Below are 115,343 nucleotides of genomic sequence, written 5' to 3' on the forward strand. Positions count from 1 at the left end.
CTCTTGAGAAAGAAGAGCCTGTTTATTTCTTATTATATAAACCAACAGGAGTTATTTCGAGTGTATCAGATGATAAAGGACGAAAGGTTGTTACAGACTTTTTCCAAGATATCCCGCAGCGTCTATTTCCAATTGGACGTTTAGACTATGATACGTCCGGTGTGTTATTGATGACAAATGATGGTGACTTTGCAAATATATTAATGCATCCAAAGTACAAGGTGGAAAAAACATATGTTGCAAAGGTAAAAGGTCCGCTGACAGGCGAGAAGATTCGCATGTTGGAAAAAGGCGTTATATTAGAAGATGGAAAAACATCACCGGCACGTGTGAAAATTATTTCTTGGGATAAGCGTAAAGAAATGGCAATTGTACAATTGACAATTCATGAAGGACGCAATCGTCAAGTACGCCGTATGTTTGAGGCAATTGGCTGTAAAGTAATGAAGTTAAAGCGTGAACGATACGCTTTCTTAGAAGCAGGCAGTTTGCGCCCTGGTGATGCACGAGAATTGACGCCGCATGAAGTGAAACAATTGCGTGCATTGGCATCTACAAAGCCAAGATAACGAATCACCAGTGGATTGTTCCACTGGTGATTCGTTACATGAGACCATTTTGTGAGCAATTATATGACATAAGCGTAACAGTCAAACAGATGTATGGTCGCTAAGATTTCCATCTAAACATTTTGTGAAAATAGGTGGGAGCCTTACTGTCCGTAACAACCCGATTCGTGAGGGATGAAAGAAATCCCCACTGATTAACGGTTCACTTTATGCGATTTTGTACCTATATAGACACGAACTAGAGAGAGGAGTGGGGAGATGAAAAAGAACCGTTTACTATTTCGCGTTCTGATCTTATTGATTTTAAGCGCAGCAGTTGGTTTTACATTATATCAAAGCTTTTTTGCAGATAAAGAAAAAATGCAAGTTGGAAAGGTTGCACCTAATTTCGTTGTGACAACTTTAGACGGAAAGAAAATAGAACGAAAAGACTTAAAAGGAAAAGGAATATTTTTAAACTTTTGGGGAACATGGTGTAAGCCTTGTGAAAAAGAGATGCCATATATGAATGAGCTATATCCGAAGTATAAAGAAAAAGGTGTAGAAATCATTGCGTTAGATGCGGATGAAACAGAAATCGCGGTGAAAAATTTTGTGAATCAATATGGATTAAAGTTCCCTGTTGCAATTGATAAAGGATCAGAAATTATTAATACATATGGAGTCGGTCCACTACCAACTACGTTTTTAATTGATAAAGAAGGAAAGGTCATCCAAATGATTACGGGGACACAAACAAAAGAACAAATGGAAGAATATTTAAAGAAGATTACTCCATAATTGGGCAAGCCTTTACATATTTAGAGAGGTACTATAAGTATAGTACCTGAGCTAAAAATTCTGAGTATTGCGTGAAATTCACTTCAGATTATACAATGGTGATAGAAACAAGAGGCGGTGAAAGTGTTGGAACAGATAAAATGTGAATGTGGACATGTGAATCCGATCGGAACTATTTTTTGTGAATCTTGTGGCAAGCCTTTTGAAAACAATGAAAGTGCCAAGTTATTAGATATGCGTTACGAGGGAAGTGCAAGGCGCTCTCTTACACAAACGAAAACGATTGTTGATAAAATTTGGAGTTTCTTTTCTTCTGTTAAAGTCGGAGTATGGCTTATTGTGATTACGCTATTAGCATCTGCTATAGGAACAATATTTCCGCAAGAAATGTATATTCCTCCAGGTGTAACACCGAGTGAATATTATGAACAAGAGTATGGTTTTTTAGGGGAATTATATTATCAATTAGGTTTTAATCATTTATATAGTTCATGGTGGTACATCATTTTAATTGCATCAATTGGAGTTTCACTTGTGATATGTAGTTTAGACCGAGTGATTCCACTTTATAAAGCTTTAAAGAAACAAGGGATAAAAAGGCATCCGAGCTTTTTAAAAAGACAGCGATTATATGGAACGGGTTCGCCGAAAGAAGGGGAATTGGACACGATTCAAACGAATTTAAAAAAAAGAAATTATAATGTAAGGGTCGACGGTGAAAACATTTTAGCAGAAAAAGGGCGTTTTTCCCGTTGGGGGCCATATGTGAATCATGTTGGTCTTATCATTTTTTTATTCGGAGCAATGCTTCGTGTCCTTCCTAGTATGTATGTAGATGAATCCGTTTGGATAAGGGATGGAGAAACGAAGGAAATCCCAGGAACAAACGGGGAGTATTACTTAAAAAATGAGAAATTTATAAAAGAAGTTTATGATAAAGAAAATGATGAAGATAAGAAATTTGATACCGCTATTGATCGAATCGGAGATAAAATGATTGCGAAAAACTATCAAACGAATGCTGTTTTATATAAAGCGGTCGGAAAAAAAGTGGCAGGGCAAAAACCAAAATTAGAAAAAGTAAAAGAAGCGAAAATCCGCGTAAATGAACCGCTTAAATTTAATCATTTCGCCTTGTATCAATATTCGTATAAAGAAAGTGAATTTCGGAGTATGTCCTTCCATTTGCAGAATAAAGAAACAAAGCAAAAATGGGGACCGGTTAAAGTCGATTTAAACCATCCTAAGGAATCATATGACTTAGGAAATGGATATTCTCTTACACTACTAAGCTATTTCCCAGATTTTTATTTTGATGAGAGTGGTAAGCCGAATACAAAAACGAAGCTTCCAAATAATCCGGCGTTTGTGTTTAAAATGTTTACACCTAAAACACCCCAAGGAGAAATTAGTTTCGTTGGAATTCAACAAAATATAGAACCAGAAGGAAATAATAAATATAAACTGGCATTTGCAGGAGTAGAAATGCAAAACGCAACAGCACTCGTTGTTCGAAAAGATTTAACGTTATGGATACTTGGAGTTGGAGGATTTATATTTATGGTTGGTGTTATTCAAGGTATGTATTGGAACCATCGTCGTATTTGGATCCAACGCGTAAAAGATGAATGGTGGATTGCTGGTCATACGAATAAAAATTGGTTTGGTTTACGTAAAGATATTGAAAGAGTACTAGAAGGGACATCTATTCCGCAACCATACGATAAAGTAAATGATAAAAAAATTAGCTAAGGTGGGGAGAATATATGGTGCAAATAAGCAGTAATTTCTTATTTATCGCTTTTATTTTATATTTAATCGCAACGCTTTTTTTCGGAGGAGCAATTAAAGAAAAAGGCCGAAAGTGGGCAAATATAGGGATAGCGATAACAATTTTAGGGTTTGCCTCACAAACAGTATATTTTGTAACGAGGTGGATTGCTTCTGGCCATGCGCCAGTGAGTAACTTCTTTGAATTCGGTACATTTTTTGGCATGATGCTTGTTGGTGCGTTTATTATTATGTACTTTATGTATCGCATAAGTATAGTGGGGTTATTTGCTTTACCAGTAGCGCTATTATTAATTGCCTATGCCAGTATGTTTCCGAGGGAAATTTCACCGCTTATCCCATCTTTGAAAAGTAATTGGTTACATATTCATGTGACAACAGCGGCAGCTGGACAAGCTATTTTAGCGATTAGCTTTATTACAGGTGTTATGTATTTACTGAAAAATGTAGATCAATCTAGGAGTACAAAGCGAACATTTTGGCTAGAAATCGTTGTATTTACACTTGTTTGTGCTGTTGGATTTATAGCGGTAACAACCACTTATTCTGCAATGAAATATGAAGCGAAGTTTCAGTGGGTGGATAAGAACGAACAAAAGGCTGAAATGGAGTATCATTTACCTGCTTTAGTTGGGCCGAATGAAGGGAAATTAATAACAGATGGAAAGTTTGAGCCAGTCGTAGACATGCCAGCGCTAATAAATGCAAAAAAATTAAATACGGTGATTTGGTCATTTCTTATTGGAACAGGATTGTATGTTATAGTAAGGCTTGTATTACGAAAAAGAATATCAGCAGCCCTTCAACCGATCTTAAAAAATGTTAACAGCGATTTACTTGATGAAATTGGGTATCGTTCGATTGCGATAGGTTTTCCGGTTTTTACGCTAGGTGCGTTAATTTTTGCAATGATTTGGGCGCAAATTGCGTGGACGCGTTTTTGGGGATGGGATCCAAAAGAGGTTTGGGCACTTATTACATGGCTGTTTTATGCAGCAGTTCTACATTTACGTTTATCGAAAGGATGGCATGGTGAGAAGTCTGCATGGCTCGCAGTAATCGGTTTCGCAATTATTATGTTTAATTTTATTGCCGTAAATTTAATTATTGCCGGCTTGCATTCTTACGCATAACGTGTCTTTTCATTAAGGAAAAGAGAAACTTTCGTATAAGAAAATTTTTAAATAGGAGATAGTAGGAAAGTGAGCGTCACTTTCCTACTATATTTTTATCAAATGTTTTTCTTTTTTGAGAAAAACATGACAAAGTATAGGTCAATTTTGTAAAATAATGTCGAGGCCGAAATGCTTGTTCAAGAAAAATACATAGTTTTAGAAAAATAATGAACAAACTTTATTATTCTTGTGAAGTATAATATCTAAAGTGAAGAATGTATCATTTTAGCATGATCCCTTATGAAATGAGAATAAGCATAGTATTATATTGGAGAAAGGTAGGTGTGAACCGCCGCGGTAATTTTGAAATATAACCCGCAGCGGGTAGCAATGGAGAACGAACCAAGAATTTTAGTTGTAGATGATGAGGATCGAATTCGTCGTTTATTAAAAATGTATTTAGAAAGAGAGAACTACGTAATTGATGAAGCTGATAATGGTGACACAGCTTTAGAAAAGGCACTGCAAAATGACTATGATTTAATTTTATTAGATATTATGATGCCTGGAAAAGATGGAATAGAAGTTTGTAAAGGGATTCGTGAGAAAAAAGCAACACCAGTTATTATGCTGACAGCTAAAGGTGAGGAAGTAAATAGAGTACAAGGATTTGAAGTTGGATCTGATGATTATATTGTAAAGCCATTTAGTCCGCGCGAAGTTGTTCTTCGTGTGAAAGCAGTATTGCGCCGTTCTGTATCGACAACATTCTTTACACAAGATACAACAACGAAAGATGTCATTGTATTCCCGCATCTAACAATTGATAATGATGCTCATCGCATTACAGCAGATGGACAGGAAGTAAATTTAACACCGAAAGAGTATGAATTGTTACTGTTTTTAGCGAAGTCTCCAGATAAAGTATTTGATCGTGAACAGTTATTAAAAGAAGTGTGGCAATATGAATTCTTTGGGGACTTACGTACAGTAGATACACATGTGAAGCGTTTACGCGAGAAACTCAGTAAAAAATCACCGAATGCAGCGAAGATGATTGTAACTGTATGGGGTGTAGGTTATAAGTTTGAGGTTGTGAACGACTGATGCTTTGGCGGAGTGTAGTAGGTAAGTTATGGATGACCATATTACTTCTTGTTTCGTTTGTTCTTGGCTTTGTAGCAATCTTACTTTCCCAGTTTTTTAGAACGTATTATGTCGATTTGAGTGAGACTAGACTGACGAAAGTAGCTCAAAGTGTCACAGAGCTTGTTGAAGAAGGTGCGGATGTAAAAACGATTGAGAATATCGCATATAAGTTTAGTGACCCACTTTCCCGCATTATTATTGTGAAAGATGGTAAGGAATTCTCTGCTTCTCCGAAACAAGAAGGGTTGGTAACACTTACGATAGACGATTTAAAAGCAGATAAAGAATTAGCAGCTGTTTTTATAAACCAAAAAGAAAATAAAAATAAAATTAGACAATTTCCTGATGGGAAAACGAAACAAAGTTCTGAAAATGATATTATGATTGTCGGTAAGCCGTTGAAAGGAACAAAGGATAGTGCTGTATTTGTATATGAATCATTACAAGTTCCAATAAAAGGTATGGAAAAGGCAACGGATTTTATTTTTCTATCAGCCGGAATTGCGATTATTTTAACGACATTCTTTGCTTTCTTCTTATCAACACGAATTACAGCGCCGCTCCGTAAGATGCGTGAAGTAGCATTTGAAGTAGCGCGCGGTAAATTTGATGCGAAAGTACCGATGGTTTCGCAAGATGAAATTGGAGAGTTAGCTACAGCGTTAAACCAAATGGGAAAGCAATTGAAGTTTAATATGAATGCGCTGCAACAAGAAAAAGAACAGCTATCGAGCATTTTAAGTAGTATGGCTGATGGTGTAATTACGCTAAATCAAGAAGGTGAAGTTGTTGTCATTAATCCGCCAGCGGAACATTTCTTACAAGTATGGCAAGAAGAGAAAGAACTGGAGTTAAGCAGAAGCTTGCCGCCTGAGCTTGTGGAACAGTTCCATTTTGTTGCGGAGAGTGAACAACAGCAAGTGATTGAAATGAACCTTCAAAAGGGAAATTATGTTGTTTTAATGACGCCTCTTTATAATCAAACGAAAATTCGCGGGGCAGTAGCTGTACTTCGAGATATGACAGAAGAGCGCCGCTTAGAAAAAATGCGAAAGGATTTTATCGCGAATGTATCACATGAACTACGCACGCCGATGGTGATGCTCCAAGGGTATAGTGAGGCAATCTTAGATGATGTTGTTCAAACAAAAGAAGAAATAAACGAATTTGTACAAATTATCTACGATGAATCTGTTCGTTTAGGGCGTCTTGTAAATGAACTTTTAGATTTGGCTCGAATGGAAAGTGGACATGTGGAATTACATATGTCTGAAGTGGATATTCACCCGTTTGTTGAGAAAATCGGCCGTAAATTCCAAGGGATTGCACAGGATAAAGGGGTCAAGTTAACCGTTGATTTTCGCACGGAGGTTACAGAACATACTTTTGATCCGGATCGCCTGGAGCAAGTGTTGACGAATTTGATTGATAATGCAATTAGACATACAAGTACTGATGGGCATGTGAAACTTGTTATTGACAGGAAAGATGCTGGAATTGTATTTGAAGTGCAAGATACGGGTGCAGGTATTCCTGAGGAAGATATTCCGTTTTTATTTGATCGATTCTATAAAGCAGATAAAGCAAGGACGAGAGGAAAAACAGGTGGTACTGGTTTAGGTCTTGCGATTGCGAAAAATATTGTTCAAAGTCATGATGGGAAAATCTCGATATCAAGTGTTGTTGGAGAAGGAACAACCTTCTCTGTATACTTACCAAATCATGCGTTGTAATATATAACGTGGGTATTATATATAAGGAATAAGGATAAAAGTTCTACTACTTTATTTATTCATTTAGAAGATTGTTTCTCGATTGAATAAAGGATAGTAGAACTTTTTATTGTAGAGAGAGGATGAGCTGAACTGAGACTGTATACGAAAACGGGAGATAAAGGGCAAACAAGTGTTGTTGGCGGCCGAGTGGATAAAGATCATCAGCGTGTGGAAGCATACGGTACGATTGATGAAGTGAACTCTCATATTGGATATGCTATGACTTTCTTACAAGATGGGAAATTTCAAGACATTTATCAGGAATGTGAAAATATTCAACATGAATTATTTGATTGTGGAGGAGATTTGGCCATTGTCGGGCAGAAAGTACCTTATAAAGTGACAGATGAGATGGTGGAATATTTAGAAGAACGTATTGATCAATATATAAAGGAAGCTCCTCCGTTAGAACGTTTTATTTTGCCTGGAGGAAGCAAAGCGGCTGCTGCGATTCATATTGCTCGAACAGTAACGCGAAGAGCGGAAAGAGCGATTGTATCATTAAGAAAGCAGGAAGAGATAAATGAAGTTGTTCTACGTTATATGAACAGGTTATCTGATTATTTATTTGCGGTTGCACGAGTAGTGAATGCGCGTTTGCAAATTGCTGATGTGGAATATAATCGAAGTGCAATTGTGTTTCGTAATAAAGGGGAAAAGGAAGTGGACTGAATCACTTTCTTTTTTTGTATACTTTTTTCCGTATTATACCACAATAGAGAAAGGATAACGGTTAATAGAAAGCGGAGGATACATATGAAAGTTTTTAAAATTGGTATCATGATAATTGGGTTATTCTTTTGCTCCCAATTATATGTTTATGCTGATGAAAATCAGTGGACATGGCCTGTCGATGGTAAAATTAGTGACTACTTTGGGACTAGACATGGAAAACATTATGGGATTGATATTGCCGCTCAAGTTGGAACTCCTGTTGTAGCGATTCGAAATGGCATCGTAACAAAATCGTATTTTTCCAATAGCTATGGACATGTTATATTTGTAAAACATGGGAAATATGAAGCTGTTTATGCTCATTTAAATAAACGATATGTTATGCAAGGGGATCGCGTTCGAAACGGTGAAGTCATCGGTGAGGTTGGAAATACAGGTGAATCGAGAGGAGCACACTTGCACCTAGAGGTTCATCAAGGAAATTGGACAATTGAAAAAAGAAATGCAATGAATCCATTACTTGTTTTAGATGAAAAATGGGATCAAGTCGTTTCATCGTCTTTATATGTTGTTCAAAAGGGGGATACGCTCGTTAAAATTGCGCATAAGTTCGGGACTACGGTAGACAAAATAAAAGAGAAAAATGCACTGCGGCAAGATCAAATTTATCCAAATCAAAGATTATATATTAATTAAAACAAGAGCTAGCTTCAGCCAGCTCTTGTTTTACCAAAAAATAAAGACACATATAAATCCGGAAATAGCTAAATAGCTATAATAATAAAAGACTTTTGCTCTTGTTTTTTCTTTCGTTCGAAATAAAACAATTGTCGGTTCAATTAAACCGATTGTAAGGCATAACAAACCGAGAAGCATACAACCAATTGAAAAAGAATACAGGGCAATTTGTACTTGAAATGGGATAAGCCATTTTAATAAAAATGCAATAAGTGCGGTATAACAAATGCTGCCGATGTATTGATTTAATGTTACATTCGAACGAAAGCCTGGTAGTTTTTTTAAAAAAGAACGAGAAACAACCTCTGTTTGTAGAGAGGTGTGTTCTTCTATTATTTTTTGAGCATCTTTTCCTTTATGGAACAGAGAAAGAATCCAATTTCGTTTCCCTTGGAAAATGAATTGTGAAGTAGTTAAGTAATGATCGATTTTCACTTTTCTCCAATTGCTCCATGCATGGCGCTCGCATAGCTTTAGTTTACTTTCCGCACTTTTATCATATTGATAAATACTGATCCCTTCTTTATCAAAGGTAGCGTAGTATGTTTCTGTCGAAAATGTGCCTAGATCAATTGGACAATAGAAAAGCAATTCTTTTTTTAAATAAAAGTATTCTTTTCTTAAGTTTTTTTTCATCGTTTCGCGAATTGAGTGTCTTTTCTCTTTTTTCTTCATGACATTTCCTCCATATTAAGAAAATGCTCTTATCTTAACACTTCAACATCTTATCACTTTTCTGTATGGATGGCTAGAGAATTGAGCCGGAAAAAGGAGAAGAATGAAATAATTGGTTTAAATTGTAAAGTAACAGGCGGTAGGAAGAGATGGGTAAAAAATAAATAACTTATTTTTAATAAGTTACAATCTTTTTATTCACAACAGCAGCATGTTGTTGTATAATGAAGGAGAAAATAGAATATCGGTCTATCTTCGGGGCAGGGTGAAAATCCCGACCGGCGGTAATGAATGAGTATATGAGTTCTAAGCCCGCGAGCCGTTAAGGCAGGATTTGGTGCGATTCCAAAGCCGACAGTACAGTCTGGATGGGAGAAGATGGAGGTTCAAGCGTTCAAAAAAGATTAGTATTTGGACGTCTGTTTGATGTGCCTAAAATTTCTCCCTTTGTGTAAAACACAAAGGGTTTTTTATGATCGGAAAAGCAGGCATAGCAGAACCTTTCCACTTTCCATGAGATGATCGATGGAAAAGGAGAGAGCAGGATGAAACAAAAAAACAGTGTAGTACAAATGGTGAGTGTGGCAATGCTTAGTAGTATTGCGTATCTACTTATGATGTTGGATTTTCCATTCCCAGGATTTCCACCTTTTTTAAAAATTGACTTTAGCGACGTACCGGCATTAATTGCAGCGATTATTTTTAGTCCGATTGCAGGTGTAGTTGTAGAAGGAATCAAAAACGTTCTGTATTATGGAGTTCAAGGGAGTTTAACTGGGGTTCCGATTGGAGAAATCGCAAACTTTATTGCGGGATGTTTATTTATTGTACCAGCGGCGTTCCTATTCCGAAAACACCGTACAATCAAAAGTTTAACAACGGGTTTGATGCTAGGAACAATTATGATGGCGATTATCATGAGTGTGTTAAATTACTTCATCATTTTACCGGCGTACACGTGGTTTTTAAATTCACCAGCTATGTCGAGCGGTGCTATGCGACAAATGATTGTAACGGCGATATTGCCATTTAATTTAGTAAAAGGAATCGCTGTAACAGTTGTATTTGTAGCATTGTTCTCACGTTTGAAAGTATGGGTATTTGCGAAAATGAAAAATGCATAAAAATTGTTCAGTCATGAGCGGTGAAGATACCGCTCATGACTTTTTAGTATCCACCTATTGATGAGAAGCTAGATGGGAGAACTTAGTGGATCAAGTAAAACTTTCATCAGCGAGGATGTTTTTTTCCCATGCTGAATTGAGCTGCATTACAAAAAATCCCCCTCATTTCCATTGAGGGGGATTTTTTGAAGTTAATAAACGGACTATTCGAATTTAAGAGCGTCGCCATCAAATGTTTCATCAGCAACTTTAATGGAATCAGTAGGACAACCTTCAAATGCATCCATCATATCTTCGATTAACACATCTGGCACTTCAACGATTCCTTGGTTATCATCTAATGTTACAAAGGCAATACCTTCATCATCATAGTCATAAATGTCTGGTGCAGCAGCTCCGCAAGCTCCGCATGCGATACAAGTGTCTTTATCAACGATTGTATATTTTGCCATCTTTTTTCCCTCCTGATAATATGTATGTGAAACATTCGCTATAAAAATTATAATCCTATTGTAAAACGGTTCTTCAAACTTTTCAACATAAAATTATAATGATAATGCTTATCAATTAGGGTGTCAACTTATTTTTTAGTTATTTCATAAGATTTTCAAAATGCCTAAATGCTAAGCGGTTTGATACAATAGGAAATAGAAGATAAAAGTTTAGCGGTAGACAAATGTTATTGATAATTTATTCAATCTTTTTCTATTGTTTCCTTCTGAAAAAATTTGAGCATAGGAAGTTTCATCCATAACGCTTTTGATTCATGTCTGGAGTCAAGTATCTAGGAAGGAAAATATATCGAGAGGTGGAAGCGGTAATGCAATTTCAATACACTATATTATATTGTTTAAAACAATTGAATGGTGAACGAACCGTTTCTTCCATTTATTATTTGTTGAAGGGAAAACGTTCCTCCCAAACGTTACAGGATGGAAATATATTCCGTATTTCATTTCTTTTTGGTGTATATAAATCGTTGACAAGGTCCAATTATGAGCAAGAAATCGAACGTATTTTAGCTTCGGAATGGATTGAGGTTAAGCATGAAAATACATATGTCCTAACGGATCGTGGTGAAAAACAATTAGAGACTTTGGAAAAGACAATGGCTTTCCCAAAGCACTTAGATGGATTGAATTACGGGGATCTTGGTGAAGCTTTTTGGAAAAGGTTATCATTAACGATTCAAACAGTATCGAACTTACAACAGAAAAATACAAAGTTTATCCCTATTCAACAAGATCCAGAAGTAACTCGGTGGGTAAAAGAATTTCTGATTGGGTTACCATATGTAAGAAGTGAATTAGCAACAAGACTATGGGAAGAAATGTACAATATTTTAAAGAATATGGATGAAATAGAAGCGACGATTTTGACATATCGTTTAACAGGGTATGAACGAATTGGTTATACGCTGCAACAACTTGCTGAAATAATAAATGAAGATGTATTTCGAGTTTATTTGTTATTTTGGAGCACGATTCATTATATGATTCAAGTTGTTTGTAAAAGAGAGAAAGAGTTTCCTTTATTAACGAAAATTATATCTTATCCGAATGAAAGGGAAGATTTGTTTAGTTTATCAACAAAAAAAACATATAGATTATGGAAACAAGGACGCTCATTAGAAGAAATTGCAGTGATTAGAAATTTAAAACTTGCCACAATAGAAGATCATTTTGTCGAAATTGCATTAAGAGAAAAAGCTTTTTCAATTGAAATGTTTATTGAAAAAAATAAGATAAAACGTGTGAAACAAGTGGTTGAAACGTTACAGACAAGGAAGCTACGTGTATTAAAACAAGCGGTAGGAGAGGAGATTTCTTATTTTGAAATTCGCCTAGTATTAGCACAACTGGAGGGAACAAATGAAACTTGAAGAGCATTTAAATAAATGGTTTGGATACAAGGAGTTTCGCCAAGGACAGAAAGAGGTTATTACAGACTTACTGCAAGGAAAAGATGTCGTAGCAATGCTTCCAACAGGACAAGGAAAGTCTATGTGTTATCAACTTCCGGGTTTGATGCAAGAAGGAACGGTACTGATCGTATCGCCGCTTCTATCTTTAATGGAAGATCAAGTTACACAACTGAAATATGTTGTGAAAAATCGTGTCATTGCATTTAATAGTTTTCGTACATTAAGTGAGAAAAGAAAAGCGATTAAGCAGTTAGCGTGGTATAAATTTGTCTTCGTTTCACCTGAAATGTTGCAATCTGAATTATTAATGAAAGAATTAAAAAAAATTCCTATTTCTTTGTTTGTTGTAGATGAAGCTCATTGCATTTCGCAATGGGGATATGATTTTCGAACAGATTATAAGAAATTGGATCAAGTCATTATGCGCATTGGCCGTCCCTCAGTATTAGCATTAACGGCGACGGCTACAAAGGAAGTATTGCAAGATATTATAGCAAGTTTAGGCTTGAAGAATGTCTCTCAACACGTGTATTCAATTGATCGCCCCAATATTGCTATAGAAGTACAGTTTTTAGAAACGATAGAAGAAAAAAAAGAAGCGCTTCTTTCGCATGTTTCTTACTTGCAAGGGCCAGGAATTATTTATTGCTCCAGCAGAGCTTGGACAGAGCGGTTAACGGAATATTTAAGGAGTAAAGGAATAATAGATGTCGCTTTTTATCATGGTGGAATGGATCATGAAGAAAGAATGTTAATTCAGCAGCAATTTATGAACGACCAACTGCAGCTTGTTATTTGCACAAGTGCTTTTGGAATGGGAGTGAACAAACCGAACACAAGGTATATTATTCATTTTCATTATCCTACGAATATAGCTTCCTATTTGCAAGAAATAGGAAGAGCAGGTCGTGATGGAGAGGCAAGTATTGCGATTTTATTATGCAGTCCACTCGATCATGATTTACCTATTTCTATTATTGAAGATGAATTGCCTAATAAAAAGCAAATTCAATTTTTATTTGCTTTATTACAAGAGAAGTTGCTTCAAACAAAAATATTACCGATAGAAGATGTAACAGACATTTGTTATCATGCTGCAGGATTCCATGAACAACATTGGCGTTTTCTTAAGTATCATTTAGAAAAAATGGAAATCGTACAACAAAATATGCTTATATTAGAAGGCTTGTCAGATGAAACGATACAAAAATTAGTATTAGAGGTGGAGAAACGCCTTTATAATAAATATAATCAGTTAGAAAAGATGAAATCATGGTTACAATTTCATGGTTGTAAACGAGAACAATTATTACAGCAGTTCGGGTATGAAAAGGAAGGTAAGATAAAAAATTGTTGTGATTACTGCGGTATTACGAAAGAAGATTATAAAAAAAGACGAGCAAGACAGTCAGTTTTCGACTATAATTGGGGAACAGAGTTACAATTGCTCTTTGGTATGAGGGAACGGAGGAATGATGAATATTCAAAGGCGTAGCGTTGAAGACATGAGTCCGAAAGAGATACGACTTAACCTCTATATCACACAACTGATTATAATAAGTATTGGATGTTTGCTAGCATATATATTATTTCCAGGCAAAGAAGAATTTTATAATTTGTGGAAATGGGAACCGTTCTCTATTCTTTTAATAGGCGGCGGAATTGCCTGTGGGATTGTGCTAGTAGATTATCTTGCAATGCAAATCTTGCCGGAGTCATGGTTTGATGATGGTGGTATTAATGATCGCATGTTCCGAGGAATGTCAGTGGTGCAGTTACTAGTTGTGACTTTTTTTATCGGATTTGCTGAAGAACTTTTATTCCGCGGTGTTTTGCAAACGCATTTTGGACTTATAATTGCGAGCTTTATCTTTGCAATTTTACATATCCGGTATATTACGAAGCCATTTTTATTCTTTTTTGTTTGTATTATAAGTTTTATTTTCGGATATGTATTTCAATGGACGGGGAATTTGCTTATAACAATTTTTGCCCACTTTCTTGTTGATTTTATAATGGGGCTTCAATTGAGGAAATAAATGAAAGGTGGTGGTGACCAACGTGAGAAGGAAAATTCCTGATTTTGAGGAAGAATTACAAGAAGAACAGGAACAAGAGCAGGTAGAGGAAGGTTTACCGCCGCGTAGCGAGGTTCATAGAGACAAAAAGAAGAAATTTAAAATTAATCATTTCTTTGTTAGAGTATTAACATTCTTATTTATTTTGTTACCGATATGTATTTTATGGTATACAGATAAATACATTGAAGTGCAAAGTTCAAAAGGAGAGAATGAGACCAATAGAGGTGCATTTGAAGTTATCTTTTTTGACTCGAATAAATCAGTGGAGCAGAAAAAAGTAGAGAAACCTGAAATTCACATTGTAAAAGAAGGGGAGACTCTAGAGAGCATTGGTGAGAAATACTTTCCTGGAGAAAATGGAGCTGAAAAGATAAAAGAATATAATCATTTGCAAAATCGTGAGTTAGAAGTAGGACAAGAATTGAAAATACCTATTACGAATCATGAGAAGAAGAATGAATAAGAGAAATGTACATCATGTATTTTGCTTAGACAAAATGAAGTGAATAGAAGAATTATATTCTATTAAGGGAGAAGTTGAGACGAATATATGCTATGGATCATGTTAGGTAGTGTCTCTATATGTCTCGGGTTTATTTTTTTCTTTATCATGTATAGGGAAGCGATGCGTGATACAGTATTAGAACATACTTTAACCTTCAAAGACTTTCCGAAAAGCTTTCAAAAGGTAAGAATTTTCTTCATTTCTGATATTCATAGGAGGGGTGTGTCCCGCACATTAATCGAAAGGGTGAAGGGACAAGTAGATCTTGTAATTATTGGTGGCGATTTGGCAGAAAAGGGTGTATCTTTAGCGCAAATCGCTTTCAATATTAAGCAGTTAAGGGAAGTAGGCCCTGTATATTTTGTTTGGGGAAATAATGATTATGAAATTGAATACCATGAACTAGATGCTCTATTGTTAGAACATGGTGTGAAAGTTTTAGATAATACAAGAGTTATATTTGAATCAAATGCTGGAGAGAAGCTTTGTTTGCTCGGTGTAGATGATGTAGGGCTAGAGCGCGATCGTTTAGATTTAGCATTAGCTGATTGTCAAGAAGACGGTTTTCGAATTTTGATTAGTCACAATCCTGCTATTATACACAAAATGTCTGGGGAAGAAGGAATTTCTCTTATACTAAGTGGACATACTCATGGAGGACAAATTCGTTTATTTCATTTTAAAAAATATTTAAAGGGTGGCGTATATCATTATTCGAATATGACACTTTTTGTTAGTAATGGGTATGGAACGACGCTTGTCCCGCTTCGTTTCCGGGCACCTGCTCAAACACATATCATTACTTTAAAACAAAAAGAATAGGAGATTTTTAAGGTGGGGAAATGATGCCGACTTTAAAAGGAAAATATAATATAAAAGCAGTTTCAAAGATGCTTGGGATTCAACCGAGTACACTTAGAGCGTGGGAAAGACGCTACCATATTGTTGCCCCAAAACGAAATGATGCGGGGCATCGATTATATACAGAGGAACATATACAAATCTTAAAATGGTTAATAGACAAGGTAAATAAAGGGATTACAATTGGACAAGCTGTGCAAATATTAGAGAGAAATCGGTTGCAAAATCACAATGAAATAGAAGTGGCATATAATAAAGAAATGCTTTTAGTAGACGATATCCTACATTCTTTGCTAAAATTTGATGAAGTAAAAGCTTCTTCATTTGTAAATGAGGCATTTAGTATATACCCAACTGAAAAAGTGATTACACACATATTTCTCGAAATTACAAAACAGTTGGAGAAATTAGAAGGAACAAATCAAGTTACAATGGTACAAATGCAATATGTAGAATCGTTTTTAGGCTCGCGTATCGGCATGATTTATCATAACGCGCATGTGCCGAAGTCCTCAGCTTTACAAAGTGTTTTTGCGTTTTGTGGACCGGGAGAAGTCCAGACATTACAGCTGTTTATTTTAACAATTTATTTACGATTGAAAGGTTACCAAACTATATATATTGGGACAGGCTTGAGAGAAGATGAAATCAATGAAACGATTGCACAACTGGAACCGGATTATGTAGTGATATCTTGTTTACAAATGAAAAATGTGCAAGATACAATGCATGTAGCTCATAGCTTGCAAAATCAGCATGAAAAGCTTAATGTGGGTCTTATTGGATCAGCCATCTCACATATTTCAACAGACCAATCGTTTGAGAGCGAGTATGTATTGATAGGAAATACAAAAGAAGAGTGGGATGAATGGTTAAAAATGTCAGAATAGTTGTTCGAAAAGAACCATCCATTTCCCATTTCATATAATAAAAATTAGAATCGATGGTTTTACGTAAGGAGGTTGTAAGATGAGGTTGGAACGCTTGAATTATAATAAAATAAAAATTTTCCTAACGTTTGATGATTTATCAGAACGCGGATTGACCAAGGAAGATTTATGGAGAAACGCACCGAAAGTACAGCAACTATTCCGTGATATGATGCAAGAAGCGAATAAAGAACTTGGCTTTGAAGCAAATGGCCCAGTTGCTGTGGAAGTATTTTCTTTACAAGCGCAAGGGATGGTTGTAATTGTAACAAAAGAAAATCATGATACGGAGATAGAAGATGATTTTCGTGATGAGTTTATTGAGATGCAAGTAACTCTAGATGAGAGTGAACATATATTATATGAATTTGCTACATTAGAGGATGTGATCAATTTATCAGAACGCTTATATAACCTAGGGGTTACCGGCGGAAAGTTATACACATGGGATGGACGCTTTTATCTCTGGATGGAGGAAGAAACACAGCTTTTAAAAGCGGATTTTATCGCGATTTTAGCGGAGTATGGTAATCCTGCAACAGTAACGATTTACCGGATTATGGAGTATGGTAAATCATTAATGGATTCTCAGGCGATTCAACAAATACATCATTATTTTATTTTAAAAGGAAACCTCAGCTAATTAGCAATAGCTTGAGGTTTTTGTTATGACTATATTTTGATTATTGAATAGGGAGATATAAAAAACATTTAAATATTTAAGTATTTTACTTTTCTAAAAGCAATAAAAGGACTATAATAATAGTGAAAACGCTTGCAATAAAAAATTGTTTGCATATATTTGTTAGCGTTTTCTATTGCATTCAAAATTTAACGGTGTATACTAGGCAATGAAGGTTTACTAAACAAGTGAAATTACAGGGGGTTTACTTACTATGGTAGCCGAAAAGGGAACTCAAACACAAACACAACAAAGGGAACAACATTTTGAATTGTTGAATTCAACACAAATTGTTATTAATGAAGCATTAGAAAAATTGGGTTATCCAAACGAAGTATATGAATTACTGAAAGAACCGATTCGTATGATGACAGTAAAAATTCCAGTTCGTATGGATGATGGGACTGTTAAAATATTTACAGGGTATCGTGCGCAGCACAATGACGCTGTTGGTCCAACGAAAGGTGGAATCCGCTTCCATCCAAATGTAACAGAAAATGAAGTGAAAGCACTTTCAATCTGGATGAGTTTAAAATGTGGTATCGTTGATTTACCATATGGTGGAGGGAAAGGCGGAATCATTTGTGATCCGCGTGAGATGTCTTTCCGTGAATTAGAAAGATTAAGTCGTGGATATGTACGAGCAATTAGCCAAATTGTTGGCCCAACAAAAGACATTCCTGCTCCAGACGTATTTACAAACTCACAAATTATGGCATGGATGATGGATGAATATAGCCGTATTGATGAATTTAATTCACCAGGATTCATTACTGGTAAACCGATTGTGTTAGGTGGTTCCCACGGACGTGAAACAGCGACTGCAAAAGGTGTAACGATTTGTATTCGTGAAGCTGCGAAAAAACGCGGTATTGATATTAAGGGAGCACGTGTTGTTGTTCAAGGATTTGGTAACGCTGGTAGTTTCTTAGCTAAGTTTATGCATGATGCTGGTGCGAAAGTAATTGCCATTTCAGATGCTTATGGTGCGCTGCACGATCCAAATGGATTGGACATTGATTATTTATTAGATCGTCGTGATAGCTTTGGTACCGTAACAAAATTATTTAACAATACAATTACAAATAAAGAATTGTTAGAACTGGAATGTGATATTTTAGTTCCAGCTGCAATTGAAAATCAAATAACAGAAAAAAATGCAGCTGATATTAAAGCGAAAATTGTAGTAGAAGCAGCAAATGGCCCAACTACATTAGAGGCAACAAAAATTTTAACAGACCGCGGCATTCTTCTTGTTCCAGACGTACTCGCAAGCGCTGGTGGAGTCACAGTATCTTACTTTGAGTGGGTACAAAATAACCAAGGTTATTATTGGTCAGAAGAAGAAGTTGAACAGCGTTTAGAAAAAGTAATGGTAAAATCATTTGAGTCTATTTATGAAACATCTCAAGTTCGTAAAGTGAATATGCGTTTAGCAGCTTATATGGTTGGTGTGCGTAAAATGGCAGAAGCTAGTCGCTTTAGAGGTTGGGTATAATAGAATAGAGTATTTGGAAAGCGTGGTTTCCTTTCGAGGAAACCACGCTTTTTTAGGTGCATAATGAAGTGAATATGGCTGATTCAGAAGTGAGAAAGGGCTACTATCCTTTACTTTTGGAGCAATCTATCATCATTGTATGTTAGATGATGATAGGGTCTTTTGAAAGAAAAAGATAAAAAGAACGCTTGTTCTATACGAACGCTTGTGCTATACTTTTTGTAGATAAACAAAGCGGATATAAAATAAGGAGAGATGAGAGAAATGAAAATGACAGCAGAACAAAGATTTATGATGCCAGCGGACGTTATGGAGCGAGTGGAAGTTTTACGAAATAAACATAGTAAGCGTGGATCGTTATTAAAATCAGTACATACATTTTTTGGTTTACATACGAAAGAAGATCGTATTTGGTTTTACGGCTTTTATGGAATCGCTGTAAGTATTATATTATTTATGGCAGTTACTTCTAACATTTTTGATTTATTCTTTAAATAAGAAAGATGCCATATGGACATAGCGTTTGAATACATATATAAAAGAGTGGTAATTTTTTAGAGCGGAGTTGATTAAAATGGCTATGTTCCCTATAGAGCGAAATTATATTGGCTATGGAAGTTCGAGACCAGGAATCCGGCTTTCAAAAGTAAGATTTATTGTGAGTCATGATACAGGGAATCCTGGTAGTAATGCGATAGGTAATAGAGATTATTTTCATGAAATACAGCCGAAAGCTTCGGCACATACATTTATAGATGATAAAACGATATTAGAAATTATTCCAATTGATGAAGTAGCTTATCATGTAAGATACAATGTTCCTGCAGATAATGAACGATATGGTTATGATGCAAATAAAGCAGCGATCGGAGTTGAACTTTGCTATGGAGGAAATGTGAATTTTTGGGATGCGTATACACGTTTTACTTGGTACCATGCATATTTATGCCACTATTTTGGCTTGAATCCGAAAACAGATATTGTATCTCATAAGATGCTGGATCCAACTCGGAAAATTGATCCTGAAAATGTACTGGGACAACAAGGGATTCGATTTCAACAATTTTTAGCAGATGTCTATCGAATGTATGTCTCGTTTAGATGACAAATATATGAAAAAAGAATACAATAAAGATAGGTACCTACTGCTGAAAGTAGGTTTTTTCTTGTTTTATAAATAGAGTTTGAGGTAGAAGACTAGGAGTGAACCGAGTATGCAAAAAGAAGCAGCGATTATTATCGGGGGCGGACCATGTGGGTTGGCAGCGGCAATTTCTTTGCAAGAAGCTGGAATCAACGCGTTAGTAATTGAAAAAGGGAATATCGTAAATGCAATTTATCATTATCCAACTCATCAAACATTCTTTTCATCTAGTGAAAAATTAGAAATTGGTGATGTAGCTTTTATTACAGAAAATCGGAAACCAGTGCGTAATCAGGCGCTTGCCTATTATCGTGAAGTAGTAAAACGAAAAGATGTGCGTGTACATGCATTTGAGCGTGTAGAACAAGTACAAAAAGATGGAGAGTTCTTTGTTGTTCATACGAAAAAACGAGATGGAAATAAAGAAACATATAAAGCAAAGTATGTGATTGTTGCCACAGGTTATTATGATAATCCAAATTATATGAACGTTCCAGGTGAAGAACTTGACAAAGTATCTCATTATTTTAAAGAGGCGCATCCTTATTTTGATCGAGATGTAGTTGTAATAGGTGGAAAGAATTCCAGCGTAGACGCTGCGCTAGAACTTGTAAAAGCTGGAGCGCGTGTAACAGTATTGTATCGTGGTGGGGAATATTCACCGAGCGTTAAACCGTGGATTTTGCCAGAATTTGAAGCGCTCGTACGCAATGGTACGATTCAAATGCATTTTCATGCTCATGTGGAGAGAATTACTGAGCATACGTTGACGTATACAATTGATGGGAAATCCTTTACAATTCAAAATGATTTTGTATTCGCAATGACAGGATACCATCCAGATCATAGCTTCTTGACGAAAATGGGAGTGGAGATTGATAGTGAAACGGGACGCCCACTTTACAATGAAGAAACGATGGAAACAAATGTGGATAACATCTTTATTGCGGGTGTGATTGCAGCTGGTAATAATGCAAATGAAATCTTTATTGAAAATGGACGATTTCATGGTGGAGCGATTGCACAAGCAATTGTATCAAGAGAGTCAAAATAAGCTGTCGAATTTCGACAGCTTATTTTTTAGTCATGCATAAACATTTTTTGGATTTTTTCGTGCGAATGAGCACATTCTAAAGCAACAAGCAATTTAATACGAGCTTTTTGTGCATTTAAACCGTATGTGAATACAACACCCATATCTTTTAATTGTTTTCCGCCACCTTCATAAGAATACACATCTTGAACGATGCCGTTGAAGCAACGGGAAACGAGAATAATCGGGATTCCTTTATGAATTAAACGTTGTAAGCTAGGCAATGTTCTTGGAGGTAAGTTACCTTGTCCGAGCGCTTCAATTACGATTCCATCTACTGGTAAAGTTTCGATTGCAGCTAATAATGTATCATCCATTCCAGCATATGCTTTTAATACAACAACATTTTTTGAAATTTGTCTAACTGTATAGGTCTCGTGATGGACTAAAGCATGATGGAATACGACGCCGCGTTTTGTTACCATACCGATTGGTCCGTACTGAGGGCTTTGGAATGTAGCAACATTACTCGTATGCGTTTTCGTTACATTTGTAGCACAGTGAATTTCGTCATTTAATACAACTAAAACACCTTTTCCAATCGCTTCGTCACTACTTGCGACTTTGACTGCGGATAAGAAGTTATATAAGCCATCAGCACCTAATTCATTACTAGAACGCATTGCGCCTGTTACAACGATTGGGGCATTTGCTTGTACTGTTAAATCAAGAAAATAGGCCGTTTCTTCTAAGGTATCTGTACCATGTGTAATGACTACACCATGAATATTTTCATGCTTGACTCTTTCATCAATGATGACTTGCAATTGTAACATCTCACTCGGTGTCATATGAGGAGAGGGAAGATGGAATACATCTTCAACAATTAAATCAATATCATCTTCTAAATCAGGTATAAATTTCAAAAGAGGGTTTTGTTTTCCTGGTTGCACAACCCCAGTTTCTTTATCTTCCTCCATTGCAATTGTTCCACCTGTGTGTAAAACTAGGATCTTCTTCAATGCCTATACCCCTTTCGGTTGAAAATACATTTAGAACATATCATGATTTTAGCAATTTCGACAATGAAAATGTATAAAAGTTTAGAGGGAAAATGAGAATAAAATGAGATTGGTTCGTAATTTTCTATGTAGTAAAGATAGAGAGATAAGGAAGTACGGAAAAATAAAATGATAAAGAGGAGCGAATTTGTTGAAAAAAGTGGAGAAGTTTATCATACATATATTGATTGTCCAGTTCATTTGTATATGTCTGATACAGTTGCTACTTATGCAGGGATCTTCCATTACATATTTATCGAAAATCGTTTATTATGAAGGAGTCATGCTTAAAACGAAGACAGACATTTTAGAAGTGAATAAGTAGTTTTCATTTTCTTCTTATGAGGATTATGCTACAATAATTAAGGATGAAAAGGATCGAAACTGGCAGAGGGAAGCAGGGGGGGACATACCTGCTTTTCATTTTGTTTTATAAGTGAAAAATGAGGTGTTACAAATGGATAAACGAATTTCAATTGCGATAGATGGTCCAGCAGCAGCTGGGAAAAGTACAGTTGCAAAAGTTGTAGCAAAACAACTTTCTTATGTTTATATTGATACAGGTGCAATGTATCGTACACTTACATATGCTGCTCTTGAGAAAAATATTGATATTGAAAATGAAGAAAAATTAATGGAAGTTTTGCAAAGCATACGTATTGAATTTCAACAAGGAAAAGATACACAACAAGTCTTTTTAAATGGACAAGATGTCTCTGAAGTGATTCGTACACCAGATGTAACAAATCGTGTATCAATTGTAGCAAAGCATCGTCTTGTTAGAGAAGAGATGGTACGCCGTCAACAGGAGTTAGCTGCACAAGGTGGCGTTGTAATGGATGGACGTGACATTGGGACGCATGTACTTCCTGATGCTGAGGTGAAAATCTTTATGCTCGCTTCTGTTGAAGAAAGAGCGGAACGAAGACATTTAGAGAATGTGAAGAAAGGTTTTGCCTCTAATTTAGAACAATTGAAAAAAGAAATTGCTCAGCGTGATAAACTAGACTCAGAACGTGAAGTATCTCCGCTGAAAAAAGCTGAAGATGCGTTTGAATTAGATACAACTTCTTTATCCATTGAAGAAGTTGTTCGAAACATTATGGACATCGTCTCTGAAGCATTGCAAAAATAAAGAAAGGGGAATCGTCCTCTTTCTTTTTTTATAGAAGAAATGATACGGCAGAGTACACTTTTCTTGACAAATATGTAAATTTATAAGAAGTTAGTTAAAGAGGGATTGAACTGTCAGAATATATTCGCTATTATATTTCAAAACATACTTTATTCAAAACGATTTTGCTGTATACTATTTATAGAGAGGTAAAATCGCTTTCTACAAAATGTATTGTAATGGAATATATGTTACACTTTCTTATTAACATGCAAATGAAAGCATTTGTTTTCATTTCGTATATACATAAAAGCTTTGTCAATTCTGTAGGGAGGTATTTCCATGGTAGAGAAAATGAATGAAGAAGTTGTGGATTCAAAAGTATTACAAGTAGGTGATATTGTTACAGGTTCTGTAATAAAAGTAGAAGAAAAACAAGTGCTTGTAAATGTTGGATACAAAACAGATGGTGTAATTCCAATTAGTGAATTAGCTAACGTTCATATTGAAAAAGCAAGCGATGTTGTAGAGGTAGACCAAACTCTTGAATTAAAAGTAATTAAATTAGAAGAGGATGATCTTGTATTATCAAAACGTGCTGTTGATGCAGAAAAAGCATGGGTAGAATTACAAGAGAAATTCACTTCTGGTGAAGTGTTTGATGTTACTGTAAAGGATATTGTGAATGGTGGTTTAGTGGTAGATTTAGGTGTTCGTGGATTTATTCCAGCTTCACTTGTCGAAGTACATTATGTAGAAGATTTTACTGAATATAAAGCGAAAACATTAGCTGTAAAAATTGTAGAACTAGATCGCGAAAAAAATCGTGTGATTCTTTCTCATAAAGCAGTTGTAGAACAAGAGTTAGATTCTAAGAAAAAAGAAGCGATTTCCTCTTTAAAAGAAGGCGAAATTGTGGAAGGCACAGTGCAACGTTTAACAGATTTTGGTGCCTTTGTAAATGTTGGTGGGGTAGATGGATTAGTTCATATTTCGCAAATTTCTCATGAACGCGTGGGACAACCGTCTGATGTGTTAGAACAAGGACAAAAGGTGAAAGTGAAAGTATTAGCTGTTGATGCGGATACACAACGCATTTCGCTATCAATTAAAGCAGCAGCACCAGGACCTTGGGAAAATGTCGCTGATGAAATAAAAGTAGGCGATGTTCGTGAAGGTACAGTAAACCGCATTGTTACATTTGGTGCTTTTGTTGAGATTTTACCAGGTGTCGAAGGACTTGTGCATGTGTCACAAATTGCAAATCGTCACGTGAAAAATCCAAATGAAGTATTAGAAGTTGGACAAGAAGTGAAAGTAAAAGTGCTTGAAGTAAATGCAGCAGAAAAGCGTATTTCTTTAAGTATAAAAGAAGCTCTTGAAGAAAATAATGTAACAGAAGATTATAGTCAATATGAGCCAACTTCTGAGTCTGCAACTTTCCAATTTAGTGATATTATTGGAGAACAATTGAAAAAATTAAAGAAATAAAGAGGGATATAAGTGGCAAGAGAGAAACGTAAATTAGAACATATTGAATATGCTCTTTCCACTGGACAGTCTCGTACACATGGCTTTTGTGATATTGAATTTGTCCATAAAAGCTTACCAAATTCAAGTTTTGAAAGTGTTACATGTGAAACTAAAATCGGCGAACTTTCACTAAGTTCGCCGATTTTTATCAATGCGATGACTGGTGGTGGAGGAGAGCGTACATTACACATCAATGAACAGCTGGCATATGTAGCAAAGTATCATCATCTTGCGATGGCCGTCGGTTCCCAAATGGCAGCGTTAAAAGAGAAACGAGAAGTAGACTCGTATCGAATTGTAAGAAGAGTAAACCCAAATGGTATTGTGTTTGCAAACTTAGGAAGCGAAGCGACAGTTGAACAGGCAAAATGTGCTGTTGATATGATTGAAGCGAATGCTTTGCAGATTCATTTAAATGTGATTCAAGAATTAACGATGCCAGAAGGAGATCGAGATTTTACAGATGTATTAAAACGAATTGAAAACATTGTCCTTACTTCTGAAGTTCCTGTTATTGTGAAGGAAGTGGGGTTTGGGATGAGTAAAGAAACGGTTCAGCAGTTAGCTAACATAGGTGTAACAGCTATAGATATTGGTGGTCAAGGCGGTACAAACTTTGCTGCTGTAGAAAATGAAAGAAGAAACCGTATGCTCTCTTACTTTAATAATTGGGGCATTCAGACAGCTCCTTCCATAATAGAAGCGTCCTCTACAAATAATACCCTCTCGCTCATTGCATCAGGTGGAATCCAAACGGCACTTGATGTAGCAAAAGCGATTGCTTTAGGAGCACAGGCAACGGCTTTTGCTGGCTATTTTTTGCGGATATTGATGAATGAAGGCATGGATACATTAATTGAAGAAGTAGAATTGTTACATACCGATTTACGATTTATCATGACAGCTCTTGGGGCGAAGAACATTTTAGAACTCCAGCAAGTCCCTCTTGTTGTGAAAGGTGATACATATCATTGGTTAACGCAGCGTGGCATTGATACGATGTATTATAGTCAGAGGTAACAGAGAATCTTTTTAATCTTCTGTTACGATATGAAGAAAAATAAGAAATTAACCAAAAAATCAACCGAATGGTTGGTTTTTTTATATATTCGTTTTATGCAATGAAGTGGTGAGGGCTAGTACGGTCCTAAAATAGCGAGATAAAAGATAATAAGATTTTCAGCTAGAGAGAAGTAGAAGTGTTGGCGAGTGTAGCTAGGGGTTTACAAATAAGAAAATTGGAAAAGAACTTTGTATTTCTATTTCCACAGTAAAAACACATAGTATTAATATATATACGAAGTTTCAAGTTTCTAATCGTGTAGAAGTAGTAAAGAAAGCATTAGAACTTGGAGTTATCACGAAGAAGAACTGAAAAAACAGCTAGTATGAGCTGCTTTTTCAGTTCTTTTTTTAATGCTGATTTTGCTTGCGAGCTTGCTCTGGTGTATCAAGCCCTGTGGCACCTGGATATTGAAGCGACTGATCACGATCAGATTCAACGCGGCGCGATTGTTTTAGTTTCTTTTCTTGACGATCTTTTCCCATTGTTTCCTACACCTCCTTATTACAAAGTGTTGCTGATATACGAAAAACTATACTGAAAGAAGAAAGAGATTAATTTTTATAAAAAGTTCCCATAATGGAAATGATAGGAGGGAAAAATATGGATGGAGGTTATTTTTATTTTTTGGCATGGATGGGCTGGAGTATTACTACGTTTTTTATGAAAAAAGAATCCATTAGGTGGAGAATGAGTGCTTTCATTTTACTTTTTATTGTTTGCTCGCAATTTACATTTTCTATCGCGTCTTTCTCAATCTCGGTGAACGCTCTTTTTATTAGCATCATTGCTTTCGGAATCGTTGGAATATATTCGGTATGGCAAAAGTTATACACGCTGTTTTCAGCTCTTATTGTTGCGATGCTATATACAAGTTTTCATTTATTAGAAGTGTATGACCCAATTTGGATTATAATCAACCGAACCTTAATGTTAAGCGCAGCTCTTGTATATGCATCTGTGTTATTGCATCGAGATCGCTTATTACGTCTTTGTGCTTTATATATAGGGATGATACAGGGAGAAATCTTAGTAGCGTTTATCTTTCATAAGTTGCATTTTCCGTATGAACTTGGCAGTTTGCTGTTTTTTGATAGTATCGCTGTTTCTACGTTATTTGTAGCTATTTTATTTTGGGTTACGAAAGTCTCTGCCTTTACCGGGCAATTTAGAAAAAAACATGTAAAAGAAAGGCAAGGATAATACATGACTGAATATACACCAGCCATTTTGTGTGGCGTTATTGCGGGAACAATAACAAGAATCTTTATGCTTCGTACGGATACGAGGCAATATCCTACTCGTCTGCATGGGAAAATTATTCACATTGCGATGGGGTTAATTGCAGCTGCTCTTGGGGCGATTGCGATTCCATCTATTTTGAAGAAAGATTTTTCAGCAATTACATTTTTAACACTAGCAGCATCACAATTTCGAGACGTGCGAAATATGGAACGAAATACATTGCAACAATTAGATGGATATGAGCTTGTACCGCGCGGGCATACGTATATTGAAGGAATCGCGTTAGTATTTGAAAGCCGCAATTACTTGGCGATGTTAACATCGTTTGTAACAACCCTCACCTATATCGGATTCCGTTCATGGATAGCTGGCATCATCGCTGGTATCGTGTGTTTCTTTATTGCTAAAATATTAATGTCAGGCAAAAGGTTGCGCGATCTTGTCGAGATTGAGCATGTGCCACTTCGATTTGAGGGGGCGGGACTTTATATCGATAACATTTATATGATGAATATTGGGTTGCCAGCGAGGCAAGAAGAGATTATGAAGTATGGAATGGGGTTTATTTTAAAGCCAAAATCGATTGATGCAAGAGTTACAATTTCTAATCTTGGACAAAGGCAAGCGATATTACATGACGTTTCGGTAGCGCTAGGTATATTTAGAGATTCCGGAACGCCTGCTTTAGTACCATTGGCAAAACGTGATTTAGAAGATGGAAGAGTAGGTATATTTGTGCTTCCGCAAGATCAAGATGTGGAAAAAGCCATCGCCGTCATAGGGAATGTCCCAACATTAGAAAGCGCGGTTCATATGTCATCTGAAGCTCCAAAAAGAAGGGGAGATGTGAGATGATTTTGGAAAGTTATATTCTTGCTGTTATTACGACAGCGCCAGAAAAATTTGCTGGAGGAGCACCGCTATTTGTTTGTGAATCGAAAGAGGAAATGGAGTTTGTCGCAAACAATTTAGAGGCCATTTTAGATGGAATTGCTCATCGCTTACAAGAGAATGTATATATTATTGTGAAACATTAGTAACGTATGATATAATATGAGATGTTTTGATATAATGAGAAATATTCTGGAATGCAAATCCCTTCTTGCACAAAGAAGGGTTTTTTACATAATAAACAGAAGCAAGTTGAAAGGATGAGAGCATATGCCAAAACCAGTAGTGGCAATAGTGGGACGCCCGAACGTAGGGAAATCCACTATTTTTAATAGAATTGTTGGAGAAAGAGTTTCTATTGTTGAGGATATTCCGGGAGTAACACGAGATCGTATTTATAGTGCAGGAGAATGGTTAAATCATGAATTTAACATTATTGATACAGGTGGAATTGATATTGGAGACGAACCATTTTTGACACAAATTCGTCAACAAGCAGAAGTAGCGATTGATGAAGCGGATGTTATCATTTTTATGACAAATGGTCGCGACGGTGTAACGGCAGCTGATGAGGAAGTAGCAAAAATTTTATATCGTTCTAAGAAACCTGTTGTACTTGCGGTAAACAAAGTAGATAATCCAGAGATGCGCAATGAAATTTATGACTTTTATGCATTAGGATTTGGCGAGCCGTTCCCAATTTCAGGTACACATGGATTAGGGCTAGGGGATTTACTTGATGAAGTAGCACAGCATTTTCCTAAAGTGGAGGAAGAAGAATATGATGATGAGACAATCCGTTTCTGTCTCATTGGTCGTCCAAATGTAGGGAAATCATCACTTGTCAATGCGCTTCTTGGTCAAGAACGTGTTATTGTAAGTAATGTGGCAGGGACAACGCGTGATGCTGTCGATACACCATATACGAAAGATGATCAAGATTATGTTATTATTGATACAGCTGGAATGCGTAAAAAAGGGAAAGTGTATGAGAGTACCGAAAAGTATAGTGTACTTCGTGCATTAAGAGCAATTGAACGCTCTGATGTTGTCTTAGTCGTATTAGACGGTGAAGAAGGAATTATTGAACAAGATAAAAAGATTGCTGGATATGCGCACGATTCAGGACGAGCTGTTGTGATCGTTGTGAATAAGTGGGATGCAGTGAAAAAAGATGAGAAGACAATGAAGGCGTTTGAAGAGAATATTCGTGCTCATTTCCAATTTTTGGATTACGCACCGATTGTATTTTTATCTGCAAAAACGAAAAAGCGTACGCAAACATTGCTGCCAGTTATTAATCAGGTGAGCGAGAGCCATAGCATCCGTGTACAAACGAATGTATTAAATGATGTAATTATGGATGCGGTAGCGATGAACCCAACGCCAACACATAACGGTAGCCGTTTGAAAATTTTCTATGCAACACAAGTAGCGGTGAAACCACCAACATTTGTTGTGTTTGTAAATGATCCAGAATTAATGCACTTTTCATATGAGCGTTTCTTGAAGAATCGTCTTCGCGAATCGTTCGGATTTGTAGGAACGCCAATTCGAATTATTGCTAGAGCAAGAGACTAATGGGAGAGGATGTGATTTTATGACAAAAATCACAGTAATAGGAGCAGGTAGCTGGGGGACAGCGTTAGCGATGGTATTAGCTGACAATGGTCATGACGTACGAATTTGGGGAAATCGTCCTGAGCTTATGGATGAAATAAATACGAAGCACGAGAATAAACGATATCTTCCGGGGATTACATTGCCAAGCACAATCGTAGCCTACTCTTCTTTAGAAGAAGCGTTAGTGGATGTAAGTACGGTACTTTTAGTTGTACCAACGAAAGCGTACAGAGAAGTATTGCAAGATATGAAAAAAATAATTTCAGGACCAATGACTTGGATTCATGCAAGTAAAGGAATTGAACCTGGAACATCAAAACGAATTTCAGAGATGATTGAAGAAGAAATTCCAGAACAGCTTATTCGAGATGTTGTTGTGTTATCAGGACCGAGCCATGCGGAAGAAGTTGCTCTTCGCCAAGCGACAACAGTTACTTCGGCTGCGAAGCGTATGGAAGCGGCTGAAGAAGTACAAGATTTATTTATGAACCATTATTTTCGAGTATATACGAACCCGGATATTATCGGAGTAGAACTTGGTGGAGCGTTAAAGAATATTATTGCGCTAGCTGCTGGGATTACAGATGGACTTGGGTTAGGTGATAATGCGAAGGCTGCTTTAATGACACGCGGATTAACGGAAATTGCCCGTTTAGGAAGAAAGATGGGCGGGAATCCATTAACATTTGCAGGCTTAACAGGAATGGGTGACTTAATTGTGACTTGTACAAGTGTGCATAGCCGCAACTGGCGAGCTGGAAATATGCTTGGTAAAGGACATTCTTTAGAAGAAGTACTCGATAGTATGGGAATGGTCGTTGAAGGTGTTAGAACAACAAAAGCCGCTCATGAATTAGCAGAAAAAATGGAAGTTGAAATACCAATTACAGCAGCTTTATATGATGTATTATTTAATGGGAAAAATGTGAAAGATGCAGTCGGTTCATTGATGGGCCGTGTTCGTAAACATGAAGTTGAAGCGATACCTGATTTATCTCGCATTAATAGGCAGTAAGGATCTCGCTTCAAGAACGAGGAACAGTTTGATTGGTGAAGGCGGGGACGCTGATTCAAGTGTCACTCTCTTTTAAGAAAGAGCGACAAAAGTGCAAATGCACTTTTGTCGCTTTTTTTATAGGTCTTTTCACCATTTTTTCTTTTTTGCATAGGATAAAGAGTAACTTGAGGAGAGGGTGAAGGAAAATGGATCATAACATTTTCAATAACATTGAGAAGGAAGCGAAAGTGAACAAAGAAGATATTTTTAAATTGGCATCGTCTGTGCAAAATGCCAATTTACGAGATGAGAAAGTGCTGCGCCAATTAATTCATCAAGTGGGAGCCATAGCAGGGCGCGAAGTACCAAAAGAGCAGGAAGATCAAATTGTAAAAGCGATTATTAATAATAATATGCCAACAGACTTTAACTCGCTAAGTAAAATGTTTAAAAAATAAAGAATAGGAAACACAGTGTTTACAGATTGCATATAATAACTTTGAAAAAATGGGAATAGAGGGCTGTTTGGGGCGTATTTGGTCAACCGGAGTGAATCTGTTCACTTCGGTTTTATTTTGTTGTTCTTGTGCAGAGTATGATATAGAAATGAAAATAAAAGGTTAGGAAGAGTGATTGTTGATAAAAATATATTTGTTTAAATTTTTTAATTTGTTAAAATAATATAAAAACCATTAATGAATAAAGAGGTGTGTATATGTCTGAGGGGCTTATGAAAATGTGGTTTTCTTTGGGGGCAATGGGGTTTATGTTCATTGCAGTTATCTTTATTTTGCTGAGTCGGCATAAAATCAAGAATAAATTCTTGAAAGGGATTACAGCTAGTATTGCGTATACACTTATGATTGTATCTGGCATTGTTATTTTTCTTGTTGTGTTTAGCGGACCGGTGGAGCAATAAAGTGAACATGATTTTTTTAATAGGTGTTCACCAATTTTACGTAATCATGTAGCGACTTTCGAAATGATAATGATGAAGAAAAGAAGGTTAGCAAGGGCATAAAGGGTGAATGTTCGATGAAAAAAATTTATATTATTTTAATATTTTGCTGTACAAGCATGTTAGTTGGATGTATGTACCCGCGAGAAAATATGAAGCAAAACGCAGTTCCTTATGAAGATCAATTACAAATGGTTCAAAAGGCAGTTGATACATATAAGGAACAAAATAATGGGCTACTTCCTATTAAGACGCGTGACATGAATACACCATTATATCAAAAATATCCTATTGATTTTCAAAAAATAGCACCACGTTATATACCGGAGGCACCGGGGAATGCTTATGAAAGCGGTGGTGTATATCAATATGTGTTGGTAGATGTTGAAACAAATCCAATGGTAAAATTAATTGATGTAAGAATGGCAGAACAGATTCGCGATATTACGCTAAAATTGCGGATGTATCGGGATGAACATCAGTATCCTCCTTATAAAAAAGTGATTGCTGATGGAGTGTATGAACTTGACTTTAAGAAGATGGGGTATAAAGATGTACCACAGGTAACGAGTCCTTACTCTGGAAAAGGGTTGCCGCTTGTCATCAATGAAAAGGGAGAAATATTTGTCGATTATCGAATGGATTTATATGAAATGCTGCAAAGAAACAAAGAGACTGCTAAGGAGGGAGACGATATTCGAAATATGCTATTTAAAGATTCGCCGTTTGTACCTGCTTACTCTTTACCTTATACAGTAAAAGATGGAGAACCAATTTTTTTTAAATGATAAGTCATGAACCTTTCTTTTAGCGAATAAGTTCTAAAAGAAAGGTTTTTTCATGCAATCCAACTTATGATATAAACAAAAAGTTCTTTTTAAATAGTCATATGAAATTAGGACAAAATCATATGATATATTGTCCGAATCTCTATAATATCTAAGATATTCATAGAGAAAAGCATATGTATGATTCGTTCATGGAAAATGAATTATTCCCAAAAATCTTGAGGGAGGGAATCACTTGGAAAAGGTAGATATTTTTAAAGACATTGCTGAGCGCACAGGCGGTGATATTTACTTTGGGGTGGTAGGAGCTGTTCGAACTGGAAAATCAACATTTATTAAGAAATTTATGGAATTAGTTGTTATTCCAAACATTGAAAATGAATCTGATCGTCAACGTGCACAAGATGAATTACCCCAAAGTGCTGCTGGACGTACCATTATGACAACTGAACCAAAATTTGTTCCAAACCAAGCGGTTTCCATACAAGTTGATGACGGTCTTGAGGTAAATGTTCGATTAGTAGATTGTGTGGGTTATACAGTTCCTGGAGCGAAAGGCTATGAGGATGAGAATGGTCCGCGTATGATTCATACACCTTGGTATGAAGAACCGATTCCATTTCATGAAGCTGCAGAAATTGGAACGCGTAAAGTAATTCAGGAACATTCTACTATTGGGGTTGTCATTACAACTGATGGAACGATTGGTGAAATTCCAAGGCGCGACTATATAGAAGCAGAAGAACGAGTTGTAAATGAGTTAAAGGAAGTTGGAAAACCATTTATCATGATTATTAATACAGTACAGCCATATCATCCAGATACAGAACAGTTACGACAAAGTTTATCTGAAGAATATGATATTCCCGTTATTGCAATGAGTGTGGAGAGTTTAAGAGAAACAGATGTATATAATGTACTTCGTGAAGCGCTATTTGAATTTCCTGTCTTAGAGGTGAATGTTAATCTTCCGAGCTGGGTGATGGTATTACATGAGGGGCATTGGTTACGACAAAGTTATCAAGAGGCTGTTCAAGAAACGGTAAAAGATATAAAACGACTTCGTGATGTAGATCGTGTCGTTTGGCAGTTTAGTCAATACGAATTTATTGATCGAGCAAGTTTAGCGGGAATTGATATGGGGCAAGGGGTAGCGGAAATTGATTTATATGCACCAGATGAATTATATGATCAAATTCTAAAGGAAGTTGTAGGAGTAGAAATTAGAGGAAAAGATCATTTATTAAAGCTCATGCTAGACTTCTCTCATGCAAAAACAGAATATGACCAGGTATCAGATGCTTTACGAATGGTAAAGCAAACGGGTTATGGGGTGGCGGCTCCAGCTTTAACAGATATGAGCTTAGATGAACCGGAAATCATTCGCCACGGTTCACGATTCGGTGTTAAGTTAAAGGCTGTTGCACCATCTATCCATATGATTAAAGTGGATGTTGAATCTACATTTGAGCCCATTATCGGTACAGAAAAACAAAGTGAGGAACTTGTGCGTTACTTAATGCAAGATTTTGAGGATGATCCGCTATCAATATGGAATTCTGATATTTTTGGACGTTCACTTAGTTCGATTGTTCGTGAAGGAATTCAAGCAAAATTATCGTTAATGCCAGAAAATGCCCGCTATAAATTGAAAGAAACATTAGAGAGAATTATTAACGAAGGCTCTGGCGGATTAATTGCGATTATATTATAATGAAAATCCCTCTGCGTGCAGAGGGATTTTACACTTTTGTAGAGTATATACTTGAAAAACAAATAGTCATTATCTAATACTTTATTGCATATTGTCAAGTTTCAACAGATTTTCACATTTTCAGAGCAACAAATTCCTTAAAAATATTGAATTATAAAGAAGAATCGTATAATATAGGCGTTGATAATGATTTATCTACGTCTTTGTAGTATAGAATTTGTAAAAATTGCCTACAAATGAAAGTAAGACTCATTTTATGATCATTATACAGTCTTATCTTTGGGAGGAGGTGAATGGCATGAACAAGACAGATTTAATCAATGCTGTTGCAGAAGCAAGTTCCCTTTCTAAAAAGGACGCAACAAAAGCAGTTGACGCTGTTTTTGATTCTATCTTAGAAGCTTTAAAACAAGGTGATAAAGTACAATTGATCGGATTTGGTAATTTCGAAGTTCGTGAGCGTGCGGCTCGTAAAGGTCGTAACCCACAAACTGGTGAGGAAATTGAAATCGCGGCAAGTAAAGTACCTGCATTTAAACCTGGTAAAGCGTTAAAAGATGCGGTTAAATAATCCTTACATATTACAGGGAAGAAGAGTTTCCTTTTAGGAGGCTCTTCTTTTTGCTTTTAAAAACATAAATATGCTAGAATGTGTTCGTATCATTTTTAGGTTTCTTGGGAGGGCTAGCGGATGGCAAAAGTTAACTTAGAGCAAATTGAACATGCAGTGCGCCTTATTTTAGAGGCGATTGGTGATGATCCAACTCGTGAGGGAGTACTTGATACACCAAAACGAGTTGCAAAGATGTATGCAGAAGTATTTTCAGGAATGCATGAGGACCCAAAAGAACATTTACATAAAGTGTTTGGGGAAGATCATGAAGAACTTGTATTAGTAAAAGATATTCCATTTTACTCCATGTGTGAGCATCATCTTGTTCCGTTTTATGGAGTTGCTCATGTTGCATATATCCCACGTGGCGGAAAAGTAACGGGCTTAAGTAAGTTAGCTCGTACTGTAGACACGATTGCGCGCCGTCCACAGCTGCAAGAGCGTATTACATCAACAGTAGCAGACTCTATCATGGAAGTGTTAGAACCGCATGGTGTTATGGTCGTGGTGGAAGCAGAACATATGTGTATGACAATGCGCGGTGTGAAAAAGCCAGGTGCTAAAACAGTAACTACAGCTGTACGTGGTGTATTAGAAAACGATGCAGCAGCACGCAGTGAAATTTTGTCTTTTATTAAGTCTAAGTAAAGAAAAGCGGGAAACTGCTTTTCTTTTTTATTTATGAGTAGTTGAGATCAGTACGGAATGAAGAACGATGTACATGGATGAAAGCTTCACTTTATTTGAGACAACCAAGTTTTCATTATAGAAAATCAAATGTATGTGTTATAATAGGTTTTATGAATTAGAAAACAAGGGTGATTTTTTGTGTGTGACATCTACAGAGGATATGCGGATATAAAGGAGCAGTTGTTAGAAAAACTGCGCCATCCTTATTTTATAAATTATATTGAGGAACCATTTGTTGATGAAGAAAAGGTAGTACTTTTATACACCGCTTTAAAGAATGCAAATTTACATAAAGAACAAATTGAACATTATGTAGTAACAATTATGCTTGTACAAATTGCGCTTGATACACATGAAAAAGTATCGAATAAGGCAGATCAAGAAGCAAGTGAATCACATAAGTGTCGTCAACTCACAGTTCTTGCAGGAGATTATTATAGTGGTTTGTACTACTATTTATTATCAATGAATTGTGATATTGTTTTAATTCGTGCGCTTGCAGAAGGGATTAAAGAAATTAATGAGCATAAAATCATGCTGTATCAAAAGGCATATCACACAGTAGATGAAATCATTGAAAGTGTTATGACAATCGAATCGGCGCTTTTACAAAAAACATGTAATCATTTTCAAATATCACATTGGAAACCATTTATAGCACATGTATTAGGGAAAAATCGTCTTCAAAAAGAGTACCGATTGCATGCTGAAAAACAAAGTGCACCTGTTTTTGAAGCGGTTCAAGCCATTTTATTAAATGATGATGAAAAAAATGTGAAAACCGTCTTTGAGGATTGGTTAGAAAAATTGAACAAGCAGAAACAAATATTTTTGCAAAATCATAAAGAATTTGGAGATATCGTTTCTACTTTAAAAGACAATTTGAACACTTAAGCAATTTTATATTGGAGGAAGGGTAAGAGCATGCAGCAATCAAAAGAAGAAAGAGTACATGACGTCTTTGAGAAGATCTCTGATAAATATGATGTAATGAATTCAGTAATTAGTTTTCAAAGACATAAAACGTGGCGTAAAGAAACGATGCGCATTATGGATGTTCAACCTGGTAGCAAAGCATTAGATGTATGCTGTGGAACCGCAGATTGGACGATTGCACTTGCAAATGCAGTAGGGCCAAACGGTGAGGTGAAAGGTTTAGACTTCAGCGAAAATATGCTAGCTGTTGGGAAAGAAAAGGTGAAGGCTCTAGGATTAGAGCAAGTAGAACTTATGCATGGGAATGCGATGGAACTTCCGTTTGAGGATCATACATTTGATTACGTAACCATTGGGTTTGGTTTGCGGAATGTTCCAGATTATATGCATGTATTGAAAGAAATGACACGAGTAGTAAAACCTGGCGGGAAAGTCATTTGCTTGGAGACGTCACAACCAACGATGATCGGTTTTCGTCAAATGTACATCTTATATTTTAAATATATAATGCCGTTATTTGGAAAAATGTTTGCAAAAAGTTATAAGGAATACTCCTGGCTTCAAGAGTCGGCAAGTACATTCCCAGGAATGAAGGAATTAGCTAGAATGTTTGAAGATGCTGGACTTGAGCGGATACAAGTAAAACCATTTACCTTTGGAGTAGCAGCTATGCATTTAGGGGTTAAGCCAGAATCAGAATAGAAAAAAGATGTTTTAGGTTAAGGTGAACAATATGAAGTTACAACTTATGTACTCTTTTTTACGATCAGATATTAATGTGATAGAAAAAGAATTGAAAAAGACGGTTGCTTCTGAGCAACCGTTAGTGGAAGAAGCAGCACTGCAACTGATTGAAGCTGGTGGGAAACGAATTCGTCCTGTATTTGTACTTCTTGCAGGGAAATTTGGGGAATATAAATTAGATGCGATTAAGCATGTAGCGGTTGCATTAGAACTTATTCATATGGCATCCCTTGTTCATGATGATGTGATTGACGCTGCTCTATTGCGACGTGGTAGCGCAACAGTGAATGCAAAATGGGGAGATCGTATTGCGATGTATACGGGAGATTATTTATTTGCGAAATCTCTTGAATGCATTACGAACCTAGAGGTTCCAGAAGCTCATCAAGCCTTGTCTTATACAATTTTAGAAGTATGTAAAGGTGAGATTGAACAAATTAAAGACAAGTATAACTATGATCAAAACTTACGAACATATTTGCGTAGAATAAAGAGAAAAACGGCGCTACTCATTGCTGCAAGTTGTCAGTTAGGTGCAATTGCTTCTGGGGCAAGTCGCGATACGGTAAATCGCTTGTTTTGGTATGGGTATTTTGTCGGCATGTCGTATCAAATTATCGATGATATTTTAGATTTTGTTTCGACAGAAGAGAAACTTGGCAAACCTGCTGGTGGAGATTTATTGCAGGGGAATGTTACACTTCCAGCTTTGTATGCGATGGAAGATCCGAAGCTTCGAGAGAAAATTGTATCTGTTCATGAAAATACAACAGCAAGCGAAATGAAGGAAATCATCTATGCTATTAAAATGAGCCCGGCAATTGATCGAGCATTTGCATTTAGTGAACGTTATTTACATAAAGCTTTAGAAGTGATTAAACCATTGCCGAGAGGACAGGCGAAATATGCTTTGCAAAATGTAGCAAAGTATATTGGAAAAAGAAAATTTTAATATTTTTCTAAAAAACAAAAAAATCTCTCTATTTCAAAACTATTGCACAATTGTGATAAGGGTGTTAATATGTGTGTGGGGATATACAATTACATACATAATTCAGAAGTGGAGAGATTTTTTTATGGAAAAAACATTTCTAATGGTAAAACCAGACGGCGTACAACGTGCCTTCATTGGGGAAATTGTAGCTCGTTTTGAGAAAAAGGGCTTTCAATTGGTTGGTGCGAAATTAATGCAAGTTACTCCGGAAATTGCAAAGCAACATTATGCTGAGCATGTAGAAAAGCCTTTCTTTGGTGAATTGGTAGATTTTATTACATCTGGACCTGTATTTGCAATGGTATGGCAAGGAGAAGGTGTAGTAAATACTGCTCGTAACATGATGGGAAAAACAAAACCACATGAAGCAGCACCAGGTACAATTCGTGGCGATTTCGGTTTAACAGTTGAGAAAAATGTAATCCACGGTTCTGATTCTTTAGAAAGTGCTGAACGTGAGATTGGTATTTTCTTCAAAGAAGAAGAGTTAGTAGATTATTCAAAATTAATGAATCAATGGATTTACTAATTATTTTAAAATAATTTGTAAACGCTTTAATAACTATGATAATGGTGAAAAGTGCAAGAGGATGATGATTTTCCTCTTGCACTTTTTTCATTTCTAATAGTTACGAAGCTAAGTTTAGTGTGATATATTGATACATAAAGTAAAAGTTCGATTCATAAAGAGCTTTCCTTTTGACAATTAACGGAAAAGAAAATTATAGTTAAACAAATAGCGTGTTCTATCATGCGATTTCAGTTTTTTTAGCATGGTGCATAGAACATTGCTAGAACACGAAATACATATAAGAAAAGAGGAATAACCGATGAGATATATAACAGCTGGTGAGTCGCATGGTCCGCAACTGACAACGATTTTGGAAGGGATTCCGGCAGGTTTACCTCTAGTCGCGGATGATATAAATGCCGAGTTAGCGAGACGACAAAAAGGGTACGGCCGAGGGAGACGCATGCAAATTGAAAAGGATCAAGTTCAAATTGTAAGTGGTGTAAGACATGGTCACACAATTGGTGCACCCATTGCACTTGTTGTAGAAAACAAGGATTTTACCCATTGGACGAAAATTATGGGAGCAGCCCCTTTAACTGAGCAAGAAAAAAAAGAAATGAAACGACAAATTACAAGACCAAGACCAGGGCATGCTGATTTAAATGGTGCCATTAAATATGGTCATCGAGATATGAGAAACGTACTTGAGCGTTCTTCAGCGCGTGAAACTACAGTTCGAGTAGCGGCAGGCGCTGTGGCAAAGAAAGTGTTAGCAGAGCTTGGTATTAAAGTTGCAGGACATGTAATCGAAATTGGTGGTGTACGAGCTGAACAAACGACTTACGAAACGATTGAACAATTGCAAGAAATTACCGAAGCATCTCCTGTTCGTTGTTTAGATGAAGAAGCTGGGAAAAAGATGATGCAAGCGATCGATGATGCGAAAGCAAGTGGTGATTCTATTGGTGGTATTGTAGAAGTTGTTGTGGAAGGAATGCCAATTGGAGTTGGCAGCTATGTGCATTATGATAGAAAGCTTGATGCGAAATTAGCAGCAGCAGTTATGAGCATTAATGCCTTTAAAGGTGTGGAAATTGGCATTGGATTTGAAGCGGCTCATCGCCCAGGAAGTCAAGTTCATGATGAGATTCTTTGGAACGAAGAAGAAGGGTACACGAGAAAAACGAATCATGCTGGCGGTCTAGAAGGTGGTATGACAACGGGCATGCCAGTTGTTGTTCGCGGGGTTATGAAACCTATTCCAACATTATATAAGCCTCTCCAAAGTGTTGATATTGAAACGAAAGAGACTTTCTCAGCAAGTATTGAGCGCTCTGATAGTTGTGCTGTACCAGCGGCAAGTGTTGTAGCGGAAGCAGTTGTTGCATGGGAGCTAGCTACAGCTTTAGTGGAACAATTTGGAGCAGATCGAATGGATTGTATTTGTGAAAATATTGAGAGACATAATGAATATGCGAGGGAATTTTAATGGAAAGTATACACATTCAAACAATATCCAAAAAATATGATGTATATGTTGGCCAGCATGTACTATCCTCTTTAAAAGAGTTTGTTCAACATATGAAACCAGTTGTTTCAAATATTATGATTATTTCTGATGAATCTGTTGCAACCTTGCATTTACAAAAAGTAAAAGAGGCTTTACAAATAAAGCAGGATGTGTTTTCATTTGTTATTCCAAGTGGAGAAAAAGAAAAGTCATTTGAAAATTTCTATGCAGTCCATACAGCGGGGCTTGAGAACAAGCTCGATCGTAATTCTTTAATCATTGCACTAGGTGGCGGAATGATTGGCGATTTAGCAGGATTTGTAGCAGCTACATTTATGCGAGGGATTCGCTTTGTTCAAGTACCGACAACACTGTTGGCACATGATAGTGCAGTGGGCGGGAAGGTGGCTATTAACCATCCTTTAGGGAAAAACATGATCGGGGCGTTTCATCAGCCAGAAGCGGTGCTATACCATACGCCATTTCTAGATTCATTGCCTGAAAAAGAATGGCGCTCTGGATTTGCTGAAGTAATCAAGCACGCTTTAATCGGAGATGTAGAATTATATCATTGGTTAAAAAATAATGTGACAACATTAGCGGATTTACGAGATGATAAATTAGTTTATGTATTAAAACGTGCAATCCCTGTTAAAGCGAAGATTGTAGCGCAAGATGAGACAGAAAAAGGAGTGCGTGCGCATTTAAACTTTGGGCATACGTTAGGACATGCTTTAGAAAAAGAATTAGGGTATGGCAATATTACGCATGGTGACGGTGTTGCAATCGGCATGTTATTTGCCATATTTTTAAGTGAACAAATGTATAAGATTGACCTCGGGTATAAAGAATTAAAACAGTGGCTTTCGCAGTACGGTTACCCAAGCATGCCAAGGCATTTGAATGTGGAGCGTCTTGTAAATGTGATGAAACAAGATAAAAAAGCAAATGCTGGAACAATTCGTATGGTACTTATGCAGGAATATGGGGGCGTGCATGTCGTATCTATTTCAGATAAGACCGTTCACACTTCATTAGAAGCATTTCAAAAAGATATGGTACTAGGTGAAGAAGTGAACTTTTAATGATGGTGACGGCTGTAAGAGAGTATGTAGTATAAGAAAAGGTTTCTTGTATTGCCACTGAATTAAACAAAATGACTGGGGGAAGAAAAATGAAAGTGAAAGAGCAGTTGTTAAGTTTAAATGCGTATGTACCTGGCAAAAACATTGAAGAAGTAAAGAGAGAGTATGGACTATCGAAAATTGTTAAGCTAGCATCGAATGAAAATCCATTCGGTTGTTCGAAACGTGTAAAAGAAGCACTCGCTTCATTAACTGAGCGATATGCATTATATCCAGATGGCGCTGCCTTTGAACTTCGTCAAAAAGTAGCGAATCATTTGAAAGTGCAGCCAGAGCAACTCCTATTTGGCAGTGGATTGGATGAGGTTATTCAGATGATTAGTCGTGCTTTATTACATAAAGGCACAAATGTTGTGATGGCGAGGCCGACTTTTTCTCAATATCGTCATCATGCTATGATCGAAGGGGCTGAAGTTCGTGAAGTACCGTTAAAAGATGGGGTTCATGACTTAGATGTTATGCTTGAGCAAGTAGATTACAATACGCGCATTGTCTGGATTTGTAATCCGAATAATCCGACTGGTACATATGTAGAAAAGCAGAAATTACTTTCATTTTTAGAGAATGTTCCAAAGTCATCGCTTGTTATTATGGATGAAGCATACTATGAGTACGCAGGTGCTGAAGATTATCCGCAAACATTACCACTTCTTGAAAAATATGAAAACCTTATGGTGTTGCGTACATTTTCGAAAGCTTACGGATTAGCTGCTTTTCGGATTGGGTATGCTGTAGGACACGCAGAGTTAATAAAGAAGTTGGAAGTAGCAAGATTGCCATTTAATACATCGACTGTTGCACAAGTCGTGGCATCAGTGGCAATAGACGATCAATCCTTTCTACAAGAATGTGTGAAAAAGAATGCGGAAGGTTTAGAACAATATTATCAATTTTGCAAAGAATATGATGTGTTTTATTATCCATCTCAAACGAATTTTATTTTCTTAAAGATTGGTCTTCCAGGTAACGAAGTGTTTGAGAGATTAATGAAAAAAGGATATGTTGTTCGATCGGGTGCACCGTTTGGTTTATTGGATGGTATTCGTATCACCGTTGGTTTAAAAGAAGAGAATGCTGAGGTTATTGCGTTGCTTGCAAATCTCGTGAAAGAACATGTGAAGAAAGAAGAGACATACTCTTAATTGATAATAGCGGCCTCCTATAAGGGGAGCCGCTTATTTTATTCCGCTATTTTAGGGCAGTAAGACTCTCACCGCGAGATTCAAGGAGAGTGGTGAAAGTGAATATCGATGCTTGTAGTCTGATCTGTAATTTGTGAAATGACATTATGAAAAGTTTCGTTTTATGTGTTTGCACGGCAGAGAAAGAAAGCTGTACAATAGAGATAGATCATACATATATAAGTAAACATATAGGAGGGAAAAGGATGGCAAATATAAGGCGAGAAAAAGGATTAAATGGAACGATTACGATACCTGGAGATAAATCGATTTCACACCGCGCTGTTATGTTTGGAGCGATAGCGGAAGGTACAACAAAAGTTTCAAATTTTTTATTAGGAGAAGATTGTTTAAGTACCATTGCATGTTTTCGAAAACTCGGTGTGAAAATTGAACAAAGTGGAAACGATGTCACGATATATGGAAAAGGATTAGGTGGATTAAAAGAGCCAAAAGAGGTATTAGATGTGGGGAATTCCGGAACGACCATTCGACTGATGCTTGGTATTTTAGCAAATGTACCTTTCCATTGTACAATAATAGGAGATGATTCTATTGGAAAACGTCCTATGAAACGTGTTACAGGTCCTCTTCGTCAAATGAATGCACAAATAGATGGTCGAGAAGATGGACAATATACGCCATTATCGATTCGAGGCGGGAATGTAAAAGGGATACATTATCATTCTCCTGTTGCAAGCGCACAAGTAAAATCAGCAATTTTACTTGCTGGATTAAAAGGAGAGGGTATTACAACGGTAACGGAACCATTACAATCACGCGATCATACTGAGCGTATGCTACGTGCATTTGGCTGTACAGTAGAAGTAACGGACCAAACAGTTTCACTGCGAGGAGGACAATCTCTCATAGGAACGGAGATTGAGGTGCCTGGTGACATTTCTTCAGCAGCCTTTTTCCTAGTTGCAGGTGCGATTGTTCCGAATAGTAAAATCGTCTTAAAAAATGTTGGCTTAAATCCAACGAGAACAGGGATAATAGATGTTTTGCAAAAAATGGGGGCAATTCTTTCGATTGATCATGTACGAAATGAAGAATTTGAGCCATGTGGAGATATTATAATTGAAACTTCAAAATTACAAGGAATAGAAATTGGAGGCTCGTTAATTCCAAGATTAATTGATGAAATTCCTATTATTGCTTTACTAGCGACACAAGCAACTGGCACAACGATTATTAAAGATGCTGAAGAACTAAAAGTAAAAGAAACAAATCGTATTGATACAGTTGTAGAAGAATTGCAAAAGCTAGGCGTAAAAATTGAAGCGACATCAGATGGTATGATTATATATGGAAATCAGAAGCTACAAGGAAGTATTGTTGATAGTCATGGGGATCATCGCATTGGAATGATGCTTGCGATTGCTTCTTGTATCGCTGATGGCAAGGTTGAAATACAAAGAAGTGAAGCGGTTTCCGTATCTTACCCAAACTTTTTTGATCAGTTGGCATCTTTGTAAATAAAAGGAATGCACTTTATTTGAGAAAATTCTTTTCCACTCCTTTTAGTTGCTTAGTAGTCAACTGTTGTTTATGATTAAGTGAATAGATGAGAATATTTTTAGATTAAAGGAGATATATATGCAAAAGTTTGAACAAGCTGTTTCCTATATTGAAAATGGAGAGGTAGAAAAAGGTTTACAGCAATTAAAAGAACAGGTGAAGCAAGGGACGGACGAGGAGAAATACGATATTGCTCGCTATTATCATACACTTGGGTTTGTGGAGGAAGCGCTCGCGATTGTAGAAGATTTACACCTTCTATATCCTGAAGAAAGTGAATTTACAATATTTTTAGCAGAGCTATATATTGATTTGGATAAAGAAGATGAAGCAATTGAGGTACTTCATGATATTCCTGAAGATGACGATTTTTATGTACAATCTTTATTACTTGTTGCAGATTTATTCCAAATGCAAGGTTTTGATGATGTTGCCGAACAAAAACTATTAAAGGCGAAAGAAATCATGCCAGAAGAGCCTGTCATTATATTTGGTCTTGCTGAATTGTATAGCAGTAAAGGAGAAGAGAAAAAGGCGATTCAGTATTACCAATCATTACTTGCTGAACATAAAGTAATGGGAGGCGTTGTTATTGCTCTTCGCCTTGCAGAAACGTTAAGTGCGATTGGAAATTGGGAAGAAGCAATCCCTTATTATGAAGAAGGATTGGAAGAACAGAAAGATATTCATTCTTTATTCGGATATGCATTTACTCTTTATCAAGGAGAAGAATATCAACGAGCAATTAATGTTTGGCAAGAATTGAAGGAATTAGATCCAGAATACGCATCATTATATATGTATTTGGCGAAATGCTATGAAAAAGAAGGGATGCTTCAAGAAAGCTATGAAACACTTCACGACGGTATTAAAGTCGATGAGTTATCCGTGCCGCTTTATGTAGAACTGGCAAATATTGCAGCGAAGCTAGGAAAGATGGTGGAAGCAGAAGAAGTTCTTCAAAAGGCTCTGCAATTAGATCCAGGACATTTAGGAGCAACATTAAAATATGCCTATATCTTAAAAGAGCAAGAGAAATACGAAGAATTAATTCGTGTTGTAGAATATGCAAGAGAAAGTGGAGAACAAGATACGCAATTACTTTGGGATCTTGCGTTTGCTAAAAAACAATTAGAAATGTATTCGGATGCATTAAAACACTATGAAAGTGCATATACTTCTTTTAAGAATCATCCGGATTTCTTGGAAGAGTACGGTTACTTCTTATTAGAAGAAGGTATGCGAAAAGAGGCGAAAGAAGTATTTACGCGCTTAATACAACTAGATCCGACACAAATTCATATTGAGGAATTGTTATATAATTTAGAGGATTTTTCATAAGTTGGAAGGAAACTGAATGCTACTTCTTGAATCTAAATAAAAAAAAGAAAGACAGAGGAGGGACTTAGGCGCTATGAATACCCCTGTTTCTGTAAACGAGAAGAAGGATTTTGTGAAATGGTTTTTAAATAATTACCAACTGAAACAGCGTGAATGTGTATGGATTTTAAATTATTTAATGAGTCACGATCAATTAATGCATAAAGTTCACTTTGTAGAACATGCAAAATATTGTCCGCGTGGCTTGATTATGTCAGCTAATTGCGTGAAAGAAACTCCGTTTCATTTTTTTAAACAAAATGTAATGACAACGGATGCGGAAAAATCTTTTCATGATATTCGTCTCAATCGGGATGAAGATATTTATATTCAACTTAATTTTAAATCATCGTTCCAAAACCCAAATTATGTGGCAGTATTGGAGGAAAATCCATATTTACCAAAGCATATTGAAGTAAATGAGAAGGATCGTTTACTTGCAGAGCGCTTTTTAGAAGAAAGTGTTTTTTCTTTCCGAAGAAATCGTCTTTTAAAGCAAATTGACGAGGCGTTAGACAATCATGATCAAGAAGCTTTTCGTAGACTAACAGCTGAATTGAAAACTTTATAAATATTTTTGTTGTTTATTTCGCTATTTTATGAGAAGCGAGACTCCGCCTTAAGATGTGGAGCAACAAGAAAGATAGTAAGAAGTAGGCCTTTTCATCAGTAGAGATGAAGAAAACTCCTGCTGCTTAAATCTTCATTTTATTTTTGACAACTTTCTGACTTTTTAAGAAAAACTACCTATATTGGGTGGTTTTTCTTTTTTTACCTGTTTTAGTATGGTTTAATATATATAAAGTGAAAGTTCTGTCATTTGTGTAGAGATTTATGAGAAGGAGGGATGAAAGTTGAGATGGGCTGTAAAAGATGCAGAACAGTTTGTACAAGCAAGGGAATATGTAGATACGTGTATTATACCTCTTCTCTCAATTTCAGTAGCGAAAGAGATGAAGGCGCTTGTAGAACAAGGAGAATTTATTGAGGTTTTGAGCATGGCGTTAGAGAGAGAATATAAAGGGAGAGTTCTGCTATTACCAGCTTTTACTTACTTAGCAGAAAATCAAGAAAAAGAGAAAGAGAGACTGGAAGGATGGACGAATCATTTACAAGAGCAAGGCGTGCAGCATATTGTGTATGTGACAAGTGACGTTGCTTGGAAACAAGCTAATGTATCACAAGGACAATTATTTTGGTTGCCGGCTATATCATTAGATCAACTTAGCGATCAAGCAAAAAGAGAAGTCATTCATGCTCATATGAAAAATATAATGGACTTATTAACTGAAAAATGGGAAAATATAAAATAAATATATATTTCTCATTATTGGGAGAAGTGTGATATTGACCTGCGAATGTGGGTATTATATCATGATAGTGTCCTAGTGTTTATTTTTATACGGTTTTGTCACGAGGGGACAATTTCTGATAGAGGGGGGAAATTTTCGTGAGTGAGAAAGAGCATCGTGTATCAAGAAGACAGTTTTTGAACTACACACTTACAGGTGTGGGAGGATTTATGGCAGCTGGAGTTTTAATGCCGATGACACGCTTTGCACTTGATCCAGTATTAAGAAAAGAAGATGGGGGAGAGCTGGTTGCTGTTGCACAAGTAAAAGAGGTTACGACAGAGCCAAAACGTTTTGATTTTAAGGTAAAACAAGTTGATGGATGGTACAAGTCTGAGGAGCCTAAATCTGCATGGGTGTATAAAGATGAAAGCGGAGACATTGTTGCGCTTTCTCCGGTTTGTAAGCATTTAGGTTGTACAGTAAACTGGAATTCTGACAAGGCGCATCCAAATCAATTTTATTGTCCGTGTCACGCTGGACGGTACACAAAAGATGGCGTCAATATTAAAGGTACACCGCCTCTTGCTCCATTAGATGTGTACGAATCGAAAGTAAAAGGTGGAACACTTTATTTAGGAAAAGCTAAGCCACGAGGGGGTGCGAAATAGATGTTAAATAAAATTTATGATTGGGTAGACGAGCGGCTAGATATTACACCGATTTGGCGTGATATTGCTGATCACGAAGTACCCGAACATGTCAATCCAGCACATCATTTCTCAGCATTCGTTTACTGCTTCGGAGGACTTACATTTTTTGTAACAGTTATTCAAATTTTATCAGGAATGTTTTTAACGATGTACTATGTACCAGATATAAAAAATGCTTGGGAGTCAGTTTACTATTTACAAAATGAAGTTGCATATGGACAAATTGTTCGCGGTATGCATCATTGGGGCGCTAGTCTTGTAATTGTAATGATGTTTTTACATACACTTAGAGTTTTCTTTCAAGGCGCTTATAAAAAGCCTCGTGAACTCAATTGGATTGTAGGCGTTCTTATTTTCTTTGTTATGCTAGGTCTTGGTTTTACCGGATATTTATTACCGTGGGATATGAAAGCGTTATTTGCAACAAAAGTAGGGATTCAAATTGCTGAGCAAACACCGCTCATTGGTCCTTATATTAAAACTTTACTTGCTGGCCATTCCGAAATTGTCGGTGCTCAAACATTAACTCGCTTCTTCGCTATTCACGTCTTCTTCTTACCAGCAGCACTTCTAGGCTTAATGGCCTTCCACTTCATCATGATTCGCAAACAAGGTATTTCCGGTCCGCTATAAGAATTACAAAATTAAAGGGGAAAAGAAATAAAGGAGGGAGATTATGCATCGCGGCAAAGGGATGAAGTTTGTAGGAGATTCGCGGGTACCTGTAGTTAGAAAACAAAATATTCCGAAAGATTATTCCGAATATCCGGGCAAAACGGAAGCGTTTTGGCCAAACTTCTTGTTAAAAGAATGGATGGTTGGTGCCGTTTTTTTAATCGGCTATTTATGTTTAACAGTGGCTCATCCATCACCACTTGAGAGAATGGCAGATCCCACAGATGCAGGATATATACCATTGCCAGACTGGTATTTCTTATTTTTGTATCAGCTCTTAAAATATTCATACGCTTCAGGGTCATTTACAGTAATTGGAGCATTTATTATGCCAGGTATCGCTTTTGGGGCATTAATGTTAGCGCCGTTTCTTGATCGTGGCCCTGAAAGACGCCCGTTGAAGCGTCCGGTAGCAACTGGATTTATGCTGTTAGCAATCGCGTCTATTGTTTACTTAACTTGGGAGTCTGTAGCACATCATGATTGGGAAGCTGCTAAAAAACAAGGTGAAATTGTTAAGACGGTACAAGTTGATAAAAACGATGAAGGTTATAAATTATTGGAAAAGAATACATGTTTAACATGTCACGGCGATAATTTACAAGGTGGAGCAGCAGCGCCAGCACTGCAAAACTTAACGTTAAAGCCAGAAGAAATTGCTAAGATTGCAAAAGATGGAAAAGGGGCAATGCCGAAAGGGGTATTTAAAGGAACGGATGAAGAATTGAAGAAACTTTCGGAATTTATAGCGAAATATAATGAAAAATAAGAAGGAAGCCGACTGCAAATTTGTAGTCGGCTTTGTTAATGAAAAGAAAAACTTTGCTATAATAGAGTAGAATTTTTCTTTATTATTTATGCGTAACAAGATTTTATGTTGTGTGAAAGGTGTTGTACAGAGAGAGTGATATATTTATATGCAATTTTAAGGCAACGTTTTGTTTTATGGTTGTTGCTGATTGTTAATATATTGGGAACAATTTATGGATTTATTTGGTATGAAGAGCAGTTGAGAGAGACTTCGTATTTATTTTGGCCTTTTGTTCCAGATAGTCCGATGGCAAGTCTCTTTTTTGTATTTGTTTTGATCGCGTTTTTGCAAAAGAAAAATTGGGGATTGATAGAGGCATTAGCAATTGTTACTTTAATGAAATATGGCATTTGGGCTGTTGTGGTGAATGGGATTCTATTTGTGATAAAGGAGCCGCTTGGAATGATGAGTTATATGCTCGTTTTGTCGCATCTTGCAATGGCTATGCAAGGGCTATTATATGCGCCATATACCCGCATGAAAAAATGGCATCTTATTGTTTCAGGTCTATGGATTTTACATAATGATGCGATTGATTACTTATTTTGGCAAATGCCACGGTATGGCATTATGCATTTGTTCGTAGATAAAATTGGTTATTTTACATTTTGGCTCAGTATAGCTGTATTAGGAATTACGTATTATTATTGTTTCAGTAGCAGGCGAAAACAATTTTCATTATGAAATGAATAAAGGATTGGGGAAAGAAAATGAATAAAAATCAGATAGGGATAAGGTTTCTAAATCGCTTCATAAATTTAATCGTCTCGTATTGCATCGCATTTTCTATTTTTGCGATTGCAACGGTAATCGTTGTCTATGGAAAATGGTTATATTATGCGGATATACATCTTTTGAATATACCAGATTTAGCAAATATGAGTGAGTCAGAAATTAAGAAGAATTATGATGTACTGATTACATATCTTTCACCTTTTTATGAAGGATCATTACAGTTTCCGACATTACATATGTCCGCAGAGGGAAGAATTCATTTTGTGGATGTGAAAAATATTTTAGTATATATTCAATACGGAATGTGTGTAACGATCATAGTTGCCTTGCTAGGTGGATGGTATATGTTACGTAAGCGACAAATTAAGTTTTTATTAAATGGTGCTATTTTAACGATTGCTATTCCGGTTATACTGATATTACCGATTGCTATAGATTTTGAAAAGAGTTTTATACTATTTCATAAACTTTTATTTCGCAATGATTATTGGCAATTTGATAGTGAAAAGGATCCGGTTATTAATATGTTACCAGAGGTATTCTTTATGCACGCAGCATGTGGGATATTATTGCTCATTTTAGGTGGAAGTCTACTATCTTATTGTTTATATAGATATGTAAAAAGAAACTTTGCCTAGCTGGAGAAATAATTTTCAGCTTCATTCTGTTCTATTCTTGTCCAACTCAACATATTTTGTACTAGTAGTTATAGGGGGGACAGGAATGAAGCGAGCATTGTTTGGAATGATAGCATTTCTGCTTATCATGTTTCCAGTACGTATATATGCTGAAGAATGGAATGAATTAGCAGGACTGTTAGATGACTCTTTGCAACTTGTCAAACAAAAAGAGGATGAAAAAGCAATTCAAGTGTTACAACATTTCTCTAAGCAATTTGTACAAAGTGAATATACAAAGCAAAAAAAAGTGACACCTGCTCATTTTCGGATTATTTCATTAGCATATGAGAAAGCGCAGCAATCTCTTGAAGGAAAACATGTAGATAGACAAATTAAGATAAATGATACGTTAGCGCTCCAATTGGCAGTAGATGCTGAGGTGTCTAAATATCAACCGCTATGGATGGAGCGAGAAGAGTCGGTGATGGGAGCCTTTGCAAAGATGGAAAAAGCCATGCAACAAGAAGATGAGGCTGATTTTCAACAATCATTAAATACCTTTTTGTATGAATTTGATATTATTTATCCAAGCCTTATGATTGCGTTGCCAGAAAATCAAACGCAGCGTGTGAATGCTCATTTATCCTATTTGGATGAATTTCGGAATATGATGTTGAAACATAAAAGTGGTCAAACGCAATTAGGCATTATTAAAGGAGATTTGCAAAAAATATTTCAAACAGTAAAGAAAGATGGGATAGATACATCTCTTATTTGGTTTATGACTATTACAGGCGGGATTATTTTATTCACATTAACATATGTTGGATGGAGAAAATATAAAGGAGAGAAGGCGAAGCGTAAAAGTAACCTTACATCTAAAAATCGTTAATATTACGAATAAAGGGGAGGATTGTAAGGTTTCTTTATTGACAATGTTTCAAGAAAAAAATAGAATGAAAAGTACTAATAATTAAGACTTAGGTGGAGGTTCATGATGTTTTACTTAATTTACTTCGCAATCATTATGATCATACCGTTATATGCACAGTCTAAAGTACGCAGTGCTTATAGTAAGTATTCACAAGTATATTCTACATCAGGTATGACAGGAGCGGAAGTAGCTCGAAAAATATTAGATGAAAACGGCTTGTACAACGTTGCAGTAGAAGAAACACCAGGGCATTTATCAGATCACTATGATCCAACAACAAAGACAGTTCGATTATCGACAGATAACTATTATGGACACTCTGTTGCAGGAACAGCTGTAGCAGCCCATGAAGTAGGGCATGCGATTCAGGACGCAAAAGATTATAACTTTATGCGTGTTCGTCATTCTCTCGTTCCCGTTGCGAATTTTGGATCAAATATGTCATGGGTTTTTGTTTTAATTGGTATATTTGCTCAAATGTCTGGTTTATTACTATTAGGAATCTTTTTAATGGCAGCAGGTGTACTTTTCCAGCTTGTTACTTTACCAGTTGAGTTTGATGCATCTAAACGTGCGATGCAACAAATTGAGGCACTGGGGATTGTATCAACGGATGAGTACGGTCAAGCTCGTAAAGTATTGAATGCGGCGGCGTTAACATATGTAGCAGCAGCGGCTGTTGCAGTATTTGAATTATTGCGTCTCGTATTAATTTATACAGGTATGCAGCGCAGTGATGATTAAAGGCTATCGATTTTGATAGTCTTTTTATTTTCTATCCATATAGGATAAAACATTTCGATTCTTTAATTTGAGAGTAGAAGTATAGGAAGACAGCGTGCAGTGAAAGGATAAAAATGAGGTAACTACTCAGTTACTCTGTAAAAAAGGAAGACAAGAACTTTTTTTACATGGTAGAGAGGGACTGGCGATGCATAGGAGCGGTCAGTGCCCTTTTCTGCCCCGCGCAAAGTTTTAAAACAAAGAGATGCAGCGAGATGTAGGTCCATTTTTATCTTCATGGCAGCAATTATACGACTTATTAAACTTCTAAATGTAATGTATAGCTGAGTAGTTACAAAATGAGAAAATAAAGAACAAGTACAATAAGGTAGGTGATCAGATGCAATATCCAGATTTTTTAATTCAGCATGTGAAAGAAAAGAGCGCACCTTATCAATTGGAAGGCTTTTTAAGTGGACAAGGCCCAAAAAATCCGAAATTCATGCTTGTTGGCGAAGCACCTGGTGAGACAGAAATTCACAATGGTATTCCGTTTAGCGGCCGGGCAGGAAAACATTTGATGGAATTTTTAAATCATCTTCATATTACGAGGGAAGAAGTGTATATTACGAGTGCAGTTCGAAGTAGACCTTATAAATGGAAAGAAAAAAAAGAAAAAAGCGGGGAAGTGATTCAGAAAAAGTATAATCGAACACCAAATCAAAAAGAGATTGTTGCGCATGCTCCGTTATTAGATTATGAATTGGAACAAATAAAGCCGCGAATGATTGTCACGCTTGGAAATATTGGACTACAGCGTTTAGTGGGACGAAATAAGAAGATTACGGATGTTCACGGAAAACTACTGAAGCAATCCGTACGAAAGCTAAAAGATATAAATAGCTCGGAATTTGTATGGACAAGAAAAGAGTATTATATCTTTCCTACCTTTCATCCAGCATCTATTTTTTATAATCGAAGTTTATTGGATATTATATACGAAGATTTAGAAAAGTTGAAGGAGTACATACATCATTAAAAGAGAGAGAAAACTTTTCTCTCTCTTTTAATGATGTAACGGATTTTTATTTTCATCGAGGGTGAATCCTTCACCGACGACATCGTGCACATCACTAACAGCAACGAAGGCGTGAGGATCAATGGAAGTGATAATGTTTTTTAATTTAACAATTTCATTTTTAGCAACGACACAATATAATACATTTCGTTCCACTTTTGTGTAGGATCCAACCGCTTTTAAAAAAGTTGCTCCGCGGCCCATTTCTAATGAAATTTTGTCAGCAATTTGGTCATTTTTATCAGAAATAATGGTAGCACCTTTTGCAGCGTAAGCACCTTCTTGCATAAAATCAATGACTTTCGCCCCGATAAAAACAGCAACTAATGTATACATGCCTTCACGATAAGATAAGTATGTAAGGATGGAAACAACAATTACAACTGCATCAAACATAAACATCGTTTTTCCCATACTCCAACCGATATATTTATGGGCGAGCCGCGCAATAATATCAACGCCGCCGGTCGTTCCCCCATACTTAAATATAATTCCAAGGCCAATACCAATAAATGCACCTGCAAAAAGTGCTGCCAATGTCATGTCGTTTTGCAAGTTTACATGTAGTTTAAACAGTTCATAACGTTGAAAAATCCATAAGAAGAAAGATACGCTAAAGGTTCCAATTAACGTATATAAAAATGTTGTTCGACCAAGCAATTTCCAACCGACGAAAAATAGAGGAATGTTTAAAATTAAGTTTGTATAGGAAGGGTCGAGTGAAAAGAGGAAATATAATAGTAATGTAATACCTGTAAATCCACCTTCTGCTAGATGGTTTTCAATATTAATATTAACAATACCGAAAGAAAAGATAGCGGAACCAATAAGAATGAAAATAACATTGTGAATCTTCAAGTTTGTCTTCATATAGAAAGCCCCCTCAATCATGTAATGATTTGCATTGCTCCGCTTAAACGGCCAATAGATGACAAAAAAGAATAGCCAGTAAGAGTTCGGGTAGTTTAGGCGAATCTTTTGTAAAAACAGCATTGTGAAAGAGAATTTCACTTTATTATAGTCTATCCAAAAAAACGGAGCAAATCGGTAAATATGGGGGAATAATATTTGTCAAATTGCGATGAATTGGCTAACATGAAAGAGGAAGGAATAGAGGTGAACAAGATGCAATCAAAAACGATGAAAGATATGCAAAAGGAAGTAGATGCATATATTGGTCAATTTAAAGAGGGCTATTTTAGTCCGCTTGCAATGATGGCTCGCTTAACAGAAGAAATGGGTGAACTTGCAAGAGAAATAAATCACTATTACGGTGAAAAACCAAAGAAAACGATTGAAAAAGAGAAAACGATTGAAGAAGAGCTTGGCGATGTATTATTTGTGATGATTTGCATGGCAAATAGTTTAAATATTGATTTAGAAACAGCGCATGACACTGTAATGAATAAATTTAATACACGTGACAAAGATCGTTGGACACGCATTGAAGAGGGAGAGGAAGAATGATGAAAGACATTAAAGTAATTATTGCAGGACCTAGGGGTCGTATGGGACATGAAGCAGTTCTTCTTATGGAAAGAACACCGCATTTTCAATTTGTAGCAGCTGTTGACTATAAACATGGTGGGGAAAAGATTTCAGACTTACCAGGAATGCCTGCGTTAGATGTTCCGATTTATGAAGATTTACATACTTGTTTAGATGAGATTGAAGCAGATGTGCTATTAGATTTAACAACACCAGAGGTGGGCAAGAAGCATGTGACGCTTGCGGTTGAACGTGGCCTTCGCTCCGTTATTGGTACAACTGGATTTACAGAAGAAGAGTTACAGCACTTAACAGATACAGCGAAGGAAAAAGAAGTGGGAACCATTATTGCACCAAACTTTGCAATCGGTGCAGTATTGATGATGAAATTTTCTCAAATGGCGGCGAAATATTTCCAAGATGTTGAGGTCATTGAATTGCACCATGATCAAAAATTAGATGCTCCTTCTGGAACGGCTGTAAAAACAGTAGACTTAATTCGTCAAAATCGTGAGCCAAAGCAGCAAGGTCATCCAAATGAAACAGAGCAATTGAAAGGAGCACGTGGTGCGAATGTGGATGGTATTCATATTCATAGTGTGCGTTTACCAGGTTTAATTGCACATCAGGAAGTTTTATTTGGCGGGGATGGACAAATGTTAACAGTTCGTCATGATTCATTCAATCGAGCTTCCTTTATGTCAGGGGTAAAACTTTCTATCGAAACAGTAATGAACTTGGATCATCTTGTATACGGTTTAGAGAATATTATGGACTAAGGGAGAGATAACGGATGAAAATTGCCTTAATTGCACATGACAAAAAGAAAGATGATATGGTTTCGTTTGCATACGCATATAAACCAATTTTTGAACAACATGAACTTTTCGCGACAGGAACAACAGGCCTTCGTATTATGGAAGCAACAGGGCTTGCTGTTACAAGATATCAATCAGGTCCTCTTGGTGGTGATCAAGAAATTGGTGCTATGATTGCAAAAAATGATTTAGACATGGTCATTTTCTTCCGAGATCCGCTGACAGCACAACCGCATGAACCAGATGTAAATGCACTACTTCGTTTATGCGATGTATATGCAATTCCACTTGCAACAAATATGGCAAGTGCTGAAATGTTAATGCATGCATTAGATCGGGGAGATTTAGACTACCGAAAGTTTAGAAAATGAGGGGAACTATTATGAGTGGATTACATATATTAGCGTTTGGTGCTCATGCCGATGATGTTGAAATCGGCATGGCAGGCACTATTGCCAAATATACGAAACAAGGATATGAAGTTGGTATCTGTGATTTAACAGAAGCGGACTTATCTTCGAATGGAACAATTGAGCTAAGAAAAAAAGAAGCTCAAGAGGCCGCGCGCATTATGGGTGTAAAGACGCGAATAAACTTGGCGATGCCTGATCGCGGTCTATATATGAAAGACGAATATATACGTGAAATTGTAAAGATGATTCGTACATATAAACCGGCGCTAATTTTTGCACCATACTATGAAGATCGTCACCCTGATCATGCCAATTGTGCAAAGCTTGTAGAAGAAGCAGTCTTTTCAGCTGGTATTCGCAAATATATGCCAGAAATTTCACCGCACCGCGTGCAATCTTTTTATTATTATATGATTAATGGTTTTCATAAGCCAAACTTTTGTGTAGATATTAGTGAACATCTTTCTGAGAAGGTAGCAGCATTAGAAGCATATGAAAGTCAATTTACAACGGGAAGTGATGGCGTAAAAACGCCTTTAACAGAAGGATATGTGGAAACAGTAGTAGCTCGTGAGAAAATGTTTGGAAAAGAAGTTGGAGTTATGTATGCGGAAGGATTTATGAGCAAGAAGCCAATTTTATTACATGCTGATTTAATAGGAGGATGTAAATGAAATTAAAAATAGGTATTACATGTTATCCTTCTGTAGGTGGTTCTGGAGTTGTTGGAACAGAACTGGGCAAGCAATTAGCTGAAAGAGGCCATGAAATTCATTTTATTACATCAGGTGTTCCATTTCGTTTAAATAAAGTATATCCAAACATTTATTTTCATGAAGTAACAGTGAACCAATATTCTGTTTTTCAATATCCGCCGTACGATCTAGCATTGGCAAGTAAAATGGCAGAAGTTGCACAGAGAGAAAATCTTGATATATTACATGTGCACTATGCAATACCACATGCGATTTGTGCCTATTTAGCAAAACAAATGATTGGAGATCATATTAAAATTGTTACAACACTACATGGAACGGATATTACTGTACTTGGTTCAGACCCTTCACTGAATAATTTAATTCGATTTGGTATCGAACAATCCGACGTTGTTACTGCCGTATCTCACTCTTTGATTAAGGAAACGAATGAACTTGTGAAACCAAATAAGGACATTCAGACTGTATATAATTTTATTGATGAGCGTGTCTATTTTCAGCGAGATATGTCTCAACTAAAAAAAGAATATGGTATAAGTGAAGAGGAAAAGGTATTGATCCATATTTCAAATTTCCGCAAGGTGAAACGTGTGCAAGACGTTGTGCAGGCTTTTGCTAAAGTTGTAAAAGAAGTCAATGCGAAGCTCTTGCTTGTTGGCGATGGACCAGAGTTTTGTACGATTTTACAGTTAGTGAAAAATTTACATATAGAGGAACGTGTCTTGTTTTTAGGGAAACAGGATAATGTAGCAGAGCTACTTGCTATGAGTGATGTAATGTTACTTTTATCAGAAAAAGAAAGCTTTGGTCTTGTTTTACTAGAAGCAATGGCTTGTGGTGTGCCATGTATTGGCTCGCGAGTTGGGGGCATTCCAGAGGTTATTAAACATGGTGAAACGGGATATATATGTGAAGTTGGTGATACGTCAGAGGTAGCGAAGCAAGCTATACAACTTCTTCAAAATAAAGAGCTCCATCAAAATATGGCGGACCAAGCATTAGAAACGGTGCACGAGCAATTTCGTTCAGAAAACATCGTTTCACAATATGAGGCAATTTATTATGACATATTAAGGGATGACAACAATGAAACGATTTAAAAGAGCTGGAGCAATTATTGAGACGTTAAAGCAACATGGACATGAGGCCTACTTTGTAGGAGGAAGTGTACGTGACTTTATTATTGATCGGCCGATAGGAGATATTGATATCGCTACATCTGCTCTCCCAGAAGAAGTGATGAAATTATTTCCAAAGCACGTTCCTGTTGGTCTTGAACACGGAACGGTTATCGTTTTGCAAGATGGTGTACCATATGAAGTAACTACGTTCCGTACAGAGAGTGATTATGAAGATTTTCGCAGACCAAGTAGTGTACAGTTTGTTCGCTCGTTAGAAGAAGATTTAAAACGGCGTGATTTTACAATGAATGCGATTGCGATGAGTGAGGATGGAGAAATCATTGACTTATTTGGAGGTCAAGATGCCATTCAAAAACGAGAAATTGTGACAGTAGGGGATGCGGCAGAGCGTTTTCAAGAAGATGCGCTGCGCATGATGCGTGGTATTCGATTTGTGAGTACGTTAGGATTTTCTTTAGAAGAGAAAACAGAGTGTGCGATTGAGCGCTACGGTCATTTATTAGAACATATAGCGATTGAAAGAATTACTGTTGAATTTGAAAAGCTATTAACAGGTCCATACTGTGTAAAAGGACTTCAAAAATTAGTAGAGACGAAATTGTTTATGCATTTACCGTACTTACAAATGTCAGAGGAGAAAATTTTAAAGGCTGCGGAGTATAATTGGGGGCCTTTTGAAACAGAAATTGAAGCATGGGCGTTTTTCTTATATTGTATAGGGGAAGAACATCCGTCTGTATTTTTGCGTCAATGGAAATTTTCAAATAAAAAAATAAAAGAAATTGTGGCTGTTTTGTTAGCTATTCGTGCTCGAAAGACAAAAGAGTGGGATGCAGTTTTCCTATATCAAACTGGTGTACAAATTGCTCTTATGGCAGAGAGAGTCTATCAAGTGATGATAGAAGAATACAATATGTCTGTAGTAGACGAAGTGCAAAGATTATTTAATTCATTACCGATTCAGAAGCGTCAAGAAATGAACGTAAGCGGTAATGATTTATTAAGTTGGACGGATAAAACACCAGGCCCTTGGGTAGCGGAAGTATTACAAAAAATTGAAGAAGAAATTTTGCAGAAGCGATTGGAAAATGAGAAAGAGGCGATAAGGGGGTGGATTGAAGAATGCAATCTACTATGAGAAAACAATTGTTACAAATTTTTTCTGAGGCAAATGGAGAATTTGTATCTGGACAAACGATAAGTGAAAAGCTTGGTTGTTCTAGAACGGCTGTGTGGAAGCATATGGAGGATTTGCGCACAGAAGGTTATGAATTGGAGGCGGTTCGCCGCTTAGGATATCGAATTACGAGTAAACCAGATAAAGTGACAGCAAATGAAATTCAATTAGGGCTACAAACAGACTTTATAGGGAGAACGGTATACTTTGAAGAGTCGGTTGAATCTACGCAGCATATTGCAGCGAAGCTTGCATATGAAGGTGCAGCGGAAGGAACAATAGTCGTTGCTGAAGAACAAACAGCAGGGAGAGGACGCTTAAGTCGAAAATGGTATTCGCCAAAAGGAACTGGAATTTGGATGAGTATTATTTTACGTCCATCCATTCCTGTTCATCATGCGCCTCAACTTACTTTATTAGCTGCTGTTAGCGTGGCGCAAGCAATCGAGAAATGTACGGGCGTGGATGTAGGGATTAAATGGCCGAATGATATTTTAATAAATGGAAAAAAAGCTGTAGGTATTTTAACAGAAATGCAAGCTGATCCAGATAAAATTAATGCAGTTATTATGGGGATTGGAATTAATGCCAATCAACAAACAGAACATTTTGTTGATGAGATTAAACAAATTGCTACCTCTTTAGCCATCGAGTCAGGAAAACCAATTGTTCGTGCAGAACTTATGCAGCAAATCTTTTTACAAATGGAGAAACTGTACAAAGAATACTTAAATAATGGATTTACGGTTGTTAAGCTTTTATGGGAAAGTTATGCAGTGAGTATTGGAAAAGAAATTATAGCTCGTACAATGAGGCAAACGATTACCGGTGTAGCGAAAGGGATTACCGATGATGGCGTTTTACTATTAGAAGACCATCAAGGTCATATTCATCATATCCATTCTGCTGATATAGAAATGAACTAAAAAGAAGCTTCTATGGAGGAGCTTCTTTTATTATATAAATTTCATGTACTGTAAAAGGAAAGAAGATTATTTTTTCGAAAAAATGTAGTCATTTTTATTCTCAGTTTGCTATAATTATTTCGAATATGGGCAGTATCGAAGTGAACTGCACCGTTATTCCAAGCAGGGAACAATAATAATTTGGATTCTGCCTTGATCCAATAATGGACTGGGACAGAGGGATGAATCATGCCGATTTACACATACTACCCTTCTGCCCTTTTATGGTCAGAAGGGTTTTTTTATATCATTTCGGCCATCGCCTCTCTCCTAAATAAAGGAGGAGTAATGTTTGAAAACGAAAACAGATTTTTTGAAAATGAAACAGAAAGGTGAGCCGATTACGATGCTGACAGCGTATGATTACCCATCAGCTAAGCTAGTAGAGGAAGCTGAAATCGATATGATTTTAGTTGGAGATTCTCTCGGAATGGTTGTACTTGGATATGATTCCACAGTACCTGTGACGGTAGAGGATATGATTCATCATACAAAAGCTGTCCGCCGAGGAGCGAAGGACACGTTTGTTGTAACAGATATGCCATTTATGTCTTATCATGTATCGCTGGCAGAGACTATGCATCATGCGCGCCGCATTGTGCAAGAAGGCGGAGCGCATGCTTTAAAAGTAGAAGGAGCTGGAGAAGTCATTTCCACTATTCATTATTTAACGAACGCAGGAATTCCCGTTGTTGCCCATCTTGGGTTAACGCCACAGTCTGTCGGTGTATTAGGTGGTTATAAAGTACAAGGGAAAGATGCTGAAAGTGCAAAACAATTACTAGAAGATGCGAAGAAATGTGAAGATGCTGGAGCAATCGCTCTTGTATTAGAATGTGTACCGATGCAGTTAGCAAAGATTATATCAGATGAGTTAGTTATTCCGACAATTGGCATCGGTGCGGGTAAAGATGTGGATGGGCAAGTGCTAGTCTATCATGATTTGATTTCTTATGGAGTAAATAGAGTTCCGAAATTCGTCAAGCAATATACGGCTGTTCAGGATGAAATTGTGCGCGGGATTTCGCAATATGTTGCTGAAGTAAAAACAAGACAATTTCCAGAAGAACAATATTCATTTACGATGAAAGAAGAAGAGTATGTAGCGTTATATGGGGGAAAACAGGGATGAAAATGATAACAACCGTGCAGGACATGCAACAGATTGCAGGCGAACTTCGGGCAAGTGGTAAAGAAATCGGGTTTGTTCCAACAATGGGATATTTACATGAAGGGCATGCAACTTTATTGCGTCAGGCGAGAAAAGAAAATGAAATTGTCATTTTAAGTGTATTTGTGAATCCGTTACAGTTTGGACCAAATGAAGATTTCGATCGTTATCCAAGGGATATAAAGCGAGATGAAAGAGTGGCAAAAGAAGCGGGCGTTGACTACTTATTTTATCCGAGTGTAGAAGAAATGTATCCAGCAGAACAAACAACAAAAATAGAGGTTGTAAAACGTACAAATGTTTTATGTGGGAAAAGACGACCAGTTCATTTTGCAGGTGTTGCGACGGTGTTGATGAAACTGTTTCATATTACAATGCCAACTCGTGCTTACTTTGGGATGAAAGATGCACAACAAGTAGCAGTTGTTGAAGGGGTTGTCAGTGACTTTCATATCCCAGTTACAATTGTGCCTGTTGAGATTGTTAGAGAAGCAGACGGTTTAGCGAAAAGTTCTCGCAACGTATATTTATCGGAGCAAGAGCGTAAGGAAGCGCCACATTTATACCGCAGCTTATGTATAGCAAAAAAGAAAATAGAAGAGGGAGAGCGTCATCCACAGAACATTACCACATTTGTAAAAGAATACATTGAAACGAATACAAATGGCATAGTTGATTATGCAGATATATATGCATATCCAGCCTTAACGCCATTAGAAACCATCAAAGGAAGAATGATTTTAGCAATTGCAGTTCAGTTTAAGAATGCACGATTAATTGATAATATAACATTAACGGTGCAATAAGGGGGAAACATCCATGTTTCGCACAATGATGAGAGCAAAGCTACATCGCGCAACTGTAACAGAAGCCAATTTAAATTATGTTGGAAGTATTACAATTGATGAAGATTTAATGGACGCTGTGGAAATTGTTGAAAATGAAAAAGTACAAGTTGTCAATAATAACAATGGAGAGCGCTTAGAGACATATGTGATTAAGGGGGAGCGTGGTAGCGGCGTCATTTGTTTAAATGGAGCTGCAGCAAGACTTGTACAGCCTGGAGATAAAGTGATTATTATTTGTTATGGCCTTGTATTAGCTGAAGAAGTCTATAAACAAATACCCAAAATTGCAGTGCTAGATGATCACAATCAAATGATTGAAATGTTAAGTGCTGAAAAGGCAGGCAGTGAAATATAAAGTGAAACTTTAATTAGCGGGAGATTCTTCATCTCGCGCTGATTATGAGCCCTTACGAATCGGGCTACTGCTCTAAAATAGCGGGATAAATGGTGGGAACAGGAGTCAGAAGGCTCCTGTTTTTTAATTGGCTATTATAAGAATTTCTTTTCTATATGGTTCTCTTTTGGAAAAGCAGCATCATTGAAAGTGTAAAATCCGTTCATTTTATGCATCTTTTCATTAAGATAAGACAAAACGTGGTATAGTAACAATATATGAATTTTTGTTGTTTGAAAGGTAAGAAATTGAGGTGTTACATATGAGTAAACGTTATGTCGTTGTCGACTTAGAGACGACAGGGAACTCTTGGAAAGATGGGAAAGATAAAATTACCCAAATCGCCGCTGTTGTGGTGGAAGGTGGAGAAATATTAGAAATTTTCTCGTCTTTTGTGAATCCAAAGAGGGAGATTCCCCCATTTATTACAGAATTAACAGGGATTGATGAAAATCTTGTAAAACAAGCCCCGCTATTTCGAGATGTAGCCCCGATGATTGTTGAGCTATTACAGGGTGCTTCTTTTGTTGCACATAACGTTCACTTTGATTGGAATTTTTTAAAAGAAGAATTAAAGCAGGCTGGCTATGCAGATATACATTGTCCTAAAATTGATACGGTTGAATTGGCACAGATTTTATTGCCGACAGCTGATAGTTATAAATTGAGAGATTTAGCTAAAAAACATGAGTTAGAGCACGATCAACCACATCGTGCAGATAGTGATGCTCTTGCAACGGCAGAATTATTTTTACAATTTCTCACTCAAATTGAAAAACTACCGCTTGTTACTTTGCAATCTTTATATGAATTGAGTGATGTATTTCAAAGCGATATGTCTCATATTCTTTCAGAAAATATTCTCAAGAAAATGACGGATGGCAAAGAAGAAACCGAGAAATATGACATATATCGAAATATTGCACTGCGAAAGCGCAACTATTCGTTGCACTTAGGTGAAACTCAATCGTCTAAATTTAGCGTTTTTTTGCAGAAGTCAATGGAACAACTTGAGAAAAAGATGCCCAAATTTGAAAAAAGAGAAACGCAACAACAAATGATGAAAGAAATATATGCTGCACTACAAGACGCACGTTTTTCATTAATAGAGGCTGGAACAGGGACAGGGAAGACGTTAGCTTATCTTCTTCCAAGTATTTATTTTGCGAAGAAAAAAGAAGAACCGGTTGTGATTAGTACGCAAACGGTGCAGTTGCAGCAACAAATATTGGAAAAGGAAATACCATTATTACAAAGTGTACTGCCATTTCCTTTTGAAGTTGCTTTACTAAAGGGAAGGAAACATTATCTTTGTTTACATAAATTTGAGTATGCTTTACAAGAAGATGAGAAGAATTATGATGTTGCTTTAACGAAAGCGAAAATTTTAATATGGTTATTGCAGACGGAAACGGGTGATTGTGACGAACTTAATATTCCAGAAGGTGGAAAATTACTATGGAATCGAATTTGTAGCGACGCATATAGCCCAAGTGGAGTTCAAAGTAGTTGGTTTAGTCGTTGCTTTTATCAACGAGCGAAGAATCGGGCATTATTTGCAGATATTGTGATTACAAATCATGCATTACTATTTCAAGATTTTATTAGTGAGGAATCGCTTTTTTCATCTTATAAGTACATTATTTTTGACGAAGCACATCACATTGAAGAAGTGGCAAGTCGAATGTTAGGAGAGCGTTTTTCATGTATGTATTTTCAAATGGTTTTATCACGCCTTGGTACGTTAGATACAGATGACGTACTAGCTAAGGTGTATAAAATGATGAAGGAATCAGGACTAGCATCTCGCTCTATATTTCGGAAGATCAGTCATAGGTTGAAGGAAATGAAGTTTGATGCCGATGAACTTTTTCAAATGTTGCGCGCATTTATATTGCAGAAAACAAAGCAAGAACAAAGCCCAAATAACAATATACCACTTATGTATCGATATCATACTGAACGAGAGTACGGAAAGCTATGGAGTGGTATTATAGAATTAACAAGTCGATTTATATTTGAATTAAAAGATTTGAGTACGGATTTGGAAAAGCAAGCTGATTTGCTGCAAAGTAGAATGAAGTGGAAAATGCATGTTGTTACGGGTGAGTTTTTCCATTTAATTGCCGCACTCCGAAAGATGACTCATTCTTTACAAGTACTTTTATTAGAAACAAATACATATGTGACATGGATGGAAACCGAAACAAAGGGGACCATTCATTCAACAATGTTATATGCACAGCCTATTCATATTGGGGAAAGACTTGCGGATGAGTTTTTTGCGGAGAAGAGAAGTGTTATTTTTACATCAGCTACATTAACGGTGAACCATACTTTTGACTATATAAAAGAAGAACTTGGGTTAGAGGATTTTGCGCCAGCTACATTAACTGTTCCATCACCGTTTCGTTATGAAGAGCAAGTGAAATTAATGGTTCCAACAGATATTCCCCTTATTAAAGAAGTAAAGGAAGAGGAATATATTAGTGAAATTTCTCAACAGATTAAAAAGATTGCGCAAGCTACAAATGGAAGAATGCTCGTATTATTTACTTCCTATGAGATGTTGAAAGAAACGTACGCAAAGTTAAAAAATGAAGCTGCATTAGAAGAATATATATTGCTCACCCAAAGTGTTCACAATCGTAGTCGCAGTCGTTTAATCCGGAAATTTCAAGAGTTTGATAAAGCGATATTATTAGGAACTAGTAGTTTTTGGGAAGGAATTGATATTCCAGGGGCGGCATTAAGTCATCTTGTCATTGCTCGTTTACCATTTACCCCGCCTCATCAACCGATGATGGAGGCAAAAAGTGAATGGTTGAAGAAAAACGGAGAAGATGTGTTTACAAAGTTAGCGCTTCCGCAAGCAATTCTTCGGTTTAAACAAGGTTTTGGTCGATTAATTCGAACTACTTCGGATACAGGTACTGTATTTGTGTTAGATCGCCGGTTAACAACATCTTTTTATGGAGAAAAATTTTTACAATCAATCCCGAATGTTCCGCTTTATGAAGAATCGTTAGATGAACTTTTACGCCGCTTATAAAATGAATAAATATGAAAATACGCCTGAAGTAGCGTATGCTTCAGGCGTAAACGATGTGGGGAGGAGGAATTTTATTTTTTTCTTACTTCCTATATACAAATTGTATTGCTTTTCGACTTGAAACCTTTTTTTGCTGTACATGTCCTGCTATAATAGATGGGTGATGAAGCAGGGGTTGTAAAGAATGTACTATTATTGTAACCGCATTGCGTTCTTCTATAATTAGAAATTTTGTGTAACGGAGGAGTTTTCATGGAGAAGAAAATAGAAGTGCTATCAACAACGCGTATAAAATATTCATCTGATTTGTATAAAATTGTTGATAGTTTAAATCGCACTTTAAAGGAACAGGACCTCATGTTCGGATTGGCGTTAGACGAAAACGAAAAAGAAACAGCAATATTTACGATATACAGAACGTAGTGGTACAATGAAAAAGTGGATCTTTGCCATCATTATCGTTATCGTTGCTATTGGATTGTATGGGGTGCATGTTTATCATGCTACAGTGGAAAAGAAAATTCCGAAAGAATCAAAAGTTGCAGCAATTGCAAAAGAAGAAGCGAAGCTGACAAAGGTAAAATCCGTTGATTATTATAACGGGAAATCTGCATATGCAGTCGTACAAGGTGTAGATGAAAAAGGAGAACAACTGATTGTATGGGTACCTGAGAAAAAAGGAAAAGTTCTAGTAAGGAAAAAGAGTGAGGGCATTTCTGAAAAGCAAGCTATACAAAAAATGATGGAGTATTTGGAAGCGGTAAACAAAGAATCAAAGCCGCAACTTCCAAAAGAAATTGTAAAAGTAAAATTAGGTATCGAAAAAGATGTTCCGCTTTGGGAAATTACATATATTGATCAAGAAGGTCGTTATAAGTATTATTATCTGAGATTTCAAGATGGGGAATTTGCTGCATTTTACAGCATTGAAAAATAGATACAGGGGGAAAACCACAAATGAAATTAGCAAAGCGAGTAGCTGCTTTAACACCGTCTGCAACTTTAGAAATTACAGCAAAGGCTCAGGCGCTAAAAGCCGAAGGGCATGATGTCATTGGTTTAGGAGCAGGAGAACCTGATTTTAATACGCCGGAGCATATTATAGATGCTGCACATAAAGCGACGTTAGAAGGACATACAAAATATACACCTACTGGTGGATTACAAACGCTAAAACAAGAAATTGTAAAGAAATTTATGCGTGATCAAGAACTAACGTATGATCCGACAGAAATTATTGTATGTAACGGTGCAAAACATGCACTTTATACACTCTTTCAAGTATTGCTTGATGAAGGAGACGAAGTGATTATTCCAACTCCTTATTGGGTAAGTTATCCAGAACAAGTGAAACTTGCTGGTGGAAAACCAGTTTATGTGGAAGGGTTAGAAGATAATCAATATAAAATTACAGCAGAGCAGCTACGTGAAGCGATTACAGAGAAAACAAAAGCTGTTATCATTAATTCACCGAGCAATCCAACAGGAATGATTTATAGCAAGGAAGAATTAAAACAGCTTGGAGAAGTATGCTTAGAACATGACATTTTAATTGTTTCTGATGAAATTTATGAAAAGTTAGTTTATGGCGGAGTAAAATATACTTCAATTGCTCAGCTTTCTAATGAATTGAAAGAACAAACGATCATTATAAATGGTGTATCTAAATCACATTCTATGACAGGATGGCGAATTGGATATGCAGCAGGAAATAAGCAACTTATTAAAGCAATGACAAATTTAGCAAGTCATAGTACATCAAACCCTACTTCAATTGCTCAATACGGTGCAATTGCTGCATATGCAGGGCCACAAGAACCTGTGGAAATGATGCGACAAGCATTTGAAGAAAGATTGAACATCATTTATAATAAATTAATTCAAGTTCCTGGTTTCACTTGTATCAAACCACAAGGCGCATTTTACTTATTCCCAAATGTAAAAGAAGCGGTAGCGCTAGCTGGATACAAAACAGTAGATGAATGGGCAAAAGCGTTGTTAGAGGAAGAAAAAGTAGCACTTGTTCCTGGAACGGGATTTGGTGCTCCAAACAATGTCCGTTTATCATATGCTACATCTCTTGAGCAATTAGAGAAAGCTTTAGATCGAATTCATACATTTATGAAAGGTAAAGTGCAGGCGTAAAAAGAATATTTTTGATTTGCACTTTCAATCCATTACTTTGAACAAATGAACATGGCCTCCCTATATAGGGAGGTTTTTTGACGAATTGTGGAAAAAGAAATGCTATGAGGTTGTGTTATACTAGAAAGCGAGGTGTTTTGGTCATGAAGAAAAAAATGATGTTACAGTGGTTTGAACAGGGGAGTATTGCCATTCCAAAATTGCTTATGATGCACTATAAAAAATTAGGCTTAAATGAGATGGAATTTATGGTTGTACTTCATGTTCATACTTTTTTAGAGTCGGGTAATTCGTTTCCAACTCCTTCTGAAATTGCAGAACGAATGACAATTTCAGAAATGAAGTGCATGGAAATGATTCAATCATTAATTCAAAAAGGTTTTCTTGCTTTAGAAGGTGGACAAAAGTCTGAAGCGAAGATGTGCGAAAGTTATTCTTTACAACCACTTTGGGAAAAAATATTACATTATTTAATGAATGAAACAATAGAAGAAGAGCAGAAAGAACAAAAACAGTTACAAATGAATTTATATACTATTTTCGAACGTGAATTTGGGAGACCATTGTCACCATTTGAATGTGAGACATTAGCAATGTGGCAAGATCAAGATCAACATCATCCTAATTTAATTCAAGCTGCTCTTAAGGAATCTGTAATGAGTGGAAAGCTTAATTTTCGATATATTGATCGGATTTTATTTGAATGGAAAAAGAATGGCATCAAAACAGTAGATCAAGCGCAAGAGCAAGGACGGAAGTTTCGAGCGAATCAGCAACGCTCACATCAGATAACAAAACAAGAGACAAAGTACACAGGGAAAGTCCCTTTTTATAATTGGTTGGAGCAATAATGTAGGAGGAAATGTATGTTAAATAAAACACAAATTCGCTATTGTCTAGATACAATGGCGAAAATGTACCCAGAGGCACATTGTGAATTAATTCATGATAATCCATTTGAACTTGTCATTGCGGTTGCTTTATCTGCACAATGTACAGATGCACTTGTAAATAAAGTGACAAAAAATTTATTTCAAAAATATAAAACGCCAGAGGACTATTTGAAAGTTTCTTTGGAAGAATTACAACAAGACATACGTTCAATTGGGCTTTACAGAAATAAAGCAAAAAATATTCAAAAGCTATGCAGAATGCTAATTGATGAGTATGATGGGAAAGTTCCTGCAGATCGTGATGAATTAACAAAATTACCAGGAGTAGGCCGAAAGACGGCGAATGTAGTTGTTTCTGTTGCTTTTGGCATTCCGGCAATCGCAGTCGATACACATGTGGAACGAGTGAGTAAGCGTTTAGGAATTTGTCGATGGAAAGACTCTGTTTTAGAAGTTGAAAAAACATTAATGAAAAAGGTGCCTATGGAAGAATGGGGCGTTACTCATCATAGACTGATTTTCTTTGGACGTTATCATTGTAAGGCACAAAGGCCACAGTGTGAAGTATGTCCGTTATTAGAAATATGTCGTGAAGGGAAAAAGCGGATGAAGGTGAAGTAGGGAATGAAAAAAAAAGTTGTGGAGATACCGCCTGAGTTTCAATGTGAGCCGTTTTTCAAAGAAAGTGAAACAAAAATAGTATACACATGTAGTCAATCATTTGAAGAATTAATCCAAAACACTTATTTTTTGTTTGATATAGAACAAAAATATCAACCGTGGCGTAAAGTAGAGAAGAGTATACCGGCAGTGCTGCAAATGTGGGCGGATAAAAAAGAAAATCTTTCGAAGTTATTTAAAGAGAGAAAAAGAAACGAAGCGAAAGCGCCTATGGTTCATTTCAGTGCTTATTTATTATCAATCTTATATTGGATGAATGAAAAAAGAATATCTAGTTTAAAAGATATAAAACAGAATACGGAGAAGTTAAAACTACAGCCTGTTAATTTTATGGAACGCTATACATTTATTATAGAGCAACCGAACCATTACCATTCGTACATCCAATTGACACAGCTATATATTGAAATAGAAAAAATATATGCCAAAAACATGATGATAAAAAAGAAGTCACTATCTTAAAAGTAGATAGTGACTTCTTTCTTTATTGTCCATCTGGTTGAGGATTCGATTCTCCACTAGTTCCACCGGTTCCACCAGTTGGCTGTTCTGGTGGAGTTTGTTGGGGTTGCTGATTCTGCTGTTCTTGTTGTTTTTTTGCTTCTTCTTCAGCTTTACGCTTTTCTTCCTCAGCTTTTTTCAGTTCTTCTTCGGCCTTTTTCTTCAGTTCTTCTTCAGCTTTACGCTTTTCTTCCTCAGCCTTTTTCAGTTCTTCTTCGGTTTTTTTCTTCAATTCTTCTTCAGCTTTACGTTTTTCTTCTTCAGCTTTTTTCTTCGCTTCTTCTTCAGCTTTCTTTTGAACGTCTACATTTTGACCAGGAACGGTAAAGGAAACGCCAGCTGGACTACTTGTGCCAGTCCCTTTTTTTGCTACGACAGAGAAGCTATATGTTACACCTGGTTTTACACCGCCAAGTGTAGCAGATGTTCCTTTTACGGATAAGCTACCACTAGAACCGTCATTTGCTTTATAACTTGCCGCATAAGATGATGCATCAGAAGGACCAGACCAACTTAATGTAATTGTATTTGATCCTGCGTCATAAGAAGGCGTTACACCAGTTGGTGGATCTACCTTAATTTGTTTAATCGCATCTTTTTTCGCACCTTTTACGTAAAGTTCGCCATTGATTCTTTCTACGGAAGAAGGTTGCTCAAAACGACTGCGGTCTGTTGCAAATTTACCCATCATGACTTTAAACATTTGTTGAGCAATTTTTGTTGAGCGGTCGCCTATATAGTTTTCTGAACTATCCTTTTCGTAACCTGTCCATACCGCCATTGTATATTGCGGTGTATATCCGGCAAACCAACTATCGCGGTTCGCATCTGCTGGAATATCATATTTTTCAATAACCGATTTGTCATAGTTTTGCGTCCCTGTTTTACCAGCAAGATCGACGCCTGAAACATAAGCTGCTGAGCCAGTACCGCCAGATCCTGGTCTGACAACATCGCGAAGCATATCTGTAATCATATACGCCGTATAGTCTTTCATTACTCGCTCTTCTTTTGGTTTAAAGTTTTTCTTCTTACCATCAGGGAAGACAACTTCTTTTACGAAATGAGGTTTATTATAAATACCGTCATTCCCAAATGTTGCATAAGCACCAGCTACTTGTAACGGAGAACTTTCATTACTACCGATTGCTGCTGATTCATATGGTCCTTTTTTAAATGTCATACCGAGTTTTTCAGAAAACTCTTTTGACTTATTTAGTCCGACTGCTTGAGCAGTTTTTAATGCTGGGATGTTTAAAGATTTTTTTAATGCTTCACGCATTGAAACGTCCCCTTTATAGCTGCTCGTTGCATTTCGAATTTTTGTACCATCTGAGTACGTATATTCTGAGTCATTTAATTGATGATAAGTTGACCATTGCATATATTCAATTGCTGGGCCGTAGTCAAAAATAGGTTTCATTGTAGATCCAACTTGTCGATCTAAATCAATGGCTAAGTTATGACCTTTAAATGTTGATTTACTTTCTTTACGTCCAGCACCTACTGCACGAACTTCACCAGTTTGTGTGTCCATAAATACGAAAGAGCCTTGGAATTTATCATTTGGATATCGAATAACATCTCCATCTAAAATCTTTTCAGCATAATCTTGCGCTTTTGTATCAAGAGTTGTATAGATTTGTAATCCATCAGATCCAATATTTACATCAGGGATTTGCTTTTCAACTTCTTTTACAACTGCATCTAAAAAGGCAGGATAAGGCATTTCAGTAATCTCTTTAGAGGGAAGGAGTCCTTCTGTTACTGGAATTGCCATCGCTTCTTCCATTTGCTGTTTTGTAATAAAGTGATGACGATGCATTAATGTTAAAACAACGTTACGACGTTTCGTTGCACGCTGTTCATTTTCTTTTTTCGTTGGATCATAAATATTAGGACCTTGTGGTAAGCCAGCGAGCATTGCAGCTTCATATAACTTTAAATCTTTCAAATCTTTTCCATAATAGTTTTGTGCTGCTGTTGCTACGCCATAAGAGCGATTACCTAAATTAATTTTATTTAAGTACATTTCTAAAATTTCATGTTTAGAGTATTTCTGTTCTAGCTTGTAAGCTAAATACCATTCTTGTACTTTTCGTTTTGATGTTTTTTCCATCGTAAGGAAGTAGTTTTTAATTACTTGCTGTGTAATTGTACTACCACCTTGTGAACCGAACCCGCCTGTGATGTTTTCCATAATGGCTTTTCCTGTACGCTTAAAGTCAATTCCGTCATGGTCATAAAATCGAGCATCCTCGGTGGCAAGAAAGGCATTTTCAACTACTTTTGGAACTTGATCATAAGTGATAGCAGTCCGTTTCTCAGCACCATATTCATAAAAGAAGTTACCATCTTTATCATAAAATTTAGTTGATAGAGGATTGACAAGTTTCGCTTTGTCTAGCTTTGGAGCATCTTTCACTATGACAAAGAATGCCGAAACTCCAGCTACAAGTCCGACAATGCCAAGAAGCAGGCAAGTCACTAAAAATTTCTTGAAAAAGGAGCCTTTTTTCTTGGGTTTATCCTTTTTATTTTTAACTTTCGTTTGCTGTTTTGCATGTTTTCGTTCTGTACGAGAACGATAATTTTCTGACATTATACTTTCTCCTACCTTTCATCTTCTCCCCAAAAGTCGAAAAAAGAGCCTTATTTTTGACTCTATCACGAAAAATAAACCATGTCTAGTATAGAAATATAATCGATTCGAGGATGATAACCGCATGATAACAAAGAGCCGTGTTCTTCAATTTCTTGTTTTGTAATTGATTTTCGGCCCCCGGTATCTTTGCGATTCCAAAATGAAATAACGTGTTTTGCATCGAGTAAATAAATTTCGTCATAAAGTGTAAATTTAATAATGACGAATGCAATTCCATCATGAGCAATAACTTGTTTCATATGCTCAATTTGATGCAGATGGAAGTTTTGGAGCGGGAAACTTGTTTTGTTTTTTGTTTCCTTTGCTTCAAAATCAATGTATTTCCCCTTATAAACACCGTTGTAATCTGTTGTAGAAGGCTGTTTAAAATAAGCTTCTCTTACAACTGCAGCACTTCGGGCAGGATAATCCACTTTTACAATTTGAAGAGGTGTTGGCTTTTTATGTACACAGGCAATATTATGACTCAAATAATATTGATTTGTTTCATTTAGTTCCTCTTCAAGAGACATCCCCCTGTTACTATAAGTATGTTTTTTCATTTTTGTTTTTTGAGGTTGTAAAGCTTGATTATATCTTTTTCCGTTTGGGTAACGAATGGTCATGTTTTGTCCACTCCATCTTGCTTAGAATCACTTACACAGGTGATTATATCAAAAAAAACAACGAAAATGCGATTTTTTTAAAGAGAGGCGGTGAATGAATGCGACGTAACGGGAGTGAAGAAAAGAATTGGAAACGAGATAAAGAAATGGTTTCGTTTACAAAAGAGGAGAAACAACTCATTACCTATATTAAGGAAAAGACTGCTATCGCAAATATGGATAACATTTCGCGTACACGAACTTATCAAGAATACTATTTGCGAAATAAAGAGGTTGAGTGGTCTTTTTTAGCGAGTATGGTTTCGAGAAATGCTGGCTGGAATATGACAGATTTAGAAGGAGAAAATTACTCGAATATTCTATCTAAAGGGATGAGAAAACAATTATTTCTTACATATGAGAAAGCGAATTGCCTTATTTTTTTAGATGCTTATCCACAGTTATTACTATATGAAGAGAGTAAAAAGAGAAATAGAGCTTTCTTTCATTTGTTACCTTCTTTTTATGTGTCTGCTTTTATGGAAAAGGAATGGAAACGTTTTTGGAGAGAAGGAAATAAAAAGCGGTTAATGATAGCATTCATTATTAATGAGCAAAATAAAATTCAAAAACCAGTTATTGAAAATCGGTATATTCAGTCTCGTGTATTGGATCGATTACTTTTTAAAATGCAAGAACGATTTCATTTGAACGCAGTTGTTTTTCCGACTTTAGAAGGGAATTTATATGGTTTTTCAGTTGATGGATTTGAAAATGTAAAAAAGCGTATTGAACTGGGTAAGAAGTTAGCGTGGCTATTATTTCATCCGAAGTATAAAGAGTTATTTTATGATTTTGCTTTGCATACGATTCCTACAGGCTCAAGGTTAGATTATGAACAATATTTCAAGGGAATAAAAGGATATCGTACGCCGCAGCTTAGAGAGGTGTTTTCTATTGTCCCTCCGGCGCGACAAGATCCATTAGATTGGTTTCATCCTTATATAAATGTAGAGAATTTTTTTATAGTTCAGGAGCCGCAGGAAAAGATTGATGTTACGACATGGTTTCTAAAGAAACAAAGGAACATTCATTACATTGCTTCATTTATTAGCTTTCGTAAAAGATTCCACAGCTTCGTGTTATAATAAAAAAGCCCCGCACTTTTTGGAAAGTGCGGGGATCGACCATATATCTTACGTTCTTTGCGTATTGAATGAAAAAATGTTGTTGTAACAGCGTGAAAAAAGATGAACTTTAGAAGGAAATAACGAATTTGGATGAACAAACCCCTGTTTATGTAGCAGGGAAGTTTGGCCCGTCTAATTTTGGATTTCCTGTTTCAGGTTTGTTTCGTTGTTTACTTTGTTTTTTCTTCTTTTCATTTTTATTTTTAGCCATAGTAACACCTCCCATTTGTATTGTTACCATTTCTATAAAACACATGCAGAATACAAACTTTTCTAATTTCTAAAGGATGAAGAAGAAACACGAAAGAAAGTTTCGCTTTATTTGCCGAATCACAACTAGTTTTGTCAATCATGCAGGAGTGATAACTGGGTTGTCGAAATTACATGGCAAAGGGAAAGCAAAGAAGGAGGCGTTTTATAGATGGCGATGGTTCAGAAGGAAAATGTAATGAAGAAAATGGATCAAATGTTAAGTGCTCTTGATTTGCTGGAAATGAATGTTTCACTTAGGGTTAATCATGATTTAAAGGACAGACGTGAGGATATATGTAAGAAAGTAGAAATAACAGAAATGCACATTCAACATATGGAAGATAAATTAGTGCATCATGAGAAGAAAGGAAATTGGCTGCAAACGTTTCAAAACGTTGTCGTAGGTGCATAAGTAAGGTGGGATAAAGTGAAGGATCAAGCGTTAAAGCAATCTTCAATAAAGTTAATAGAGTATAACGATGAAACAATTGTTAAAAAAAGAGAAGTAGTAGAATATGATTTTTATACTGATATGAAGCCGTTTGTGGATAGGGTAGATAACGAGTTGAGGGCTTGGAAAGAATTGGCTTATCGATGGATAAAAGAAGAACATCCTAAATATGTCCATTTTCAACAAATAGATCAAGTGTGCGAAAATTTACAAAATAATGCTTTGCAGTGCTTTGTGAATAAAGGAAAAGGGAAACGGTTTTATGAAACGCACCAGGCGATTTTATATACGTTACAGACTATTGTGGAATTATGTAAATAACAAGAGGGAAATCCCTCTTGTGTTTTTTTATGATTCTGTAATTTTATGACGAGGTCTCGTTGCTCCACTTGTTTCTAATTCTCGTATCAACACTCGATATTCTGAAATACAGATTTTCCCTTCCAAATAACAATGTCGCGCAAAGTCGAGCAATTCATTCATATTTTCTGTACAATACCCCTTTTTTTGTGAAAATGCTTGTTTTAAATCCCCTAATATCATGTTGATTCCTCCCCCATGAGAATCTTCTTCTTTTATATCATAACATGAAAGGGTTTACTTTCTTATTTTTTTAAAAATTTAAACTTCCGACAAAAACAGACAATTATATAAGAACACCTTTTATTTTGTCGGTACATATTCTAAAGGTAGAAACTAAGATAAAGGGGGAGAGAATGCATGTTTCAACAATCTACTTATCAAGGGTTTCATTCAAACCCACAACCAAACACGTATCAACATAATGGGGAGCCATATTTACGCTACAATATGTATCCTTTCACACCTTATTATGGGAATCAAAATTATTATCAACCATTTGAAGTATCATTTATGAATCAGCATGAGCAGCCTTATATGAATATGCCGTATTATGCACCGCCGCAGCCACAACCATCTATGTTTTATCCGCCGAAGCAGCCCTTTCAACCATATCCAAAAATGAACAAGCAGAAACAGCAACCGAGTCAGTTTTCTAGTTTGGTGTCTCAATTTAAAACAGCAGATGGAAATTATGATGTGAACAAAATGATGAATACAGCAGGCCAAATGATGAATGCAGTAAATCAGGTTACAGGAATTGTAAAACAAGTTGGTGGTTTCTTCGGAAAGTAATAGCGTGACAATGAGTCAAGCTCTTCATCTGATAACTTATAATCTAGACGAATTTCCTTTGAAGAAATAGGTGTATATAACAAGCGGCTTTTACTCTTTTCTCATATTGTAAAGTGTAGTTAGATTTTGAGTGAGAGAGGAGAGAAAAACTATGCGTCATTGTCATCCTTGTTTTGGAGGACATAAGCCAACAGGTCCTATTTGTACAACACCTCCTGTTGTTCATCCAACGAAACAATGTGTAACACACACTTTTTCTACAACGGTGGTGCCACATATTCACCCAACTCATACAACGCATGTGCATCATCAACAAATTAAAAACCAACATTTCTTCCCACAAACAAATTCAAGTGTAAATGTTGTAGATCCAGGATTTGGAGACCCAGGTTATGGTGGAGGATTTGGTGGAGGGTGTGGACACCATGGATACCCTCAGCAAGTATCACCGTTTGGTCCAAACGCAGGCCCGAATGTATCACCGTTTGGCCCAAATGCAGGTCCTAATGTATCACCGTTTGGTCCAAACGCAGGCCCGAATGTATCACCGTTTGGTCCAAACGCAGGTCCTAATGTATCGCCATTTGGTCCAAATGCAGGCCCTAATGTAGGTGGAATATTTAAAAAGTAAATGTTATGTTAGAACTAGCGAGATGCTAGTTCTTTTCTTTTTATTGGAGTGTTGATATGAAAGTTTTAGCTGTAACAGGATACAAACCGTTTGAACTTGGGATATTTCAGAATGATCACCCAGGTGTTGCTCATATAAAAAAAGCGTTACATCGTAAATTTATTGCCTTTTTGGAAGAAGGATTAGAATGGGTGATGATTAGTGGACAACTTGGGGTTGAATTATGGGCTGCAGAAGTTGTGTTTGATTTACAATTAGAATATCCCGATTTAAAACTAGCTGTGTTTACTCCTTTTTTAGCACAAGAGGAAAACTGGAAAGAAGGAAATAAAGAATGGTATGAGCTTATTTTAGAGCAAGCTGATCATGTTGATAGTATTACAAAAAGAAAATATGAAAGCCCGGAGCAATTTCGATTAAAAAATCAATTTTTTATTGAAAAAAGTGACGCACTTTTAGCTGTATATGATGAAGAAAAACCAGGAAGTCCAAAATATATAGTAGAGGCAGCTAAGAAAAAAGGAGAAATAGAAAATTATCACAGCTATTTCATTCTTTTTTCTGATTTACAAGATATAATAGAAGAAGAACAGTGGAATGATGCAGAGTAATATGGAAGATTACTCGCGCATATATGATTGACAAAAGGGACTGTTTCTGAAAAAATTTAGCTAATAAAAGTTTTGGTGAAAATTTGAGGTGAAGAGAATGATTTCGGATAAAATTAAATTAACGGCAAAAGATATTTTAGAAAAAGAATTTAAAACAGGTATGAGAGGATATCAGCAAGAAGAGGTCGACAAGTTTCTTGATATGATTATTAAAGATTATGAAGCGTTTCATAAGGAACTGGAACAATTGCAACAGCAAAACGCACGTTTGAAACGTGAATTAGAAGAGCAGAAACTTGCTGCAACACAAGCGCCGCAACAAACGATTCCAACACCGGCTGCACAACCTGTATATAGCAATACAAATACAGATATTTTGAAACGTTTATCTAATTTAGAAAAAGCTGTTTTTGGAAGCAAATTATATGAGTAATGTAGAAATGAAAAAGATTGAATCATCTTACATATAAAAAAGCATTGCAAAATCTTTTTGTTTCCACTATACTAATCTTTGTCATAGCGTTTGGGTAATCGCTGCAACGTGAACGTTGTAGAGGAAAGTCCATGCTCGCACGACCTGAGATGGTCGTAGTGTTCGTGCCTAGCCAATTCATAAGCTAGGGTATTCTGGCCGCGAGGCTGGTTTAACGGCAGGGAAAAAACCTAAGTCCTTTTGGATATGGTTTGACTACCTTTAAAGTGCCACAGTGACGAAGTCCTTGAAGAAATGATAGGAGTGGAACGAGGTAAACCCCACGAGCGAGAAACCCAAATAATGGTAGGGGAATCTTTTCCAAGGAAATGAACGATGGAAAAGGACAGGTTCGAGTAACCTGTAGATAGATGATTACCACCGGAGTACGAGGCGTGGGCCGTTTGTAGTACAAAGGAACAGAACATGGCTTACAGAACGTTATGAACCAATTACGTAATGACTCAGCTCTCCTTTGAAAGAGGAGAGCTTTTTATTTGTATGAAGTAATGATGCGTGAGTTACAATGGTAAAGAAAACAATACTTTATCATACTTAATAATTTATAGAGTGATTATTGTTTGATTATACATAAGAGGTGAATAGAAAATGGGAAAAGTTACTTTAATTGCAACAGCAGCGATGGGAATTGAAGCTCTAGTTGCAAGAGAAGTTCGTGATCTTGGCTACGAGTGCCAAGTAGATAACGGAAAAGTAACATTTGAAGCAGATGTAAATGCGATTTGTCGTGCCAATTTATGGTTGCGTACTGCTGATCGTGTCAAAATCAAAGTAGGTGAATTTAAAGCAACTACGTTTGATGAATTATTTGAGAAGACAAAGGCTTTAAATTGGGGAGATTATATTCCTGAAAATGGAGAGTTTCCTGTTATTGGTAAATCTCTGAAATCAACTTTATTTAGTGTTCCAGATTGCCAACGTATCGTCAAAAAAGCTGTTGTGGAAAAGTTGAAATCAACATATAAGCGTACAACTTGGTTTGAAGAGAATGGTCCTTTATTCCGCATTGAGATTGCCATGTTAAAAGATATTGCAACGTTAACAATCGATGCAAGTGGTGTTGGACTGCACAAGCGCGGATATCGTGTTGATCAAGGAGAAGCACCATTGAAAGAAACGTTAGCTGCATCGTTAATTAAACTTACAAATTGGAAACCAGATCGTCCATTCGTTGACCCGTTTTGTGGTTCTGGAACAATTCCGATTGAAGCGGCGCTGATTGGACAAAATATTGCACCAGGATTTAACCGAGACTTTGCATCGGATGAATGGGGCTGGATTGGTAAGCAAAATTGGAAAGAAGCGCGTCAAGAAGTAGAGGATTTAGCAAATTATGATCAGCCATTACAAATTATCGGATCAGATATTGATCATCGTATGGTAAGAATCGCGCAAGATAATGCAGATGAAGTGGGATTAGGTGATTTAATTTCCTTTAAGCAAATGCAAGTAAAAGATTTTACGACAAAAGAGGAATATGGCTATGTTGTAACGAATCCTCCATACGGAGAACGTTTAAGTGAAAAAGCACTTGTTGAAAAGTTATACAAAGAAATGGGAGAAGTATTCCGTCCGTTAGACACTTGGTCCTTATATGTATTAACAAGCTATGAGGCATTTGAAAAATGTTATGGACAAGAAGCGTCGAAAAAGCGTAAATTATTCAATGGCTTTATTCGTACAGATTACTACCAATACTTTGGAAAACGTCCGCCTCGTAATGTATAGTATAAAACCTCTTTTTTGCGCATATACTGGCTACTATGTAATGTGCAAAAGGAGGAATCGATATGGATGGGTTCCAGTTGTCAATGATTCAAAAAGCGATTCATCGTACGTATGATGAACTCGGCAAAGAACTTGACTTTCAAAGTGTAGCAGATGAAATTCAAAAGGCACAGGAAGAATATTTATCTGCGTTATCATATGAAACATTAATTGATAAGCGTTATTTAAAGTCATTAATAGAGTGAAAAAAGTTTTCCTTTACATAAAGGAAAACTTTTTTCACGCATTTCTATGTATTACAACAGGGGAAAGCAACTGCTATTTATAAGTAGCAGTTGCTATATCTTTTTTATAGAAAAACTTTTTGGTTGGAGGCTAAGCATGTTTACTAAGAAGAGATTACCATTTGAAGTAGGGAAACAAGATAATTTTTATGATAAGTTGAATGAGTGGATTGGAGATGTGTTTTACGATATCCTCCCAGAAAAAGGTTTTGAAGAGCGCGATGAACAAATTTTTATGGCGTTTCAATTAGAACGAGCGTTTCAAGAGAAGAAGGTTATGTTTGCTGAAGCTGGTGTTGGGACAGGGAAAACAATTGTATATCTTTTATATGCAATTTGTTATGCACGTTATACAGGAAAGCCAGCTATCATTGCTTGTGCAGATGAAACGCTAATTGAACAGCTTGTAAAAGAAGAAGGGGACATCGCGAAGTTATCAGAAGCATTAGGGTTATCTGTTGATGTTAGACTTGCAAAATCAATGGATAATTATTTATGTTTACGTAAACTAGAAGATGTAATGAGTGGACGAGCTCCAGAAGTAATTGAAGATTTATATTATGAATTACCACAATTTGTATTTGATCACGGGACAATGCAAAATTTCACACCATATGGAGATCGTAAAGAGTTTCCGTTATTAAATGATGAAGAATGGTCAAAAGTATCTTGGGATTATTTCCAAGATTGTTTCACATGTGAATCTCGCCACCGCTGCGGTCAAACGCTTTCTCGTGAACATTACCGTAAAGCAGCAGATTTAATTATTTGTTCTCAAGATTTCTATATGGACCACATTTGGACATATGATGCTCGTAAGCGTGAAGGACAGATGCCGCTTCTACCAGAAAGTAGCTGTGTTGTTTTTGATGAAGGGCATTTGGTTGAGTATGCAGCACAAAAAGCATTAACGTATCGATTAAAGCAAACGATGATGGAACAATTATTAACAAGATTGTTGCAAAATGACATTCGTGAAGAGTTTGCCCATTTAATAGAAGAAACAATTTGGCAAACAGAACGTTTCTTTGATGTTTTACAAGAGAATAAAAAAGAAATCCCAGGATCAGATCGTTTAGAAATTACGGTAACAGAAAAAGTGACTACAGAAGCAAAACGATTATATGCCAAAATTGCTGAAGTCGGCGATGCATTAGTATTTGAAAGTGAAATGTATACAGTCAACACATATGATTTAAATATTGTTGACGAGCATTTAGATGTGCTAGAACATTCACTTCGTCTTTTCATGCATGAAAAAAATGTGATTACATGGGGAGAAGAAGGGGACGGAGCATTTACATTAGTTATTATGCCACGCGCAGTAGAAGAAGTATTACAAGAGAAAGTATTCTCTAAAAAAATTCCATATATTTTCTCTTCTGCTACATTATCTGAAAATGATTCATTTGCATTTACCGCAAATAGTCTCGGCGTAAAAGATTATCTATCGTTCTCAGTCGCTTCTCCTTTTGATTATGAAGAACAAATGAAAGTGTATTTACCATCCTATCATGAAGAAAATGCATGGGAAAGAAAGTGTCAATATACACTTGAAAATATTCAAAAAACAAATGGACGTACACTTGTATTGTTCCGTACAACTGAGGAGCTTGCTGCATTTAAAGAATACGTAAGCAAAGAACAAATGTCTGTTCCGTTCTTATATGAAGGAGATCAAGAAATTAGTCAGCTCGTTTCACGTTTCCAAAATGAAGAAGAGACTGTCCTTTGTGCTGTTCATTTATGGGAAGGATTAGATATTCCTGGTTCATCCTTATCACATGTCATTATTTGGTCGCTTCCATTCCCTCCAAATGACCCTGTGTTTGAAGCGAAACGAAAACATGTAAATGATCCATTCTGGGACGTAGATGTACCATATATGATTTTACGACTTCGCCAAGGAATTGGACGCTTAATTCGTACAAGTGAGGACAAAGGAGCGATTTCGTTATTCTTGTCTGAAAATGAGAATGAGAAGGTTGTCGAAGCTGTAAAGAAAGTACTGCCAGTAGAAGGAATTGTTCTGTAAAATGATCTAACGAAGAAAAAGCTTGGTCAATGCCAAGCTTTTTTCTATAGAGAGAAAAGGAATTTATCTATTTATGTCGAAATAAAGGGCAGATAGAAAAAGGAGGAAAGGGAATATGACAATCGCTACACATGAATTAGAAAAAGAATTTTTAGCATATGTGAAAAAGATAAATAATTATGGCGAAGCACTTAATTTAATATTTTGGGACTTGCGTACAGGCGCTCCAAAACAAGGGGTAGATCAGCGCTCGGAAGTGATTGGAATGCTTTCGTCAGAAGTCTTTTCTTTATCCACTTCTGATGAGATGGAAAAATATTTAACAGAATTAGAACAACGAATTGCAGAGAATACAATTTCCGAAACAACGAAAAAAATTGTAGAAGAATGCCGTAAAAAGTATGACCAAAATAAAAAAATTCCGCAAGCTGAGTATGAAGAGTTTGTAAAATTACAAGCAAAATCAGAAAGTGTTTGGGGTGAAGCACGTGAAAAGTCTGATTTTGAAATGTTTAGACCATATTTAGAAAAAATTGTTGCATATAAGAAGAAATTTATTACATATTGGGGTTATGACACGTATAAATATAATACGCTGTTAGATATGTATGAACCGGGTGTAACAGTAGAAATATTAGATCATGTATTTGGGCAATTACGTGAGCGAATTGTACCGCTTGTGAAAGACATTTCAGCGTCTCATAAAACATTAAAAACAGATGTATTATTTAAGCACTTTCCAAAGGAAAAACAAAAGAATTTTACTTTAGAAGTATTAAAACAATTAAATTATAAATTTGAAGCCGGTCGTTTAGATGAAACGATTCATCCGTTTGAAATTACATTAAATAGAGGCGATGTTCGCATTACGACTCGTTATGATGAGAATGACTTCCGAATGGCTGTGTTTGGAACAATTCATGAATGCGGGCATGCTGTATATGAACAAAATATTTCCGAGGATTTAGAAGGAACACCGCTTTGCAGTGGTACTTCAATGGGGATTCATGAATCACAATCGTTATTTTTTGAAAACTTTATTGGGCGTCATAAATCTTTCTGGAAGAAAAATTATGAGTTATTGAAGCAATTTAGTGAGGGGCAATTTGAAAATGTATCGGTAGATGAATTTTACGATGCAATTAATGAATCAAAGCCTTCCTTTATCCGTATTGAGGCGGATGAATTAACGTACCCATTACATATTATGGTTCGCTATGAGTTAGAAAAAGAATTATTTGACGGAACGTTGGAAGTAAAAGATTTGCCAAAAGCATGGAATGATAAAATGGAGAGCTATTTAGGCATTCGTCCAAAAACGGATGCACAAGGAATACTGCAAGACATTCATTGGGCAGATGGATCGTTTGGCTATTTCCCATCTTATGCGCTTGGTTACATGTACGCTGCACAATTTAAACATAAGATGTTAGAAGATATTCCGAACTTTGATGCATTATTAGAAGAAGGGAATATTACACCAATTCGCGAATGGCTGACAAAAAATATTCACCAATATGGTAAAATAAAAAAACCATTGCAAATATTAGAGGATGTAACTGGTGAAGGACTAAATGCGAATTATTTAGCGGACTATTTAGAAGCAAAATATAAAGAGATTTATGAACTATAAAAAAGAAGAGCCTATCTTAAAAGTATTCCTTTTCGAGACGGCACTGAAAAGTGATTGCTTTGAAAAAACAACACGCACTTTATTAACATGTTAAGAATAAAAGGAGTTCGTCATCTGTATAGAGTAGGTGACGGACTCTTTTTACAAATTTAAGTTTCTATTTTTTGTAGCGGAGATGTGTATGTTTTTGTGCTTATGTTGCAAGAAATGTATGATTTAAAAAGAATTTTTAAATATAGAGGGAATGAAAAGGTTTTCAAAAGTCGAACAAAACAGATGTTTCGATAATATTTGTACGTGTTTTTCTTAGAAATACTTTTCAAAGTAAACAAAGTGCGTTATAATCCATCTATAAATAAGTTAGCTACACTCATATAATCGCAGGAATAGGGCCTGCAAGTTTCTACCGAAGTACCGTAAATACTTCGACTATGAGTGAGGACGAATAGATTTGCTTGTTTCGTATTCTTTTTTTGCGAAGCTCCAAAAGCGCGTCTCTCACTTGTAACGAGTGGTGGCTGCTTTTGGAGTTTTTTATTTGCATAAGAGGAGGAACAAACATGAAAGTATTACAAGAGAAGATTTTAAGTGAAGGAAAAGTTTTATCTGGTGATGTATTGAAGGTAGATGCATTTTTAAATCATCAAATTGATCCAGTACTTATGCAAGAAATTGGAAAAGAGTTTGCGAAACGCTTTCAAGAAGAGAACATTACAAAAATCGTGACGATTGAATCTTCAGGGATTGCACCAGCGGTTATGGCAGCTTTAGAGCTTGGGGTAAAAGTAATCTTTGCAAGAAAGCGTAAATCGTTAACGTTACAAGACAATATGTATGTTGCCAAAGTATATTCATTTACAAAACAAGAAACAAATGAGATTTCATTATCTAAAAAACATATTCATGAAGACGATCGAGTGTTAATTATTGATGATTTCTTAGCAAATGGGCAAGCAGCTTTAGGGCTCATGAGCTTAGTAGAGCAAGCTGGAGCAAGCGTTTCTGGAATTGGGATCGTAATTGAAAAAGCATTTCAAGATGGAGGGAAGAAACTGCGTGAGAGAGGCGTTCGTGTAGAATCATTGGCAGAAATTGCATCGCTTGAAGATGGTACAGTTACCTTTGTTCAACATGAGACTGCGGAGGTGAGATAGCCATGAAGCAACATCCATTTAAAATTGCTTCTCTTGGCATACAGCATATGCTTGCGATGTACGCTGGGGCTATTATTGTTCCGCTTATTGTTGGCGGAGGACTTGGGCTAAGTCAGAAAGAATTAACTTACTTAGTTTCTATCGACTTATTAATGTGCGGTGTTGCTACAATCTTACAAGCATTATCAAATCGTTTTTTTGGAATTGGTCTCCCGGTTGTACTTGGGTGTACATTTACAGCAGTTGGACCGATGATTGCAATCGGTAAGCAGTATGGTGTTTCTTCTATATATGGAGCAATTATTGCTGCAGGATTGTTCGTTGTTATTTTTGCGAAACTATTTGGCAAACTAGTAAAGTTGTTTCCACCTGTTGTAACAGGTTCTGTCGTTACAGTAATTGGGGTTACGTTAGTTCCAGCAGCCATTAATGATATGGCTGGTGGTGCAGGGAGTAAAGACTTTGGAAGTCTGGAAAATTTAGCGTTAGCATTTGGTGTACTACTATTTATCATTATTATGTATCGTTTCTTTGATGGTTTTATTCGTTCCATTTCTATTTTACTCGGCCTTTTATTTGGAACGATTATGGCAGCTTTAATGGGGAAAGTAAGCCTACAGGCTGTTTGGGAAGCAGATTGGTTTCATGGAATACAGCCTTTTTATTTCGGAACACCTACATTTGAATTCACTCCAATGATTACGATGATTCTCGTTGCTTGTGTAGGGATCGTGGAAGCAACTGGAGTATATTTTGCTTTATCTGATATATGTAATAAAAAGATTGGTGAAAAAGATTTAACAAAAGGGTATCGTGCGGAAGGATTGGCGATGATTTTAGGTGGGATTTTTAATGCCTTTCCGTATACGACTTACTCACAAAACGTCGGTCTTGTGCAATTAACAGGTGTGCGAAATCGCATCATCATTTATGTATGTGGTGGGATGTTAATTGTGCTCGGATTTATCCCTAAAATTGCAGCCATTACAACGATTATTCCAAAGCCAGTGCTTGGCGGTGCAATGCTCGCAATGTTTGGTATGGTGATGGCATATGGAATTAAAATGTTAAGCAATGTTGATTTTGGAAAACAAGAAAACTTACTTATCGTGGCATGTTCTGTTGGAATTGGTCTTGGTGTTACAGTCGTTCCAACGTTATTCTCGCAATTTCCAGAAAGTATTCGTATTTTAACAGACAATGGTATTGTACTTGGAAGTGCTTCAGCGGTTATCTTAAATATTGTATTTCATATGATTCCGGAGCGCAAAGCGAAAACAAAAGAAGAGCAAGTTTCAATGAAAAGTGCTGTCACAGAAATGTAAATCAAAAAAGCAAGGTTCTCATGAAGAGACCTTGCTTTTGTTTTTTAGAGGCATCATTTTTCCATACGTACCAAGGCGCCAAATATATTCAAGTGGACCGTATTGATAGCGGGAAAGCCAAAAGCGACTTATAAAGATTTGTAATATGTAGAAACCGATGCAAAATAATAGTCCAATCCATAATGGAACAGGATAAGCATGTTTGAAAAATAGACCAAATACAAGTAACGTTATGATTGTATGTGAAATATAATTTGTTAAGGCCATTCGCCCGACATATTGGAAGGGACGAAGGAATTTTTGCCAGCGCTCTTTCTGTAATAAGCGTATAAGTGTAAAAATATAAAAGATAAATAATGTTTTTCCGCTAAGCATTGTAAAAGCGTGCATATAGATTGGTTCATAAGATGGCTTTGATAAGAAGTAACGGATCATAAAGAACCACATTGGTAATGTTAAGACAAACATAATCATTTGCCATTTTTTAAATTTTGGATCTAGCTCTTTTGTGCGGCGGAATATATCTTTTTTTCCGGCATATAAACCGAGTAAAAACAATCCAACTATTTCTGGAAGCATAAATAGATTCAACTCGATTGCTTCAGAATAAAAGGCATGAAAGCGTTCTTGTATTTGTAACGTCCAGTTTTCTAATGGTATGCTTGGTACGGATAAATTTAGCTCTTCCTTCGATACAAAAGCAATCACTAGACTGCCTAATAGGGTGAGAAATTGGGAAATACATAGTAAAACGAGTGACCAAATGAAAAGAGTACGAGGTTCCCGTTTATAAAATAAGAATAAGAAAAAGCCTGCGATCGCATAACTATGTAAAATATCTCCATCCCATAGTAGAACATAATGAAATAGTCCAAATAATAATAAGAGAAGCAGACGGCGAACAAATAAAGTTTTCGGTCGATCTGTTTTTGCTTCAGCCCGACTCATAAAAATGTAAAAACTGAGTCCAAATAAAAATGAAAAAATGGTATAAAACTTTGTTTGAATAAATAAGTCATAAAAAAGACGAATGTAGCTGTCTATTCCTTCGTAAATTCCTAACATGTCTCGAGAGTCAATACCGGCGATAACGGGCCAGTTCACAAGAAAAATACCAAGTACAGCAATCCCTCTCATGATATCGATAGAATGAATCCTCTCACCTTGCGAAAGATTTTGTTCCATTATTTCCCTCCTTGTTAAATAAATCCCTTTTATTATACAAAATAGACAGGAAAGGGCATAGAGAAAATTTCCAATTATTGAAGCTATTAAGATGTGTTTGATGAGATATAATAAAGGTGCACAACAAATTTTTTCACTCCTTTAAAACAGGTGGTCAAAGCTCCTTTGAAGAAAGGGGCTTTCTTTTTTAGAAATGTATTGATAATGATTCTCTTTAATGATAAAATGTATTCAAAAGTGATAATCATTATCAAAAAGGTTGGTGTGCGAAATGATATATGCATTCGTTGCAGGAACAGTTGCTATATATATCGGCATAACAAAGTATGTATTAAATGGAGTCGGAGCAACAAAATGAAAAATCTAACATAAAATCCCTTTCATCTATAAAAAGAATGAAAGGGATTTTTTAATTTCTAATGAGAATATGCTGAAAATTTAGTATGATAATAAGGTATATACATCTTGGAATAAAGGGGAACAAGGGGATGACAAACATAGTACAGACAAACAATATGAAAAAACTTGTTTGTTTTTATGAAGAATGGCAAAAGCATGGTGATACAGAAAATAGTTTGAAGTTGTTTGAAGTAATTCAAAAATATAAAGAAGAGCAGTTAATGATTGCATTTTGTGGGCATTTTTCTGCCGGAAAATCGACGATGATGAATTACTTGTACAAAGCGCAGTTATTGCCAACAAGTCCAATTCCAACTAGCGCAAATGTCGTTAAGATTGAAAAAGGACTTGATCGAGTTATTGTTACACTAAAATCAGGGGAGCATTATGAATATGATGGTGCATATTCAGCAGAAGAGTTAAAACAGCTCTGTAAAAATGGTGATGAAATTATTGGTGTGCATATTTACCGAAATGATGCACCGATTCCTGATGGTGTCGTGCTTGTTGATACTCCTGGAATTGATTCAACAGATGATGCGCATCAGCTAGCGACAGAATCTACACTGCATCTTGCAGATGTTATTTTTTATATGATGGATTATAATCATGTGCAGTCTGAAGTGAACTTACAATTTGTGAAAGAGCTAAAGCAACGCAACAAAACGGTGTATCTTGTTGTCAATCAAATTGATAAGCATAAAGAAAATGAATTGTCGTTTGAAGGGTATAAGCAAAGTGTGAAACAATCATTTTTAAATTGGGATATTCAAGTAGATGGTATCTTTTACACTTCATTGCGAATGATGAACCATCCGCATAATGAAATTCAAAGTTTAGAGCGTTTACTTTTTTCTATTATGAAAGAGCGCGATCAACATGTGAAACAAGGGATGGAAAGAGAAACAGAATATTTATTACAAGAGCACCTCTCTGCTATTCTTGCTGAAAATGAAAAGCAACTTCAACCATTTGAAAAAGAAATAGCGTCGCCGTTATCTCTTTCAGAAGTGACAGAAAAGAAGGAAGTACTTCTTGAAAAGAAACAGCGCGTAATTCATAAAGAATCCGATGTAAGAAGTGAATTTATAAAAGGTTTACAAGGCATACTGGATAATGCGTATTTAATGCCGTTTGAAATGAGAGAATTAGCAAATCAATATTTAGAAACAAAGTTAACGAAATTTAAAGTTGGTTTACTATTTGCAAAAGGAAAAACAGAGCAAGAGAAACAAAAGCGATTAGAAGCATTTTATTCTGCTCTAAACAAGACTGTGGAAACGCAAATTGATTTTCATGTGAAAGAGTTTATAGTCTCTTTCTTAAAAGAAAAAGGGTTGTTTACAGAAAATATAGGGAAATCTGTGTATGAATTGGAAATTGATTTTTCTCCTGCGTTGTTAGCAGAAACGATTAAGCAAGGAGCTGGTTTTACAGGAGATTATTTACTTCTTTATACAGAAGATGTCGCAAATGAGCTTAAGAAAAGATATTTTGTGAAAGCACGGCAAATTTTAGAGAGCAGTACGAGTATATTGAAGGAAAAGATAAAAGAAGAAATTGTTCATCTTGATGAAGAACTGGAGCAATATACTGTATTACAAACTGCAAAAGAAACGAAATTACAATATGCGGCGGCATATGATAAATATGAGAACTACTTACTGGACATTTGGAGAGAGCGCATCCCTGTGCCAGATGGATTACAAATAGAAGAAATACTGCAAGGGAAGAAGTTAGTTGTAAATGAGAAGTTCACATTACAAGAACAAGAAGTGAAAACAGAAAGTCTTTCTTACAGTGAGGAAGAAAGAAAGAGCGAAGCAAAATTAAATATTCATCGTATATTAGAGCGGGTAAAAGGTGCAGAAAAGATAATAGAGTCGCTTCCTACTTTGCAGCATTTACATCAGGAAGTGCTTGAAAAAAGAAAGCGTGTGGAAACAAAGCAGTTTACCGTTGCGCTTTTTGGAGCATTTAGTGCAGGGAAGTCTTCATTTGCCAATGCGTTGCTTGGCGAAAACGTACTCCCGGTATCACCAAATCCAACAACGGCGACGATTAATCAAATTTTACCGGTTACAAAGGATAAGCCTCATGGTACGGTAGTTGTTCAGTTTAAATCAAAGCAGGCATTATTAGAAGATATGAAAGCTGTTTATAAACTGTTTCATTATGAAATATCTACTTTGGAAGAAGCGTTGTCACAAATAGATACAATCATTCAGTATCCATCACCAAGCGGAAAACAGAAAACAACATTTAGTTTCTTGCGGGCAGTACAAAGGGGATATAAGGCAGTTTTCAACCATTTAGGAGAACAAGTGCAAGTAACAGTAGCTGAATTTGCTGATTATGTAGCGAATGAAGAAAAGTCATGTTTTGTTGAATATATGGAGCTTTATTACGACTGTGCGTTAACAAGGCAAGGGGTGGCTTTAGTTGATACACCAGGAGCAGATTCGATTAATGCTCGCCATACAGATGTGGCATTCCAATATATTAAAAATGCAGATGCAATTTTATTTGTAACATACTATAACCATGTGTTCTCAAGAGCAGATCGAGAGTTTCTCATTCAGCTTGGGCGCGTCAAAGATACATTTGCTCTTGATAAAATGTTCTTTTTAATCAATGCTGCGGATTTAGCACAATCTGAAGAAGAGCTTGAAATGGTAAAAGGTTATATTGCAGAGCAACTCTTGCAATATGGTATTCGTAATCCGCGCCTCTTTGCGATTTCCAGTTTATGTGCATTAAAAGAAAAGCAAGGTGACATTATTTCAAAAGAACAGTATGGTGTTTTACAAGATTCGGGAATTTCCAAATTTGAAGAGTCATTTACATCATTTATGATGCATGATCTTATGCTTGTATCTATACATTCTTTATACAGAGCACTGCAAAGCGCAGATCAACTTCTAACAAATATGATAGAGGGAGCAAAACAAGGAAATGATGAAAAAGAGAAGCAAATAAAAAAATATGAAGCAGAGCGAGCACGGCTACTTCATATTATTTCATCATATAGTGTTTTAGCAGAAGAACAAGCAATGAAGAATGAAGTAAAAGAGTTGTTATATTATGTACAGCAACGCTTGTTTTTACGCTATAACGATGTGTTTACGGAATTTATTAATCCTGCAGCACTTCGAACAGATGGAAATGTGAAGGTGAAATTACAAGAATGTCTTATGGAATTAGTTGCTTTTATCCAACATGACATATTACAAGAAATGCGAGCAACGTCATTACGTCTTGAGAAATGGATTGATGAAGCGATAGGGCGGGCAAGAGATGAGATTGTAATGACATGCCAAAAAGAAAATGAATCCATTTCAATGAGCGAAGTAGCAGAGTATGAATATCAAGTGATTGCACATCAAGAACCATTTCCGTCTATTGATATGAAACATTTTAAAAAGGCGTTATCTCATTTTAAAAATGAGAAAAGCTTTTTTGAAAAAAATGATAAAGCGGCTATGCAAAGCGATACGAAAGAAGCGCTTGAGCCTTTCGTATCTCAATATGTAGCGGATGAAGAAAAATTATTTGTTAATCATTATAAACAGGAATGGGAAATGAAATGGAACTTATCTCAAAATGTTATGCAGGAAGATGTGAAGCAGTATTATGCAAGTCTATTATTTGCTTTAGCAGAAACGATTGATGTGTCACTATATGAAACAAGTAAGGAACAATTACAAGAACAATTGACAGCGATTGAGAAAGAGATTCATATTTTATAATCTTTATGAAAAAAAGATTCGTTCAATTTTCTTCTGCAGAACAGTATCGAGTGATTTTACAAATCCGGCAAACTCGTCTGTGGAAATCATATGAGTTAAGACGAAACGTCTACCATCTGGTGTTTCACCGCATAAGACGAATGAAGAAAATTCATATGTTTTCCCTTCGATAACTAATTTTGGGTAGGAATAAGTTTCACTTTTCTTTTTCTTTGCATCAATTGAGATGACGTTGCATTTTTTCTCATTGTTGTCCATGGTGAATCCCTCCTTTGTATTACTTATGGTAGACAAGGAGGGTTTAGAACAAGAGAGAGGAGAGAATTTTTATAGAGATTGTAATTGAACGCATACAAAAGGAGAATGCTCCTCGGTCATTATTATTGCTTGCCGATCCGAGTGAGCAGCAAATTGATTCCTATATAAAACGTGGTTGCATGTATGTTGCAAAAGATGAAGAAAACGTAATAGGTGTATATGTATTACTGGAAACAAGGCCGTATACAATGGAAATCATGAACCTTGCTGTTGTAGATGAACTGCAAGGGAGAGGAATTGGTAAACAATTGTTATACCACGCGATTCAAACAGCGAAAGACTATCATATGCATACACTTGAAATAGGGACAGGAAATTCTAGTGTTTCACAGCTTACTTTATATCAAAAATGTGGTTTCCGCATTGTTTCGATTGATTTTGATTACTTTTCAAAGCATTATGAAGAGAAGATTATTGAAAATGGAATTGTATGTCGTGATATGATCCGGCTTACAATGTCGCTTTAAGTAGTGGTTTATCAAATCTAGGGGGTAGTGAAGATGGAAGTACATACAGCAATTACAGCACATTCTCGTAAGCAAAATGAAATTGTGAAGACCTTTTTACAATTAGAAGCGCAGCGTGAAGTAGCAATTGATGCTGTAGTAGCACTTGCGTCAAGTGGAAAGCAGTTTTCAGTGGATGCAATTAATACGATAACAAAACAAATGAATGAACTGGCTAAACGAGGTATCGTACCACAGCGTAAGATTGTAACAGAGAATATGGTTATGGAGTATGTAAAACGCTTGACAGAGAAAGAAGGTCGTTAAGCATGATTGTTACGGTTGAATGGTTGCAGAATCATATAGAAGATGAACATGTTCGAGTGATTGATTGTCGTTTTGATTTAGCAAATCCCAATTGGGGCCGTCAGCAGTATGAACAAGAACATATTCCTTACGCGCTATATTTTGATTTGAACCTTGATCTTTCGAGTCCTGTAACGAAGTACGGTGGGCGTCATCCGCTTCCTAATATGAAAGAGTTTGCCGAAAAACTTTCGCAAGCTGGCATTGATGAAAATACGACAGTTGTTGCATATGATAGCCAAAGCGGTGCGATGGCCTCACGTTTATGGTGGCTGTTAACGTATGCGGGACATAAGAAAGTATATGTGTTAAATGGAGGATTTCCTATATGGAAAGAACGAAATTTACCAACAGAATCTGAATGTACTGAAGTGAAGCGAAAAGAGTTCACTCCAAACGTACAGGAACATATGCTTGTAACGATGGAAAATGTGAGAGAAAGCATTCATATAAATGCCGATATGACATTAATTGATTCGCGAGAGCCAAAACGGTATGCTGGTATGGAAGAACAAGTGGATTCTCAGGCTGGACATATTCCAACAGCACAAAACTATTTTTGGAAAGAAGGAATCACAGAAGAAGGTAAGTTCAAAGAACAAAAAGAACAAGAGGAGCGCTTCCGCCATCTCGATAAGGAGAAAGAAATCATCGTGTATTGTGGCTCTGGTGTAACGGCTTGTCCTAATATATTAGCGTTACAAACAGCTGGTTTTCGGAATGTAAAATTATATGCCGGAAGTTGGAGCGATTGGATTTCTTATCCAGAAAACGAAATTGAAAAAGAACAGTAGTAAACTCTTGCATACGAAAATATTTTGTATTAAAATAAGGTCACAGCAAGAAGTTGTTGTATATACATTATATTTTACACATTGTTTGTAATGTGGTAAGATAACGACAAGTAAATAACACATCCTGCGGTGTGCGTAACTCATTTATGTCTAAAACCGATGTTAGTAATAAGGAAGCTCAATATTTAGTTATTATAATCAAGCCTTCCGTGTGGAGGAAGATATATGGTAACTGTGAGAGCATCCACCTGCGAGTAGCGGGTTTTTGGACATTTAGGAGGAACGGCACGTGCGGGGGTCTTATTTCAACTTATATCATATAAAATTCCTACGGTGTACGTAGCTTATGTATGTCTTAAACCAATGAGTATAATAAGGAAGTTCAATATTTAAATGTAAACAGCAGGCCGTCTTTTTAAGAAGGAAACTGAGAGCATTTGTGAGGACATCCACCTGTGAGAGCAGGTTTATGGACATCTAGAGAGAACGGCATATGTGGGACTATATAAAAAACCTTACGTTTGAAGCGTAAGGTTTTTATTTTTTATGGTCATTTGAAAGATGATCGATGTTCACCATTAAAAGTTCCATAATACACATAGCATTTTCGGTCTTCATCAATTTCTCTTGAGTCTAATGAGAATTCTATAAATTGTTCCTCTTTTTGTATATAGATTATATCGGAATGGAGGGTAGATAAAATATCCTCATGATTCCAAATCTCTTTACTTTCAAGTAAAATAGAGTCCGTGCCTTGCAGTTCTCTAATTTCAAAACCGATATGAGAATATGTATGATCTAAGGGATCATTAAGAAAATCTTCTTTTTGTACGTATAAGACCGCTGTTCCATCACGATCCATCGCGGTTGCTGTTACAACATACGTATCCCCGTCTTTCACGAAATACTCACAGGTCATTCTAGCGATGACTTCCGAAACAGGAATATTTGTATAGTTCCATAAGGCAGGATATTGTTCCTCTTCACTATTCAGTCGATATTCTAACCGCAATTGTCATCCCTCTTCCTTTTTGTTCTACTTTATCACGAATTCTTTTATAATAAAAATATAATTTATAAAGGGGAGTGGGAAGGTGACAAAAACAAAATTGTTAGTATCAAGTGTAATTACTTCTTTAATGGCAACTACTGTATCAGGTTGTACACAAGATCTTCCACCAAAACCAAAGGATAAAAGTTGTTCGAAGTGGAAGTGGGATGATGAGCTTGGTGTTTGGCGATGTAATGATAGTTACTCAAGCCGCGGTGGAGCTTATTATTATGGCGGGAAATATTATCATAATAAGGACACTCTTAAAAAATCATCGGCGTTTAAGTCGTATCAAGCTTCTTCTAAATTTAAAGGAGGGATTGGTAGCGGTACAAAAGGTGGATTTGGAGGGTAAATGATGTCCTTATATAGAAAAGAAAGAAAACAGTTTTATTCCAAATTCCCTCATTTTTGGTCTGATTTATATGGTGGGGAATATAGCTTGTTTCATCTTTTTGAAATAACGGAAGAAACGGTTCGGAATTTACAACTTGCGACAGAGCGAATGGGAAAAATATTTTTTAAGACTGCTAGACTTCTTCGTACGTTATCTGACGCTCAGCTTCTTGAACTTGGATTTCCACTTTCCAGTCTACCTTATATTAGAATGAGGTCTTTGTTTCCTGAATCTGTTATTTCACGTTTTGATTTCGCTGTGACAGATGATGGAATAAAAATGCTGGAGTTTAATAGTGATACGCCGACTTTTATTATGGAATGTTTCCAAATAAATGGAGCAGTTTGCAAGGCTTTTGATTGTTGTGATCCAAACAAGCAGCAAGAACGTCTTCTTTCTTCAGGAATAACAAAAGCTGTCATGGAGAGTGCGAAAGGAATTGAAAATCCAAATATAGTATTTACAGCTCATTATGAACATATAGAAGACTGGAATACAACGCAATATTTGCAAGAATTATGTCAAGTGAAAAGTAAAATCGTACCAATGTCAGAGCTAAGAATTACGGATGAAGCTTTAGTTGATACTGACGGTATTCCGATTGATGTTTTATATCGACAAACGTATCCAATTGAAGACTTACTTGAGGATCACGACCCGATTACTGGAGATTTTGTTGGGATTGAGCTATTGCAACTTGTGAAGAAAGGAAAGCTTTCGATTATTAATCCGATTTCAGCCTTTCTTATGCAGCCGAAATCCATTCAAAGTTTAATTTGGGGGTTAGCAGTGGAGGGGGCTTTTTATACAAAGGAAGAACAAGAGTGGATTCAGACATATATGATTCCTACATACTTAGAGCCTGATGAATTTTTAGGAAAAGATTCCTTTGTGCAAAAGCCTTCGTTTGGCCGAGAAGGCGACACTGTTACAATTCGTGATAAAGACATGAAAATTATGACGCAAAATTCATATCAAACATATAAAAAAGAACTACCAGTATTTCAAAAGTACATAGAACTTCCAGTTGTTTCTCTTGAAACTACAAAAGGGAAAGAAAATTTGTCCTACGTATTTGGTTCGTTTTTAATTGCTGGGAAGCCAAGTAGCATTGGGATACGTGCTGGTGAAAAGATTACAGGGAATGAATCTTATTATTTACCTGTAGGAATCAAAAAGGGGGAGTATAAATGACGAATTTTTTACTTTATTTAGTTGTTTCGTTAGGTCTTTTATGTATCGGTCTGTTTCTTATGGAAGTGATGACAAAAGTGAAAGAATTTTCGCTCATGGCAAAAGGAAATAAAGCAGCGAGTTATGCACTTGGAGGGAGAGTTCTTGGTCTTGCCATCGTTCTTTATTCAACGGCTGCTCATTCCGTTTCATTGTTTGATATGCTTATATGGGGAGCAATTGGTGTATTGGCACAAATCATTGTGTTCTACTTAGCAGAATGGCTAACGCCTCGTTTTCATATTAATCAAAGCATTGAAGAAGATAATCAGGCGGTTGGCCTTTTCCTTATGTTTTTATCCGTGTCTATCGGGATTGTCATTGCAGGGTGTTTAACCTATTAAATTTTTATTTTCCAAGAAATACTTGTTGCAATTCAAAAACTTTAAACCGAAAGTGTTGACATCTATTTTAAATAAGAGTAACATTTTCTATGTAATAAAATAAAGTCTCTGTTAGGTGAGGCTCCTGTATAGAGAAATGCTACTGCCCAAAAATGTCGAGAGACGCCAATGGGTCAACAGGAATGATCGAATTAAGGTTTTTCTTAACGTAGCTGGTAATGTACCTATGCTATACAGTGCTAAAGCTCGGCGAGGGAGAGGTTCGTAGATTTCTATATAGAGTAGAAATCGTTTATTTCTGTATGTTATGACCTTTACTTGCTTTTGAGTAAAGGTCTTTTTGTTAACTTACTATGAGAATTTTCATAGTATGAATTGTAATCAAAATGAAAGAGGAGGTGAGGAGCATGTCGAACTCTGACTCGGTTCCGTTACCCATATACTTGGAAACAAAAATATATGATGTAGGCAGGAAACGACTTGTTCCTCCCCCTATATGGATCATAAGGTGACACTTTTTGGTCATCGTAAGCTAAATATGGAACACTTTAAAGGTTATACTGTTAAAGTGGGGTAAATTGAGAAACAAAGCGTTTCTTCCTACGTTGTAAAGGAGGAGACGAACATATGCTACATGTAAACAAACTTGTGGGTAACACTTCTCATAAACAAAGTAAAAAAGAAATGAAAGAACAAATACTGTTACAACAAAATAAAGAGTTATTAATTGAAATTGCAACAAGAGATGTGAAATCTGTATTTGTTTATTTTAAAACAACAAGAGACGGCCTTTCTATGAAAGAAGCACAAAAGCGCATCCATGTGTATGGGAAAAATGAATTATCTTCAAAACGTACACTTTTGACAGATGTAATCATGAAACTAGGCGGAGTGATTCCTAGTTTTACAAAGCAACGTGAGCAGTGTGATGTGGAAACAGTTACTGTGTCTAGAGTAGAAGGAGAGATGAAGCGAGAATCGAAAAGAATCAATCTTCCTGTTGCAGAACTTGTTCCAGGAGATATCGTTTTTCTTTCTGCAGGTGATACAGTTCCAGCTGATGTTCGCATTATTTATGCAAATGATTTATTAGTGGATGAATCTATGTTAACTGGAAAAGAAGCGAATGTAGAGAAATTTGAAAGCTGTTATTATCTTGAACGCAAACGTTTTATTCCATTAAAACGAATGAAAGACTACAACCCACTTCAACTTGAAAATGTATGTTTTAAAGGAACAAAAGTGGTAAGTGGTACAGCGAAGGCAGTTGTTGTTTCAACAGGTAAAAATACGTATCCTGGATTGCTTCATACATGTTGCATGCAAACATCTTGAGTTACGAATGGTGCTAAATATGAAAAAACATTGTATAATAGATGGGTTGAAAAAACGTAGAATGGTAATCTATTTTATATAACCTTACGTGTTAACGTGAGGTTATTATTTTTTGTTAGTAGGAGAGGAATTATGAATAAAGTATTGTTAGTGGATGGAATGGCATTATTATTTCGTGCTTTTTACGCAACAAGTGTATACGGACAATTTATGAAGCGACAAGATGGTACCCCGACAAATGGGATTCATGGTTATATGAAACATTTATTAACAGCGGCGCAAACGATTGAACCAACTCATATTGTAACTTGCTGGGATATGGGCAGTACAACATTCCGAACAGAGTCGTTTTCAAATTATAAAGCAAATCGGGCAGCACCTCCAGAAGAGTTGATACCGCAATTTGATTTAGTTCAAGAAATGACTGCACAGCTATCCATTCCTGTCATTGGTATGAAAGGGTATGAGGCTGATGACTGCATCGGAACGTTAGCGAAAAAGTATTGTAGTGACGCAGAAGTATATATCTTAACTGGCGATACAGATTTATTACAGCTTGTTGATACGAATGTTACTGTCATGCTACTTCGCAAAGGGATTGGAAATTATGAGTACTATACATCAGAAAAAATTATGGAAGAAAAAGGGGTAGAACCTTGGCAAATTGTTCACGCTAAAGCATTTATGGGTGATACAAGTGATAATTATCCAGGTGTAAAAGGAATCGGTGAAAAAACGGCGTATAAATTAATTCAAGAATACGGTACAGTAGCTGCGGTATTAGAAAATATTTCATCGTTGACGAAAGCGCAGCGAACAAAAATTGAAAATGATTTAGAGAACTTAAATATATCACTACAATTAGCGGAAATTCATTGTGAAGTTCCTATTTCGTGCTCGTTAGAAGAAAGTGTGCACACAATTGATGAAGGTAAGATGCGCAGTGTTTGTAATCAAATGAATTGGGGCAGACCTGAAATGTTCATAAATATGCTATAAAAAATGTCTGATCAAGTAGAGCTTGGTCAGACATTTTTTGTTAGAATATTTCACTAAGATTCTTGCTTTAATTGTTTTATTCTTTTTTCTCCCCAATCATACATCATTTGTAAAATAGGTTGTAAGCTTTCACCAAGTTCTGTTAAAGAATATTCAACTTTAGGTGGAACTTCTGGATAGACTTTTCTTGTAACGACACCATCATCTTCTAATTCGCGTAACTGTTTTGTTAACACTTTATGAGTAATTTTTGGGAAAAGTTGCTGAATAGCACTAAAACGCATTGGCCCATGTAGTCCTAGCCGATATAAAATAACAATTTTCCACTTGCCACTTATAATAGATAACGTTAATTCTTTTGCGCAATGAAATTCTTTATTCTTTATTTTTTGTAATACTTCATCACGTAAGTCTTTCCCCATGTTTTTCACCTTCCATTTCGTATCCTAGGGGATACTTTCTATCCTTAAAGTGCATTCTTTTCATATTGTCACATTACATTTATAATGAAAGTGTAGGGGAAAAGAAAGCGCTTTATTCTATATTAACACAATTGGATTTGGGAATCTTAGTATAGAGGGGGAGTATGGATGCAGGAAGTGGGGGAAATGACAAAAAATTTTATTAGTATCTCTTTGGCGGAGGAACCAATCCGTATAAATAGTCGTTATACATTTAGTCTACCGCTATATACGATTGGTATATTATGTATGGAGCTACTTAACAAGGGGTATTTGCAGCTTAACCATAAAGAAGAATTAGAAATCATAAAAGAAAAAACTAGTAATCGTGGGTATGTAAAACATCTTATGGGATATGTGAAGCAGATGCGAGGACGTACGTGTAAAGAATGGATGCATTATTTTGCCGAAAAGACGAAAATAACAAATGATATATTTAAAAGTATTGTGAAAGAAATGAAGGAAGAAGGTACAGTTCGATACCATATGAAAAAGAGCGTTATGAATATGTTTTCACAAGCAAAAATTGAATACGTTACAGGGACAAACTCGTTTGTAGAGTATATGAAACAAGATTCCTTGATGGAAGTAGAAAATAAACTTGAGTTGATGTTGCTATTATGTGAACACGGTGGTGCAGAACGAGCAACTTTACAAAGAGAAAAAGTATATCGGTTCATACAACAAATGCAAGAAGGGATTTTAGAAGGAGCACAAAGAAAAGTTTTATTTGTGTAAAAATAAATGGGATGAAAAAGGTTCTTCGGATAGGAGAACCTTTTTTGTTTTGCTAATAACTTTTTTAGCTAAGAAAGGTTTTTGAGAATGTGTGCTGTATATAGTTAATATTCATAAAAAACTGCTAGTTTAGGAGGAGAAGAAATGAAAGCGATTACGAAAGATATGTTATTATGGAAACCCTCAAAGCAGCAAATAGAAAATGCAGGTGTCACCTTTTTTATGAAATGGCTTTTAAAAGAGAAAGGTTTATCTTTTAAAAGCCAAACAGAATTATGGGAATGGTCTGTTGAAGAATTAGAATTATTTTGGGAGAGTATTTGGAACTATTGTGAAGTGAAGTCTAGCACACCATATCGTCAAGTTTTAGAATCAAGAAAGATGCCTGGAGCAAAATGGTTCACAGGTTCTACTTTAAATTATGCAGAGCATATTTTTCGACATGTAAAAGAGAATAAACCAGCAATTATTTTTCAGTCTGAATCTAAAAAGAAAACAGAAATAAGCTGGAAAGAGCTACTGGAAAAAACAGCGATGGTAGCCAATTCTTTAAAACGGTTAGGAGTGAAACGAGGAGATCGCATTGCTAGTTATATGCCGAATATTCCAGAGACAATCATTGCTTTTTTAGCGTGTGCAAGCATTGGAGCAGTTTGGTCCAGTTGTTCCCCTGACTTTGGAACGAATACAGTAATAGATCGCTTTCAACAAATTGAGCCAACAATTTTATTTACTGTGGATGGATATGTTTATAATGGTAACATTCAGAATCGACTCGCACATGTAGGGAAAATTCAATCTAGTCTACCTACCTTAAAGCAAACAATTGTTATCCCTTATATGGAAAGGAACGATACGGAATTAAATGGTGCAATGTATTGGGATGAACTCTTGCAAGGCGATTGTGAGCTTATGTTTGAACAAGTTCCATTTGATCATCCTCTTTGGATTTTATTCTCTTCAGGAACAACAGGTTTGCCTAAACCGATTGTTCAAAGTCAAGGTGGAATTTTAATAGAGCAGCTGAAGACATTGTTAGTTGAGCAAGGTGTGAATCAAGATGATGTATTTTTCTGGTTTACGACGACAGGCTGGATGATGTGGAATCTTTTAGTAGGTGGTCTTTTAACTGGGGGGACGATTGTTTTATATGACGGTAGTCCATCTTATCCAAGTATACAAATGTTGTGGAACCTTGCAGACGAAGTAGGGGTTACGTTTTTTGGAACAAGTGCAGGTTTTCTTCATGCATGTATGAAATCTGGAATGAAACCAAAAGAAAAATATCGTTTTTCGAAGTTAAAGGCGATTTGTTCTACTGGTTCACCATTATCTGCTGAAGGTTTTGTATGGGTATATGAAAATGTGAAAGAAGATGTATGGCTCGTTTCAACGAGTGGAGGAACAGATGTATGTACTGCTTTTGTAAGTGGCTCCCCCATCCTTCCTGTTTATGCAGGAAAAATCCAAACGCGTGCTTTAGGAGCCAACGTACAAGCTTTTAATGAGGAAGGAAAGACCGTTATAAATGAAGTAGGGGAATTAGTAATAACTGCTCCTATGCCCTCCATGCCTCTTTATTTTTGGGGAGATCACAATAATTATCGTTATCTTGAAAGTTATTTCGACATGTATCCTGGGATTTGGAGACATGGTGATTGGATTCAATTTGATGAAAAAGGAAGTTGCATTATTTTTGGACGCTCAGATTCTACAATTAATAGGCTTGGTGTTCGCATTGGAACAAGTGAAATATATAGCATAGTGGAGTCATTGGATGATATTGTAGAGGGATTAGTAGTAGATTTAGAACTTTTAGGGCGGAAATCGTATATGCCACTTTTTGTCGTATTACAGCCTGGCATACATATGAATGATGCGTTAAAAGCAAGAATAAAAACAGAAATAAAAGAAAACGTTTCACCGCGGTTTGTTCCTGACGAAATCTATGAAGTGGAACAAATACCGAAAACGTTAAGCGGAAAGAAATTAGAAGTTCCAATTCGGAAGATTTTATTAGGATTTTCACCAGAAAAAGTAGTGAATGAGGGAGCGCTCGTAAATCCAGACTCATTGGATTTTTTCATTGAGCTGGCAAAAATGAGGAAGGAGAAAAAAGAAGGAAAATTTCTATAGATCAAGCTGAAAAGCTAAATGTTCCATGACAGTATAAAAACGCGTGCGAATAAAGAAATTTACAAAGAAAATTCATTCTCATCCTGCATAAAAACATGTATGATAGGAAAGGGACAATTTTTAAATTAGGTGGGAACAGCATGCAGACAGTGCAGGATTATCTTTCATTCTTATATGCAAAAGGGTTCAAGTTATCTGAAGAAGCACAAGGATTTATTAGGTTTGGTCAAGGATATACAGGTGCCTCTGATACAATTGTAAACGCAGCGATTGAGGCGACCATTAAACATCAATTAGAGTTTGATGGGAGTTATTTTGTGGCGCTGCTAGAAAGATTGAAAGAAGAACAAATTACCGATAAAAAAAGCGCAAAGGCTTTTATGCGGAAGTTACAAGCTTAACTTCACGCAGCCTGCGCTTCTTTTTTTGCTTTTGCAGGAAGTTCCACAAAAATCATGCCGAGAAAAATACAAAGGCAGCCGAGGATTGCTGAAGTAGATAGTTGTTCACCGGCAACAAGGATGCCTGTTAAAGCGGCGAAGACGGGTTCCATTGCAAAAATAATCGCAACTCTTGTTGGAGAGGTATGTTTTTGAGCTGCTGTTTGAATAAAAAAGGCAATAGAGGTTGCAAATAAAGATGTAGCAAGTAGCGCAAATAAGAAATCGCTGTTCGACCATAAAGAAGTAGAAAATATTTTCTCATAATCCTCAAATAAAAAGGCGCAAACAGTCGAAAAGACCCCGACAGATAAGATTTGAGATGTACTTAATAATAAAGGTGATATTTTTTTGGAAAAGACACCGTTGATTAAAATATGGGCTGCAAAGGCAATCGCACAGCCGAGAACGAGTATGTCTCCGATATTAAGCTGAAAGGAGTCAGCAGCAGTTAATAAATAAAGCCCGATTGTGGCAGTGAGAATGCCAAGTAAAACAAAAGGTGTTGCCTTTTGCTTTAAAAAAATGAATGAAAGAATTGGAACCATAATAATGCTGAGCCCCGTTAGAAATCCTGCTTTGGAAGAGGTCGTATAAAGCAGTCCGAATGTTTGCAAAAGATAGCCAACAAATAGAAAGAAGCCTACAATGAGTCCAGCGAAGCTACTATAGTACATTTGTTTCTTTGGAATCTTTTTTGAAAATAAAATTTGAATGAATAATAAAATGATGCCACCGCATAAAAAACGAATACCGTTAAATGTAAAAGGACTAACAAATGACATTGCATTTTGAACAACGACAAATGTAGCTCCCCAAATAAAGGAGACGAATAATAAAGCAAAAGGAGCAACCCACTCTTTCTTCACATTAAGACCTCCGTTCGTTTTGTAAAATTGCTTTTCTTGCTAGCTCATCTGCAACTTTATTTTGACTGCTTGGAACCCACTTAATAAAGAAAAGCTCAAACTTTTCAATATATGTTAATGCCTCTTGTAAAAGCGGAGCATATGTTTTATTTTTTGCATATTCTTTTTCAATTGCACGTTCTACAAGCTGAGAATCGGTGCGAAAGGATACAATGCTATAATTATGTTCTATACAATATTTTAATGCGATAAGTAAGGCATGGTACTCAGCTTCATGGTTTGACATGACCCCAAGAGGGATAGATAATTGAACCGGTTGCTGAATTCCTTTAATAAAAACGCCTGCACCAGAAGGACCAGGATTTCCTTTTGATGCGCCATCAATATATACTTCAATCAAAATAAGATACCTCCGTTAATGAATTGTAAGGCTCCCCGCCTTATTTATGAGAAAAGCGGGGGAGAACGTTATATATGTACTATCCAATTGTAATGCTATAGCGACATGTAAATGTTTCATTCGCTTGTAAAGACTGAATTCCCTTTTTCTCTTTGAAATCTTTTGCTCGGTTTACTTCATCAGCAATTCCATACCAAGGTTCAATGCAGAGGAAAGGAGCGTCATTTCCGGGTGTCCATACACCGACGAATGGGAAGCCTGTAAATGTTACTTTCACAAATTTATTATGCTTATGAGATCGAATTGCGATTTCATTCGTATTCATATTTTCAAAAATAAGAGCATCATTTTTAAATAAATCATATGTGAGTGGTAACTCTGATGCATGATCTACAATAAGTTGTTTTTCTTTTGAAAGAAATGGTCCTTCTAAAACGCTAGTTTCTAAATATTCTGGTCCACGGAATGCGAGATAGTAGTCTGTAAATGATGTACTTTCTACAATCGGGCAATTGAATCCAGGGTGAGCACCAATGGAAAAGAACATTTCTTTCGAAGACGGATTATGTACGTTGTAGGTAACGTGTAGACTTTGCCCCTCGAGTTCATAAGAAACGAATAATTCAAATTCATAGGGATATTTTTGTAACGTTTCTGCATTGCTCGTGACGATATAAGTAATATTTGTTTCACTCTGTTCTTTTATAGAAAAGGTAAGGTCGCGGGCAAAACCGTGTTGTGTTAATGAGTAGGCAGTACCATCTACATAATATGTATGATCGACTAATCTGCCGACGATTGGGAATAAAATGGGAGAACGGCGTCCCCAATAGTGAGCGTCTCCTTGCCATAAGTATTCGGTGTTGTCTTCTTTTAAGCGAATGCTTTGCAGTTCTGCACCTTTTTCAGAGATGGAAACGATTACTTTTTCATTTTGAATTGTTGCGATCATGAAGTGAAACCTCCTAAATAGTTCATCGTTTTTATTATACGTTGTCTATAAGAAAAAAGGTAGTAATCTATTGACGGATGGTTAGCTATTGCGTACAATATAAAATTGTTGTGTAAAAACGAATCACGTGGTTCGAAACCATCCCACGTAAAAAAACTAAGGAGTTTTTATGATGAATATTAAAACGTTAGTTGGAAATGGTATTCTTGCAGCTTTATATATTGCTGTTTCCATACTGATTCAGCCATTTGGCTTTACAAATGTACAGTTCCGGGTGTCGGAGATGTTCAATCATCTCGTTGTATTTAATAAAAAATCCATTTACGGAATTGTTTTAGGTGTATTTTTAACAAACTTATTTTTCTCACCGATGATTGCATACGATTTAGTATTTGGAGTAGGACAGTCAGTTTTTGCGCTTCTTGCTACTATTATTTCGATGCGCTTTATTAAAGGAGTTTGGGCACGGATGATTTTTAATACAGTTATCTTTACGATTACAATGTTTATGATAGCGATTGAACTTCATCTTGCATTTGATCTACCATTTTTATTGACATGGCTTACATGTGCAGCTGGTGAATTTGTTGTCATGGCAGTTGGAATGCCAGTTATGTATTGGATCAATAAACGAGTACAATTTGAAAAAATGATGTAAATCATAAAGAAAGAGGCCGCGCCAATTGAAATAGATTGGGCGGCCTTTTTTTACATAAAGTGAAACGTTAATCTTTATCCCGCACCGATTCTACATCTTGAGGTGGGCGCCTTACTACTTTAAAATAGCAAGAGAAACGTTTCCCTAAAAAATGAAATGCTCATATAACAAATGGATACCGGATTCATTCGCATATAATACACGGATTTTTGATAAAATATAATAATAAATAAGAAGTCTTCTATAAGGGGAAAATAATATGAAATATAAAATTCATTGGCACTATAAAACAAAACATGGTCTTCAAACTGAGTTAACAACAGAGTATATAAGTATCGAGGAAGCACTTCAATTTGCAGCTGACTTTGAGAAAACTGGGCGTGTAAAGACCCTTGTATTTTATGATGAAATGAATGTAGAGTGGACGCTAAAAGAAATGAAAAAGCTCAGTAAACAAGTAGAAGAGGAACCACAAGATATTCATCTTTATTTTGATGGTGGCTACGATATTGAAACAAAAACAGCGGGGATTGGGATATGCGTCTACTATAAAAAGGGAAGTAGTAATTACCGAATTCGCCGCAATGCTTACATAGAAGGAATATACGATAATAATGAAGCTGAATATGCAGCGTTACAATATGGCATACATGTATTGGAAGAGTTACAAGTGAGATATGAAGTAGTTAGACTACGCGGTGACTCGCAAGTTGTACTGCAACAACTTGCTGGAAAATGGCCATGCTACGATGAGCATTTGAATCATTATTTAGATCAGATTGAACAAAAGGCGAAGCAAATGAAATTGAAGCTAATCTTTGAGCCAGTAGCGCGAAAACAAAATAAGGAGGCTCATCAATTGGCGACGCAGGCGCTAGAAGGGACAGCAATCGATAGTCATATAGAAATAACTGGATAGAGGGGTGTAGTGGTGAATAAAAAGCGACTGATTGTTGAGGTAAATGATTTATTAGAGACATATTGTCAAGACTGTTTTTTACAAGAACATAATCGGCAAACGCATAGTAAGTACTACGCCCATTCGTTTTGTATTCGGCAATGCACAGTTGGACAACAGTTAAAGAAATATGGAGATCAATTATCATAAAAAACATCCAGAGGTTCCTTTCTCTGGATGTTTTTATCATCTCACTTTTTCCTCTCATGTATAGAATTTAGTGAGAGGGAAGGTTAATGCTTCGCTTCTTGTAATTGATGCTCGCATTGGTCTAATTTTTTTTCTTCATTTCGTAAAAAAGGTTCATCTAAATCCGTTGCAACGGATTTCATAATTTCAAGTTGAGAGCGTGCCGACTCAACTGCATTTGTCGCATGCTCCAGGGATTCTGGGTCCATTGTAATCGTTGCAGAACCTACTAGTTTTTGTGCACTTTCTACGCGGAATTTTACTTCTTCAAAATCATTTACATGTGAGCCCATACTGATTACCTCCTTTGTACTTTCACATTTCACATAGTTTTTGCTCTGCAAAAGGGAAATATACAAAGGAATAATAAAGGAGGCTACCTGTTTGGTAACCTCCTATTATACGTTAGATTAAAGTTTTACTACGTTAGCTGCTTGAGGTCCGCGGTTACCTTCAACGATGTCGAAAGAAACTTCTTGACCTTCTTCTAAAGATTTGTAGCCTTCGCCTTGGATTGCTGTGAAGTGTACGAATACATCGTCAGCACCTTCGATTTCGATGAAACCAAAACCTTTTTCGTTGTTAAACCATTTTACTTTTCCTTGCATGTTACAATTCCTCCTAAAAAACAATTACTTTTTCATTTAGTCATATTCATTTCAAATATTGGCACATTCCCAAAACTAGAAATGCTATATTCTCGAATATTCTGCTAAATGATTAATTTAAATATACACGAAATGGTAGAATTTAGTCAAGTAAGCGGTTTTAAATTTTTGTATTTTTAAATAATTTTTTGCCCAAATTTCTTATATTTTGAATGAAACAAAATACGTAGGAACTGCATTGATTCCAACTTTTCTTTATTATTTTGGAATCCCATTTTAATGGAAAATAAATTCTGTTGTTTTTCTTCATGTGTTTCGATAGGAGAGATGCGTGCAAGTCCTTCTGTTATAGTATGAGAGTAGTTTTCAATCGTTTTTTAGTGTAAAACAAGGAATTTTGCAGCAGAATATAGAATATATTGTAAGAAGGCTTCGGTGTTTTTTTCATAGCGGATTTTTTCCTTGCAATGTATAATCCTTACGTTTTATTTTAAGGGATATGTGAGAGGAAGCTGAACTTATGTTGTTCATACAAGATTGAAGGGGAGATTGTTATGTATCGAACCATTATTCATGGAAAAGAAATCATTATTACATTAGGTCCAAAAATTCGAAAAGAAGCGACCGACAGAAATTCGTTATATGAAGCTGTACTTCAAACTGCAGAAAGACTATTACAAACAAAGCAACCAACGTTTGCAGTAAATCATGATGAGTTTGGACTGATTATTGGTGAAGTGCAGAGAGGGGAAGTAACGGTTTTTGCGGTTGAACATATTATTCCGAAGCAAAATATATTTGGCCCAAAGAACTTTTTGTCTACAATGAATCAGCAAGCAAATTTGTAATATCATGTGAATACGATAGATAAGAGAGCAGTCGTAACAGTAGTTACGGCTGTTTTTTCTGAGAGAGGGGGAAATGAAAAGAATTGTTAAGAAATTCTTTTTACAACATAATCCATGTAAGTATGTTTGGATTTTATTGCGAAAAAATATAGTAGAAAATTGTAGCAATATGACAGAAAATGTCTACTGAAAAACCTTTGCAGCAAAGAGGGGATTGTCTAAAATAAGTATAAGTTTCTGAATATTTATAAAATTTAGTTTTTAAAAATGGAGAGGAGAATGAGAAATGAAACGAGAGGATAGTTCGGCGCGTCAGTTGCAAAGAGAGATAAATTATACAGAAATTGTACAGTCAACTGAATTTCAAGCATTGTTAGAAAAGAAGAAGAGATTTATTATTCCGATGAGCATCTTTTTCCTTAGTTTTTTCATTGCCTTACCGATTTTAACATCTTATTCAACCGTGTTACATACAAAAGTGTTTGGTGATGTGACATGGGCGTGGATTTTCGCTTTTGCTCAATTTGTTATGACGTGGGCGCTCTGTATGATTTATAGCAAAAGAGCTGAATCATTTGATGAAATTGCTCAGAGAATTCATCACAATATAAAAAAAGGGAGGGAATAAAAGTGAATACGACGGCATTTATACTGTTTTTAATAATTGTGCTTGGTACGCTAGTGATCACGTATTTTGCCTCGAAAAAAACGAAAAATGCGAGCGAGTTTTATACAGCTGGCGGAGGGTTAACAGGTTGGCAAAATGGACTGGCTATTGCTGGTGATTATATGTCAGCTGCCTCATTTCTTGGAATTGCCGGAGCGATTGCCTTAACGGGATTTGATGGCTTTTTTTACAGCATTGGTTTTCTAGTTGCTTATTTAGTCGTGTTATATTTAGTAGCTGAGCCCCTGCGGAATTTAGGGAAGTATACGCTAGCGGATATGATTGCAGCACGTTTTGATGCGAAAAAAGTGCGAGGCATTGCGGCGTTAAATACAATGACGATCTCCATTTTTTATATGATTGCTCAATTGGTAGGAGCGGGTGCACTTATTAAATTATTGTTAGGGATTGAATATACAACGTCAGTTTTAATCGTTGGGACGTTAATGACAGTATATGTTATTTTTGGGGGCATGACAGCAACGAGCTGGGTACAAATTGTAAAAGCAGTATTACTTATGGCAGGTACATTTATTATTTCAGTCATTGTATTTGCCAAATTTCATTTTAGTATAACGGAAATGTTTGCCCAGATGAAAACAGCAACACCGCTGAAAGAAGCGTTCTTGCATCCAGGAGTGAAATATAAAGATGGACTCGATACACTTTCTCTAAATTTAGGACTTGTTCTTGGAACAGCAGGCTTACCTCATATTCTTGTGCGCTTTTTTACGGTTCGTGATGCAAAAACAGCACGTCAGTCTGTAGTATGTGCAACATGGTTAATCGGTGCATTTTATATTATGACGATTTTTCTTGGCTTTGGTGCAGCTGCATTTGTTGGAAATGCAGCGATTGTGAAGGCGAACCCAGCAGGGAATATGGCAGCGCCGCTATTAGCAAAAGCGCTGGGCGGAGATTTCTTATTTGCCTTTGTTTCTGCCATTGCATTTGCAACGATTTTAGCCGTTGTAGCGGGACTTGTTTTAACAGCTGCTTCAGCTTTTGCTCACGATTTTTATAATGAAATTGTTCGCAAGGGGAAAGCGACCGAGAAAGAACAAGTATCGATGGCGCGCTATGCATCACTTGGTGTAGCTATATTGTCGATTATTTTGGCGCTATTTGCTCAAACGCTCAATGTTGCGTTCTTAGTTTCCTTAGCCTTTGCGGTTGCTGCAAGTGCGAATTTACCCGTTATTTTATATACGATTTATTGGAGGCGTTTTAATACAACGGGTGCTATTTGTGGAATGCTTGTTGGATTAATTTCAGCCATTGTTTTAGTGGCATTTAGTCCAAATGTGTGGAGCCCAGAAGCTGGAAAAGCAATTTTTGTTGGCGAGGCGTTATTCCCTTATACAACACCAGGAATTATTTCTATCCCACTTGGGTTTTTAGCGGCTTACTTAGGAACAATCTTTTCCAGTAGGAAAGAGGATAAAGCGAAGTTTGATGAAATTCTTGTTAAATCTAATACAGGATATGGCGTGAGTGATATTTCTGGTCATTAAACGAAAGAGCTTTCCGATTTGGGAGAGCTCTTTTTTCATTTTAAACGCTGGAATGGGTAGGATTTGTATCGTTCATGTGGAATGAAGATAAGCAGGAAGTTTTAACTCATCATGGCACCAGTACAGCTTGAGAAAGAATAAGTTGTTATGGAAGGTGGAATGTATGGTGAAAATGAAGCAAACAGATGCACTGCTTGTAAAGGATGAAAAATATGTTTGGCATGGCATGCGACCATTTAGCCCGAAAGGAATAATGGTTGGAGCGAAAGCAGAGGGGTGCTGGGTAGAAGATATAGACGGGAAAAGGTATTTAGATGGAATGAGTGGTCTTTGGTGTGTAAATAGCGGATATGGGCGAAAAGAGCTTGCTGAGGCGGCTTATGAGCAATTGCAAAGATTATCCTATTTTCCAATGTCACAATCGCATGAACCTGCGATAAAGCTTGCTGAAAAATTAAATGAATGGTTAGGAGGAGAATATGTTATTTTCTTCTCTAATAGTGGTTCGGAAGCAAACGAAACAGCATTTAAAATAGCAAGGCAATATTATGCCCAAAAAGGGGAAGCATACCGCTATAAATTTATGTCGCGTTATCGCGGTTACCATGGAAATACGATGGCAACGATGGCAGCGACAGGACAGGCGCAGCGTAAATATCAATATGAGCCATTTGCTTCAGGCTTTTTACATGTAACACCACCAGATTGTTATCGAATGCCAGAAATAAAATCGCAAGATATTTATGATGTAGAGTGTGTAAAAGAAATGGATCGTGTTATGACATGGGAATTAGGTGAAACGATCGCTGGATTTATTATGGAGCCGATTATTACAGGTGGTGGCATTTTAATGCCGCCGCAATCTTATATGAAGGCTGTGCATGAAATTTGTCAAAAACATGGGGCTTTACTTATTAGTGATGAAGTCATTTGTGGTTTTGGCCGGACTGGAAAAGCATTTGGTTTTATGAATTATGATGTGAAACCTGATATTGTGACAATGGCAAAAGGGATAACAAGTGCATATTTACCATTGTCGGCGACAGCGGTAAAAAAAGAAATATATGAAGCATTTAAAGGGACAGGGGAGTATGAGTTTTTCCGTCATATTAATACATTTGGTGGAAACCCCGCAGCTTGTGCACTTGCACTCAAAAACTTAGAAATTATGGAAAATGAAAATTTAATTGAGCGTTCTGCACAAATGGGAGCTCTCTTGTTAGAACAGTTAAAAGAAGAACTTGAAGATCATCCTTTCGTCGGAGATCTTCGAGGAAAAGGGTTGCTTGTTGGGATTGAGTTAGTTCGTGATAAAAAGACGAAAGAACCGATTGAGGATGAGAAAATTGCAAGCGTAGTGAATGGTTGTAAAGAAAAAGGATTAATCATTGGACGAAATGGGATGACAACAGCAGGCTATAACAATGTGTTAACGTTGGCACCACCGCTTATTATTTCAAGTGAGGAAATTGCTTTTGTAGTGGGGACGCTGAAAACAGCAATGGATTGTATAAAATAGGAAACAGCAAGCCGTTGTTTGGCTTGCTGTTTTATGATGAATACTATGCACTTTGTTTTAACTGTTTATCTTTCACACCGAAAGAGTACTTCAGCATTGGGGGTGTAATCATTGTTGTCAAAATAACGACGATTACAATGGCTGTAAAGTAGTCTTTTGCTAATAATCCAGACGTTAATCCTTGCCCGGCAATAATAAGAGCAACCTCCCCGCGTGAAACCATACCAGATCCAATGATTGTAGAGGACTGTAAATCAAATCCTGTTATACGTGCCCCAAATCCACATCCGATCAGTTTTGTTAAAACAGCAATTACCGTTAAGGCTAAGATAAACCACACTTTATCTCCAATACCTGCAAATGTAATGTTCATGCCAATACTTACAAAGAAAATAGGAACGAACATTGCATAGGCAATTGGTTCTACTTTCTTTTCAACTTCATGTTTATAATCTGTTTGAGAAATCGCGATACCTGCTGCAAATGCACCGATAATACCTGCAATTCCTAATATTTCACCGAAATACGCAAATGCAAAACAAATAATAAGAGCTGCGCTAATAATAGATTCTGAGACACGCAGTGGTGATAACCAGCGCATAATCATTGGAACGCCTTTCCAACCAATTAAAATAATAGACGCAAAGAAGACAACTTTCTTCAAGACAACCATTGTTAAGTTTACATCATCAGCACCTAAGAAACTCATTGCAAACGCTAATAAAATCACAACTAAAATATCGTCAAATACAGCTGCGCCAAGCATCGTTGTACTTTCGCGTGTTTTCATTTTCCCTAAATCTCTAAGCGTTTGGACAGAAATACTTACGCTCGTTGCACATAGTAGGAGGCCTAAAAAGACTGCGTTTGCTTGATCCATACCCATTACAAGACCAGCTACATACCCACCTACAAATGGAAGAATAATCCCCCCAACAGCAACTGCAAAAGAAGAATTGCGATTTTCATTCAGTTCTTTTAAATCCGTTTCCAGTCCAGCCATAAACATAAGAAGGATAACGCCGACTTCACTTAATTGTGTAAGTAAATCTGAGTTATTTACCCACCCTAATACCGCAGGACCGATTATAATACCGACAAGTAATTTTCCAAGTACAGACGGTTGCCCGAGCCTAACACTTATATCCCCTGCGATTTTTGTACTTAATAAAATTAAGGCAATTTGAAAGAAAAATTCCATCTCATCTCTCCTTTTCGTGTTTTGTTTTATATAACGATTTCTCGGAATTTGCTTAATGTAAGATTATATGTACACATTAAACAAAGGTTCTTAATACAGGTTCTTTTGAACTCGTAATTTGAACCTGTAACAAATATATAATACATTTTCAAAAAAATCAATGTTAATTTAAAAGATTTTCATAGTTTTCATGATTTGGTGACATCATCTTTTTATGAAAAATTCATGTTCTTCTAGGTATGGAACGTCTTTTCATAGCAGATAATAATCCTTAAATGGAATGGTTTTATAAAAAGGATACTATGCTTATGTAGATGTCCTTTAATAGGTGGAAAAGGAGGATATTGAATTTGAGCATGTCAGAAAATACATTATCAATTTTTGCGTTAGGCGGAGTGAACGAGATAGGAAAAAATATGTATGCTATTCAATATAAAAATGAGATTGTAGTAGTAGACTGTGGTTCTAAATTCCCGGATGAAAGCTTATTGGGAATTGATCTCATTATTCCAGATATTACATATTTACAAGAAAATAAAGAAAAAATTCGGGGGCTCTTTGTTACACATGGACATGAAGATCATATTGGGGGGATACCGTATATATTAAAACAATTAAACATCCCTATTTATGCAAGCAAATTGACGCTCGGCTTAATCGAACTGAAATTAAAAGAACATCACTTACAAAATCAAACGAAACTGATTATGATTGACTCTGAATCTGAAATTGAGTTGGAGACAATGCGTCTTACTTTTTTTAAAACAAATCATAGTATTCCTGATTGTCTCGGGATTGCATTTCATACAGAAGAAGGAACAGTCGTACATACAGGGGACTTTAAATTTGATTTAACACCTGTAAATGAGCAATATCCGGATATTCATAAAATGGCAAACATTGGAGAAAAAGGAGTGCTAGCGTTACTTTCTGAAAGTACAAATGCAGAGCGAGCCGGATTTAGCCCCTCAGAGCGCTCGGTAGGTGAACGGATAGAAGAAGCGTTTCAGAAAGCGCCAAGAAAAGTGATTCTCTCTACTTTTGCTTCGAATGTGAATCGTGTACAACAAGTAGTGAAAGCTTGTATAAAAACAAATAGGAAATTGGCGTTACTAGGAAGAAGTATGGTAAATGTAGTATCTGTCGCAATGGAGCAAGGATATTTAACGATTCCTGAAGGAATGTTAATTGAAGCGGATGAAATCAATAGGTTAGATCCAGAGAAAGTAGCAATTCTCTGTACAGGTAGCCAAGGGGAACCGATGGCAGCACTTGCTCGTTTAGCTAGTGGAAGCTATCGTCAAGTGGAGATTTTGCCAGAGGATACTGTCATTATTGCAGCAACGCCTATACCTGGAAATGAACGTAACGTGTCACGTATTATTGATAATTTATTTGTGTTAGGTGCCAATGTGATTTACGGTACAGGAAGTTCGACAGGGATGCATGTGTCCGGGCATGCATATCAGGAAGAATTAAAATTAATGTTAACTTTAATGAAACCGAAATATTTTATTCCGATTCATGGTGAATTTAGAATGTTACACCATCATAGTTTGTTAGCAGAGTCTGTTGGGGTTCAAAAAGAGAACATTTTTATCATTAAAAATGGGGATGTAGTGGATATAACGAAACGAGTCGCCTATCAATCAAGAAGGATACCGGCTGGGAACATATATGTAGATGGACTTGGAATTGGCGATGTAGGAAATGCTCTTTTGCGTGATCGCAAACAACTTTCGGAAGATGGTATGCTTGTTATCGTAATTACTTTGAGCAAAACAGACGGAGAAATGATCTCAGGACCAGACATTATTTCACGCGGTTTCATATATGTTCGTGATTCGGAAGAATTTCTTAAGGAGATCAATCAATCCGTTGTAGAAACGATTCAGCGTCTGCAGCAATCTTATGTGGGGCAATGGTCGATTTTGAAGAAGGAAATAAGAGAAAAATTAAGTCAATTGATATATACGAGTACAAAACGAAAACCAATGATTCTTCCGATTATTATTGAAGTGTAATGAAATGTGGAGAAACTGAATCCCGCTTTCAAAGGAGGAGAGGGGGATAAAGAAACAGAATGAAGCATAATAGAAATCCCCTTTCTATATTAAGGGGATTTTTCGTTTTTGAGGCTAATGGCAAAAGAACCATCTATTTCTTGAACAGAAGCAAATGCGATGCCTTTTATTGTATCAAATCCTTTTGCTCTTAATTCTTTTTGTAGCCAATCTACATTTTTATGAATTAGTTTTAAATTGTCATATTGAATTTGTTCATCAACAATAACTGCTACTGGTAAGCCGGCGTATGCAACATCCATCTGTATATCTTTTGGAGTAAGTGGGATCAGTTCTCTTTTTGGTAAAATACTAATGGAACCATTTGCCTCTAAAATTGCATATTCAATATCACTGACATTTGGATATCCAGCTACTCTTAAGTTAGAGAGTAGTTCTGCAATCGGATATCTGCTTTCTTTTAAGTTTTCAAATAAAATATTTCCATGTTTGATGAGAAGTGTTGGATGTCCAAGAATAAAAGGGTTCAGTTTGTTTAACAAACTAAGCTTTGTAATGAGAAGGTGGAGAAATGTAACAATTATAATACCCATAATGGCCTGAAATAGGTTGTCTATTTTAATTGCTCCGAAAGCTAAATAAGATAAAAAGATGATAGCGCCAAAATCATGCGGTGTGAGCTGTGCTAATGCTGATTTTCCTAATAGTTTAATCGCTATAATAAATAATATATATAAGAAAGTTACTGTACTTAAAAAAACAAACAACGTTGCCACCCCTTAAGACAAATTTGCATGATAAATGGTATACACTTTCTTTACTATGCCCTGCACAGATGATAAATATTACATTTTGAGATTTGATTTATTTTGTTGGGATTTTATATATGAAAATATTAGTAATAGCATTATAATGAAAAAATAGAAAAATAGGAGATTAATCGTAAATGTTAACAAAGAAAAAAGGTATAAAATATAGCCTGATTACAATGTTCATTGTCATTGGTTATATAAGTTTCTTGCAGTACGAAATATATAAGTATGGACATATGGAAGTGAAAAATGATGCAGACTATATGATTGTACTTGGAACGAGTGTGAAAG

The 115,343-nt window shown here is 36.3% G+C and carries 124 protein-coding genes, 3 other RNA genes, 1 pseudogene and 4 riboswitches (2 of these 132 cut by a window edge); of the genes and pseudogenes, 109 read left to right on the forward strand and 19 right to left on the reverse strand.

Features of this window, described 5'->3' with window-relative positions:
- The 8 genes from rluB to MR058_RS03310 form a co-directional block, all read left to right on the forward strand.
- Nucleotides 1–569, forward strand: partial view of a 23S rRNA pseudouridine(2605) synthase RluB gene (gene rluB, locus MR058_RS03275; RefSeq protein WP_242142621.1) — the 3' portion only. The gene continues 160 nt to the left of window position 1, outside the view; 569 of the gene's 729 nt are visible here — the last part of the coding sequence; its start codon lies beyond the left edge, outside the window; its stop codon occupies nt 567–569.
- A gap of 258 nt (nt 570–827) precedes the next feature.
- The gene (gene resA / locus MR058_RS03280; RefSeq protein ID WP_242142622.1) at nt 828–1,349 is read left to right on the forward strand and encodes a thiol-disulfide oxidoreductase ResA; all 522 of its coding nucleotides are present in this window, start codon (nt 828–830) and stop codon (nt 1,347–1,349) included.
- 123 nt (nt 1,350–1,472) lie between these two features.
- The gene (resB, locus tag MR058_RS03285) at nt 1,473–3,101 is read left to right on the forward strand and encodes a cytochrome c biogenesis protein ResB (protein WP_242142623.1); all 1,629 of its coding nucleotides are present in this window, start codon (nt 1,473–1,475) and stop codon (nt 3,099–3,101) included.
- A gap of 14 nt (nt 3,102–3,115) precedes the next feature.
- Nucleotides 3,116–4,273 carry a c-type cytochrome biogenesis protein CcsB gene (ccsB, locus tag MR058_RS03290; protein ID WP_242142624.1) on the forward strand — a complete coding sequence of 386 codons (1,158 nt, stop codon included), beginning with the start codon at nt 3,116–3,118 and terminating at the stop codon, nt 4,271–4,273.
- A gap of 372 nt (nt 4,274–4,645) precedes the next feature.
- On the forward strand, nt 4,646–5,362 hold the full coding sequence (locus MR058_RS03295) for a response regulator transcription factor (protein ID WP_011984275.1): 717 nt from the start codon (nt 4,646–4,648) through the stop codon (nt 5,360–5,362).
- Nucleotides 5,362–7,137, forward strand: a complete 1,776-nt coding sequence (locus tag MR058_RS03300; protein WP_242142625.1) for an ATP-binding protein — start codon at nt 5,362–5,364, stop codon at nt 7,135–7,137. The genes MR058_RS03295 and MR058_RS03300 overlap by 1 nt, the downstream gene beginning before the upstream one ends.
- 132 nt (nt 7,138–7,269) lie before the next feature.
- Nucleotides 7,270–7,851: a cob(I)yrinic acid a,c-diamide adenosyltransferase gene (locus MR058_RS03305; protein WP_242142827.1), complete on the forward strand. Its 582-nt coding sequence runs from the start codon at nt 7,270–7,272 to the stop codon at nt 7,849–7,851.
- Nucleotides 7,852–7,935: 84 nt separating this feature from the next.
- Nucleotides 7,936–8,550, forward strand: coding sequence for a peptidoglycan DD-metalloendopeptidase family protein (locus MR058_RS03310; protein ID WP_242142626.1), 615 nt, complete (start codon nt 7,936–7,938; stop codon nt 8,548–8,550).
- Between the two features lie 30 nt (nt 8,551–8,580).
- Here the strand turns inward: MR058_RS03310 and MR058_RS03315 are convergent, their stop codons facing one another.
- Nucleotides 8,581–9,267, reverse strand: a complete 687-nt coding sequence (locus tag MR058_RS03315) for a hypothetical protein (protein WP_242142627.1) — start codon at nt 9,265–9,267, stop codon at nt 8,581–8,583.
- A gap of 247 nt (nt 9,268–9,514) precedes the next feature.
- Nucleotides 9,515–9,651: riboswitch (FMN riboswitch) on the forward strand.
- Between the two features lie 161 nt (nt 9,652–9,812).
- Between MR058_RS03315 and MR058_RS03320 the strand changes: the two genes are divergently transcribed.
- Entirely contained in the window at nt 9,813–10,391 is a 579-nt protein-coding gene (locus MR058_RS03320; protein ID WP_242142628.1) for an ECF transporter S component, read from the forward strand.
- 203 nt (nt 10,392–10,594) lie between these two features.
- Here the strand turns inward: MR058_RS03320 and MR058_RS03325 are convergent, their stop codons facing one another.
- Nucleotides 10,595–10,843, reverse strand: coding sequence for a ferredoxin (locus MR058_RS03325; protein ID WP_011984281.1), 249 nt, complete (start codon nt 10,841–10,843; stop codon nt 10,595–10,597).
- Between the two features lie 368 nt (nt 10,844–11,211).
- On the opposite strand from MR058_RS03325, the gene MR058_RS03330 reads away from it, so the two are divergent.
- The 11 genes from MR058_RS03330 to MR058_RS03380 all read left to right on the forward strand — a co-directional run bounded on the left by MR058_RS03330 (nt 11,212) and on the right by MR058_RS03380 (nt 21,069).
- Nucleotides 11,212–12,273, forward strand: a complete 1,062-nt coding sequence (locus MR058_RS03330) for a YpbB family protein (protein WP_242142629.1) — start codon at nt 11,212–11,214, stop codon at nt 12,271–12,273.
- Complete coding sequence (locus MR058_RS03335) at nt 12,263–13,810, forward strand: RecQ family ATP-dependent DNA helicase (RefSeq protein ID WP_242142630.1); 1,548 nt, start codon at nt 12,263–12,265, stop codon at nt 13,808–13,810. The genes MR058_RS03330 and MR058_RS03335 overlap by 11 nt, the downstream gene beginning before the upstream one ends.
- Complete coding sequence (locus tag MR058_RS03340; RefSeq protein ID WP_242142631.1) at nt 13,791–14,354, forward strand: CPBP family intramembrane glutamic endopeptidase; 564 nt, start codon at nt 13,791–13,793, stop codon at nt 14,352–14,354. Before MR058_RS03335 ends, MR058_RS03340 begins: the two co-directional genes overlap by 20 nt.
- Nucleotides 14,355–14,376: 22 nt before the next feature.
- Nucleotides 14,377–14,859 carry a LysM peptidoglycan-binding domain-containing protein gene (locus tag MR058_RS03345; RefSeq protein ID WP_242142632.1) on the forward strand — a complete coding sequence of 161 codons (483 nt, stop codon included), beginning with the start codon at nt 14,377–14,379 and terminating at the stop codon, nt 14,857–14,859.
- Between the two features lie 87 nt (nt 14,860–14,946).
- Nucleotides 14,947–15,723, forward strand: a complete 777-nt coding sequence (locus MR058_RS03350) for a metallophosphoesterase (RefSeq protein WP_242142633.1) — start codon at nt 14,947–14,949, stop codon at nt 15,721–15,723.
- Between the two features lie 23 nt (nt 15,724–15,746).
- Complete coding sequence (locus MR058_RS03355) at nt 15,747–16,652, forward strand: MerR family transcriptional regulator (protein ID WP_242142634.1); 906 nt, start codon at nt 15,747–15,749, stop codon at nt 16,650–16,652.
- A 79-nt stretch (nt 16,653–16,731) separates the two neighbouring features.
- A complete protein-coding gene (locus tag MR058_RS03360) occupies nt 16,732–17,334 on the forward strand; it encodes a genetic competence negative regulator (RefSeq protein ID WP_242142635.1) in 603 nt (200 codons plus the stop codon).
- Between the two features lie 253 nt (nt 17,335–17,587).
- Entirely contained in the window at nt 17,588–18,871 is a 1,284-nt protein-coding gene (gene gudB / locus MR058_RS03365) for a Glu/Leu/Phe/Val family dehydrogenase (RefSeq protein ID WP_242142636.1), read from the forward strand.
- A gap of 264 nt (nt 18,872–19,135) precedes the next feature.
- The gene (locus MR058_RS03370; RefSeq protein WP_242142637.1) at nt 19,136–19,369 is read left to right on the forward strand and encodes a DUF3961 domain-containing protein; all 234 of its coding nucleotides are present in this window, start codon (nt 19,136–19,138) and stop codon (nt 19,367–19,369) included.
- Between the two features lie 76 nt (nt 19,370–19,445).
- Nucleotides 19,446–19,976, forward strand: a complete 531-nt coding sequence (locus MR058_RS03375) for a peptidoglycan recognition protein family protein (protein ID WP_242142638.1) — start codon at nt 19,446–19,448, stop codon at nt 19,974–19,976.
- A gap of 109 nt (nt 19,977–20,085) precedes the next feature.
- Nucleotides 20,086–21,069, forward strand: a complete 984-nt coding sequence (locus MR058_RS03380) for a YpdA family putative bacillithiol disulfide reductase (protein ID WP_242142639.1) — start codon at nt 20,086–20,088, stop codon at nt 21,067–21,069.
- 26 nt (nt 21,070–21,095) lie between these two features.
- On the opposite strand, the gene MR058_RS03385 is transcribed toward MR058_RS03380, so the two are convergent.
- Complete coding sequence (locus MR058_RS03385) at nt 21,096–22,070, reverse strand: asparaginase (RefSeq protein ID WP_277926419.1); 975 nt, start codon at nt 22,068–22,070, stop codon at nt 21,096–21,098.
- A 190-nt stretch (nt 22,071–22,260) separates the two neighbouring features.
- Between MR058_RS03385 and MR058_RS03390 the strand changes: the two genes are divergently transcribed.
- The 5 genes from MR058_RS03390 to MR058_RS23260 all read left to right on the forward strand — a co-directional run bounded on the left by MR058_RS03390 (nt 22,261) and on the right by MR058_RS23260 (nt 26,131).
- Nucleotides 22,261–22,434, forward strand: a complete 174-nt coding sequence (locus tag MR058_RS03390) for a DUF5359 family protein (protein WP_242142640.1) — start codon at nt 22,261–22,263, stop codon at nt 22,432–22,434.
- A 132-nt stretch (nt 22,435–22,566) separates the two neighbouring features.
- Nucleotides 22,567–23,244, forward strand: coding sequence for a (d)CMP kinase (gene cmk, locus MR058_RS03395; RefSeq protein ID WP_242142641.1), 678 nt, complete (start codon nt 22,567–22,569; stop codon nt 23,242–23,244).
- Between the two features lie 321 nt (nt 23,245–23,565).
- Nucleotides 23,566–24,714 (forward strand): 30S ribosomal protein S1, encoded by a 1,149-nt coding sequence (gene rpsA / locus MR058_RS03400; protein ID WP_242142642.1) that lies wholly within the window; start codon nt 23,566–23,568, stop codon nt 24,712–24,714.
- A gap of 12 nt (nt 24,715–24,726) precedes the next feature.
- Nucleotides 24,727–25,776, forward strand: coding sequence for a type 2 isopentenyl-diphosphate Delta-isomerase (gene fni / locus MR058_RS03405; RefSeq protein ID WP_242142643.1), 1,050 nt, complete (start codon nt 24,727–24,729; stop codon nt 25,774–25,776).
- A 241-nt stretch (nt 25,777–26,017) separates the two neighbouring features.
- Entirely contained in the window at nt 26,018–26,131 is a 114-nt protein-coding gene (locus tag MR058_RS23260) for a LuxR C-terminal-related transcriptional regulator (RefSeq protein ID WP_313949158.1), read from the forward strand.
- A gap of 38 nt (nt 26,132–26,169) precedes the next feature.
- Here MR058_RS23260 and MR058_RS03415 read toward each other — a convergent pair whose 3' ends face one another.
- The gene (locus MR058_RS03415; protein ID WP_003206535.1) at nt 26,170–26,304 is read right to left on the reverse strand and encodes a YpzI family protein; all 135 of its coding nucleotides are present in this window, start codon (nt 26,302–26,304) and stop codon (nt 26,170–26,172) included.
- A gap of 118 nt (nt 26,305–26,422) precedes the next feature.
- Between MR058_RS03415 and MR058_RS03420 the strand changes: the two are divergent.
- The 30 genes and pseudogenes from MR058_RS03420 (at nt 26,423) to MR058_RS03565 (ending at nt 52,808) form a co-directional block, all read left to right on the forward strand.
- A pseudogene (locus MR058_RS03420) lies at nt 26,423–27,033 on the forward strand (YphA family membrane protein).
- Entirely contained in the window at nt 27,026–27,919 is an 894-nt protein-coding gene (locus tag MR058_RS03425) for a YIEGIA family protein (protein ID WP_242142644.1), read from the forward strand. Before MR058_RS03420 ends, MR058_RS03425 begins: the two are co-directional and overlap by 8 nt.
- Nucleotides 27,916–28,101: a capping complex subunit for YIEGIA gene (locus tag MR058_RS03430; protein ID WP_242142645.1), complete on the forward strand. Its 186-nt coding sequence runs from the start codon at nt 27,916–27,918 to the stop codon at nt 28,099–28,101. Before MR058_RS03425 ends, MR058_RS03430 begins: the two co-directional genes overlap by 4 nt.
- A 124-nt stretch (nt 28,102–28,225) precedes the next feature.
- The gene (gene der / locus MR058_RS03435; protein ID WP_242142646.1) at nt 28,226–29,536 is read left to right on the forward strand and encodes a ribosome biogenesis GTPase Der; all 1,311 of its coding nucleotides are present in this window, start codon (nt 28,226–28,228) and stop codon (nt 29,534–29,536) included.
- Between the two features lie 19 nt (nt 29,537–29,555).
- Nucleotides 29,556–30,593, forward strand: coding sequence for an NAD(P)H-dependent glycerol-3-phosphate dehydrogenase (locus MR058_RS03440; RefSeq protein WP_242142647.1), 1,038 nt, complete (start codon nt 29,556–29,558; stop codon nt 30,591–30,593).
- Between the two features lie 188 nt (nt 30,594–30,781).
- Nucleotides 30,782–31,033 carry a stage VI sporulation protein F gene (locus MR058_RS03445; RefSeq protein ID WP_011984303.1) on the forward strand — a complete coding sequence of 84 codons (252 nt, stop codon included), beginning with the start codon at nt 30,782–30,784 and terminating at the stop codon, nt 31,031–31,033.
- Nucleotides 31,034–31,290: 257 nt separating this feature from the next.
- A complete protein-coding gene (locus tag MR058_RS03450) occupies nt 31,291–31,494 on the forward strand; it encodes a DUF2768 domain-containing protein (protein ID WP_242142648.1) in 204 nt (67 codons plus the stop codon).
- Nucleotides 31,495–31,610: 116 nt separating this feature from the next.
- On the forward strand, nt 31,611–32,321 hold the full coding sequence (locus MR058_RS03455) for a hypothetical protein (protein ID WP_242142649.1): 711 nt from the start codon (nt 31,611–31,613) through the stop codon (nt 32,319–32,321).
- Between the two features lie 235 nt (nt 32,322–32,556).
- The gene (gene spoIVA, locus MR058_RS03460; RefSeq protein WP_242142650.1) at nt 32,557–34,035 is read left to right on the forward strand and encodes a stage IV sporulation protein A; all 1,479 of its coding nucleotides are present in this window, start codon (nt 32,557–32,559) and stop codon (nt 34,033–34,035) included.
- Nucleotides 34,036–34,333: 298 nt separating this feature from the next.
- A complete protein-coding gene (locus tag MR058_RS03465; protein WP_001043860.1) occupies nt 34,334–34,606 on the forward strand; it encodes an HU family DNA-binding protein in 273 nt (90 codons plus the stop codon).
- A 120-nt stretch (nt 34,607–34,726) separates the two neighbouring features.
- Nucleotides 34,727–35,296: a GTP cyclohydrolase I FolE gene (gene folE / locus MR058_RS03470; protein WP_242142651.1), complete on the forward strand. Its 570-nt coding sequence runs from the start codon at nt 34,727–34,729 to the stop codon at nt 35,294–35,296.
- Between the two features lie 180 nt (nt 35,297–35,476).
- Entirely contained in the window at nt 35,477–36,232 is a 756-nt protein-coding gene (locus tag MR058_RS03475) for a heptaprenyl diphosphate synthase component 1 (protein WP_242142652.1), read from the forward strand.
- Nucleotides 36,233–36,262: 30 nt separating this feature from the next.
- Nucleotides 36,263–36,976, forward strand: a complete 714-nt coding sequence (locus MR058_RS03480) for a demethylmenaquinone methyltransferase (RefSeq protein ID WP_242142653.1) — start codon at nt 36,263–36,265, stop codon at nt 36,974–36,976.
- Between the two features lie 31 nt (nt 36,977–37,007).
- A complete protein-coding gene (hepT, locus tag MR058_RS03485) occupies nt 37,008–37,970 on the forward strand; it encodes a heptaprenyl diphosphate synthase component II (protein WP_242142654.1) in 963 nt (320 codons plus the stop codon).
- 124 nt (nt 37,971–38,094) lie between these two features.
- On the forward strand, nt 38,095–38,541 hold the full coding sequence (gene ndk / locus MR058_RS03490; RefSeq protein WP_242142655.1) for a nucleoside-diphosphate kinase: 447 nt from the start codon (nt 38,095–38,097) through the stop codon (nt 38,539–38,541).
- 301 nt (nt 38,542–38,842) lie between these two features.
- Nucleotides 38,843–40,015: a chorismate synthase gene (gene aroC, locus MR058_RS03495; protein ID WP_242142656.1), complete on the forward strand. Its 1,173-nt coding sequence runs from the start codon at nt 38,843–38,845 to the stop codon at nt 40,013–40,015.
- Complete coding sequence (aroB, locus tag MR058_RS03500; protein WP_242142657.1) at nt 40,015–41,121, forward strand: 3-dehydroquinate synthase; 1,107 nt, start codon at nt 40,015–40,017, stop codon at nt 41,119–41,121. Before aroC ends, aroB begins: the two co-directional genes overlap by 1 nt.
- Before the next feature lie 89 nt (nt 41,122–41,210).
- Complete coding sequence (gene hisC / locus MR058_RS03505; protein ID WP_242142658.1) at nt 41,211–42,323, forward strand: histidinol-phosphate transaminase; 1,113 nt, start codon at nt 41,211–41,213, stop codon at nt 42,321–42,323.
- 245 nt (nt 42,324–42,568) lie between these two features.
- The gene (gene aroA, locus MR058_RS03510) at nt 42,569–43,843 is read left to right on the forward strand and encodes a 3-phosphoshikimate 1-carboxyvinyltransferase (RefSeq protein WP_242142659.1); all 1,275 of its coding nucleotides are present in this window, start codon (nt 42,569–42,571) and stop codon (nt 43,841–43,843) included.
- A gap of 121 nt (nt 43,844–43,964) precedes the next feature.
- Nucleotides 43,965–45,227 carry a tetratricopeptide repeat protein gene (locus tag MR058_RS03515; protein WP_242142660.1) on the forward strand — a complete coding sequence of 421 codons (1,263 nt, stop codon included), beginning with the start codon at nt 43,965–43,967 and terminating at the stop codon, nt 45,225–45,227.
- Nucleotides 45,228–45,300: 73 nt separating this feature from the next.
- Nucleotides 45,301–45,837, forward strand: coding sequence for a ReoY family proteolytic degradation factor (locus MR058_RS03520; RefSeq protein WP_242142661.1), 537 nt, complete (start codon nt 45,301–45,303; stop codon nt 45,835–45,837).
- A 283-nt stretch (nt 45,838–46,120) separates the two neighbouring features.
- Entirely contained in the window at nt 46,121–46,579 is a 459-nt protein-coding gene (locus MR058_RS03525; protein ID WP_242142662.1) for a YpiF family protein, read from the forward strand.
- Between the two features lie 137 nt (nt 46,580–46,716).
- Nucleotides 46,717–47,229 carry a Rieske (2Fe-2S) protein gene (locus MR058_RS03530; RefSeq protein WP_242142663.1) on the forward strand — a complete coding sequence of 171 codons (513 nt, stop codon included), beginning with the start codon at nt 46,717–46,719 and terminating at the stop codon, nt 47,227–47,229.
- Nucleotides 47,230–47,904: a menaquinol-cytochrome c reductase cytochrome b subunit gene (qcrB, locus tag MR058_RS03535; RefSeq protein WP_000932700.1), complete on the forward strand. Its 675-nt coding sequence runs from the start codon at nt 47,230–47,232 to the stop codon at nt 47,902–47,904.
- Nucleotides 47,905–47,947: 43 nt separating this feature from the next.
- Nucleotides 47,948–48,715, forward strand: coding sequence for a menaquinol-cytochrome c reductase cytochrome b/c subunit (gene qcrC / locus MR058_RS03540; protein ID WP_242142664.1), 768 nt, complete (start codon nt 47,948–47,950; stop codon nt 48,713–48,715).
- Between the two features lie 135 nt (nt 48,716–48,850).
- Nucleotides 48,851–49,441 (forward strand): lipoprotein heptaprenylglyceryl N-acetyltransferase LhaT, encoded by a 591-nt coding sequence (gene lhaT / locus MR058_RS03545; RefSeq protein ID WP_472927007.1) that lies wholly within the window; start codon nt 48,851–48,853, stop codon nt 49,439–49,441.
- A gap of 26 nt (nt 49,442–49,467) precedes the next feature.
- Nucleotides 49,468–50,130 carry a lipoprotein intramolecular transacylase Lit gene (gene lit, locus MR058_RS03550; protein ID WP_242142666.1) on the forward strand — a complete coding sequence of 221 codons (663 nt, stop codon included), beginning with the start codon at nt 49,468–49,470 and terminating at the stop codon, nt 50,128–50,130.
- A gap of 85 nt (nt 50,131–50,215) precedes the next feature.
- On the forward strand, nt 50,216–51,004 hold the full coding sequence (ypjB, locus tag MR058_RS03555) for a sporulation protein YpjB (RefSeq protein WP_242142667.1): 789 nt from the start codon (nt 50,216–50,218) through the stop codon (nt 51,002–51,004).
- Between the two features lie 102 nt (nt 51,005–51,106).
- Nucleotides 51,107–51,790 (forward strand): zinc metallopeptidase, encoded by a 684-nt coding sequence (locus tag MR058_RS03560; RefSeq protein WP_242142668.1) that lies wholly within the window; start codon nt 51,107–51,109, stop codon nt 51,788–51,790.
- A 379-nt stretch (nt 51,791–52,169) separates the two neighbouring features.
- Nucleotides 52,170–52,808, forward strand: a complete 639-nt coding sequence (locus MR058_RS03565; protein WP_242142669.1) for a uracil-DNA glycosylase — start codon at nt 52,170–52,172, stop codon at nt 52,806–52,808.
- Nucleotides 52,809–52,835: 27 nt separating this feature from the next.
- Here the strand turns inward: MR058_RS03565 and MR058_RS03570 are convergent, their stop codons facing one another.
- Nucleotides 52,836–53,717 (reverse strand): YitT family protein, encoded by an 882-nt coding sequence (locus MR058_RS03570; protein ID WP_242142670.1) that lies wholly within the window; start codon nt 53,715–53,717, stop codon nt 52,836–52,838.
- A 255-nt stretch (nt 53,718–53,972) separates the two neighbouring features.
- Between MR058_RS03570 and MR058_RS03575 the strand changes: the two genes are divergently transcribed.
- The 17 genes from MR058_RS03575 to MR058_RS03655 all read left to right on the forward strand — a co-directional run bounded on the left by MR058_RS03575 (nt 53,973) and on the right by MR058_RS03655 (nt 69,212).
- Nucleotides 53,973–54,314, forward strand: a complete 342-nt coding sequence (locus MR058_RS03575) for a nucleotide pyrophosphohydrolase (protein ID WP_242142829.1) — start codon at nt 53,973–53,975, stop codon at nt 54,312–54,314.
- Nucleotides 54,314–55,114 (forward strand): 4-hydroxy-tetrahydrodipicolinate reductase, encoded by an 801-nt coding sequence (gene dapB / locus MR058_RS03580; protein ID WP_242142671.1) that lies wholly within the window; start codon nt 54,314–54,316, stop codon nt 55,112–55,114. Before MR058_RS03575 ends, dapB begins: the two co-directional genes overlap by 1 nt.
- Nucleotides 55,115–55,128: 14 nt before the next feature.
- Nucleotides 55,129–55,524 carry a methylglyoxal synthase gene (mgsA, locus tag MR058_RS03585; protein ID WP_242142672.1) on the forward strand — a complete coding sequence of 132 codons (396 nt, stop codon included), beginning with the start codon at nt 55,129–55,131 and terminating at the stop codon, nt 55,522–55,524.
- An 11-nt stretch (nt 55,525–55,535) separates the two neighbouring features.
- Entirely contained in the window at nt 55,536–56,240 is a 705-nt protein-coding gene (gene bshB1, locus MR058_RS03590) for a bacillithiol biosynthesis deacetylase BshB1 (protein ID WP_242142673.1), read from the forward strand.
- On the forward strand, nt 56,237–57,382 hold the full coding sequence (gene bshA / locus MR058_RS03595) for an N-acetyl-alpha-D-glucosaminyl L-malate synthase BshA (protein ID WP_242142674.1): 1,146 nt from the start codon (nt 56,237–56,239) through the stop codon (nt 57,380–57,382). Before bshB1 ends, bshA begins: the two co-directional genes overlap by 4 nt.
- Complete coding sequence (locus MR058_RS03600) at nt 57,369–58,562, forward strand: CCA tRNA nucleotidyltransferase (protein ID WP_242142675.1); 1,194 nt, start codon at nt 57,369–57,371, stop codon at nt 58,560–58,562. The genes bshA and MR058_RS03600 overlap by 14 nt, the downstream gene beginning before the upstream one ends.
- Nucleotides 58,547–59,527, forward strand: a complete 981-nt coding sequence (locus tag MR058_RS03605; RefSeq protein ID WP_242142676.1) for a biotin--[acetyl-CoA-carboxylase] ligase — start codon at nt 58,547–58,549, stop codon at nt 59,525–59,527. The genes MR058_RS03600 and MR058_RS03605 overlap by 16 nt, the downstream gene beginning before the upstream one ends.
- 331 nt (nt 59,528–59,858) lie before the next feature.
- Complete coding sequence (panB, locus tag MR058_RS03610; RefSeq protein ID WP_242142677.1) at nt 59,859–60,698, forward strand: 3-methyl-2-oxobutanoate hydroxymethyltransferase; 840 nt, start codon at nt 59,859–59,861, stop codon at nt 60,696–60,698.
- Nucleotides 60,695–61,543, forward strand: a complete 849-nt coding sequence (gene panC / locus MR058_RS03615) for a pantoate--beta-alanine ligase (protein WP_242142678.1) — start codon at nt 60,695–60,697, stop codon at nt 61,541–61,543. Before panB ends, panC begins: the two co-directional genes overlap by 4 nt.
- A 13-nt stretch (nt 61,544–61,556) precedes the next feature.
- On the forward strand, nt 61,557–61,940 hold the full coding sequence (gene panD / locus MR058_RS03620) for an aspartate 1-decarboxylase (protein WP_242142679.1): 384 nt from the start codon (nt 61,557–61,559) through the stop codon (nt 61,938–61,940).
- Between the two features lie 301 nt (nt 61,941–62,241).
- Entirely contained in the window at nt 62,242–65,031 is a 2,790-nt protein-coding gene (dinG, locus tag MR058_RS03625) for an ATP-dependent DNA helicase DinG (RefSeq protein ID WP_242142680.1), read from the forward strand.
- A 252-nt stretch (nt 65,032–65,283) separates the two neighbouring features.
- On the forward strand, nt 65,284–65,454 hold the full coding sequence (locus MR058_RS03630) for a YpmA family protein (RefSeq protein ID WP_012093755.1): 171 nt from the start codon (nt 65,284–65,286) through the stop codon (nt 65,452–65,454).
- Nucleotides 65,455–65,461: 7 nt separating this feature from the next.
- Complete coding sequence (locus tag MR058_RS03635) at nt 65,462–65,968, forward strand: cell wall elongation regulator TseB-like domain-containing protein (RefSeq protein ID WP_242142681.1); 507 nt, start codon at nt 65,462–65,464, stop codon at nt 65,966–65,968.
- Between the two features lie 20 nt (nt 65,969–65,988).
- Nucleotides 65,989–67,176, forward strand: coding sequence for a pyridoxal phosphate-dependent aminotransferase (locus MR058_RS03640; RefSeq protein WP_242142682.1), 1,188 nt, complete (start codon nt 65,989–65,991; stop codon nt 67,174–67,176).
- Between the two features lie 143 nt (nt 67,177–67,319).
- Nucleotides 67,320–68,027: a DNA replication protein DnaD gene (dnaD, locus tag MR058_RS03645; protein WP_242142683.1), complete on the forward strand. Its 708-nt coding sequence runs from the start codon at nt 67,320–67,322 to the stop codon at nt 68,025–68,027.
- A 15-nt stretch (nt 68,028–68,042) separates the two neighbouring features.
- Nucleotides 68,043–68,690, forward strand: coding sequence for an endonuclease III (gene nth / locus MR058_RS03650; RefSeq protein ID WP_242142684.1), 648 nt, complete (start codon nt 68,043–68,045; stop codon nt 68,688–68,690).
- A gap of 3 nt (nt 68,691–68,693) precedes the next feature.
- Entirely contained in the window at nt 68,694–69,212 is a 519-nt protein-coding gene (locus MR058_RS03655; protein WP_242142685.1) for a YpoC family protein, read from the forward strand.
- 22 nt (nt 69,213–69,234) lie between these two features.
- Here MR058_RS03655 and MR058_RS03660 read toward each other — a convergent pair whose 3' ends face one another.
- Nucleotides 69,235–71,853, reverse strand: coding sequence for a penicillin-binding protein 1A (locus tag MR058_RS03660; RefSeq protein ID WP_242142686.1), 2,619 nt, complete (start codon nt 71,851–71,853; stop codon nt 69,235–69,237).
- A 65-nt stretch (nt 71,854–71,918) separates the two neighbouring features.
- The gene (gene recU, locus MR058_RS03665) at nt 71,919–72,521 is read right to left on the reverse strand and encodes a Holliday junction resolvase RecU (RefSeq protein WP_242142687.1); all 603 of its coding nucleotides are present in this window, start codon (nt 72,519–72,521) and stop codon (nt 71,919–71,921) included.
- 98 nt (nt 72,522–72,619) lie between these two features.
- On the opposite strand from recU, the gene MR058_RS03670 reads away from it, so the two are divergent.
- From MR058_RS03670 to MR058_RS03680, 3 genes are all read left to right on the forward strand, one after another.
- Nucleotides 72,620–73,648: a DUF2515 family protein gene (locus MR058_RS03670; protein WP_242142688.1), complete on the forward strand. Its 1,029-nt coding sequence runs from the start codon at nt 72,620–72,622 to the stop codon at nt 73,646–73,648.
- A 463-nt stretch (nt 73,649–74,111) separates the two neighbouring features.
- A complete protein-coding gene (locus MR058_RS03675; protein WP_242142689.1) occupies nt 74,112–74,354 on the forward strand; it encodes a hypothetical protein in 243 nt (80 codons plus the stop codon).
- Between the two features lie 15 nt (nt 74,355–74,369).
- Nucleotides 74,370–74,714: a YppE family protein gene (locus tag MR058_RS03680; RefSeq protein WP_242142690.1), complete on the forward strand. Its 345-nt coding sequence runs from the start codon at nt 74,370–74,372 to the stop codon at nt 74,712–74,714.
- Nucleotides 74,715–74,741: 27 nt separating this feature from the next.
- Here MR058_RS03680 and MR058_RS03685 read toward each other — a convergent pair whose 3' ends face one another.
- A complete protein-coding gene (locus MR058_RS03685) occupies nt 74,742–74,936 on the reverse strand; it encodes a YppF family protein (RefSeq protein ID WP_242142691.1) in 195 nt (64 codons plus the stop codon).
- 177 nt (nt 74,937–75,113) lie between these two features.
- Here MR058_RS03685 and MR058_RS03690 point away from each other — a divergent pair, with 177 nt between their 5' ends.
- The 11 genes from MR058_RS03690 to pbuX all read left to right on the forward strand — a co-directional run bounded on the left by MR058_RS03690 (nt 75,114) and on the right by pbuX (nt 85,442).
- On the forward strand, nt 75,114–75,548 hold the full coding sequence (locus MR058_RS03690) for a YppG family protein (RefSeq protein WP_242142692.1): 435 nt from the start codon (nt 75,114–75,116) through the stop codon (nt 75,546–75,548).
- Between the two features lie 151 nt (nt 75,549–75,699).
- The gene (locus tag MR058_RS03695; RefSeq protein WP_242142693.1) at nt 75,700–76,179 is read left to right on the forward strand and encodes a CotD family spore coat protein; all 480 of its coding nucleotides are present in this window, start codon (nt 75,700–75,702) and stop codon (nt 76,177–76,179) included.
- A gap of 56 nt (nt 76,180–76,235) precedes the next feature.
- Nucleotides 76,236–76,790, forward strand: a complete 555-nt coding sequence (locus MR058_RS03700; RefSeq protein ID WP_242142694.1) for an SLOG family protein — start codon at nt 76,236–76,238, stop codon at nt 76,788–76,790.
- A gap of 97 nt (nt 76,791–76,887) precedes the next feature.
- The gene (gene gpsB, locus MR058_RS03705; protein ID WP_242142695.1) at nt 76,888–77,223 is read left to right on the forward strand and encodes a cell division regulator GpsB; all 336 of its coding nucleotides are present in this window, start codon (nt 76,888–76,890) and stop codon (nt 77,221–77,223) included.
- 86 nt (nt 77,224–77,309) lie between these two features.
- Nucleotides 77,310–77,701: RNase P RNA component class B (gene rnpB / locus MR058_RS03710), an RNA gene on the forward strand.
- A 170-nt stretch (nt 77,702–77,871) separates the two neighbouring features.
- A complete protein-coding gene (locus MR058_RS03715; RefSeq protein ID WP_242142696.1) occupies nt 77,872–79,011 on the forward strand; it encodes a THUMP domain-containing class I SAM-dependent RNA methyltransferase in 1,140 nt (379 codons plus the stop codon).
- Between the two features lie 62 nt (nt 79,012–79,073).
- A complete protein-coding gene (locus tag MR058_RS03720; protein WP_242142697.1) occupies nt 79,074–79,256 on the forward strand; it encodes a DUF3921 family protein in 183 nt (60 codons plus the stop codon).
- 136 nt (nt 79,257–79,392) lie between these two features.
- Nucleotides 79,393–81,330, forward strand: a complete 1,938-nt coding sequence (locus tag MR058_RS03725; RefSeq protein ID WP_242142698.1) for an ATP-dependent DNA helicase — start codon at nt 79,393–79,395, stop codon at nt 81,328–81,330.
- A 115-nt stretch (nt 81,331–81,445) separates the two neighbouring features.
- Nucleotides 81,446–82,963, forward strand: a complete 1,518-nt coding sequence (locus MR058_RS03730; RefSeq protein ID WP_242142699.1) for a carboxypeptidase M32 — start codon at nt 81,446–81,448, stop codon at nt 82,961–82,963.
- 350 nt (nt 82,964–83,313) lie between these two features.
- Nucleotides 83,314–83,415: riboswitch (purine riboswitch) on the forward strand.
- Nucleotides 83,416–83,523: 108 nt separating this feature from the next.
- A complete protein-coding gene (locus MR058_RS03735; RefSeq protein ID WP_242142700.1) occupies nt 83,524–84,117 on the forward strand; it encodes a xanthine phosphoribosyltransferase in 594 nt (197 codons plus the stop codon).
- Nucleotides 84,118–84,119: 2 nt separating this feature from the next.
- Nucleotides 84,120–85,442: a xanthine permease PbuX gene (gene pbuX / locus MR058_RS03740; RefSeq protein WP_242142701.1), complete on the forward strand. Its 1,323-nt coding sequence runs from the start codon at nt 84,120–84,122 to the stop codon at nt 85,440–85,442.
- A gap of 18 nt (nt 85,443–85,460) precedes the next feature.
- On the opposite strand, the gene MR058_RS03745 is transcribed toward pbuX, so the two are convergent.
- Nucleotides 85,461–86,627 carry a DUF418 domain-containing protein gene (locus tag MR058_RS03745; protein ID WP_242142702.1) on the reverse strand — a complete coding sequence of 389 codons (1,167 nt, stop codon included), beginning with the start codon at nt 86,625–86,627 and terminating at the stop codon, nt 85,461–85,463.
- A 488-nt stretch (nt 86,628–87,115) separates the two neighbouring features.
- On the opposite strand from MR058_RS03745, the gene MR058_RS03750 reads away from it, so the two are divergent.
- Complete coding sequence (locus MR058_RS03750; protein WP_242142703.1) at nt 87,116–90,775, forward strand: dynamin family protein; 3,660 nt, start codon at nt 87,116–87,118, stop codon at nt 90,773–90,775.
- Between the two features lie 3 nt (nt 90,776–90,778).
- Here MR058_RS03750 and MR058_RS03755 read toward each other — a convergent pair whose 3' ends face one another.
- Nucleotides 90,779–91,033 (reverse strand): DUF3931 domain-containing protein, encoded by a 255-nt coding sequence (locus tag MR058_RS03755; RefSeq protein ID WP_242142704.1) that lies wholly within the window; start codon nt 91,031–91,033, stop codon nt 90,779–90,781.
- A 71-nt stretch (nt 91,034–91,104) separates the two neighbouring features.
- Between MR058_RS03755 and MR058_RS03760 the strand changes: the two genes are divergently transcribed.
- The 5 genes from MR058_RS03760 (at nt 91,105) to ssrS (MR058_RS03780) (ending at nt 93,205) form a co-directional block, all read left to right on the forward strand.
- Nucleotides 91,105–91,560: a GNAT family N-acetyltransferase gene (locus MR058_RS03760; protein WP_242142830.1), complete on the forward strand. Its 456-nt coding sequence runs from the start codon at nt 91,105–91,107 to the stop codon at nt 91,558–91,560.
- A gap of 33 nt (nt 91,561–91,593) precedes the next feature.
- Nucleotides 91,594–91,866 carry a YpbS family protein gene (locus MR058_RS03765; RefSeq protein WP_242142705.1) on the forward strand — a complete coding sequence of 91 codons (273 nt, stop codon included), beginning with the start codon at nt 91,594–91,596 and terminating at the stop codon, nt 91,864–91,866.
- A gap of 2 nt (nt 91,867–91,868) precedes the next feature.
- Nucleotides 91,869–92,699 (forward strand): sulfurtransferase, encoded by an 831-nt coding sequence (locus MR058_RS03770; RefSeq protein WP_242142706.1) that lies wholly within the window; start codon nt 91,869–91,871, stop codon nt 92,697–92,699.
- Nucleotides 92,700–92,817: 118 nt separating this feature from the next.
- Nucleotides 92,818–93,000: non-coding RNA, 6S RNA (ssrS, locus tag MR058_RS03775), on the forward strand.
- 21 nt (nt 93,001–93,021) lie between these two features.
- Nucleotides 93,022–93,205, forward strand: a non-coding RNA gene (ssrS, locus tag MR058_RS03780) — 6S RNA.
- A 44-nt stretch (nt 93,206–93,249) separates the two neighbouring features.
- On the opposite strand, the gene MR058_RS03785 is transcribed toward ssrS (MR058_RS03780), so the two are convergent.
- Nucleotides 93,250–93,711, reverse strand: coding sequence for a hypothetical protein (locus tag MR058_RS03785; RefSeq protein ID WP_242142707.1), 462 nt, complete (start codon nt 93,709–93,711; stop codon nt 93,250–93,252).
- An 82-nt stretch (nt 93,712–93,793) separates the two neighbouring features.
- On the opposite strand from MR058_RS03785, the gene MR058_RS03790 reads away from it, so the two are divergent.
- From MR058_RS03790 to MR058_RS03810, 5 genes are all read left to right on the forward strand, one after another.
- A complete protein-coding gene (locus MR058_RS03790) occupies nt 93,794–94,105 on the forward strand; it encodes a hypothetical protein (RefSeq protein WP_242142708.1) in 312 nt (103 codons plus the stop codon).
- 3 nt (nt 94,106–94,108) lie between these two features.
- Nucleotides 94,109–95,341, forward strand: coding sequence for a glutathionylspermidine synthase family protein (locus MR058_RS03795; RefSeq protein WP_242142709.1), 1,233 nt, complete (start codon nt 94,109–94,111; stop codon nt 95,339–95,341).
- A complete protein-coding gene (locus MR058_RS03800; protein ID WP_242142710.1) occupies nt 95,338–95,724 on the forward strand; it encodes a DUF350 domain-containing protein in 387 nt (128 codons plus the stop codon). Before MR058_RS03795 ends, MR058_RS03800 begins: the two co-directional genes overlap by 4 nt.
- 100 nt (nt 95,725–95,824) lie before the next feature.
- Nucleotides 95,825–95,988, forward strand: a riboswitch (M-box (ykoK) riboswitch).
- Between the two features lie 363 nt (nt 95,989–96,351).
- On the forward strand, nt 96,352–97,059 hold the full coding sequence (locus MR058_RS03805; protein WP_242142711.1) for a P-type ATPase actuator domain-containing protein: 708 nt from the start codon (nt 96,352–96,354) through the stop codon (nt 97,057–97,059).
- 132 nt (nt 97,060–97,191) lie between these two features.
- Complete coding sequence (locus tag MR058_RS03810) at nt 97,192–98,058, forward strand: 5'-3' exonuclease (RefSeq protein ID WP_242142712.1); 867 nt, start codon at nt 97,192–97,194, stop codon at nt 98,056–98,058.
- A 53-nt stretch (nt 98,059–98,111) separates the two neighbouring features.
- Here the strand turns inward: MR058_RS03810 and MR058_RS03815 are convergent, their stop codons facing one another.
- Nucleotides 98,112–98,480 carry a winged helix-turn-helix transcriptional regulator gene (locus tag MR058_RS03815; RefSeq protein ID WP_242142713.1) on the reverse strand — a complete coding sequence of 123 codons (369 nt, stop codon included), beginning with the start codon at nt 98,478–98,480 and terminating at the stop codon, nt 98,112–98,114.
- Nucleotides 98,481–98,648: 168 nt separating this feature from the next.
- On the opposite strand from MR058_RS03815, the gene MR058_RS03820 reads away from it, so the two are divergent.
- The 3 genes from MR058_RS03820 (at nt 98,649) to MR058_RS03830 (ending at nt 101,794) form a co-directional block, all read left to right on the forward strand.
- Nucleotides 98,649–99,257, forward strand: a complete 609-nt coding sequence (locus MR058_RS03820; RefSeq protein ID WP_242142714.1) for a hypothetical protein — start codon at nt 98,649–98,651, stop codon at nt 99,255–99,257.
- A gap of 144 nt (nt 99,258–99,401) precedes the next feature.
- On the forward strand, nt 99,402–101,393 hold the full coding sequence (locus tag MR058_RS03825) for an acetoacetate--CoA ligase (RefSeq protein ID WP_242142715.1): 1,992 nt from the start codon (nt 99,402–99,404) through the stop codon (nt 101,391–101,393).
- A gap of 140 nt (nt 101,394–101,533) precedes the next feature.
- Nucleotides 101,534–101,794, forward strand: coding sequence for a DUF6123 family protein (locus MR058_RS03830; protein WP_012093808.1), 261 nt, complete (start codon nt 101,534–101,536; stop codon nt 101,792–101,794).
- A 2-nt stretch (nt 101,795–101,796) separates the two neighbouring features.
- Here MR058_RS03830 and MR058_RS03835 read toward each other — a convergent pair whose 3' ends face one another.
- The 3 genes from MR058_RS03835 to MR058_RS03845 form a co-directional block, all read right to left on the reverse strand.
- A complete protein-coding gene (locus tag MR058_RS03835) occupies nt 101,797–102,702 on the reverse strand; it encodes a DMT family transporter (protein WP_242142716.1) in 906 nt (301 codons plus the stop codon).
- A gap of 1 nt (nt 102,703) precedes the next feature.
- Nucleotides 102,704–103,102 (reverse strand): reverse transcriptase-like protein, encoded by a 399-nt coding sequence (locus tag MR058_RS03840; protein WP_242142717.1) that lies wholly within the window; start codon nt 103,100–103,102, stop codon nt 102,704–102,706.
- 79 nt (nt 103,103–103,181) lie between these two features.
- Nucleotides 103,182–104,054, reverse strand: a complete 873-nt coding sequence (locus MR058_RS03845) for an aldose 1-epimerase family protein (protein ID WP_242142718.1) — start codon at nt 104,052–104,054, stop codon at nt 103,182–103,184.
- 121 nt (nt 104,055–104,175) lie between these two features.
- Nucleotides 104,176–104,220, forward strand: a riboswitch (PreQ1 riboswitch).
- Between the two features lie 6 nt (nt 104,221–104,226).
- On the opposite strand from MR058_RS03845, the gene MR058_RS03850 reads away from it, so the two are divergent.
- The 3 genes from MR058_RS03850 to MR058_RS03860 all read left to right on the forward strand — a co-directional run bounded on the left by MR058_RS03850 (nt 104,227) and on the right by MR058_RS03860 (nt 105,820).
- Nucleotides 104,227–104,712, forward strand: a complete 486-nt coding sequence (locus MR058_RS03850) for a QueT transporter family protein (protein ID WP_242142719.1) — start codon at nt 104,227–104,229, stop codon at nt 104,710–104,712.
- Between the two features lie 259 nt (nt 104,713–104,971).
- Nucleotides 104,972–105,631: a ribonuclease H family protein gene (locus MR058_RS03855; RefSeq protein WP_242142720.1), complete on the forward strand. Its 660-nt coding sequence runs from the start codon at nt 104,972–104,974 to the stop codon at nt 105,629–105,631.
- A gap of 12 nt (nt 105,632–105,643) precedes the next feature.
- The gene (locus MR058_RS03860; RefSeq protein ID WP_242142721.1) at nt 105,644–105,820 is read left to right on the forward strand and encodes a zinc-finger domain-containing protein; all 177 of its coding nucleotides are present in this window, start codon (nt 105,644–105,646) and stop codon (nt 105,818–105,820) included.
- An 83-nt stretch (nt 105,821–105,903) separates the two neighbouring features.
- On the opposite strand, the gene MR058_RS03865 is transcribed toward MR058_RS03860, so the two are convergent.
- Nucleotides 105,904–106,152, reverse strand: coding sequence for a DUF2564 family protein (locus MR058_RS03865; protein WP_242142722.1), 249 nt, complete (start codon nt 106,150–106,152; stop codon nt 105,904–105,906).
- Between the two features lie 117 nt (nt 106,153–106,269).
- On the reverse strand, nt 106,270–106,467 hold the full coding sequence (gene cspD, locus MR058_RS03870; RefSeq protein WP_012093819.1) for a cold-shock protein CspD: 198 nt from the start codon (nt 106,465–106,467) through the stop codon (nt 106,270–106,272).
- A gap of 554 nt (nt 106,468–107,021) precedes the next feature.
- On the opposite strand from cspD, the gene MR058_RS03875 reads away from it, so the two are divergent.
- The 4 genes from MR058_RS03875 (at nt 107,022) to MR058_RS03890 (ending at nt 111,015) form a co-directional block, all read left to right on the forward strand.
- Entirely contained in the window at nt 107,022–107,315 is a 294-nt protein-coding gene (locus MR058_RS03875; RefSeq protein ID WP_242142723.1) for a cytoplasmic protein, read from the forward strand.
- A gap of 286 nt (nt 107,316–107,601) precedes the next feature.
- The gene (locus tag MR058_RS03880; protein ID WP_242142724.1) at nt 107,602–107,943 is read left to right on the forward strand and encodes a DUF485 domain-containing protein; all 342 of its coding nucleotides are present in this window, start codon (nt 107,602–107,604) and stop codon (nt 107,941–107,943) included.
- 2 nt (nt 107,944–107,945) lie between these two features.
- A complete protein-coding gene (locus tag MR058_RS03885; RefSeq protein ID WP_242142725.1) occupies nt 107,946–109,496 on the forward strand; it encodes a solute symporter family protein in 1,551 nt (516 codons plus the stop codon).
- A 163-nt stretch (nt 109,497–109,659) separates the two neighbouring features.
- Nucleotides 109,660–111,015: an aspartate aminotransferase family protein gene (locus tag MR058_RS03890; RefSeq protein WP_242142726.1), complete on the forward strand. Its 1,356-nt coding sequence runs from the start codon at nt 109,660–109,662 to the stop codon at nt 111,013–111,015.
- A gap of 43 nt (nt 111,016–111,058) precedes the next feature.
- Here the strand turns inward: MR058_RS03890 and MR058_RS03895 are convergent, their stop codons facing one another.
- A complete protein-coding gene (locus MR058_RS03895; protein WP_242142727.1) occupies nt 111,059–112,216 on the reverse strand; it encodes a cation:proton antiporter in 1,158 nt (385 codons plus the stop codon).
- 356 nt (nt 112,217–112,572) lie between these two features.
- Between MR058_RS03895 and MR058_RS03900 the strand changes: the two genes are divergently transcribed.
- A complete protein-coding gene (locus MR058_RS03900; RefSeq protein ID WP_396021418.1) occupies nt 112,573–114,240 on the forward strand; it encodes a ribonuclease J in 1,668 nt (555 codons plus the stop codon).
- An 89-nt stretch (nt 114,241–114,329) separates the two neighbouring features.
- Here the strand turns inward: MR058_RS03900 and MR058_RS03905 are convergent, their stop codons facing one another.
- On the reverse strand, nt 114,330–115,007 hold the full coding sequence (locus tag MR058_RS03905; RefSeq protein WP_242142729.1) for a DUF421 domain-containing protein: 678 nt from the start codon (nt 115,005–115,007) through the stop codon (nt 114,330–114,332).
- A 179-nt stretch (nt 115,008–115,186) separates the two neighbouring features.
- Between MR058_RS03905 and MR058_RS03910 the strand changes: the two genes are divergently transcribed.
- Nucleotides 115,187–115,343 carry the beginning of a YdcF family protein gene (locus MR058_RS03910; RefSeq protein ID WP_242142730.1) on the forward strand. It continues 425 nt past the right edge of the window, so the window shows 157 of its 582 coding nt (coding positions 1–157); it begins with the start codon at nt 115,187–115,189; its stop codon lies beyond the right edge, outside the window.

It is taken from the genome of Bacillus cereus group sp. BfR-BA-01430 (assembly GCF_022663115.1).
Lineage (GTDB): Bacteria > Bacillota > Bacilli > Bacillales > Bacillaceae_G > Bacillus_A > Bacillus_A cereus_BD.

Excerpts from the sequence above, each read along its gene's own strand:
- resA (WP_242142622.1), top strand. The coding sequence starts at position 828 with ATGAAAAAGAACCGTTTACTATTTCGCGTTCTGATCTTATTGATTTTA.
- ccsB (WP_242142624.1), top strand. The coding sequence starts at position 3,116 with ATGGTGCAAATAAGCAGTAATTTCTTATTTATCGCTTTTATTTTATAT.
- MR058_RS03295 (WP_011984275.1), top strand. The coding sequence starts at position 4,646 with ATGGAGAACGAACCAAGAATTTTAGTTGTAGATGATGAGGATCGAATT.
- MR058_RS03300 (WP_242142625.1), top strand. The coding sequence starts at position 5,362 with ATGCTTTGGCGGAGTGTAGTAGGTAAGTTATGGATGACCATATTACTT.
- MR058_RS03310 (WP_242142626.1), top strand. The coding sequence starts at position 7,936 with ATGAAAGTTTTTAAAATTGGTATCATGATAATTGGGTTATTCTTTTGC.
- MR058_RS03315 (WP_242142627.1), bottom strand. The coding sequence starts at position 9,267 with ATGAAGAAAAAAGAGAAAAGACACTCAATTCGCGAAACGATGAAAAAA.
- MR058_RS03320 (WP_242142628.1), top strand. The coding sequence starts at position 9,813 with ATGAAACAAAAAAACAGTGTAGTACAAATGGTGAGTGTGGCAATGCTT.
- MR058_RS03325 (WP_011984281.1), bottom strand. The coding sequence starts at position 10,843 with ATGGCAAAATATACAATCGTTGATAAAGACACTTGTATCGCATGCGGA.
- MR058_RS03330 (WP_242142629.1), top strand. The coding sequence starts at position 11,212 with ATGCAATTTCAATACACTATATTATATTGTTTAAAACAATTGAATGGT.
- MR058_RS03335 (WP_242142630.1), top strand. The coding sequence starts at position 12,263 with ATGAAACTTGAAGAGCATTTAAATAAATGGTTTGGATACAAGGAGTTT.
- MR058_RS03340 (WP_242142631.1), top strand. The coding sequence starts at position 13,791 with ATGAATATTCAAAGGCGTAGCGTTGAAGACATGAGTCCGAAAGAGATA.
- MR058_RS03350 (WP_242142633.1), top strand. The coding sequence starts at position 14,947 with ATGCTATGGATCATGTTAGGTAGTGTCTCTATATGTCTCGGGTTTATT.
- MR058_RS03355 (WP_242142634.1), top strand. The coding sequence starts at position 15,747 with ATGCCGACTTTAAAAGGAAAATATAATATAAAAGCAGTTTCAAAGATG.
- MR058_RS03360 (WP_242142635.1), top strand. The coding sequence starts at position 16,732 with ATGAGGTTGGAACGCTTGAATTATAATAAAATAAAAATTTTCCTAACG.
- gudB (WP_242142636.1), top strand. The coding sequence starts at position 17,588 with ATGGTAGCCGAAAAGGGAACTCAAACACAAACACAACAAAGGGAACAA.
- MR058_RS03370 (WP_242142637.1), top strand. The coding sequence starts at position 19,136 with ATGAAAATGACAGCAGAACAAAGATTTATGATGCCAGCGGACGTTATG.
- MR058_RS03375 (WP_242142638.1), top strand. The coding sequence starts at position 19,446 with ATGGCTATGTTCCCTATAGAGCGAAATTATATTGGCTATGGAAGTTCG.
- MR058_RS03380 (WP_242142639.1), top strand. The coding sequence starts at position 20,086 with ATGCAAAAAGAAGCAGCGATTATTATCGGGGGCGGACCATGTGGGTTG.
- cmk (WP_242142641.1), top strand. The coding sequence starts at position 22,567 with ATGGATAAACGAATTTCAATTGCGATAGATGGTCCAGCAGCAGCTGGG.
- rpsA (WP_242142642.1), top strand. The coding sequence starts at position 23,566 with ATGGTAGAGAAAATGAATGAAGAAGTTGTGGATTCAAAAGTATTACAA.
- MR058_RS03415 (WP_003206535.1), bottom strand. The coding sequence starts at position 26,304 with ATGGGAAAAGATCGTCAAGAAAAGAAACTAAAACAATCGCGCCGCGTT.
- MR058_RS03425 (WP_242142644.1), top strand. The coding sequence starts at position 27,026 with ATGACTGAATATACACCAGCCATTTTGTGTGGCGTTATTGCGGGAACA.
- MR058_RS03430 (WP_242142645.1), top strand. The coding sequence starts at position 27,916 with ATGATTTTGGAAAGTTATATTCTTGCTGTTATTACGACAGCGCCAGAA.
- der (WP_242142646.1), top strand. The coding sequence starts at position 28,226 with ATGCCAAAACCAGTAGTGGCAATAGTGGGACGCCCGAACGTAGGGAAA.
- MR058_RS03440 (WP_242142647.1), top strand. The coding sequence starts at position 29,556 with ATGACAAAAATCACAGTAATAGGAGCAGGTAGCTGGGGGACAGCGTTA.
- MR058_RS03445 (WP_011984303.1), top strand. The coding sequence starts at position 30,782 with ATGGATCATAACATTTTCAATAACATTGAGAAGGAAGCGAAAGTGAAC.
- MR058_RS03450 (WP_242142648.1), top strand. The coding sequence starts at position 31,291 with ATGTCTGAGGGGCTTATGAAAATGTGGTTTTCTTTGGGGGCAATGGGG.
- MR058_RS03455 (WP_242142649.1), top strand. The coding sequence starts at position 31,611 with ATGAAAAAAATTTATATTATTTTAATATTTTGCTGTACAAGCATGTTA.
- MR058_RS03465 (WP_001043860.1), top strand. The coding sequence starts at position 34,334 with ATGAACAAGACAGATTTAATCAATGCTGTTGCAGAAGCAAGTTCCCTT.
- folE (WP_242142651.1), top strand. The coding sequence starts at position 34,727 with ATGGCAAAAGTTAACTTAGAGCAAATTGAACATGCAGTGCGCCTTATT.
- MR058_RS03480 (WP_242142653.1), top strand. The coding sequence starts at position 36,263 with ATGCAGCAATCAAAAGAAGAAAGAGTACATGACGTCTTTGAGAAGATC.
- hepT (WP_242142654.1), top strand. The coding sequence starts at position 37,008 with ATGAAGTTACAACTTATGTACTCTTTTTTACGATCAGATATTAATGTG.
- ndk (WP_242142655.1), top strand. The coding sequence starts at position 38,095 with ATGGAAAAAACATTTCTAATGGTAAAACCAGACGGCGTACAACGTGCC.
- aroC (WP_242142656.1), top strand. The coding sequence starts at position 38,843 with ATGAGATATATAACAGCTGGTGAGTCGCATGGTCCGCAACTGACAACG.
- aroB (WP_242142657.1), top strand. The coding sequence starts at position 40,015 with ATGGAAAGTATACACATTCAAACAATATCCAAAAAATATGATGTATAT.
- hisC (WP_242142658.1), top strand. The coding sequence starts at position 41,211 with ATGAAAGTGAAAGAGCAGTTGTTAAGTTTAAATGCGTATGTACCTGGC.
- aroA (WP_242142659.1), top strand. The coding sequence starts at position 42,569 with ATGGCAAATATAAGGCGAGAAAAAGGATTAAATGGAACGATTACGATA.
- MR058_RS03515 (WP_242142660.1), top strand. The coding sequence starts at position 43,965 with ATGCAAAAGTTTGAACAAGCTGTTTCCTATATTGAAAATGGAGAGGTA.
- MR058_RS03520 (WP_242142661.1), top strand. The coding sequence starts at position 45,301 with ATGAATACCCCTGTTTCTGTAAACGAGAAGAAGGATTTTGTGAAATGG.
- qcrB (WP_000932700.1), top strand. The coding sequence starts at position 47,230 with ATGTTAAATAAAATTTATGATTGGGTAGACGAGCGGCTAGATATTACA.
- qcrC (WP_242142664.1), top strand. The coding sequence starts at position 47,948 with ATGCATCGCGGCAAAGGGATGAAGTTTGTAGGAGATTCGCGGGTACCT.
- lit (WP_242142666.1), top strand. The coding sequence starts at position 49,468 with ATGAATAAAAATCAGATAGGGATAAGGTTTCTAAATCGCTTCATAAAT.
- ypjB (WP_242142667.1), top strand. The coding sequence starts at position 50,216 with ATGAAGCGAGCATTGTTTGGAATGATAGCATTTCTGCTTATCATGTTT.
- MR058_RS03560 (WP_242142668.1), top strand. The coding sequence starts at position 51,107 with ATGATGTTTTACTTAATTTACTTCGCAATCATTATGATCATACCGTTA.
- MR058_RS03565 (WP_242142669.1), top strand. The coding sequence starts at position 52,170 with ATGCAATATCCAGATTTTTTAATTCAGCATGTGAAAGAAAAGAGCGCA.
- MR058_RS03570 (WP_242142670.1), bottom strand. The coding sequence starts at position 53,717 with ATGAAGACAAACTTGAAGATTCACAATGTTATTTTCATTCTTATTGGT.
- MR058_RS03575 (WP_242142829.1), top strand. The coding sequence starts at position 53,973 with ATGCAATCAAAAACGATGAAAGATATGCAAAAGGAAGTAGATGCATAT.
- dapB (WP_242142671.1), top strand. The coding sequence starts at position 54,314 with ATGAAAGACATTAAAGTAATTATTGCAGGACCTAGGGGTCGTATGGGA.
- mgsA (WP_242142672.1), top strand. The coding sequence starts at position 55,129 with ATGAAAATTGCCTTAATTGCACATGACAAAAAGAAAGATGATATGGTT.
- bshB1 (WP_242142673.1), top strand. The coding sequence starts at position 55,536 with ATGAGTGGATTACATATATTAGCGTTTGGTGCTCATGCCGATGATGTT.
- bshA (WP_242142674.1), top strand. The coding sequence starts at position 56,237 with ATGAAATTAAAAATAGGTATTACATGTTATCCTTCTGTAGGTGGTTCT.
- MR058_RS03600 (WP_242142675.1), top strand. The coding sequence starts at position 57,369 with ATGAAACGATTTAAAAGAGCTGGAGCAATTATTGAGACGTTAAAGCAA.
- MR058_RS03605 (WP_242142676.1), top strand. The coding sequence starts at position 58,547 with ATGCAATCTACTATGAGAAAACAATTGTTACAAATTTTTTCTGAGGCA.
- panC (WP_242142678.1), top strand. The coding sequence starts at position 60,695 with ATGAAAATGATAACAACCGTGCAGGACATGCAACAGATTGCAGGCGAA.
- panD (WP_242142679.1), top strand. The coding sequence starts at position 61,557 with ATGTTTCGCACAATGATGAGAGCAAAGCTACATCGCGCAACTGTAACA.
- dinG (WP_242142680.1), top strand. The coding sequence starts at position 62,242 with ATGAGTAAACGTTATGTCGTTGTCGACTTAGAGACGACAGGGAACTCT.
- MR058_RS03630 (WP_012093755.1), top strand. The coding sequence starts at position 65,284 with ATGGAGAAGAAAATAGAAGTGCTATCAACAACGCGTATAAAATATTCA.
- MR058_RS03635 (WP_242142681.1), top strand. The coding sequence starts at position 65,462 with ATGAAAAAGTGGATCTTTGCCATCATTATCGTTATCGTTGCTATTGGA.
- MR058_RS03640 (WP_242142682.1), top strand. The coding sequence starts at position 65,989 with ATGAAATTAGCAAAGCGAGTAGCTGCTTTAACACCGTCTGCAACTTTA.
- dnaD (WP_242142683.1), top strand. The coding sequence starts at position 67,320 with ATGAAGAAAAAAATGATGTTACAGTGGTTTGAACAGGGGAGTATTGCC.
- nth (WP_242142684.1), top strand. The coding sequence starts at position 68,043 with ATGTTAAATAAAACACAAATTCGCTATTGTCTAGATACAATGGCGAAA.
- MR058_RS03655 (WP_242142685.1), top strand. The coding sequence starts at position 68,694 with ATGAAAAAAAAAGTTGTGGAGATACCGCCTGAGTTTCAATGTGAGCCG.
- MR058_RS03660 (WP_242142686.1), bottom strand. The coding sequence starts at position 71,853 with ATGTCAGAAAATTATCGTTCTCGTACAGAACGAAAACATGCAAAACAG.
- recU (WP_242142687.1), bottom strand. The coding sequence starts at position 72,521 with ATGACCATTCGTTACCCAAACGGAAAAAGATATAATCAAGCTTTACAA.
- MR058_RS03670 (WP_242142688.1), top strand. The coding sequence starts at position 72,620 with ATGCGACGTAACGGGAGTGAAGAAAAGAATTGGAAACGAGATAAAGAA.
- MR058_RS03675 (WP_242142689.1), top strand. The coding sequence starts at position 74,112 with ATGGCGATGGTTCAGAAGGAAAATGTAATGAAGAAAATGGATCAAATG.
- MR058_RS03685 (WP_242142691.1), bottom strand. The coding sequence starts at position 74,936 with ATGATATTAGGGGATTTAAAACAAGCATTTTCACAAAAAAAGGGGTAT.
- MR058_RS03690 (WP_242142692.1), top strand. The coding sequence starts at position 75,114 with ATGTTTCAACAATCTACTTATCAAGGGTTTCATTCAAACCCACAACCA.
- MR058_RS03695 (WP_242142693.1), top strand. The coding sequence starts at position 75,700 with ATGCGTCATTGTCATCCTTGTTTTGGAGGACATAAGCCAACAGGTCCT.
- MR058_RS03700 (WP_242142694.1), top strand. The coding sequence starts at position 76,236 with ATGAAAGTTTTAGCTGTAACAGGATACAAACCGTTTGAACTTGGGATA.
- gpsB (WP_242142695.1), top strand. The coding sequence starts at position 76,888 with ATGATTTCGGATAAAATTAAATTAACGGCAAAAGATATTTTAGAAAAA.
- MR058_RS03715 (WP_242142696.1), top strand. The coding sequence starts at position 77,872 with ATGGGAAAAGTTACTTTAATTGCAACAGCAGCGATGGGAATTGAAGCT.
- MR058_RS03720 (WP_242142697.1), top strand. The coding sequence starts at position 79,074 with ATGGATGGGTTCCAGTTGTCAATGATTCAAAAAGCGATTCATCGTACG.
- MR058_RS03725 (WP_242142698.1), top strand. The coding sequence starts at position 79,393 with ATGTTTACTAAGAAGAGATTACCATTTGAAGTAGGGAAACAAGATAAT.
- MR058_RS03730 (WP_242142699.1), top strand. The coding sequence starts at position 81,446 with ATGACAATCGCTACACATGAATTAGAAAAAGAATTTTTAGCATATGTG.
- MR058_RS03735 (WP_242142700.1), top strand. The coding sequence starts at position 83,524 with ATGAAAGTATTACAAGAGAAGATTTTAAGTGAAGGAAAAGTTTTATCT.
- pbuX (WP_242142701.1), top strand. The coding sequence starts at position 84,120 with ATGAAGCAACATCCATTTAAAATTGCTTCTCTTGGCATACAGCATATG.
- MR058_RS03745 (WP_242142702.1), bottom strand. The coding sequence starts at position 86,627 with ATGGAACAAAATCTTTCGCAAGGTGAGAGGATTCATTCTATCGATATC.
- MR058_RS03750 (WP_242142703.1), top strand. The coding sequence starts at position 87,116 with ATGACAAACATAGTACAGACAAACAATATGAAAAAACTTGTTTGTTTT.
- MR058_RS03755 (WP_242142704.1), bottom strand. The coding sequence starts at position 91,033 with ATGGACAACAATGAGAAAAAATGCAACGTCATCTCAATTGATGCAAAG.
- MR058_RS03765 (WP_242142705.1), top strand. The coding sequence starts at position 91,594 with ATGGAAGTACATACAGCAATTACAGCACATTCTCGTAAGCAAAATGAA.
- MR058_RS03770 (WP_242142706.1), top strand. The coding sequence starts at position 91,869 with ATGATTGTTACGGTTGAATGGTTGCAGAATCATATAGAAGATGAACAT.
- MR058_RS03795 (WP_242142709.1), top strand. The coding sequence starts at position 94,109 with ATGTCCTTATATAGAAAAGAAAGAAAACAGTTTTATTCCAAATTCCCT.
- MR058_RS03800 (WP_242142710.1), top strand. The coding sequence starts at position 95,338 with ATGACGAATTTTTTACTTTATTTAGTTGTTTCGTTAGGTCTTTTATGT.
- MR058_RS03805 (WP_242142711.1), top strand. The coding sequence starts at position 96,352 with ATGCTACATGTAAACAAACTTGTGGGTAACACTTCTCATAAACAAAGT.
- MR058_RS03810 (WP_242142712.1), top strand. The coding sequence starts at position 97,192 with ATGAATAAAGTATTGTTAGTGGATGGAATGGCATTATTATTTCGTGCT.
- MR058_RS03815 (WP_242142713.1), bottom strand. The coding sequence starts at position 98,480 with ATGGGGAAAGACTTACGTGATGAAGTATTACAAAAAATAAAGAATAAA.
- MR058_RS03820 (WP_242142714.1), top strand. The coding sequence starts at position 98,649 with ATGCAGGAAGTGGGGGAAATGACAAAAAATTTTATTAGTATCTCTTTG.
- MR058_RS03825 (WP_242142715.1), top strand. The coding sequence starts at position 99,402 with ATGAAAGCGATTACGAAAGATATGTTATTATGGAAACCCTCAAAGCAG.
- MR058_RS03830 (WP_012093808.1), top strand. The coding sequence starts at position 101,534 with ATGCAGACAGTGCAGGATTATCTTTCATTCTTATATGCAAAAGGGTTC.
- MR058_RS03845 (WP_242142718.1), bottom strand. The coding sequence starts at position 104,054 with ATGATCGCAACAATTCAAAATGAAAAAGTAATCGTTTCCATCTCTGAA.
- MR058_RS03850 (WP_242142719.1), top strand. The coding sequence starts at position 104,227 with ATGAATATTAAAACGTTAGTTGGAAATGGTATTCTTGCAGCTTTATAT.
- MR058_RS03855 (WP_242142720.1), top strand. The coding sequence starts at position 104,972 with ATGAAATATAAAATTCATTGGCACTATAAAACAAAACATGGTCTTCAA.
- MR058_RS03865 (WP_242142722.1), bottom strand. The coding sequence starts at position 106,152 with ATGGGCTCACATGTAAATGATTTTGAAGAAGTAAAATTCCGCGTAGAA.
- cspD (WP_012093819.1), bottom strand. The coding sequence starts at position 106,467 with ATGCAAGGAAAAGTAAAATGGTTTAACAACGAAAAAGGTTTTGGTTTC.
- MR058_RS03875 (WP_242142723.1), top strand. The coding sequence starts at position 107,022 with ATGTATCGAACCATTATTCATGGAAAAGAAATCATTATTACATTAGGT.
- MR058_RS03880 (WP_242142724.1), top strand. The coding sequence starts at position 107,602 with ATGAAACGAGAGGATAGTTCGGCGCGTCAGTTGCAAAGAGAGATAAAT.
- MR058_RS03890 (WP_242142726.1), top strand. The coding sequence starts at position 109,660 with ATGGTGAAAATGAAGCAAACAGATGCACTGCTTGTAAAGGATGAAAAA.
- MR058_RS03895 (WP_242142727.1), bottom strand. The coding sequence starts at position 112,216 with ATGGAATTTTTCTTTCAAATTGCCTTAATTTTATTAAGTACAAAAATC.
- MR058_RS03900 (WP_396021418.1), top strand. The coding sequence starts at position 112,573 with ATGTCAGAAAATACATTATCAATTTTTGCGTTAGGCGGAGTGAACGAG.